This is a genomic window from Vibrio sp. S/42/10 (assembly GCF_029890535.1).
In the GTDB taxonomy this organism is placed as follows: Bacteria; Pseudomonadota; Gammaproteobacteria; order Enterobacterales; family Vibrionaceae; genus Vibrio; species Vibrio cyclitrophicus.
In genome coordinates this window covers 1-115,343 of sequence record NZ_JAKMZC010000014.1, presented here as the reverse complement: position 1 = coordinate 115,343, position 115,343 = coordinate 1, and the positions used below count along the sequence as shown (strand labels likewise).

General features: G+C 44.3%; 108 protein-coding genes (1 of these 108 running past the window's edge). 69 read left to right on the top strand and 39 right to left on the bottom strand.

The window, feature by feature from the left end; genetic code table 11:
* On the bottom strand, nucleotides 1–13 hold the 5' end (the start) of the coding sequence (gorA, locus tag L8S15_RS15765) for a glutathione-disulfide reductase (protein ID WP_010433426.1). It extends 1,343 nt beyond the left edge of the window; only the first 13 of its 1,356 coding nucleotides appear in the window; it begins with the start codon at nucleotides 11–13; its stop codon lies off the left edge, out of view.
* 188 nt (nucleotides 14–201) lie between these two features.
* Nucleotides 202–1,041, bottom strand: a complete 840-nt coding sequence (locus tag L8S15_RS15760) for a 23S rRNA (adenine(2030)-N(6))-methyltransferase RlmJ (protein ID WP_010433428.1) — start codon at nucleotides 1,039–1,041, stop codon at nucleotides 202–204.
* A gap of 279 nt (nucleotides 1,042–1,320) precedes the next feature.
* On the opposite strand from L8S15_RS15760, the gene prlC reads away from it, so the two are divergent.
* The gene (gene prlC / locus L8S15_RS15755) at nucleotides 1,321–3,363 is read left to right on the top strand and encodes an oligopeptidase A (RefSeq protein WP_016784107.1); all 2,043 of its coding nucleotides are present in this window, start codon (nucleotides 1,321–1,323) and stop codon (nucleotides 3,361–3,363) included.
* Nucleotides 3,364–3,466: 103 nt separating this feature from the next.
* Here the strand turns inward: prlC and asnC are convergent, their stop codons facing one another.
* Nucleotides 3,467–3,931, bottom strand: coding sequence for a transcriptional regulator AsnC (asnC, locus tag L8S15_RS15750; protein ID WP_010433446.1), 465 nt, complete (start codon nucleotides 3,929–3,931; stop codon nucleotides 3,467–3,469).
* Nucleotides 3,932–4,056: 125 nt separating this feature from the next.
* On the opposite strand from asnC, the gene L8S15_RS15745 reads away from it, so the two are divergent.
* The 3 genes from L8S15_RS15745 to L8S15_RS15735 all read left to right on the top strand — a co-directional run bounded on the left by L8S15_RS15745 (nucleotide 4,057) and on the right by L8S15_RS15735 (nucleotide 8,841).
* The gene (locus L8S15_RS15745; RefSeq protein ID WP_016768246.1) at nucleotides 4,057–7,167 is read left to right on the top strand and encodes an EAL domain-containing protein; all 3,111 of its coding nucleotides are present in this window, start codon (nucleotides 4,057–4,059) and stop codon (nucleotides 7,165–7,167) included.
* 142 nt (nucleotides 7,168–7,309) lie between these two features.
* Complete coding sequence (locus L8S15_RS15740; RefSeq protein WP_010433454.1) at nucleotides 7,310–8,089, top strand: class I SAM-dependent methyltransferase; 780 nt, start codon at nucleotides 7,310–7,312, stop codon at nucleotides 8,087–8,089.
* 161 nt (nucleotides 8,090–8,250) lie between these two features.
* Nucleotides 8,251–8,841, top strand: a complete 591-nt coding sequence (locus L8S15_RS15735; protein ID WP_016791819.1) for a hypothetical protein — start codon at nucleotides 8,251–8,253, stop codon at nucleotides 8,839–8,841.
* 109 nt (nucleotides 8,842–8,950) lie between these two features.
* Here L8S15_RS15735 and L8S15_RS15730 read toward each other — a convergent pair whose 3' ends face one another.
* Both L8S15_RS15730 and uspA read right to left on the bottom strand, forming a co-directional pair.
* Nucleotides 8,951–9,829: a carboxylate/amino acid/amine transporter gene (locus L8S15_RS15730; protein ID WP_016768248.1), complete on the bottom strand. Its 879-nt coding sequence runs from the start codon at nucleotides 9,827–9,829 to the stop codon at nucleotides 8,951–8,953.
* Nucleotides 9,830–9,881: 52 nt separating this feature from the next.
* Nucleotides 9,882–10,316 (bottom strand): universal stress protein UspA, encoded by a 435-nt coding sequence (uspA, locus tag L8S15_RS15725; RefSeq protein WP_010433461.1) that lies wholly within the window; start codon nucleotides 10,314–10,316, stop codon nucleotides 9,882–9,884.
* Nucleotides 10,317–10,505: 189 nt separating this feature from the next.
* Between uspA and ftnA the strand changes: the two genes are divergently transcribed.
* From ftnA to L8S15_RS15710, 3 genes are all read left to right on the top strand, one after another.
* Nucleotides 10,506–11,033, top strand: coding sequence for a non-heme ferritin (ftnA, locus tag L8S15_RS15720; protein ID WP_004735556.1), 528 nt, complete (start codon nucleotides 10,506–10,508; stop codon nucleotides 11,031–11,033).
* 68 nt (nucleotides 11,034–11,101) lie between these two features.
* Nucleotides 11,102–11,425: a universal stress protein UspB gene (gene uspB, locus L8S15_RS15715; protein ID WP_004735557.1), complete on the top strand. Its 324-nt coding sequence runs from the start codon at nucleotides 11,102–11,104 to the stop codon at nucleotides 11,423–11,425.
* Between the two features lie 250 nt (nucleotides 11,426–11,675).
* Nucleotides 11,676–12,869, top strand: a complete 1,194-nt coding sequence (locus L8S15_RS15710; protein ID WP_010433467.1) for an NAD(P)/FAD-dependent oxidoreductase — start codon at nucleotides 11,676–11,678, stop codon at nucleotides 12,867–12,869.
* 144 nt (nucleotides 12,870–13,013) lie between these two features.
* Here L8S15_RS15710 and L8S15_RS15705 read toward each other — a convergent pair whose 3' ends face one another.
* The gene (locus L8S15_RS15705) at nucleotides 13,014–13,907 is read right to left on the bottom strand and encodes a DMT family transporter (RefSeq protein WP_016784093.1); all 894 of its coding nucleotides are present in this window, start codon (nucleotides 13,905–13,907) and stop codon (nucleotides 13,014–13,016) included.
* A 138-nt stretch (nucleotides 13,908–14,045) separates the two neighbouring features.
* Here L8S15_RS15705 and rmuC point away from each other — a divergent pair, with 138 nt between their 5' ends.
* The 7 genes from rmuC to tatC all read left to right on the top strand — a co-directional run bounded on the left by rmuC (nucleotide 14,046) and on the right by tatC (nucleotide 20,336).
* Nucleotides 14,046–15,578 (top strand): DNA recombination protein RmuC, encoded by a 1,533-nt coding sequence (rmuC, locus tag L8S15_RS15700; protein ID WP_010433470.1) that lies wholly within the window; start codon nucleotides 14,046–14,048, stop codon nucleotides 15,576–15,578.
* 65 nt (nucleotides 15,579–15,643) lie between these two features.
* Nucleotides 15,644–16,423: a bifunctional demethylmenaquinone methyltransferase/2-methoxy-6-polyprenyl-1,4-benzoquinol methylase UbiE gene (gene ubiE / locus L8S15_RS15695; protein ID WP_280574108.1), complete on the top strand. Its 780-nt coding sequence runs from the start codon at nucleotides 15,644–15,646 to the stop codon at nucleotides 16,421–16,423.
* A 98-nt stretch (nucleotides 16,424–16,521) separates the two neighbouring features.
* On the top strand, nucleotides 16,522–17,127 hold the full coding sequence (locus L8S15_RS15690) for an SCP2 domain-containing protein (protein ID WP_016768252.1): 606 nt from the start codon (nucleotides 16,522–16,524) through the stop codon (nucleotides 17,125–17,127).
* A complete protein-coding gene (gene ubiB / locus L8S15_RS15685; protein ID WP_010433475.1) occupies nucleotides 17,124–18,758 on the top strand; it encodes a ubiquinone biosynthesis regulatory protein kinase UbiB in 1,635 nt (544 codons plus the stop codon). The genes L8S15_RS15690 and ubiB overlap by 4 nt, the downstream gene beginning before the upstream one ends.
* A gap of 53 nt (nucleotides 18,759–18,811) precedes the next feature.
* A complete protein-coding gene (gene tatA / locus L8S15_RS15680; protein WP_004735565.1) occupies nucleotides 18,812–19,066 on the top strand; it encodes a Sec-independent protein translocase subunit TatA in 255 nt (84 codons plus the stop codon).
* A gap of 3 nt (nucleotides 19,067–19,069) precedes the next feature.
* A complete protein-coding gene (gene tatB, locus L8S15_RS15675; protein WP_010433478.1) occupies nucleotides 19,070–19,477 on the top strand; it encodes a Sec-independent protein translocase protein TatB in 408 nt (135 codons plus the stop codon).
* A 100-nt stretch (nucleotides 19,478–19,577) separates the two neighbouring features.
* Nucleotides 19,578–20,336 (top strand): twin-arginine translocase subunit TatC, encoded by a 759-nt coding sequence (gene tatC / locus L8S15_RS15670; RefSeq protein WP_010433482.1) that lies wholly within the window; start codon nucleotides 19,578–19,580, stop codon nucleotides 20,334–20,336.
* 302 nt (nucleotides 20,337–20,638) lie between these two features.
* Here tatC and L8S15_RS15665 read toward each other — a convergent pair whose 3' ends face one another.
* Nucleotides 20,639–21,403, bottom strand: a complete 765-nt coding sequence (locus L8S15_RS15665) for a TatD family hydrolase (protein WP_010433484.1) — start codon at nucleotides 21,401–21,403, stop codon at nucleotides 20,639–20,641.
* 208 nt (nucleotides 21,404–21,611) lie between these two features.
* On the opposite strand from L8S15_RS15665, the gene hemB reads away from it, so the two are divergent.
* The 3 genes from hemB to polA all read left to right on the top strand — a co-directional run bounded on the left by hemB (nucleotide 21,612) and on the right by polA (nucleotide 26,660).
* The gene (gene hemB / locus L8S15_RS15660; RefSeq protein ID WP_010433487.1) at nucleotides 21,612–22,655 is read left to right on the top strand and encodes a porphobilinogen synthase; all 1,044 of its coding nucleotides are present in this window, start codon (nucleotides 21,612–21,614) and stop codon (nucleotides 22,653–22,655) included.
* 78 nt (nucleotides 22,656–22,733) lie between these two features.
* A complete protein-coding gene (locus L8S15_RS15655; RefSeq protein ID WP_016787704.1) occupies nucleotides 22,734–23,168 on the top strand; it encodes a GNAT family N-acetyltransferase in 435 nt (144 codons plus the stop codon).
* A gap of 678 nt (nucleotides 23,169–23,846) precedes the next feature.
* On the top strand, nucleotides 23,847–26,660 hold the full coding sequence (polA, locus tag L8S15_RS15650; RefSeq protein ID WP_280574056.1) for a DNA polymerase I: 2,814 nt from the start codon (nucleotides 23,847–23,849) through the stop codon (nucleotides 26,658–26,660).
* Nucleotides 26,661–27,166: 506 nt separating this feature from the next.
* On the opposite strand, the gene L8S15_RS15645 is transcribed toward polA, so the two are convergent.
* Both L8S15_RS15645 and yihA read right to left on the bottom strand, forming a co-directional pair.
* Nucleotides 27,167–27,772, bottom strand: a complete 606-nt coding sequence (locus L8S15_RS15645; RefSeq protein ID WP_016794091.1) for a hypothetical protein — start codon at nucleotides 27,770–27,772, stop codon at nucleotides 27,167–27,169.
* Nucleotides 27,773–28,002: 230 nt separating this feature from the next.
* A complete protein-coding gene (gene yihA, locus L8S15_RS15640) occupies nucleotides 28,003–28,662 on the bottom strand; it encodes a ribosome biogenesis GTP-binding protein YihA/YsxC (RefSeq protein WP_010433499.1) in 660 nt (219 codons plus the stop codon).
* Between the two features lie 148 nt (nucleotides 28,663–28,810).
* On the opposite strand from yihA, the gene L8S15_RS15635 reads away from it, so the two are divergent.
* The 5 genes from L8S15_RS15635 (at nucleotide 28,811) to hemN (ending at nucleotide 33,411) form a co-directional block, all read left to right on the top strand.
* Complete coding sequence (locus L8S15_RS15635; protein WP_004735574.1) at nucleotides 28,811–29,428, top strand: c-type cytochrome; 618 nt, start codon at nucleotides 28,811–28,813, stop codon at nucleotides 29,426–29,428.
* Nucleotides 29,429–29,985: 557 nt separating this feature from the next.
* Nucleotides 29,986–30,624, top strand: coding sequence for a class I SAM-dependent methyltransferase (locus L8S15_RS15630; RefSeq protein ID WP_010433503.1), 639 nt, complete (start codon nucleotides 29,986–29,988; stop codon nucleotides 30,622–30,624).
* Nucleotides 30,624–31,181 (top strand): Der GTPase-activating protein YihI, encoded by a 558-nt coding sequence (yihI, locus tag L8S15_RS15625; protein ID WP_010433507.1) that lies wholly within the window; start codon nucleotides 30,624–30,626, stop codon nucleotides 31,179–31,181. Before L8S15_RS15630 ends, yihI begins: the two co-directional genes overlap by 1 nt.
* Before the next feature lie 6 nt (nucleotides 31,182–31,187).
* Entirely contained in the window at nucleotides 31,188–31,676 is a 489-nt protein-coding gene (locus L8S15_RS15620) for a DUF2489 domain-containing protein (RefSeq protein ID WP_010433509.1), read from the top strand.
* A gap of 343 nt (nucleotides 31,677–32,019) precedes the next feature.
* A complete protein-coding gene (gene hemN / locus L8S15_RS15615) occupies nucleotides 32,020–33,411 on the top strand; it encodes an oxygen-independent coproporphyrinogen III oxidase (RefSeq protein ID WP_010433511.1) in 1,392 nt (463 codons plus the stop codon).
* Between the two features lie 85 nt (nucleotides 33,412–33,496).
* Here the strand turns inward: hemN and L8S15_RS15610 are convergent, their stop codons facing one another.
* The 5 genes from L8S15_RS15610 to glnA all read right to left on the bottom strand — a co-directional run bounded on the left by L8S15_RS15610 (nucleotide 33,497) and on the right by glnA (nucleotide 41,131).
* Entirely contained in the window at nucleotides 33,497–36,094 is a 2,598-nt protein-coding gene (locus L8S15_RS15610) for an EAL domain-containing protein (protein WP_102385164.1), read from the bottom strand.
* An 80-nt stretch (nucleotides 36,095–36,174) separates the two neighbouring features.
* A complete protein-coding gene (glnG, locus tag L8S15_RS15605; RefSeq protein ID WP_010433515.1) occupies nucleotides 36,175–37,578 on the bottom strand; it encodes a nitrogen regulation protein NR(I) in 1,404 nt (467 codons plus the stop codon).
* 109 nt (nucleotides 37,579–37,687) lie between these two features.
* Complete coding sequence (gene glnL / locus L8S15_RS15600) at nucleotides 37,688–38,764, bottom strand: nitrogen regulation protein NR(II) (protein ID WP_010433517.1); 1,077 nt, start codon at nucleotides 38,762–38,764, stop codon at nucleotides 37,688–37,690.
* A 167-nt stretch (nucleotides 38,765–38,931) separates the two neighbouring features.
* Nucleotides 38,932–39,504 carry a DUF4124 domain-containing protein gene (locus tag L8S15_RS15595; protein ID WP_016793877.1) on the bottom strand — a complete coding sequence of 191 codons (573 nt, stop codon included), beginning with the start codon at nucleotides 39,502–39,504 and terminating at the stop codon, nucleotides 38,932–38,934.
* Nucleotides 39,505–39,721: 217 nt separating this feature from the next.
* Nucleotides 39,722–41,131 (bottom strand): glutamate--ammonia ligase, encoded by a 1,410-nt coding sequence (glnA, locus tag L8S15_RS15590; RefSeq protein ID WP_010433520.1) that lies wholly within the window; start codon nucleotides 41,129–41,131, stop codon nucleotides 39,722–39,724.
* A 247-nt stretch (nucleotides 41,132–41,378) separates the two neighbouring features.
* Between glnA and L8S15_RS21860 the strand changes: the two genes are divergently transcribed.
* Entirely contained in the window at nucleotides 41,379–41,594 is a 216-nt protein-coding gene (locus tag L8S15_RS21860) for a hypothetical protein (RefSeq protein ID WP_016768260.1), read from the top strand.
* A gap of 100 nt (nucleotides 41,595–41,694) precedes the next feature.
* A complete protein-coding gene (gene typA / locus L8S15_RS15585; RefSeq protein WP_010433522.1) occupies nucleotides 41,695–43,527 on the top strand; it encodes a translational GTPase TypA in 1,833 nt (610 codons plus the stop codon).
* A gap of 265 nt (nucleotides 43,528–43,792) precedes the next feature.
* On the opposite strand, the gene L8S15_RS15580 is transcribed toward typA, so the two are convergent.
* Both L8S15_RS15580 and L8S15_RS15575 read right to left on the bottom strand, forming a co-directional pair.
* Nucleotides 43,793–44,323, bottom strand: coding sequence for an AAA family ATPase (locus tag L8S15_RS15580; protein WP_010433524.1), 531 nt, complete (start codon nucleotides 44,321–44,323; stop codon nucleotides 43,793–43,795).
* Between the two features lie 31 nt (nucleotides 44,324–44,354).
* Nucleotides 44,355–44,996: a DUF2959 domain-containing protein gene (locus tag L8S15_RS15575; RefSeq protein ID WP_010433527.1), complete on the bottom strand. Its 642-nt coding sequence runs from the start codon at nucleotides 44,994–44,996 to the stop codon at nucleotides 44,355–44,357.
* Between the two features lie 42 nt (nucleotides 44,997–45,038).
* On the opposite strand from L8S15_RS15575, the gene L8S15_RS15570 reads away from it, so the two are divergent.
* The 3 genes from L8S15_RS15570 to L8S15_RS15560 are packed head-to-tail and all read left to right on the top strand — an operon-like array spanning nucleotide 45,039 to nucleotide 47,338.
* A complete protein-coding gene (locus L8S15_RS15570; protein WP_010433528.1) occupies nucleotides 45,039–45,980 on the top strand; it encodes a virulence factor BrkB family protein in 942 nt (313 codons plus the stop codon).
* Nucleotides 45,952–46,386 carry a D-aminoacyl-tRNA deacylase gene (gene dtd / locus L8S15_RS15565; protein ID WP_010433531.1) on the top strand — a complete coding sequence of 145 codons (435 nt, stop codon included), beginning with the start codon at nucleotides 45,952–45,954 and terminating at the stop codon, nucleotides 46,384–46,386. The genes L8S15_RS15570 and dtd overlap by 29 nt, the downstream gene beginning before the upstream one ends.
* A 16-nt stretch (nucleotides 46,387–46,402) precedes the next feature.
* Nucleotides 46,403–47,338: a bifunctional GNAT family N-acetyltransferase/hotdog fold thioesterase gene (locus L8S15_RS15560; protein ID WP_010433534.1), complete on the top strand. Its 936-nt coding sequence runs from the start codon at nucleotides 46,403–46,405 to the stop codon at nucleotides 47,336–47,338.
* A 28-nt stretch (nucleotides 47,339–47,366) separates the two neighbouring features.
* Here L8S15_RS15560 and L8S15_RS15555 read toward each other — a convergent pair whose 3' ends face one another.
* The 4 genes from L8S15_RS15555 to hslR form a co-directional block, all read right to left on the bottom strand.
* Nucleotides 47,367–49,337 (bottom strand): AsmA family protein, encoded by a 1,971-nt coding sequence (locus tag L8S15_RS15555; RefSeq protein WP_277870654.1) that lies wholly within the window; start codon nucleotides 49,335–49,337, stop codon nucleotides 47,367–47,369.
* Between the two features lie 156 nt (nucleotides 49,338–49,493).
* Nucleotides 49,494–51,119: a phosphoenolpyruvate carboxykinase (ATP) gene (pckA, locus tag L8S15_RS15550; protein WP_010433544.1), complete on the bottom strand. Its 1,626-nt coding sequence runs from the start codon at nucleotides 51,117–51,119 to the stop codon at nucleotides 49,494–49,496.
* Nucleotides 51,120–51,456: 337 nt separating this feature from the next.
* Nucleotides 51,457–52,350 (bottom strand): Hsp33 family molecular chaperone HslO, encoded by an 894-nt coding sequence (gene hslO, locus L8S15_RS15545; protein ID WP_010433546.1) that lies wholly within the window; start codon nucleotides 52,348–52,350, stop codon nucleotides 51,457–51,459.
* A gap of 18 nt (nucleotides 52,351–52,368) precedes the next feature.
* Nucleotides 52,369–52,755: a ribosome-associated heat shock protein Hsp15 gene (gene hslR / locus L8S15_RS15540; RefSeq protein WP_010433549.1), complete on the bottom strand. Its 387-nt coding sequence runs from the start codon at nucleotides 52,753–52,755 to the stop codon at nucleotides 52,369–52,371.
* A gap of 317 nt (nucleotides 52,756–53,072) precedes the next feature.
* On the opposite strand from hslR, the gene gspC reads away from it, so the two are divergent.
* From gspC to L8S15_RS15480, 12 genes are all read left to right on the top strand, one after another.
* Nucleotides 53,073–53,969 carry a type II secretion system protein GspC gene (gene gspC, locus L8S15_RS15535; protein ID WP_016768265.1) on the top strand — a complete coding sequence of 299 codons (897 nt, stop codon included), beginning with the start codon at nucleotides 53,073–53,075 and terminating at the stop codon, nucleotides 53,967–53,969.
* Between the two features lie 41 nt (nucleotides 53,970–54,010).
* A complete protein-coding gene (gene gspD, locus L8S15_RS15530; RefSeq protein WP_016791472.1) occupies nucleotides 54,011–56,035 on the top strand; it encodes a type II secretion system secretin GspD in 2,025 nt (674 codons plus the stop codon).
* The gene (gspE, locus tag L8S15_RS15525) at nucleotides 56,035–57,537 is read left to right on the top strand and encodes a type II secretion system ATPase GspE (protein ID WP_010433557.1); all 1,503 of its coding nucleotides are present in this window, start codon (nucleotides 56,035–56,037) and stop codon (nucleotides 57,535–57,537) included. Before gspD ends, gspE begins: the two co-directional genes overlap by 1 nt.
* Before the next feature lies 1 nt (nucleotide 57,538).
* On the top strand, nucleotides 57,539–58,759 hold the full coding sequence (gene gspF / locus L8S15_RS15520; RefSeq protein WP_102385166.1) for a type II secretion system inner membrane protein GspF: 1,221 nt from the start codon (nucleotides 57,539–57,541) through the stop codon (nucleotides 58,757–58,759).
* An 87-nt stretch (nucleotides 58,760–58,846) separates the two neighbouring features.
* Nucleotides 58,847–59,290, top strand: a complete 444-nt coding sequence (gene gspG, locus L8S15_RS15515; protein ID WP_004741459.1) for a type II secretion system major pseudopilin GspG — start codon at nucleotides 58,847–58,849, stop codon at nucleotides 59,288–59,290.
* A 96-nt stretch (nucleotides 59,291–59,386) separates the two neighbouring features.
* Entirely contained in the window at nucleotides 59,387–59,980 is a 594-nt protein-coding gene (gene gspH / locus L8S15_RS15510; protein ID WP_102385167.1) for a type II secretion system minor pseudopilin GspH, read from the top strand.
* A complete protein-coding gene (gene gspI, locus L8S15_RS15505; RefSeq protein WP_010433567.1) occupies nucleotides 59,967–60,362 on the top strand; it encodes a type II secretion system minor pseudopilin GspI in 396 nt (131 codons plus the stop codon). The genes gspH and gspI overlap by 14 nt, the downstream gene beginning before the upstream one ends.
* Complete coding sequence (gene gspJ / locus L8S15_RS15500) at nucleotides 60,349–61,119, top strand: type II secretion system minor pseudopilin GspJ (RefSeq protein WP_102385168.1); 771 nt, start codon at nucleotides 60,349–60,351, stop codon at nucleotides 61,117–61,119. The genes gspI and gspJ overlap by 14 nt, the downstream gene beginning before the upstream one ends.
* On the top strand, nucleotides 61,112–62,161 hold the full coding sequence (gene gspK, locus L8S15_RS15495; RefSeq protein ID WP_010433573.1) for a type II secretion system minor pseudopilin GspK: 1,050 nt from the start codon (nucleotides 61,112–61,114) through the stop codon (nucleotides 62,159–62,161). The genes gspJ and gspK overlap by 8 nt, the downstream gene beginning before the upstream one ends.
* Nucleotides 62,130–63,374: a type II secretion system protein GspL gene (gspL, locus tag L8S15_RS15490; protein WP_010433576.1), complete on the top strand. Its 1,245-nt coding sequence runs from the start codon at nucleotides 62,130–62,132 to the stop codon at nucleotides 63,372–63,374. The genes gspK and gspL overlap by 32 nt, the downstream gene beginning before the upstream one ends.
* Nucleotides 63,375–63,394: 20 nt before the next feature.
* On the top strand, nucleotides 63,395–63,883 hold the full coding sequence (locus tag L8S15_RS15485) for a type II secretion system protein M (RefSeq protein ID WP_016768269.1): 489 nt from the start codon (nucleotides 63,395–63,397) through the stop codon (nucleotides 63,881–63,883).
* A 1-nt stretch (nucleotide 63,884) separates the two neighbouring features.
* The gene (locus L8S15_RS15480; protein ID WP_157936304.1) at nucleotides 63,885–64,664 is read left to right on the top strand and encodes a type II secretion system protein N; all 780 of its coding nucleotides are present in this window, start codon (nucleotides 63,885–63,887) and stop codon (nucleotides 64,662–64,664) included.
* Between the two features lie 124 nt (nucleotides 64,665–64,788).
* Here the strand turns inward: L8S15_RS15480 and cysQ are convergent, their stop codons facing one another.
* The 4 genes from cysQ to L8S15_RS15460 form a co-directional block, all read right to left on the bottom strand.
* Complete coding sequence (gene cysQ / locus L8S15_RS15475; protein ID WP_010433599.1) at nucleotides 64,789–65,616, bottom strand: 3'(2'),5'-bisphosphate nucleotidase CysQ; 828 nt, start codon at nucleotides 65,614–65,616, stop codon at nucleotides 64,789–64,791.
* A 36-nt stretch (nucleotides 65,617–65,652) separates the two neighbouring features.
* Nucleotides 65,653–66,204 (bottom strand): ADP compounds hydrolase NudE, encoded by a 552-nt coding sequence (nudE, locus tag L8S15_RS15470; protein ID WP_010433602.1) that lies wholly within the window; start codon nucleotides 66,202–66,204, stop codon nucleotides 65,653–65,655.
* Between the two features lie 281 nt (nucleotides 66,205–66,485).
* Entirely contained in the window at nucleotides 66,486–67,070 is a 585-nt protein-coding gene (gene nfuA, locus L8S15_RS15465; RefSeq protein WP_010433605.1) for a Fe-S biogenesis protein NfuA, read from the bottom strand.
* Between the two features lie 110 nt (nucleotides 67,071–67,180).
* Nucleotides 67,181–67,894 (bottom strand): ComF family protein, encoded by a 714-nt coding sequence (locus L8S15_RS15460; protein WP_322626536.1) that lies wholly within the window; start codon nucleotides 67,892–67,894, stop codon nucleotides 67,181–67,183.
* A gap of 93 nt (nucleotides 67,895–67,987) precedes the next feature.
* On the opposite strand from L8S15_RS15460, the gene bioH reads away from it, so the two are divergent.
* Together bioH and L8S15_RS15450 are read left to right on the top strand one after the other, a co-directional pair.
* Entirely contained in the window at nucleotides 67,988–68,764 is a 777-nt protein-coding gene (gene bioH / locus L8S15_RS15455) for a pimeloyl-ACP methyl ester esterase BioH (protein WP_280574020.1), read from the top strand.
* A 355-nt stretch (nucleotides 68,765–69,119) separates the two neighbouring features.
* Nucleotides 69,120–69,593, top strand: coding sequence for a hypothetical protein (locus tag L8S15_RS15450; protein WP_010433611.1), 474 nt, complete (start codon nucleotides 69,120–69,122; stop codon nucleotides 69,591–69,593).
* A 124-nt stretch (nucleotides 69,594–69,717) separates the two neighbouring features.
* Here L8S15_RS15450 and L8S15_RS15445 read toward each other — a convergent pair whose 3' ends face one another.
* Nucleotides 69,718–72,048, bottom strand: coding sequence for a Tex family protein (locus tag L8S15_RS15445; protein ID WP_280574017.1), 2,331 nt, complete (start codon nucleotides 72,046–72,048; stop codon nucleotides 69,718–69,720).
* 672 nt (nucleotides 72,049–72,720) lie between these two features.
* On the bottom strand, nucleotides 72,721–73,203 hold the full coding sequence (greB, locus tag L8S15_RS15440) for a transcription elongation factor GreB (protein ID WP_010433615.1): 483 nt from the start codon (nucleotides 73,201–73,203) through the stop codon (nucleotides 72,721–72,723).
* Nucleotides 73,204–73,373: 170 nt separating this feature from the next.
* Between greB and ompR the strand changes: the two genes are divergently transcribed.
* Both ompR and envZ read left to right on the top strand, forming a co-directional pair.
* On the top strand, nucleotides 73,374–74,093 hold the full coding sequence (gene ompR, locus L8S15_RS15435; RefSeq protein WP_010433618.1) for a two-component system response regulator OmpR: 720 nt from the start codon (nucleotides 73,374–73,376) through the stop codon (nucleotides 74,091–74,093).
* Between the two features lie 169 nt (nucleotides 74,094–74,262).
* A complete protein-coding gene (envZ, locus tag L8S15_RS15430) occupies nucleotides 74,263–75,564 on the top strand; it encodes a two-component system sensor histidine kinase EnvZ (protein WP_010433621.1) in 1,302 nt (433 codons plus the stop codon).
* Between the two features lie 251 nt (nucleotides 75,565–75,815).
* Here the strand turns inward: envZ and recG are convergent, their stop codons facing one another.
* From recG to gmk, 4 genes are all read right to left on the bottom strand, one after another.
* Nucleotides 75,816–77,894, bottom strand: coding sequence for an ATP-dependent DNA helicase RecG (gene recG / locus L8S15_RS15425; protein ID WP_280574011.1), 2,079 nt, complete (start codon nucleotides 77,892–77,894; stop codon nucleotides 75,816–75,818).
* 177 nt (nucleotides 77,895–78,071) lie between these two features.
* Nucleotides 78,072–80,198, bottom strand: a complete 2,127-nt coding sequence (spoT, locus tag L8S15_RS15420) for a bifunctional GTP diphosphokinase/guanosine-3',5'-bis pyrophosphate 3'-pyrophosphohydrolase (RefSeq protein WP_010433627.1) — start codon at nucleotides 80,196–80,198, stop codon at nucleotides 78,072–78,074.
* 53 nt (nucleotides 80,199–80,251) lie between these two features.
* Nucleotides 80,252–80,524: a DNA-directed RNA polymerase subunit omega gene (gene rpoZ / locus L8S15_RS15415; RefSeq protein ID WP_009848003.1), complete on the bottom strand. Its 273-nt coding sequence runs from the start codon at nucleotides 80,522–80,524 to the stop codon at nucleotides 80,252–80,254.
* Nucleotides 80,525–80,816: 292 nt separating this feature from the next.
* Nucleotides 80,817–81,440: a guanylate kinase gene (gmk, locus tag L8S15_RS15410; protein WP_010433632.1), complete on the bottom strand. Its 624-nt coding sequence runs from the start codon at nucleotides 81,438–81,440 to the stop codon at nucleotides 80,817–80,819.
* A 492-nt stretch (nucleotides 81,441–81,932) separates the two neighbouring features.
* Here gmk and L8S15_RS15405 point away from each other — a divergent pair, with 492 nt between their 5' ends.
* The 3 genes from L8S15_RS15405 (at nucleotide 81,933) to L8S15_RS15395 (ending at nucleotide 84,423) form a co-directional block, all read left to right on the top strand.
* Nucleotides 81,933–83,303 carry an NCS2 family permease gene (locus L8S15_RS15405; RefSeq protein ID WP_010433636.1) on the top strand — a complete coding sequence of 457 codons (1,371 nt, stop codon included), beginning with the start codon at nucleotides 81,933–81,935 and terminating at the stop codon, nucleotides 83,301–83,303.
* A 170-nt stretch (nucleotides 83,304–83,473) separates the two neighbouring features.
* Nucleotides 83,474–83,899 carry a phosphate-starvation-inducible PsiE family protein gene (locus L8S15_RS15400; protein WP_010433639.1) on the top strand — a complete coding sequence of 142 codons (426 nt, stop codon included), beginning with the start codon at nucleotides 83,474–83,476 and terminating at the stop codon, nucleotides 83,897–83,899.
* A gap of 311 nt (nucleotides 83,900–84,210) precedes the next feature.
* Complete coding sequence (locus tag L8S15_RS15395; protein WP_004735656.1) at nucleotides 84,211–84,423, top strand: cold-shock protein; 213 nt, start codon at nucleotides 84,211–84,213, stop codon at nucleotides 84,421–84,423.
* 452 nt (nucleotides 84,424–84,875) lie between these two features.
* Here L8S15_RS15395 and L8S15_RS15390 read toward each other — a convergent pair whose 3' ends face one another.
* Nucleotides 84,876–85,541 (bottom strand): GGDEF domain-containing protein, encoded by a 666-nt coding sequence (locus L8S15_RS15390; protein WP_280574005.1) that lies wholly within the window; start codon nucleotides 85,539–85,541, stop codon nucleotides 84,876–84,878.
* Nucleotides 85,542–85,981: 440 nt separating this feature from the next.
* Here L8S15_RS15390 and L8S15_RS15385 point away from each other — a divergent pair, with 440 nt between their 5' ends.
* The 5 genes from L8S15_RS15385 (at nucleotide 85,982) to L8S15_RS15365 (ending at nucleotide 90,840) form a co-directional block, all read left to right on the top strand.
* A complete protein-coding gene (locus L8S15_RS15385; protein WP_016788402.1) occupies nucleotides 85,982–86,311 on the top strand; it encodes a hypothetical protein in 330 nt (109 codons plus the stop codon).
* 330 nt (nucleotides 86,312–86,641) lie between these two features.
* The gene (locus L8S15_RS15380) at nucleotides 86,642–87,628 is read left to right on the top strand and encodes a WYL domain-containing protein (RefSeq protein ID WP_016788401.1); all 987 of its coding nucleotides are present in this window, start codon (nucleotides 86,642–86,644) and stop codon (nucleotides 87,626–87,628) included.
* Complete coding sequence (locus tag L8S15_RS15375; protein WP_154723815.1) at nucleotides 87,609–88,001, top strand: TerB family tellurite resistance protein; 393 nt, start codon at nucleotides 87,609–87,611, stop codon at nucleotides 87,999–88,001. Before L8S15_RS15380 ends, L8S15_RS15375 begins: the two co-directional genes overlap by 20 nt.
* A gap of 2 nt (nucleotides 88,002–88,003) precedes the next feature.
* Nucleotides 88,004–89,068: a hypothetical protein gene (locus L8S15_RS15370; RefSeq protein WP_016788399.1), complete on the top strand. Its 1,065-nt coding sequence runs from the start codon at nucleotides 88,004–88,006 to the stop codon at nucleotides 89,066–89,068.
* A 65-nt stretch (nucleotides 89,069–89,133) separates the two neighbouring features.
* Nucleotides 89,134–90,840 (top strand): ATPase, encoded by a 1,707-nt coding sequence (locus tag L8S15_RS15365; RefSeq protein ID WP_280573999.1) that lies wholly within the window; start codon nucleotides 89,134–89,136, stop codon nucleotides 90,838–90,840.
* Between the two features lie 633 nt (nucleotides 90,841–91,473).
* Here the strand turns inward: L8S15_RS15365 and L8S15_RS15360 are convergent.
* Nucleotides 91,474–92,340, bottom strand: a complete 867-nt coding sequence (locus tag L8S15_RS15360) for a YicC/YloC family endoribonuclease (protein WP_010433732.1) — start codon at nucleotides 92,338–92,340, stop codon at nucleotides 91,474–91,476.
* 350 nt (nucleotides 92,341–92,690) lie between these two features.
* Here L8S15_RS15360 and rph point away from each other — a divergent pair, with 350 nt between their 5' ends.
* Both rph and pyrE read left to right on the top strand, forming a co-directional pair.
* On the top strand, nucleotides 92,691–93,407 hold the full coding sequence (rph, locus tag L8S15_RS15355) for a ribonuclease PH (protein WP_010433734.1): 717 nt from the start codon (nucleotides 92,691–92,693) through the stop codon (nucleotides 93,405–93,407).
* A 231-nt stretch (nucleotides 93,408–93,638) separates the two neighbouring features.
* Nucleotides 93,639–94,280 carry an orotate phosphoribosyltransferase gene (pyrE, locus tag L8S15_RS15350; RefSeq protein ID WP_004735727.1) on the top strand — a complete coding sequence of 214 codons (642 nt, stop codon included), beginning with the start codon at nucleotides 93,639–93,641 and terminating at the stop codon, nucleotides 94,278–94,280.
* Between the two features lie 75 nt (nucleotides 94,281–94,355).
* Here pyrE and L8S15_RS15345 read toward each other — a convergent pair whose 3' ends face one another.
* The 3 genes from L8S15_RS15345 to coaBC all read right to left on the bottom strand — a co-directional run bounded on the left by L8S15_RS15345 (nucleotide 94,356) and on the right by coaBC (nucleotide 97,347).
* The gene (locus L8S15_RS15345) at nucleotides 94,356–95,336 is read right to left on the bottom strand and encodes a Kdo(2)-lipid IV(A) acyltransferase (RefSeq protein WP_016788464.1); all 981 of its coding nucleotides are present in this window, start codon (nucleotides 95,334–95,336) and stop codon (nucleotides 94,356–94,358) included.
* A 39-nt stretch (nucleotides 95,337–95,375) separates the two neighbouring features.
* The gene (slmA, locus tag L8S15_RS15340) at nucleotides 95,376–95,966 is read right to left on the bottom strand and encodes a nucleoid occlusion factor SlmA (protein ID WP_016768952.1); all 591 of its coding nucleotides are present in this window, start codon (nucleotides 95,964–95,966) and stop codon (nucleotides 95,376–95,378) included.
* A 139-nt stretch (nucleotides 95,967–96,105) separates the two neighbouring features.
* A complete protein-coding gene (coaBC, locus tag L8S15_RS15335) occupies nucleotides 96,106–97,347 on the bottom strand; it encodes a bifunctional phosphopantothenoylcysteine decarboxylase/phosphopantothenate--cysteine ligase CoaBC (protein ID WP_016768951.1) in 1,242 nt (413 codons plus the stop codon).
* Between the two features lie 224 nt (nucleotides 97,348–97,571).
* Between coaBC and radC the strand changes: the two genes are divergently transcribed.
* The 6 genes from radC to L8S15_RS15305 all read left to right on the top strand — a co-directional run bounded on the left by radC (nucleotide 97,572) and on the right by L8S15_RS15305 (nucleotide 101,741).
* Entirely contained in the window at nucleotides 97,572–98,246 is a 675-nt protein-coding gene (gene radC / locus L8S15_RS15330) for a DNA repair protein RadC (RefSeq protein WP_010433741.1), read from the top strand.
* Nucleotides 98,247–98,538: 292 nt separating this feature from the next.
* Nucleotides 98,539–98,775 (top strand): 50S ribosomal protein L28, encoded by a 237-nt coding sequence (gene rpmB / locus L8S15_RS15325; protein ID WP_004728407.1) that lies wholly within the window; start codon nucleotides 98,539–98,541, stop codon nucleotides 98,773–98,775.
* A gap of 13 nt (nucleotides 98,776–98,788) precedes the next feature.
* Nucleotides 98,789–98,956 (top strand): 50S ribosomal protein L33, encoded by a 168-nt coding sequence (gene rpmG / locus L8S15_RS15320; RefSeq protein WP_002535344.1) that lies wholly within the window; start codon nucleotides 98,789–98,791, stop codon nucleotides 98,954–98,956.
* A 328-nt stretch (nucleotides 98,957–99,284) separates the two neighbouring features.
* On the top strand, nucleotides 99,285–99,833 hold the full coding sequence (locus L8S15_RS15315; RefSeq protein WP_016768950.1) for a hypothetical protein: 549 nt from the start codon (nucleotides 99,285–99,287) through the stop codon (nucleotides 99,831–99,833).
* Between the two features lie 2 nt (nucleotides 99,834–99,835).
* Entirely contained in the window at nucleotides 99,836–100,645 is an 810-nt protein-coding gene (gene mutM / locus L8S15_RS15310) for a bifunctional DNA-formamidopyrimidine glycosylase/DNA-(apurinic or apyrimidinic site) lyase (protein ID WP_016768949.1), read from the top strand.
* Nucleotides 100,646–100,736: 91 nt separating this feature from the next.
* Nucleotides 100,737–101,741, top strand: a complete 1,005-nt coding sequence (locus tag L8S15_RS15305) for an NAD-dependent epimerase (RefSeq protein ID WP_010433784.1) — start codon at nucleotides 100,737–100,739, stop codon at nucleotides 101,739–101,741.
* Between the two features lie 69 nt (nucleotides 101,742–101,810).
* Here the strand turns inward: L8S15_RS15305 and coaD are convergent, their stop codons facing one another.
* Both coaD and L8S15_RS15295 read right to left on the bottom strand, forming a co-directional pair.
* Nucleotides 101,811–102,293 (bottom strand): pantetheine-phosphate adenylyltransferase, encoded by a 483-nt coding sequence (coaD, locus tag L8S15_RS15300; protein ID WP_010433787.1) that lies wholly within the window; start codon nucleotides 102,291–102,293, stop codon nucleotides 101,811–101,813.
* 1 nt (nucleotide 102,294) lies between these two features.
* Nucleotides 102,295–103,377 (bottom strand): glycosyltransferase family 9 protein, encoded by a 1,083-nt coding sequence (locus L8S15_RS15295; protein WP_016768948.1) that lies wholly within the window; start codon nucleotides 103,375–103,377, stop codon nucleotides 102,295–102,297.
* 96 nt (nucleotides 103,378–103,473) lie between these two features.
* On the opposite strand from L8S15_RS15295, the gene L8S15_RS15290 reads away from it, so the two are divergent.
* Nucleotides 103,474–104,187 (top strand): 3-deoxy-D-manno-octulosonic acid kinase, encoded by a 714-nt coding sequence (locus tag L8S15_RS15290; protein ID WP_280573987.1) that lies wholly within the window; start codon nucleotides 103,474–103,476, stop codon nucleotides 104,185–104,187.
* A gap of 40 nt (nucleotides 104,188–104,227) precedes the next feature.
* Here the strand turns inward: L8S15_RS15290 and waaA are convergent, their stop codons facing one another.
* Complete coding sequence (gene waaA, locus L8S15_RS15285) at nucleotides 104,228–105,490, bottom strand: lipid IV(A) 3-deoxy-D-manno-octulosonic acid transferase (protein ID WP_016792883.1); 1,263 nt, start codon at nucleotides 105,488–105,490, stop codon at nucleotides 104,228–104,230.
* Between the two features lie 132 nt (nucleotides 105,491–105,622).
* On the opposite strand from waaA, the gene L8S15_RS15280 reads away from it, so the two are divergent.
* The 9 genes from L8S15_RS15280 to pseI all read left to right on the top strand — a co-directional run bounded on the left by L8S15_RS15280 (nucleotide 105,623) and on the right by pseI (nucleotide 114,148).
* Nucleotides 105,623–106,654: a CDP-glycerol--glycerophosphate glycerophosphotransferase gene (locus tag L8S15_RS15280; RefSeq protein ID WP_010433799.1), complete on the top strand. Its 1,032-nt coding sequence runs from the start codon at nucleotides 105,623–105,625 to the stop codon at nucleotides 106,652–106,654.
* Between the two features lie 9 nt (nucleotides 106,655–106,663).
* Entirely contained in the window at nucleotides 106,664–107,455 is a 792-nt protein-coding gene (locus tag L8S15_RS15275) for a glycosyltransferase family 2 protein (protein ID WP_010433802.1), read from the top strand.
* 10 nt (nucleotides 107,456–107,465) lie between these two features.
* The gene (locus tag L8S15_RS15270) at nucleotides 107,466–108,545 is read left to right on the top strand and encodes a glycosyltransferase family 4 protein (RefSeq protein WP_016790738.1); all 1,080 of its coding nucleotides are present in this window, start codon (nucleotides 107,466–107,468) and stop codon (nucleotides 108,543–108,545) included.
* Between the two features lie 74 nt (nucleotides 108,546–108,619).
* Entirely contained in the window at nucleotides 108,620–109,633 is a 1,014-nt protein-coding gene (pseB, locus tag L8S15_RS15265) for a UDP-N-acetylglucosamine 4,6-dehydratase (inverting) (protein ID WP_016768944.1), read from the top strand.
* Complete coding sequence (pseC, locus tag L8S15_RS15260) at nucleotides 109,630–110,805, top strand: UDP-4-amino-4,6-dideoxy-N-acetyl-beta-L-altrosamine transaminase (RefSeq protein ID WP_046209418.1); 1,176 nt, start codon at nucleotides 109,630–109,632, stop codon at nucleotides 110,803–110,805. The genes pseB and pseC overlap by 4 nt, the downstream gene beginning before the upstream one ends.
* The gene (gene pseF / locus L8S15_RS15255) at nucleotides 110,805–111,494 is read left to right on the top strand and encodes a pseudaminic acid cytidylyltransferase (protein WP_016789203.1); all 690 of its coding nucleotides are present in this window, start codon (nucleotides 110,805–110,807) and stop codon (nucleotides 111,492–111,494) included. The genes pseC and pseF overlap by 1 nt, the downstream gene beginning before the upstream one ends.
* Nucleotides 111,495–111,497: 3 nt before the next feature.
* The gene (gene pseG / locus L8S15_RS15250; RefSeq protein ID WP_016789202.1) at nucleotides 111,498–112,568 is read left to right on the top strand and encodes a UDP-2,4-diacetamido-2,4,6-trideoxy-beta-L-altropyranose hydrolase; all 1,071 of its coding nucleotides are present in this window, start codon (nucleotides 111,498–111,500) and stop codon (nucleotides 112,566–112,568) included.
* On the top strand, nucleotides 112,549–113,106 hold the full coding sequence (pseH, locus tag L8S15_RS15245) for a UDP-4-amino-4,6-dideoxy-N-acetyl-beta-L-altrosamine N-acetyltransferase (RefSeq protein WP_016789201.1): 558 nt from the start codon (nucleotides 112,549–112,551) through the stop codon (nucleotides 113,104–113,106). Before pseG ends, pseH begins: the two co-directional genes overlap by 20 nt.
* On the top strand, nucleotides 113,099–114,148 hold the full coding sequence (pseI, locus tag L8S15_RS15240; protein ID WP_016789200.1) for a pseudaminic acid synthase: 1,050 nt from the start codon (nucleotides 113,099–113,101) through the stop codon (nucleotides 114,146–114,148). Before pseH ends, pseI begins: the two co-directional genes overlap by 8 nt.
* Before the next feature lie 4 nt (nucleotides 114,149–114,152).
* Here pseI and L8S15_RS15235 read toward each other — a convergent pair whose 3' ends face one another.
* Nucleotides 114,153–115,250 carry a hypothetical protein gene (locus L8S15_RS15235; protein ID WP_016789199.1) on the bottom strand — a complete coding sequence of 366 codons (1,098 nt, stop codon included), beginning with the start codon at nucleotides 115,248–115,250 and terminating at the stop codon, nucleotides 114,153–114,155.
* Nucleotides 115,251–115,343: the final 93 nt, after the last annotated feature.

The following is a 115,343-nucleotide window of genomic DNA, read 5'->3' as shown; positions in this document are numbered from 1 at the left end:
AATGAGTCGCCATTACTTTCTCCATTTATTGAAGGCTGTGGGTACAGTGATCGCACTGAACACCTACGTCCTATAGATTCTTAAATTGTCTAATTATTATATTGAGGGCAGATCGGTTGAACTCAATCTCCCTGTTTAAAATTTATTCGTGTATGTCACAATCTACTGAATATTCGTCAGATCATGACGTTAAGTTCGAGATTATTCGGGTACGATCCACTCTACTTTGAAGTGACCGGTTGCCGGCGCAATTGCTTCCTTCAAGAATGGAAGAATTTCGTTCATTTGGCTTTCTAGCTTCCAAGGCGGGTTGATAACAATCATGCCTGATGCTGTCATGCCACGCTCGTTGGTATCTGGTGATACGCCAAGTTCGATTTGTAGAATCTTGTTGATACCTAAGCCTTCAAGTCCTTCGATCATGTCTTCGATATCACAGCGGTTTACTACCGGGTACCAAATTGCGTAGATACCGGTTGCCCAGCGCTTATGGCTTTGAGCAATCGCCGTCACCACATCGCGATACTCTTTTGCCAGCTCGTAAGGTGGGTCGATAAGTACCAAACCACGACGCTCTTTTGGTGGCAGGCTGCCTTTTAAGCGTTGGAAGCCATCTTCTTTGTAGATAGATACCTGACGATCGCGGTGGAACTCTTGCTCAAGCAGAGGGTGATCGGCTGGGTGAAGCTCGGTCAGTACCATGCGGTCTTGATCGCGCAGGTGCGCGCGGGCAACACGTGGAGAGCCCGGGTAGAAACGCAGTTTTTCGCCATTGTTGAGTGCTGAGATAGACTCAAGATAGCTTTGAATGTCTTCAGGAAGTTCTGTTTGTTCCCAGACGCGTGCAATACCTTGTTTGTATTCGCCCGTTTTTTCAGACCATTCATGCGTTAAGTCGTAACGACCTACACCAGAGTGAGTATCATGATAAACAAAAGGCTTATCCTTCTGTTTCAAAGAATTAAGAATAAGGCTCTGTACGATATGCTTTACTACGTCGGCATGGTTGCCTGCGTGGAAGCTGTGGCGATAACTTAACAAATTAAACTCTCGTAACACTCTCGAATTAGAGTGTGGTTAGTGTAGGTGGGGTTAATCAGACTATTATAACCCTCAATGGACCATAAATTCTCGATCAATTCAGGAACAGTCGTTCGCAATATGCAGTTAGTTATTGGTTCTGCTATTGAAATTTGCCTTCATGGGCACTATTTAATAACTATTCGCAAGTGATTTTTTAGGGCGACCCTTAGCCTGATGACTGTAAGACGACCTCATTACAAAAAAGACGAAAGTCTCTAAAGCCAAAGGAATGTTTATATGTCTAATCCGCTATTAACCTTCACGGACTTACCTCCGTTTTCACAAATCAAACCTGAGCACGTTAAGCCAGCGGTTGAGCAAGTGATTGAAGCGTGTCGCAACAAGATAGAACAAGTACTTGAAGGTAATACTTCACCAAGCTGGGACAACCTAGTTGCTCCGATTGAAGAAGTGGATGATCGTTTAGGCCGTATTTGGTCACCAGTAAGCCACATGAACTCTGTTGTGAACAGCGACGAACTGCGTGAAGCGTATGAGAGCTGCCTACCAGTACTGTCTGAGTACGGCACTTGGGTTGGTCAACACAAAGGCTTGTTTGAAGCGTACAAAACGATCAAGGCAAGCGAAGCATTCTCGGCATTAAATCGAGCTCAACAAAAAACCATTACTGACGCACTGCGTGACTTTGAATTGTCAGGTATTGGCTTACCCGCGGACGAGCAGCACCGCTATGGTGAGATCAGCAAGCGCCAGTCTGAGCTGGGTTCTCAATTCTCAAACAACGTACTTGATGCCACCATGGGTTGGAGCAAGCAAGTAACAGACGTGGCTGAACTGGCCGGTATGCCTGAATCGGCACTGGCGGCAGCACAAGCCGCGGCCCAAGCTAAAGAGCTGGAAGGTTACCTACTGACTCTGGATATCCCTTCATACCTACCGGTGATGACGTACTGTGACAACCAAGCGCTACGTAAAGAGCTGTACGAAGCTTACGTAACTCGCGCTTCAGATCGCGGTCCAAATGCTGGTAAGTGGGACAACACTGAGATCATCACGGAGCAACTTAAGCTGCGTCACGAGATCGCACGCATGCTTGGCTTTAGCACCTACAGCGAAAAGTCACTGTCGACTAAAATGGCAGAAACGCCAGACCAAGTACTTGGTTTCCTTAACGACCTAGCAGTAAAAGCGAAACCACAAGGTGAGCGCGAAGTAGAAGAGCTACGTCAGTTTGCTGAGAAAGAGTTTGGTGTCTCTGAGCTAAATCTGTGGGACATCGCTTACTACAGCGAGAAACAAAAACAGAACCTGTTCGAGATCTCTGATGAAGAGCTTCGTCCATACTTCCCTGAGTCGAACGTAGTTTCTGGTTTGTTCGAAGTACTAAACCGTGTGTTTGGTATGTCGGTAACAGAGCGTGAAGGCGTAGACACTTGGCATGAGTCCGTTCGCTTCTTTGATATCTTTGATGCGACAGGAACACTGCGTGGTAGCTTCTACCTTGATCTATACGCACGTGAACACAAGCGTGGTGGCGCTTGGATGGATGACTGTCGTGGTCGTCGTATTACTGAATCTGGCGAGCTGCAAACGCCAGTGGCTTACCTAACGTGTAACTTCAACAAGCCAGTTGGTGACAAGCCTGCGTTATTTACTCACGATGAAGTGGTGACTCTGTTCCACGAATTCGGTCACGGCATCCACCATATGCTAACGCAAGTTGATGCGGGTGCTGTTTCTGGTATCAATGGCGTGCCTTGGGATGCGGTTGAGTTACCAAGTCAGTTCCTCGAAAACTGGTGTTGGGAAGAAGAAGCGCTGTCGTTCATTTCTGGTCACTTCGAAACCGGTGAAGCCTTACCAAAAGAGATGTTAGAGAAAATGCTAGCGGCGAAGAACTTCCAATCAGCGATGTTTATCCTGCGCCAGCTAGAGCTTGGCTTGTTCGATTTCACGTTACACACAGAGTACGACCCTGAAGTGGGTGCTCGTGTACTCGAAACGTTGGCGGATGTTAAGTCTAAGGTGTCGGTTCTGCCAAGCCTAGATTGGAACCGTTTCTCACATAGCTTTGGTCACATCTTTGCTGGTGGCTACAGTGCGGGTTACTACAGCTACCTTTGGGCAGAAGTGCTATCGGCAGATGCGTTCTCAGCATTTGAAGAAGAGGGTATCTTCAACACAGAAACTGGTAATCGCTTCCTGAACAACATCCTTGAAATGGGTGGCAGTGAAGAGCCAATGGAGCTGTTCAAACGCTTCCGTGGTCGTGAGCCACAAATTGATGCAATGCTGCGTCATGCGGGAATCAACGCATAATCACGGTAACTATCTAGTTTATTAAGAGTTAATAGCGAAAAGAGCCTCTAGTTAGAGGCTCTTTTTTGTCTGTGCTTCAGGGGCCAAACAAGGCGAACGAATGTTATGGATTCACATTACGATTGATAGGATTCTGCAATGAAATCAATGTCTCTGTCGATTGAACCTCATCGATCGCCTGCAATTTATCAATCAACACAAACTGTAGCTCTTCTATCGACTTACACATCAGTTTTACGAAAATGTTATAAGCACCAGTGGTGTAGTACGCCTCGACCACCTCGTCTAACGCATTCAGCTTGGCTATCGCAGAGTGGTAGTCTTTGGCTGCATTTAGGTTAATACCAATAAAACAGCATACGTCATAACCTAGCTTTTTGGTGTTTACCACAACTTCCGTTCGCTCAATAATGTCTGCCGATCTCATTTTTTCGATGCGAACGTGAATCGTCGCAGGGCTGACATCGAACTGTTTTGCCATTTCAGCATAAGGAGTTCGTGCATCTTCCATCAAGGTTTTTAGAATGGCGCGGTCTAGATCATCTAAACGGACGGTGGTTGTGGACATGCAGAATCCTTAGATTGAATGAAATCAGACTAGCTAGAGTACACATCATAGCCAAGGGTGATAATATTAGCAGCAACTATAGGGTTAGGGTGAATTCAGTGCGATTTTCGTTGTTATTAATTTTGATGTGTTGGAGTGTGTTTGCTTCAGCGCAGACAAAAGATGTGTTGGTTATTCACTCTTATCATCAAGGTTTTTTTTGGACGGATGATTTCCATAAAGGGTTATCCACAGAACTCGACCGTGACGGCTTGTCTTATCGTGTCGTTTACCTTGATAGTAAACGCTCTCAAAATACTGAATACCTAGATCGTATTTATCAGCTTTACCGCACGAAACTGACACATGAAGAATTTGCTGCGGTTGTCGTTAGTGACAATAACGCTCTGAACTTAATGAAACGTTTGGCTCCAGAGCTAAATGGTACTCCCGTTATATTTGGTGGCGTTAGCAACTTCTCATCTGAGATGCTTGAGGGGTTAAACGCAACTGGAATCACTGAAGATATCGATTTGGTTGGTAATATCGATCTAATTAAGCGTCTTCAAGCTACGGTGAAAAAGGTCTATATTGTTACTGACCACTCAATAACGGGCGAGGCTATTCGCTCCCAAGTTGACCTGTTTATTAAAACCCACCCTGATTTATCCAATTTGATTGAGCATTACGTTCCGGATTCATATCAAGAGCTAACGACCTTTGCTCAGCGTGCCGATCTAGGTAAGAGTTTGTTGTTTTGGGCGTACTATCGCGATGTTAATGGTCGTGTTAGTAGCGATGAAGATTGGCGTCAATTGAGCATGAAAACCCAACTGCCACTGTATATGGTCCATGATTTGGCGCTTGGATTTGGTGCTATCGGTGGTGTGATTCAAAGTGGTAAAACCCAAGGGCGAGAGACTGCCCGGATGTTGCTCGATGTGCTTGCTAATCCGGCAGAAGCATTCCCTCCGATTGTGCCTGGCACACCAGAAATTAAGCTCGATTACCAACAAATCTCGAGATGGGATCTTGGTGCTGAAAATGAAGCCAAGGTGACCTTCCTCAACAAGCCTAAGTCATTTCTAATGCGTTATCGCGATGAAATCCGAACCATAGGTTTGCTGTTTATCGCAATGTCGTGTGTCATCGCTATTTTGGTTTACTACCTGAATCGTCTGCAAAAAAGTGAACGAACGAGCCGTAAGAGCCAACTGCTTCTTGAGTCGATATTCGATCAAAGCTTGCAGTTTATGGGGATTATCGATAAGGACGGAGTGTTGCTGTCGAGTAATAGCAAGCTGCATGAACTTTTGTATAACCAAGGCTATAAATTAGGCACACCCTTGCAAGATCACCAGCACTGGGAAGATTCAGCAAGACAGGTACTCAACGAATATTTTATCCCTAGAGATGAACATCAGGTTTTGCGGTTTGAAGCTGAGGTGTGGTGTCGTGATCGCGGTGCGATGGTATTGGAGATTTCATTGAAGCCAATGCCGGGAAGCGAAGAGGATGACATTCAGTTCTTATTTGAAGCACGTGATGTTACCTCGCGTAAGCTAGCTGAGAATAAACTGTTTCAACGTGAAGCGAATCTAAAGTTGTATTACGACAAGCAACCAGTAATGATGATTACGCTTGATGGAAATAATCGTATTCAACAAGTAAACCAATTTGCGGAAGAGTTGTTGGGTTACTCACTTGACCAGTTATTGGGACATCGCCCGCGAGAGTTTTATGTCGATGAAAACGCGATGATCCCGCGCCATATCTTATTGCAACCACAATACAAGATTAGAGGTGTATGGCGTCGTGATATTGAATATCGTCATGCGGATGGCAGCACCATCTGGATTCGTGAAAATATCCGTCCGCTGGTGGAATCGGATCAACTGTTGATTGTGGGTGAGGACATCACCGAGACCCATGAGCTTGCTGAAAAGTTAGAGTATCAAGCGCGTTACGACTTATTGACTGATACCTTTAACCGTAACCACTTTGAGCAAGAGCTGCAAAAGGCCTTGAAAGAAGTTGAAAGCCATATGCGAACTCATGCGATGTTGTTTTTAGATTTAGACCAATTGAAGGTGTTGAACGATACTGCGGGGCATGAAGCGGGTGATGCCGCAATCATGTTTAGTGCCAAATTGCTGGAAGAGGTGCTGCCCTACAATGCTGTGTTGGCGCGTATGGGCGGTGATGAGTTTGCTGTATTAATCAAAGATTGCACCGAGCGAGACACGATCAACGTGTGTCGCAGTATCATCTCTATGATGAGCGAAAATTCGTTTGTGTGGGACGATATTCGATTCAATCTCACTTGTTCTATTGGCATTCGATTGATTGACCATACCGCCGCCTCACCACAGATGGTACACGCTCAGGCTGATGCAGCTTGTCATGCTGCCAAAGAGGAAGGCCGTAACCGCTATAACCTTTATCACCAAGATGATGAAGATCTACGTCGTCGACATTTGGAGATGGAATGCGTCAACCTAGTGCATGAGGCTTTAGCTCATGATCGTTTAGAGCTGTTTGCACAGCGTATTCTTGGTTTGGACAGAGACAGCGAAAAAATGCACTTCGAGATCCTAGTGCGTATAAAGAACATCAAGGGTGAATACATTTCACCCGGGATTTTCATGCCGGCCTCCGAACGCTACAACATTGCGCACTTGATTGATCGCCAAGTGGTGAGTCAGACACTGAGCTGGTTGGAGCGACGACCACAGGTGATTGATGAATTGGGGATGTGCTCAATTAACCTCTCTGGACATTCGATGGGTAATCGAGAGTTTGTCGAGTTCTTGATTGAGAGCTTGAGTAACTCGCTAATACCTTGTCATAAGATTTGTTTAGAGATCACTGAAACAGCGGCGATGAGTAATATGAAACAAGCGATCAAGTTCTTCACGCGACTTAAAGAGTTGGGATGCATGATCGCGTTAGATGATTTCGGCTCAGGGTTATCGTCGTTTGGTTACTTAAAGAAACTGCCGGTCGACATTGTGAAGATTGATGGCTTGTTTGTGCGTGATATTGCTGTCAACGAGATGGACCATGTGATGGTTCGCTCTATCAATGATTTAGCTAAGCAAATGGGTAAACACACAGTGGCTGAGTTTGTTGAAAACACACAGATAATCGACAAGCTGATCGAACTCGGTGTTAACTACGCACAAGGTTACGTCATAGGTCGACCTAAACCGCTTGAGGAGTTGGTTGAAGAGTTACAGCAAGAACGAATCTTATAACCTCCTTGGTTGTTTATACTCTCTTTAGTCGAGCGCTTGGCTTTATGGTGAATACTTTTCTTCCTTAATATGTATTGTTGAGGCAATCAGGTAAACTGGTTGCCTCTTTTGTTTTGAATATTACTGTCTGTTGGAGACGACCTTGCAACTACAACTGATTTGCGAAGATGCTACCCAAATCGATCATTTAAATGACTTAGCGACCCGTTGGAATTTATCCCATGATGAAAACAGCGATTTTGCGTTGGTTCTGACGAGCGAGCGACTTGAGTTACGCAAAGTGGACGAACCTAAACTTGGCGCTATCTTTGTTGATTTAGTCGGTGGCGCAGTCGGTCACAGACGCAAGTTTGGTGGTGGTAAAGGTCAGGCGATCGCCAAGGCGGCGGGCTTAAACAAAGGCGCAACGCCAACCATTCTCGATGGTACGGCAGGCTTAGGACGTGATGCGTTTGTGTTGGCTTCTTTAGGTTGTAAGGTACAAATGGTAGAGCGTCACCCTGTTGTGGCAGCACTGCTTGATGATGGCTTGCAGCGAGCACAACAAGACCCAGACATCGGTGATTGGGTAAGCGAGCGTATGAAGTTGATTCACGCTTCGAGCCATGACGCTTTAGATAAGCTAAGCGATGATCCTAATTTCGAACAGCCAGACGTGGTTTATCTCGATCCAATGTACCCACACCCTGAGAACAAAAAGAAATCGGCTTTGGTTAAAAAAGAGATGCGCGTATTCCAATCTTTAGTTGGTGCAGACATGGATGCAGATGCGTTATTGCAGCCAGCCCTTAAGCTCGCATCAAAACGAGTTGTGGTGAAAAGACCCGATTACGCGGCGTGGCTCGATGAGCAAAAACCGAGCATGGCGATTGAAACCAAAAAGAACCGTTTTGATGTGTATGTGAAAGCATCAATGACCTAGTTAATACATCAATTACTCAGTGAAAGCATCAATAACTTAGCAACACGCTAAGAAAGTTTCCCGTCATAAATACGATAAATTACCATTTAACACTTGCGATAGTCGCGTTACGGATGTATATCTAACTAAGAATCATTATTATTCTTAGCTGGAGTTGTAGCATGGCTAAACGCTTTTGTAAGTTAAACCGTCGAGATATCACTGAACACCTAGGCGAGATCCACAGCTTGGTCACTGAACCTAAGTTTGTGTGTCGTTCTTGTGCGCGTTCTTCGGCGGATCAAGCGAATCTATGCAAACCAACCGCAATTCCACCTCTTGGCTGTCAAAACAAACCCGTTGAAGAAAAAGTGGCATGCGGTCTGTTAGCGGAAACATTACCTGCACCAGAGTTATCGCTTGCGGAAATCAACGATACCCTTGAACCTACTGTGCAAATGTTCGATCCAGCCGTTGTTGATATTGCCGCTGAAGTTGTCGATAAAAAAACATCACAGAAAAAAGCCAAGCTGAAAAAGCTGATAGCGAAGGCGAGTGGTGATGAGAAAGCAGAACTTAAGCGAGCGAAGAAAGCCGCTAAGAAGCAAGAGAAGTACAATAAAAAGCTAGCGAAGATGATTAAGAAGCAGCAAAAGCTGTTTAAGAAAAGTCAAAAACTGGAAAGTGACCTTAAACGCATCAATTTACAACTTGATGACGTTGCCTTCATGGAAACCAAGACTCAAGTAGTGAACCATAATCATATCCACTGAAGCTGATTTGAATTGTTTATTGCTACGCGTAGATTTAAAAAGAGCGACCTAAGGTCGCTCTTTTGCTTTTCTGGGGTAGCCGAGCTACTCATTTCGCTTATTCTGTCGGTTAGGCATTGCTTGCGGATCTCGCAACACGTTTCTTCACCCATGTTTCATTCACAAGTAGAGACAACAAGATAACGCCACCACCAATGGTAAGGCGAACCAAATCGACATCCCTGTTCCAAATCAAGATGTTCACCACAAGGCCTGCTGGAACTAAAGCATTATTCATTACAGCCAGCGCACCGGCATTCACCATGCATGCGCCTTTATTCCACATAAAGTAACCTAACCCTGAAGCAATCAAGCCAAGGTATATCAAGATTCCCCATTGAAGTGAGGTGGTTGGCAGTTTCTCTGGGTTACCCAGCAGCATGAAAGCAACGGAAGCGACGCATAACGCCCCTAAGTAGAAGTAACCAAATACGGTTCTCTGAGGTAACTCGGTCGATTCCTTCTCCATTATCACCTTATAACCCACCTGACCAATAGCAAAGCACAGGTTAGCGCCTTGTACGACAAGGAAACCGACTAAAAAGTTGTCATTGATGCCAGCAAATTTAATGAATACCGCGCCCAGCACTGCAATAGCGGCGGTCACGAGATACCAAGGTGAGAATTGCCCTTTGAGAAAGTCATAAATAAGCGTGACGTAAATTGGGGTAAAGACGGTAAACAAAAGGACTTCAGGTACGGACAGCAGTAAGAAAGATTGATAGTAGAAGCAATACATCAGCCCAAGCTGAATACCACCAATCGCCATCAATTTGCCGATCAGTTTGCGCGAGACACCGCGAAACTTGAGAAAAGGAAGAAACACGATGCCGGCAAGGGCTACGCGCATGAGTACAGAAAACCAAGAATCAACCTGACCAGCGAGGTAAACGCCGATCAGGCTAAAGGAGAAGGCCCATAGGAGGGTAACACCAGCTAAATAGCTCATAGTAAAACTTCGTTAATAAGATATGAGCTGTATGTTACCTAACCTTAAATCATTAGTCTTCTGAATCTCTTAGAGGCACGACCAGCATATCAACAGGTGAGGCATTGATCAGTTGTCGTGTTGAAGAAAGCAGTTTGCTCCAAAAGTCTTGGTGGTGACCACAGACCACTAAATCAACACTGAACTCATTGATGGTGTCACACAACTCATGGCTCAAATCACCACTGCCGACCAAAGTATGAGTGATTGGGTATTGAGCGTAGTCAGCAAAACTTTGTAGCTGAATACGAGAGGCCTCCATCGCGTTATGTTGGGTTTCTGCCATGTTGATATCAATCAGGCCGGTATAAAGCTCTGCATAGTTAACATCGATATGGATAAAAGAGACTTTGGCTTCCAATGGTTTAGCCAATGCCACCGCTTTATCCACAAGTAATTTGCTGTCATCTGATAAATCGACTGCGACCAAAATATGTTTGTAACTCATATTGCTAGCTCCTTTATTCGTTGTCTCATTAAAGACTAGCACTATGTGATGCCTTTTTTTGCTGAAGTGATCTCATATCCACTGTCTTGCGTAATGGCAGTTCGAAATATCGGTTAACTAATGGTCAGCGAGATATTCATTAAATAGTGATATAGTAGAGAAAATTGAGGATGTAATTAGGAGTCTTAAATGCTGTCAAAAACTATGGTTGAGCAACTGAATGATCAAATTAACCTAGAATTTTTCTCATCCAATCTATACTTACAAATGAGTGCTTGGTGTGAAGACAAAGGATTTGAAGGTGCAGCAGAGTTTCTGCGTGTTCATGCAGTAGAAGAAATGGAACATATGCAGCGTCTTTTCACTTACGTAAGTGAAACAGGTGCAATGCCAATTCTAGGTGCGATTGAAGCGCCAAAACATGAATTTGATAGCCTGGGTGCCGTGTTCCGTGAAACTTATGAACATGAGCAAATGATTACTCAAAAGATCAACAAATTGGCTCACGTTGCTTTCAGCACACAAGATTACTCAACCTTTAACTTCCTGCAATGGTACGTTGCAGAGCAACACGAAGAAGAGAAGTTGTTTAAAGGTGTATTGGATAAGCTAGAACTTGTTGGTGAAGACGGTAAAGCACTGTTCTTTATTGATAAAGATCTCGCGCAATTGGCAAAAGATGGTTCATCTTCAATTATGGAAGCTCCTGCCGTTTAGGTAGTATGAGAAAGACACTGATTATCTTTTTCTTTTGAGTTTTCTTATGAAGATGTAGGGAGGAAAGGATGATCAGCGGCGACACTATTCTATTTGCACTAATGGTTGTGACTTGTGTGAACTGGGCGCGTTACTTTACTGCGCTAAGAACACTCATTTATATTATGCGAGAAGCACATCCTCTACTTTATCAACAAGTAGACGGAGGTGGATTCTTCACAACTCATGGCAACATGACCAAACAGGTTCGCTTGTTTAGTTACATCAAAAGCAAAGAGTATCACCATCATCACGACGAAGTGTTTATGTCGAAGTGTGATCGCGTAAGACAGTTGTTTATACTTTCTTCTGCTCTGTTGGGTGTAACGTTGCTGTCTTCTTTCATCGTCTAAGTTATTTAGTACGCGTGAAGTAGAGTTTAGGTTTTGGTGTAAAGCCTCGGCTGTTGGTTCGCTAAGCCAAGTAGTGGTTTTGCTGCTGTCTGCAAATTGTACAATTGAACATCAATTGCAAAGTTTAAAATTGCCGCTAGAATAGCGAGCAATTAGTAAGGATGTGCTGTTTATGCACATCCTTTTTTATTGATGGCATTTCGAGAACAGGGCGTACTCGAGGTGCAAAAGTGAAGAAAGCAGAACCCCAATGAGTGAAAAGTTTGATGTAATCGTAATTGGTGCGGGCGCCGCGGGCTTAATGTGTGCTGCGGAAGCGGGTAAACGTGGCCGACGAGTGCTGGTGGTTGATCATGCAAAGAAACCAGGCAGAAAAATTTTAATCTCAGGTGGCGGCCGTTGTAATTTCACTAACTATGATGTTTCAGCCAACAACTTCCTATGTAACAACCCTCATTTCGTGAAGTCAGCCTTATCTCAATACACCAACTGGGATTTTATCTCGATGGTGAGCAAGTACGGTATTGAGTTCGAAGAGCGAGACCACGGCCAGCTGTTCTGTGTGAATGACCATACCGCAAAAGACATCGTGAGCATGTTACTTGAAGAGTGTAAGCAAGCGAAAGTTGAACAGCGCTACCGTTGTGATGTTCACTCAATCGAAAAAACAGACGCTGGCTTTAAGATGCACCTCAATACCGACGAAGTTGAGTGTGACTCACTTGTCGTGGCGACGGGCGGTTTATCGATGCCGAAACTAGGCGCGACGCCATTTGGCTATAAGATTGCTGAGCAGTTTGGTTTGTCTGTGATGCCGACTACTGCGGGTCTGGTGCCATTTACTCTGCATAAAGAAGACAAAGAAGCCTTTGCTGAGCTTTCAGGAATCGCGATTCCTGCCGAGATCACCGCGCAAGATGGTACCTTATTCAAAGAAGCGTTGCTGTTTACGCACCGTGGCTTATCTGGCCCTTCGGTACTACAAATATCGTCGTTCTGGAAAGCAGGTCAATCGGTCTCTATCAATCTAGTTCCAGAAGTGGACGTTGCCGAGCTGCTTGAGAATTCTCGCGAGAAACACCCAAATCAGAGCCTGAAAAATACCTTAGCGAAAGCATTACCAAAGCGTTTCGTTGAGGTGCTGATTGACCGCAAAGAGCTGGAAGACAAGCCGCTCAAACAGTTCAATGAAAAGCAGCTAAATGACATTGTAGAGCATCTAGAGAGCTGGAAGATTGCGCCAAACGGCACCGAAGGCTACCGAACGGCTGAAGTGACTTTAGGCGGCGTCGATACTAACCACCTATCTTCAAAAACCATGGAGTGTAAGAGCGTGTCTGGCCTCTACTTCATCGGTGAAGTGATGGACGTAACAGGCTGGTTAGGTGGCTATAACTTCCAATGGTGTTGGAGTTCTGGGTTTGCAGCAGGCCAGTGGGTTTAAGCTTCCCATGAGATTTTAAATGACATAAAAATGGCGAGTCATATGACTCGCCATTTTTGTATTTATAAGCGGTAATCTAGCTCTAGATTCGACTTTATCGATAGCTTTTCGTGATCAGCCGAGTCTTTTAGCTCATTTACTCATTCACGCAGATTTGTTTTTTGAAAACTTAATCTGTTGAATCACCAAACCGGCGATGATCAGTACCAAACCAAACAGGGTCGCAGGGTGGATTTCTTCGCCAATAATGGTTGAAAGTAGCATCAACGAGATAAAAGGCGAGGCGAAAATTAGATTACTGATACGTGCTGTATTGTTGGTTAGTTTTAGCGCTGAGAGCCACAAGACAAAGGTAATACCCATCTCGAACAGACCAACGTAAGTCACCGCCATCCAACCCTTCGCTGTGATTTGGCTAAAACTCTCGCCTTCGTAAACGGTTAAACCAATTGCGAATGGCAGTGCCACTAAGAACCCAAGCAATACGCCCACAACCGGGTCAGCCTTGTTTTTGGTGTTTAGAATCCAGTATCCCGCCCAAAGCAAGGTTGAAAGTAACGCCAGAGCTACACCGAGCGGACTATCGAACTGCATGCCTAGCAAATCGCCTTTGGTAGCAATAACCACCACGCCCGCATAGCTGAAGGTACACGCCACCCAATCTTGTTTACGAATCTTTTGCCCTAAAAAAACCGCCGCCATTAAGGTTAACGTGATCGCCCAACTGTAGTTGATGGCTTGGGCTTGAGAAGCAGGCAGTAGATCATAGGCTTTGAAGAGAATCAGATAATAGGCCAGTGGGTTAACCAAGCCGAGGAGTAGGTAATACCAAGGGTTTGAAAGGAACGTGGTACTCAGCTGAGAAAGCTTGCCTTGAAAGGCGCAGATGGTAATCAATGCTATAGAAGAGACAATGCTAGCGATGGTCAGCATTTGAATCGGCGAAAACTCAGCAAGGGTCAGCTTAAAAGCAGTAGCAACGGTTGACCACAGTAATACTGCGGAAAGGCCAAAGCCTAAGGCACGACGTTCGTTCATAGCAACTCATTCTAATTTGATGGGGCAGAATACGGAGCGCCTAGTCTATCTGTCGAATTTTAATACGGCAAACTGGACATTTATCCAGTATCAAAATACCATTTAATGAGTTATCTCCAATTAGGCTAAATCATTATCATGCAATGGATTATCGAACATCAGGCAACGCTTATTGCTGCTATTTCCGGCGCGCTCGTCAGCGGCGGTGTGGTGGGCTGGTGGATCAAACAGAAGTTCTCTTTTCAGCAGCGACTTCTTGAACAGCAACTCGAGTCCGACCGTTTGCTGCATGAGTCACAACAATCTCAGCTCAAATCTTCACTCGCAGAGGCGCAACAAGAGCTCAATGAGTTGGATGATGATCGAGATAAAGCGGCATTTGAACTTAAGCAGGCACATGGCAAGGTGATGGCTGCGATGGAGAAGCTGCGTTATTTTGAAGCCGTGAAGCAAGAGCGTCAGCAGTACGCCGATGAGATCAATGTGCTTAAGGATCATAAGTCTGAATTAGAAGCTGAGCTGCGCGAACAAGAAGCAAGACACGACCAAGAAAACCTCGCCAATAGCGAAAAGCTACAGTTGCTAGAGCAAGCCGAATCTCGACTTAAGCAGCAGTTCGAACTGTTAGCTAATCAACTGTTTGAGAGCAAAACCGCTAAGGTCGATCAGCAAAATAAACAGAGCCTAGAAGGTTTGTTGTCTCCATTGAGAGAGCAGTTGGAAGGCTTCAAGAAACAAGTGAATGACAGCTTCAGCCAAGAGGCCAAAGAACGTCACACCTTGGTACACGAACTGAAGAACCTACAACGTCTCAATGAGAGTATGACACGTGAAGCGGTTAATCTGACTCAAGCGCTAAAGGGTGATAACAAACAGCAGGGCAATTGGGGCGAAGTGGTACTGGCTCGAGTACTTGCTGAGTCTGGGCTGCGAGAAGGGCATGAATACCAAACTCAAGTGAACCTACAAAACGATGCGGGTAAGCGTTATCAGCCGGATGTGATCGTGCATTTACCACAGGATAAGCAAGTGGTGGTGGATTCTAAAATGGCTTTGGTGGCCTTTGAGCGTTACTTCAATGCTGAAACCGATCAACAACGCGATGCTGCGCTGCGTGATCACTTGGTGTCACTGCGAGCGCACATAAAAGGGTTAAGCCAGAAAGATTATCATCAGCTTAAAGGCATCCAGAGCTTGGATTACGTGCTGATGTTTATCCCGGTTGAGCCAGCATTCCAAGTGGCTATTCAGGCGGATCCTAGCTTGGTCAAAGATGCGATGGAACAAAACATTATCTTGGTCAGCCCAACCACCCTGCTGGTGGCACTGCGTACTATTGATAACTTGTGGCGCAATGAGAGGCAGAACCAAAATGCGCAAGTTATTGCGGAGCGAGCGAGCAAACTTTACGACAAATTACGCTTATTCGTTGATGATATGGAAGGCCTTGGTAGCTCACTTGATAGAGCCAACCAAAGCTACCAAGGGGCAATGAATAAGCTGGTGACTGGACGTGGCAATGTGATTCGTCAGGCAGAAAGCTTCAAACAACTTGGTGTTGAAGTGAAAAAATCGATTTCGGTTGGGATTGCCGAAATGGCTCAAAATGAGGCTTTTTCAGAAAATGCCTCCTTAGTAGAAAGACAACCTGCTGAGGATAAAGTAAACTAATCGGCTGCAGCGCCTCTAAACAGAGAGTGTGCTGTCGATGAGAACTTACCATGGTAGATAACAGCATTATGGACACAAGCGTGCAGACAAATTCAGCAGTAGAGTCGGAAACCACACACTTTGGTTTCGAAACCGTCGCAAAAGACGAAAAAGTCGCGAAAGTAGCAGAGGTATTTCACTCTGTAGCCGCTAAATACGACATCATGAATGACTTAATGTCGGGTGGTGTTCACCGCTTGTGGAAGCGATTCACGATTGATTGCAGTGGCGTACGTCCTGGTCAACGTATTCTCGACCTTGGTGGTGGTACTGGTGACCTTACTGAGAAATTCTCGCGTATCGTTGGCGAAAAAGGCCACGTGGTTCTTGCTGATATTAACAACTCGATGCTGAATGTTGGCCGCGATAAGCTGCGTGATAGCGGTATTGTTGGCAACGTACATTACGTACAAGCGAACGCTGAAGAACTACCATTCCCTGACAACTACTTCGATTGCATTACTATCAGCTTCTGTCTGCGTAACGTAACCGATAAAGACCAAGCGCTGCGTTCAATGTACCGCGTACTTAAGCCGGGTGGTCGTCTGTTGGTTCTTGAGTTTTCTAAGCCAGTACTTGAGCCTTTATCAAAGGTTTACGATGCATACTCTTTCCACCTATTGCCAAAAATGGGTGAGCTGATTGCTAACGATGCAGACAGCTATCGTTACCTTGCAGAATCTATCCGCATGCACCCGAACCAAGAAACCTTGGAAGGTATGATGCAAGAAGCGGGTTTTGAAAATACGAAATACTTCAACCTAACGGGCGGCATTGTAGCGCTGCACCGTGGTTACAAGTTCTAGTCGAACTTGGTAGCAAGCTCGTAGAGCACGCTAAAAAATAAGAATAAAGATAGAACGGATAGGTTAAGGCTTATCCGTTTTCAAAGGTAAGGACAGTCATGCCATTTGATCCATTGGTCACCGCGGTTATTGAAACCTCTTTAAATACTTTCGTGAACGATGATCCCGCCTTGGTTCGTCGTTTGTCTCGTTTAAAGGGACAGATCATTCAAGTTAATTTGAAAGAGTTGAACAAAACACTCACCTTCGTTTTCAGTCAACAGATCGATGTGTTGTCGGAATATGAAGGGCAGCCTGATTGCTACCTATCTTTGAATTTATCGGTGTTACCGGAACTGCGTGAGCAATCGAACATCACTAAGCTGATCAAACAAGATAAGTTGATTCTAGAAGGTGATATTCAACTGGCGCAGAAGTTTGCTCAACTGATGACAGACTGCAAGCCAGACTTGGAAGAGTGGTTATCTCGTGCGACTGGTGATGTGGTTGCGCATACCTTAGTGCAAGGTGTTAAAAACGTCGGTGGTTTTGTGGCGAAGCAAGCCACTAAGCATCAAAACCATGTTGCTCAGGTTCTGACAGAAGAGTGGAAGATTGCTCCAGCCCCGTTAGAAGTGGTGCACTTTTGCGACCAAGTTGATGACGTAAAAAGCTCAGTAGCACGCCTTGAAGCTAAATTGAACGCTCTGTTGGAGAAAGCATGACCCCAGCAGAACTGAAACGTCTTTATCATATTATCAAGGTACAGTTAGAGTACGGCCTTGATGAGTTGATGCCTGAGCACCAGTTAACGAAAGCCCCTTTGCTGGCGAGAAAGTCACTGTTTTGGCTTAAGAACAAACATCAAGATAAAGAGTTAGGTCAGCGTTTACGTCTTGCTTTGCAAGAGTTAGGGCCAGTGTGGATCAAGTTTGGTCAAATGATGTCGACGCGTCGTGACCTGTTTCCTCCTCATATCGCAGATCAACTCGCTTTATTGCAAGACCAAGTCGCTCCATTTGACGGCGCGTTGGCCAAGCAAGATATGGAAAAGGCACTGGGTGGTAGCCTAGATAACTGGTTTACCGACTTTGATATCGAGCCACTGGCTTCAGCTTCTATCGCTCAGGTGCATACTGCGAAGCTTAAAGAGAGCGGCCGCGAGATTGTTCTGAAGGTAATTCGCCCTGATATTCGCCCGGTGATTGATGCAGATCTAAAACTGATGCACCGAATGGCGCGTATAGTCGCTAAGTCGCTTCCTGAAGCACGTCGTTTGAAACCTGTTGAGGTGGTTCACGAGTACGAGAAAACGTTACTTGATGAACTGGATCTGCGCCGCGAGGCAGCGAATGCGATTCAACTGCGACGTAATTTTGAAGGCAGCGAAGAGCTGTATGTGCCAGAAGTTATTCCTGATTTAAGCAGTGAAACCTTGATGGTGTCAGAGCGAATCTATGGTATTCAAGTTTCAGATATTGAAACACTGAATGCTAACGGCACCAACATGAAGCTGCTGGCTGAACGCGGTGTGACGGTATTTTTCACCCAAGTGTTCCGCGATAGTTTTTTCCATGCAGACATGCACCCAGGTAACGTATTCGTTAACCCTGAAAATCCAGACAACCCTCAGTGGATTGGTTTGGATTGTGGCATTGTCGGCACGCTCAACAGCGAAGATAAGCGCTATTTAGCCGAGAACCTGCTGGCTTTCTTTAATCGAGATTACCGTAAAGTTGCCGAGCTGCACGTTGATTCGGGGTGGGTACCACACGACACCAATGTTAACGATTTCGAATTCGCGATTCGCATGGTGTGTGAGCCGATTTTTGCAAAACCACTTGGCGAGATCTCATTTGGCCATGTGTTGCTAAACTTATTTAATACAGCAAGACGTTTCAACATGGAGGTTCAACCTCAGTTGGTACTTCTGCAGAAGACCTTGTTGTATGTGGAAGGCCTAGGTCGTCAGTTGTATCCGCAGCTTGATTTGTGGGCAACCGCCAAGCCCTTCCTTGAAACCTGGATGATGAATCAGGTGGGGCCGCAAGCTGTGATCAACGCAGTAAAAGAGCGTGCACCATTCTGGGCAGAAAAACTGCCAGAGCTGCCAGAGCTACTTTATGACAGCTTGCGCCAAGGTAAAGCGATGAACCACAGAATGGATCAGCTTTATCAAGGCTACCGAGATAGTAAGCGTCAGCAAGCGACTGGAAAGTTTTTGTTTGGCGTTGGAGCAACTTTAGTCGTATGCTCCGCAATATTAGTTTCAAGCCCTTATGAGCAGCTATCCATGGGCTGTGGCATCGCAGGTGTCACATTTTGGCTGCTTAGTTGGCGAGCTTACCGTCGTTAGACAGTAGACTCTCTTAATATTTTTATGTGTAGACAGACCCGAGGACAATGACAATGGGTGGTATCAGTATTTGGCAACTTCTAATCATTGCTGTAATTGTAATTTTGCTATTCGGAACAAAGAAACTGCGCGGCATGGGTGGTGACTTAGGTTCAGCGGTTAAAGGCTTCAAAAAAGCGATGAGCGATGAAGACAAGCCTGCAGATAAGAAAGACGCAGACTTTGAACCAAAGAATATTGAGCAGCAGAAGAAAGAAGCGAGCGCTGAAACAACTGCTGAAACAAAGAAAGACAAAGAGCAGGCGTAAATCGTGTTTGATATCGGTTTTTGGGAACTGGTATTAATATCTGTCGTTGGGTTAGTGGTTTTAGGACCTGAGCGTTTGCCTGTGGCGATTCGCAGTGTTTCCAAGTTTGTTGGACAAGCGAAAAGCATGGCAAATAGTGTGAAAGATGAACTTTCTCATGAGCTTAAGGTGCAAGAACTTCAAGAAAACCTACGTAAGGCGGAAAAAATGGGTATGGAAGATTTATCTCCAGATCTAAAAGCATCAGTTGATGAACTCAAGCAAGCCGCTGCTGAGGTTCAACGTCCGTATGCTAAGCCTGAGTCTGATAAGCCAAGTGAGACTAAACCTAGTGTCACGGAAACTGTGGAATCTGAAACCATTCAGGTCAATAGTGAAGCTTCAGCACCGTCAGATAAGAAAGCCGAATAGTCTCGCTAGGAGGAGTCGCCAGATACTTAAGTAGCTCGATGTTTAAGTACATAGGTATGCACGCGACTCCTTTTCGATCTTCCTGTTTAAGAGGTTTGACATGTCTTCGACTGAGCAGACACAGCCTTTAATTAGCCACCTTCTAGAACTACGTAATCGCCTACTACGTGCGATTGTCGCGGTTCTGGTCGTGTTTGTCGGGCTAATTTATTTTGCTAATGATATTTATGAATTTGTATCAGCACCTTTGGTAGATCGCCTACCTGAAGGGGCGACGATGATTGCGACTGATGTTGCATCGCCATTTTTCACACCACTGAAATTAACCTTAATCGCGTCTATTTTTATCGCGGTTCCGTTTATTTTGTATCAGGTGTGGGCTTTTGTCGCTCCGGGCTTATATAAGCATGAAAAGCGCTTGATCATGCCGTTGTTGGCTTCAAGTTCATTGTTGTTTTACTGTGGTGTGGCGTTCGCTTACTTCGTGGTATTCCCATTGGTATTTGGCTTTTTTACGGCTATATCATTAGGTGGAGTTGAGTTCGCAACCGATATATCGAGTTACCTTGATTTTGTACTCGCGTTGTTCTTTGCCTTTGGTATTGCTTTTGAAGTACCAGTCGCGATTATCTTGCTATGTTGGACAGGGGCGACAACGCCTAAAGCTTTGTCAGAAAAGCGTCCTTACATCGTCGTCGGTGCTTTCATTGTTGGTATGATGCTGACACCACCCGATATGATCTCGCAAACCCTGTTGGCGATTCCAATGTGTATTCTGTTTGAGATTGGTCTGTTCTTTGCGCGTTTTTATGTGCGTAAACCAGAAGAGGGTGATGAGGAAGAAGAGGCTGAATCTTAATTGGCAAAGAGCTGATCGTTAGAGCCCAGCAGCAAAAAATCACATAATAAAAAAGCGGCTATTGGCCGCTTTTTTATTATGTTTTGTTTATCGAATCTTTAACTGATAGCCACAGTTTTGGCATATATAGAGCTCTTTGATACCCAAAATTTTATGCCATAGGGTTCGATGTTGACGTTGTAAGTATTGTGAGTGGTCACACATATCTATTATCCCCATATGAATGCGGTTGATAATAGACTCATTGCCTTTTGTTCTCAAATATTATTTGTTAATACAATTAATTTAATTTACTGATAAATCTATAATAAATTGAATAAATCTCTCGCATTTTTAGTGGTTAACGCGTCAACCTCTTCAATCGTCATGCCTCTAAGATCGGCTATTCGCTGTGCAACCAACTCCGTGTACGCTGGCTCATTCCTCTTACCGCGATTGGGTGCCGGTGCTAAATACGGACAATCAGTTTCAAGAATGATGTAATTCATATCAAGGTGAGGGATTACTTTGTCCATGCCTGAGTTTTTGAACGTCGACACGCCTCCTAAGCCTAAATGAAAACCTAACGCATTGATTGCTTGAGCTTCCTCTAAGCTGCTGCCAAAGCAGTGAAACACACCACGTAAGCTGCCGTCTTGTTCTTGGCGAAGTAGTGCGAGTGTTTCTTCAATGGAATCACGGGTGTGGATGACGACAGGTAGGTCGAGGTCTTTTGCCCACTGCAATTGGGTGACGAAGGCCATCTCTTGTTCTGCTTTAAAGGTTTTATCCCAGTACAAGTCGATACCAATCTCACCTACGGCTATAAAGTCATGCTTATCAAACCAAGTTCGAACGGTTTTGAGGGTCTGCTCGATATTTGCATCTACGTAACAAGGGTGCAAACCCATCATTGAACGACATACCTCAGGAAACTGAGCCTCTGTCGCTAGCATTGGCTCGATAGATTCTAAATCGATGTTCGGCAGCAGAATGGTATCAATACCTTGAGCAAGCGCGCGTTGCACGACTTGTTCACGGTCTTCATCGAATTCGCTCGCGTAAATATGGGCATGGGTATCGATCATTGTTTTGTCCTGAAAGCGGTCTTTACTGAATTGTCATGAGTATACGGCAGTGTGAGGAGAAGGTCATTTTTTGCCATTTCTCCCTGTTTTTGAGTGGGTTTTATATTTTACTGTTAGCGTCCTGAGCCATCAGTGATATGCTTTTGCCTGTATTTTGCACTTTTCATATCTAAGCATTTCGGTGCTTAGACTAGGCAAGGAGAATCTAGTGTCTGTTTCAATTCAAGGTCAATTCCCAGGTCGCCGTATGCGCCGTATGCGTAAGCACGACTTTAGCCGTCGCCTAATGGCAGAAAATCAATTGTCTGTGGATGATCTAATCTACCCAATGTTTATTCTTATGGGTAAAGAGCGTCGTGAGCCTGTAGAGTCAATGCCAGGCGTTGAACGCCTGTCTATCGATCTTATGCTTGAGGAAGCGGATTACCTGTCAAAATTGGGTGTTCCTGCAATTGCTCTGTTTCCGGTAGTGAACCAAGATGCTAAAAGTTTATGCGCGGCTGAAGCTCATAACTCAGAAGGTTTGGTACAACGAGCAGTACGCTTACTCAAAGAGCACGTGCCAAATATGGGTGTGATTACTGACGTAGCACTGGATCCGTTCACTACACACGGCCAAGACGGCATCATCGATGAAGATGGTTACGTGATGAATGACGAGACGACCGAAGTCTTGATTAAGCAAGCACTATCACACGCTGAAGCGGGTGCTGATGTGGTTGCACCGTCGGATATGATGGATGGCCGTATTGGTAAAATCCGAGAAGCGTTAGAAGAAGCTGGCTACATTCATACCCAAATCATGGCGTACTCTGCAAAGTATGCATCGTGCTACTACGGCCCATTCCGTGATGCAGTTGGCAGTGCTTCGAACCTGAAAGGTGGTAACAAGAAGAACTACCAGATGGATCCAGCCAACAGCGATGAAGCGATTCATGAAGTCGCGATGGATCTTAATGAAGGTGCGGATATGGTGATGGTGAAACCAGGCATGCCTTACCTAGACATCGTGCGCCGTGTTAAGCATGAACTGCAAGCTCCAACGTTTGCTTATCAAGTATCTGGTGAGTATGCGATGCACAAAGCGGCGATTCAAAACGGCTGGCTGAAAGAGCGTGAAACCGTCATGGAATCACTGTTGTGCTTTAAGCGTGCTGGCGCTGATGGCGTCCTGACGTACTTCGCTAAAGATGTCGCAGAGTGGCTTGCTGAAGATAACGCACAAGCTGCTGAGCACCTGCAAGGCAAGTAAGTACGATCAAGCAAATCATATGATCACCAAAGGGTTGGCCGTTGTGCTAGCCCTTTTGTTTTATGAGGATGAAACAAGATGTCAATCATCGTACGTGAAGGTTCGTTAGAAGAGGTCGTCTCTGTTGTTGAACAGATCTCCGAGTTTGCTAAGAACGAAAGCGTTGCTTCTCTTGCAGAGCGGCTTGCTGGGAAAAAGAGCCTGATTTTAGTGGCTGAAGACGATGACGTGCTGCTTGGTTTTAAGATCGGTTATGAATTGGATCAGCACACTTTCTATAGCTGGTTTGGTGGCGTGTTACCGATCGCAAGGAATAAAGGTGTTGCACAGGCGCAATTAGACACTCAAGAACAGTGGGTGAAGCAACAGGGCTACCAACAGCTAAAAGTGAAATCTCGTAACCAGTTTCCTGCGATGCTACGTCTGTTATTGAGAAACGGTTACCTAATCGAAAAATTAGAAGAAAAAGAAGACATTAATGCCCATAGAATCCATTTTTTGAAGCAAATTTGAGCACTGCTGTTAACGGCTTATAAATTAAATGAGATTTATTATCATTTAAGTGTTGACTATTAAATGAGAATCATTATTATTAACTTTGTCTTAGGGAATGAGGAAATGTTCACAAGGATGTTAAGTACTCAAGTGTCAACTTGGTTACCCAACAGAATTCTCGCGAACTTGTACTAAGTTCTTTTTGACACGACATTGCTCACATTGCTTCCAGTGTAATTTATAGCTTTTAGGTAAAGCTGTGGTATTCAATTTGAATGGCTTTACCGGTTTTTGCTAGGCGACATCTTCGGGTGTCGCTTTTTTTATACCTTCATTTCAACAAGATGCATATTTAGTGGCACATATTTTTATGAATAAAACGCCATCAGTATTCTTTTCCACAACGCAAGATCGTAAAAAGATCGTTGATCATATGTTCGATCTGTAATTTTATTCTTTACTTTCATGAGCTTATTGTTGTTTTATTGCTTGTTGTGCTTAGTTTTCAACAAGGTGGATAAATAATATAAACAGAGTTATCCACAGAACGCTTGCGTCTAAGAACAAAAAATAACAACAAATCGATTATATCGAACACAACCGAGTGAACGGATACAGATCGACAACGTGGAATCCAACCAACAGACGTGGCATTCTTAACAGATAATTTCTGTACTTACTGGATACACAAACATTATGGCTCGTATTCCTGATAATCCATTGATTCTGATCGATGGCTCTTCTTACCTATATCGCGCGTTCCATGCCTACCCTGGCACCATGAGCAATGGTGATATCCCTACCAACGCTGTTTACGGTGTGGTTAACATGTTACGCAGCATGATGCGTCAATTTGCTTCTGATCGTATTGCGGTTATTTTTGATGCGAAAGGAAAGACGTTCCGTGATGACATGTACCCAGAGTACAAAGCAAACCGACCACCTATGCCTGACGATCTTCGTTGTCAGATAGAGCCTCTGCACAATGTTATTCGTGCGATGGGTTTACCACTTATCTCTATTCCTGGCGTTGAAGCGGATGACGTAATTGGTACGCTGGCTTCTCAGGCTTCAGCTCTCGGTATGCCTGTGCTTATCAGTACTGGTGATAAAGATATGGCGCAATTGGTGGATGATAACGTTACTTTGATCAACACTATGACCAACGTAGTGATGGATCGTGAAGGTGTTATCGAGAAGTTTGGTATCCCGCCAGAGTTGATCATCGATTATCTTGCTCTGATGGGCGATAAAGTGGATAACATTCCGGGTGTCCCGGGTGTCGGCGATAAGACTGCAACCGCATTGCTGCAAGGCATCGGTAGTATCGAAAAGTTGTATCAAAATCTTGATGATATTGCGGCACTTGGTTTCCGTGGTTCGAAAACCATGGCTAAGAAGTTAGCTGATAATAAAGCTAATGCTGATATGTCCTATCAGCTCGCAACAATCAAACTGGATGTTGAGCTTGAAGAGACGCCTGAGTCATTAGTAAAAGCACAACCCAATATCGATGAGCTGATTAAGTTATACGGTCAACTGGTCTTCAAATCTTGGTTGAATGAGCTACTTGAAGGTGGCAATGGTGTCGTTGAGGCGGCTGAAAAATCTGCCGCAGCGGGAGTTGGATCAGTACGTAGCAGCGCTTCTGCAACAACGTCTACTGTAGAGATGAATACATCTGCCGTGACGATTGATCGCAGCAACTACGAAACCATCCTCGATGAAGCGTCATTCAATGTTTGGCTAGAAAAACTGAAAGCGTCTGAAGTATTTGCTTTCGACACGGAAACAGACAGCTTAGATTACATGGTCGCGAACCTTGTTGGCTTGTCATTCGCAACCGAAGAAGGCGTTGCCGCTTACGTACCTGTTGCCCATGATTACTTAGATGCACCGCAGCAGCTGAATCGCGATTGGGTACTTGAACAGCTTAAGCCAATTCTCGAAGATGATTCACAAGCAAAGGTAGGACAAAACCTGAAGTACGATATGAGTGTGCTAGCGCGCTACGGTATCGATATGAAGGGGATTAAATTCGATACCATGTTGGCGTCATACGTTTTCAATAGCGTAGGTGGTAAGCATGATATGGACAGCTTGGCACTGCGTTTCCTACAGCACAGCTGCATCTCATTTGAGCAAATCGCAGGTAAGGGTAAGAAACAACTTACTTTTAATCAAATTGAACTGGGTGAAGCTTCTCCGTATGCCGCGGAAGATGCAGACGTGACACTACGTCTTCATAACCGCTTGATGGAAAACATCAATCAAGATGAAAAGCTTAAAACCATCTATGAAGAAATTGAAGTCCCGCTGATTCCTGTCATGTCTCGCATTGAGCGCACTGGCGTATTCATCGATGACATGTTGCTAGGCGCTCAATCGCAAGAGATTGCGGTTCGTCTGGACGAACTAGAGCAGAAAGCTTACGAGATTGCAGAGCAAGAGTTCAACATGAACTCGCCAAAACAGCTGCAAGCGATCCTGTTTGAGAAAATGGGTCTGCCTGTTATCAAGAAAACGCCATCAGGGGCACCTTCAACCAACGAAGAAGTGCTGCAAGAACTGGCGCTTGATTACCCGCTACCTAAGTTGATTATTGAGTATCGTGGCCTTGCGAAACTGAAGTCTACCTATACAGATAAATTGCCGAAGATGATCAACGCTGAAACAGGCCGTGTTCACACGTCTTACCACCAAGCGGTGACAGCAACGGGCCGTTTGTCTTCGACTGATCCAAACCTACAGAACATCCCAATTCGAAATGAAGAAGGTCGTCGTATTCGCCAAGCCTTCGTTGCACAACATGGTTGGAAGATCCTAGCGGTCGATTACTCTCAAATTGAATTGCGTATCATGGCGCACCTATCGGGTGATAAAGCGTTACTAGAAGCATTCCAACAAGGCAAAGATATCCACGCGGCAACGGCTGCTGAGATTATCGGTGTGGCCATTGATCAAGTTACCACTGAACAGCGTCGTCGTGCTAAAGCCGTTAACTTCGGTCTTATCTACGGCATGAGTGCTTTTGGTTTGGCTAAGCAACTGGGTATTCCTCGTGGGGAAGCACAGCACTACATGGACACTTACTTTGAACGTTACCCTGGCGTAATGCAGTACATGGAAGACACACGCAGCGCGGCTTCAGAGCAAGGCTTCGTTGAAACCATTTACGGCCGTCGTTTGCACCTTCCTGAAATTCAATCTCGTAATGGTATGCGTCGTAAAGCGGCTGAACGCGCAGCGATCAACGCGCCAATGCAAGGTACAGCGGCAGATATCATCAAGAAAGCGATGTTGTTAGTCGATGAGTGGATTCAAGCCGAAGGCGATGGTCGTGTGAAGCTATTGATGCAAGTACACGATGAATTGGTGTTTGAAGTGGAAGAGTCAGCTTTAGCCGAAATTGAAAGTAAAGTACAACAATTGATGGAATCCGCGGCAGAACTAGAAGTGCCGCTTGTGGCGGAAGCTGGCCACGGTGACAACTGGGATCAAGCCCACTAATCAGTTTTTGACCTTATTAAGCAAATTAGTATGAGCCAGTGCACAAACACTGGCTTTTTTTTGTCTCGAATAAAGATGAGCTGTGAAAAGAACTTAGATGTTTTAATAAAACATTCATGAAAAAAAACTACAAAAATTGTTTTCATTTCTGAGCAATTGTTGTACATTAAATCTTGTAGGGTACAGAGGTAAGATGTTCTATCTTTCAGACCTTTTGTTTCACGTTATTGGATTAGGCTGATTCAGCCGCCCCAGTCAGTATTTGACTGGGGCGTTTTTTCTTGTGCGAAAGAAAATTTTTCCAACCTACGATTACTCCCGTAAACCCGCCCTTTTTAGTGTCTTTTCTTACGCTTTCTCAAGCACAGTGATAAACACCTGATTTGCCTTAGATCTGGAACTCGATCAGCATTTGGTAATTTAAATCCATCTCTAATTTGATTGTTTTATCATTTGAAATAACTTTTATTTTACAAATGGTCGGTAAAAGATAGGTAAGTCACGCCTTATTTATCAGTGTATTGAGCGGGTGAATGCTCAATGTACTCCATAATTTCTTGTTGTTTCTCAGTACTGTATTTTAGCGCTTCGGCGGTGATCTGGATGGATTGCGCCATAGAAGAGATATTGTGGGTCGCTTTTACCAAGGTTTGCTGCATGGGTTTTAGGATAAGTAGGTAGATAGCAGTCAACGCGATGACAATGACAGCGACCACAGCCACTAACGCAATGATGATCTTGGTCTGAATATCATCCAACAGCATTTGACTGGTCTTTTTAAAGGCGAGTCGAGATTGGTTTAAGGCTTGTGGGAGTTGATTGAGTGATGTCTTGGTAGAGCTGGCGAGCTTATTAATGCTTTCGACGGTCTGATTCAATGCTTGCTGCTGATCTTCACTGAGGTTGGGGTTGTTGACGATCGCCTGCAAAGATTGCGATATCACCTCAAGAGATTCACTTGCCTCCTGAGCATACTTCTCCATGCCATCGAGATCTAAGGTCATATCAACATTGACCAGAGCGGCCTCGGTCTTGGTCTGTTCTGCTTCAGAGGCGAGCCCTGTTAATGAGACCAGCATAAGTGCAATGATGGCCAATGGTGTTTTCCACATGAGTACTCCTTTCTCATTGTTCTGTTTATTTCGGTGTGTCTTTTAGTATGGTTCACTTCTATTGGTTTAAGCGGATAAATGCGGTCTCTATCGCTAATAATTCAGGCCTAACTCACTAATTTTCTGGCAAAAAAATACCCCGCTTTTATAGTGCGAGGTATTGATAAGGCTAAATCACTGGTTGTCAGTGCTTTAATCCCTAACTATAGATAAATCTATAGTTAGGAGAACTACTCTGAATCGTTGTGCTCTTCGTCCGCTAGCTCATCAATGAGTTGGTCAGCGAAAGCTGGGGCAAACCACTCATCCATCTTGGCACGCAGTTGGTCAACGCCGATGCCTTTCATTGAAGAGAAAACATCAACCGCAACATCACCACCGAAAGATTTCGCATCGTTACGGATTTTTAGTAGCTGAGCTTTACGCGCACCACTTTTCAGTTTGTCTGCTTTTGTTAACAAAACCTGTACTGGGATGCGGCTATCGATAGCCCAGTAGATCATTTGTTGGTCAAGGTCTTTCATTGGGTGACGGATGTCCATCAATACCACTAAACCTTTCAGGCTTTCGCGACGTTGTAGGTATTCACCTAGCGACTTCTGCCACTTTTTCTTTAGTTCAAGCGGTACTTGAGCAAAGCCATATCCAGGTAAATCGACGATATGACAACCATCCGTTACCTTAAATAGGTTGATTAGCTGAGTTCGACCGGGTGTTTTACTGGTTTTCGCCAAGCTTTTTTGGTTTGTAACGCGATTTAGCGCGCTAGATTTACCAGCATTGGAGCGTCCTGCAAACGCAATTTCGATCCCTTCGTCTTCTGGTAAATGACGAATATCAGGTGCACTGGTAATGAAATGCGTGTTTTGATAATGAATTTTTACGCTCACTGTTAACTCCATCTCGACTTTGTGTAGTCGATTGATTACTTTTTTGTGAATTTGTGTAAAATAACCGTGCTCGGCATAAGGTCGCCTATTGTACCATGAGTGGCAACATAGAGTGGTACTGGAAGCTTGATAATTATAATGGAATGTCATGAAGAAATTAGCGCTAATTTTGAGTCTTTTAGCCAGCTGCTCAGTATGGGCTCAAGGTAGTATTGAAGCTGGTAAAGCCAAATCACAAACATGTGTTGCCTGCCACGGTGCTGACGGCAACAGTCTGATCACTCAGTACCCTAAACTGGCTGGTCAACATGAGAAGTACCTAGAGAAGCAGTTAAAAGAGCTTAAACTCGGTATGACGAGTGGTGGTAAACAAGGTCGTAATGAACCTGTAATGGGTGCGATGGCGATGTCTTTATCTGAAGAAGATATGGCTGACCTAGCGGCATACTACGCCTCTCTACCTATTTCTAGTAACTCAACTCCTGAAAATGTTGTGGATGAAGGTAAAGTTCTTTACACCGCAGGTAACGCAGAACGTGGCGTAACGGCGTGTATTGCTTGTCACGGTCCTCGTGGTAACGGTACTGAACTTTCTGGTTTCCCTAAAATTTCTGGCCAGCACGCAGATTACATCAAGGCTCAACTTGAGAAATTCCGCGATGGTAGCCGTAATAACGACATGAATGCGATGATGCGTGATGTAGCTAAAAAGTTAACAGACGCAGATATTGATACCTTATCGAAGTACGTTGGTGGTTTACACTAATATGTCGGTTTCTTGCTCTTAGCCAGAGTAAAGAAATGTACGTTCGAGCGAGATTCAAGATACGCCCCGATCAGAAATGGTTGGGGCGTTTTCTTTTGTATTACTATTATCTATGAGTGCTGTGTTCATATCTTATTTATCAATACGAGCTCAATTTGTGTACAAAAGTGTGAAGTCGCACTCTTGTAGTCTTTTTGTAACAAGGTAAAGTACCCGTCATCAGCTAGGAGCTGACTTAGATACGGATGGTCATCTAGTCTAACGGTATAGACAGAAACGGATCAGGCTAGGACAGCCCAGTAACAAGGTGTTAGAAAAGGATAGCCAAAACTCATCAGGACGATGAACAAAAAACAAATTTGGCATGGAAAGCACCAATAACAAATGGAGATTTGTGTACCAAGTTGAGTATGCAAATTTTGGCCGATATAGGCAGATTTAGAGAGCGATAGGTTTTCCTATCGCTTTTTTTATTGATTTGATGAAAAAACACCCAATACCTCTCCACTATAAACTCAGTTTCTGGTATGTTTCGCATCCCTGTTTAAGGATGTGCTATGTATACTTGTCCCTTATGCCATCACCAAGGCGTGAATCACTATTTTGAAGACAAACGCAGAGCTTATCTGCAGTGTCAGCAATGTGAACTGGTATTTGTTAAACCTGAACAAAGGTTAGAAGCAAAAGAAGAAAAAGCACACTATGATCTCCATGAGAACGATCCTAGTGATGCAGGCTATCGCCGTTTTTTATCTCGCATCGCAGATCCTCTAACAGACAAAATTTCATCTAACTCACACGGGTTGGATTTTGGTTGTGGCCCAGGCCCTACGCTATCTATTATGTTAGAAGAAGCCGGACACACCATGGAGTTGTACGATATCTATTACCACCCAGAACCCTCTGTGTTGGAAAAAACGTATGACTTTATGACTGCCACGGAGGTGATAGAGCATCTTTACCACCCAGACAAAGTGTGGCAGCAATGGTTGAATTTAGTTAAACCCAAGGGCTGGATTGGTCTTATGACTAAACTAGTAATAGACGTAGACGCGTTTGCTGGTTGGCACTACAAGAATGACCCGACACATGTCGTCTTCTTTAGTCGTCAAACATTCCAGTTTTTGGCAGAGCGGGATAAGCTCGAACTAGAATTTTTTGGAAATGATGTAATTTTACTGAGGAAAGTGCAGTAATGGGTCGTAGTAAGAAATCAAGAAAACCAGGAGCACTTGGCGCTCCGGAACCTATGGTTACTCGTAACCGTAGTGAATCTGATGTTGAAGGTCGTGAACGTAAGCGTGTTAAAAAGCGTAAAGGCCTTAAGTCTGGTAGCCGTCACTCAGATGGTAGCGAAGCAAAACAGCGCAAAGCTGCACTAGCTCGCGACCCTCGTTTAGGCAGCAAGAAAAAAATTCCGCTGATCGTTGAACCAGCGAAGAAGCCGACGAAACAAGAGCGCAAGCTATCTAACGAACAAGAGTTAGAGATGCTTGAGAATGATGCTCAACTGAATACACTATTAGATCGTATCGAAAATGGTGAAAACCTAGGTGCAGGTCTACAGAAGTTCGTTGATGAGAAACTTGATCGTATCGAACACCTAATGGGCCGCTTGGGTCTGCTAGAGCCAGAAGACGATGAAGAAGAGATTTTCGAAGAAGCACCTGTTGTTTCTAAGAAGAAAGCAAGCTCTGATGAAGACTTGTTATCTCAATTCGAAGACTTCGATTTAGACAGCTTTAAAGGTTAAGAGCCAATGAATGTAACCTTATTAGCAATTGCTGGCGGAATAATCATTCTCGGCTTGGGCTCTTATGCAGGTTACCTTCTACTTCAAGTGAAGAAGCAGACGGAGTTGCAAAAGCAGCATCAAGCACTTGCCATTGAAAAACGTAACGCAAAGATTTACGAGAACGTGAATACTTTGTGTCTAGCGGGTATTCAAGGGCAGTGTGATTTACCTGAGATCAGTATCCGAGTGTGTATCATTATGGATAATGTTCAGGGTGATGAGCGTGTCGATTTTGATTCTGAATATCCTGCTCTTTCTGAGCTGTACCATATCGTAAAAGACATGGCTCGCGGAGATGAAAGACAGGCACTGACCAAGAAAGAGCGCATGCAGCAGAATCTCACACGCCACAAGGCAGAGACTCGCTTGAATGATGCCGTCATCGAAGATTTGAAACGGTTGCAGGAGAAAATTAAACCTCTTAACAACCAAATCAATATTCAGATGATTTAGTCGCTAAGACTTTTAAAATTGAGGCTTGTTTAACATTTAGTTTTCAAAACGTGCTGTTTCAAGACGCGCTGTTTTTGAGATATACAGCTTTAAGACTCACGTCTTTAATACGCTTTGTCTTTAACAGATAATGTTAAATAAGCCTTCTTACCTTTTGCGTCTCGTTAATCCCGACGCTTTGTTAGTGATCAAGCTAGCAGTTCTGAGTTTTTGTCTAAAAAATTGATTTTGTCTTGAAACGACCTTACTGGTCGTGTGGCAAAATAACCCGTCTATATTTTAATGTATGTAAAATGATTTGAGAGACCTTAGGTTCTCGCGGATCTAAATTGGAATTACCGCTATGTCGAGCAAGCCAGTAACAACGAATCAGCAAATCGTTTGGGATCAAGAAATCTTAAACAAGTACAACTATTCGGGACCTCGTTACACTTCATACCCAACTGCGTTGGAGTTTCATGAAGCGTTTACCGTCGCTGATTACGACATGGCGTGTACGCAATACCCTGAGCGTCCACTCTCTCTTTACGTGCATATTCCGTTCTGTCACAAGCTTTGTTACTACTGCGGCTGTAACAAAGTCATTACCCGTCATTCGCACAAAGCGGATGAGTACCTAGATGTGATTGAACACGAAATTCGTCAACGCGCTTCTTTGCTGAATGGTCGCGAGGTGACTCAACTGCACTTCGGTGGCGGTACCCCGACATTCCTAACAAAAGTACAAATCACTCGTTTGATGATGATTCTGCGTGATGAGTTTAACTTCACGGCTGATGCTGAGATTAGTATCGAGGTTGACCCACGTGAGATTGAACTTGATGTACTCGACCACCTACGCCGCGAAGGTTTTAACCGCTTGAGTATTGGTGTTCAAGACTTCAATAAAGAAGTGCAAAAGCTGGTTAACCGTGAACAAGATGAAGAGTTCATTATTGCAATGGTTCAGCGTGCTAAAGAGCTAGGCTTCCGCTCTACTAATCTTGATTTGATCTACGGCCTGCCAAAGCAGACTCAAGCTTTGTTCGCGGAAACATTGAAGCAAGTGTTAGAAATGAAACCGGGTCGTTTATCGGTATTTAACTACGCACACATGCCGCAATTGTTTGCTGCGCAGCGTAAGATTAAAGACGAAGACCTACCAGAAGCTAAAGAGAAAATGGCTATCTTACAAGATACCATCGAAACGCTAACGGGCGCTGGTTACCAGTTCATCGGAATGGATCACTTTGCACTACCTGAAGACGAGCTAGCAGTAGCACAACGCGAAGGTATCTTGCATCGTAACTTCCAAGGCTACACGACCCAAGGTGAAGCTGACTTAATTGGTTTCGGTGTCTCTGCTATCTCTATGGTCGGTGATGCTTACGCTCAAAACCAAAAAGAGCTGAAGAAGTATTACGCTCAGGTGAATGACCTGCGTCATGCACTTTGGAAAGGTGTGGTATTAGACAGTGATGACCTAGTGCGTCGTGAGGTCATTAAACAGCTTATCTGTAACTTTAAGCTTGATAAAACCATGATCGAGTCTGAGTTTTCTGTAGACTTTAATGGTTACTTCAAAGAAGACTTAGGGCTACTGCAAACCTTCATCAATGATGAGTTGGTTGAAGTGGATGACAAAGAAATCCGCGTGACTTTGCGTGGCCGTTTGCTGATCCGTAACATCTGCATGTGTTTTGATAAATACCTACGTGCAAAGGCTCGCCAGCAGCAATTCTCTCGTGTGATTTAATTACACGTTCGAGAAACAAACATAAAAAATGCCAGCATCATGCTGGCATTTTTTTGTCTGTCTGTAAGTCAATTCTCTATCTACTTTACATCATGCTTTCTTTACTGCTTTGTCTTACGTTGCAGAGGTCGGTTGGCCATTGCTCAAAAGGAACCGGGCGACTGTATAAGAACCCCTGCGCCTGCGGGCATTTCAGCTGTTTGAGTAGATCCGCTTGTTGCTGAGTTTCTACACCTTCTGCGACTATGCTTACCTTGAAGCCCTTGGTGATATTAACGATTGCTGCAACGATAGAGCTGTCTAGGTTCTCCTTATCCAACTTGCTAACAAAGCTGCGATCGATTTTAAGGCAGTCAAATGGCAGCTTATGTAAGTACGCTAACGATGAATATCCTGTGCCAAAATCATCAATCGCAATGGAAACACCCAGTGCTTTTAAAGTCAGCATGTTGTCGATGATTATGGGGTCATTATCTACGATGCGCGATTCGGTGATCTCTAACGTAAGATTGTTAGCCGATAGCTTTGTCTCACTCAGTATGGATTGGACTCGATCAACAAAGCTACTTTCACTCAACTGGTCGACGGAGAGGTTAACGTGAATTGTGAAGTCTTTACCCCATTTTCCTGACGCGATCGCGATGGCGGTATCCCGACAAGATTTGTGCAGGATTTGCTGGCCGATGTCGTAAATAAGCCCAGTCTCTTCTGCAAGTGGGATGAAATCTAATGGTGAGGCGACGATACCATCGTCTGTTATCCAGCGTGCTAAGGCCTCCGCACCAATTGTTGAGCCAGATTCAAGGTCAATAATTGGCTGATAAAAAGGCTCGAACTGTTGCAGTTCGATGGCTTTGTTCATACGAGCGAGCATTTTAGTTCGGTGCCTAGAAGCTTTGCCCATCTCGGGGCTGTATACGCTGACACGAGTCTTATCTTGCTTTGCGTTGCTGAGTGCAATGCTGCTATTGCGTAGCCACAGCGTAATATCTTGCTCGTTAGAGACTCCTACGACTCCAATTGAAACATTAATGACAACATTTTCTGACTCCATAGCAAATGGAGACGCAAAGGTTTGAAGTAAGCGGTTGGTCAGTAATTGAATATCGTCATCTTGGGTGACATTAGGGGCATAGATTGCAAATTCGTCGCCACCAGTGCGGGCTAATAGGTATTCACTAGGCAGTGTGCCTCTTAGGCGTGCTGCCGCGATGATAAGCAGTTGGTCACCATTGTAATGACCTAAGCTGTCATTAATGTCGCGAAAGCGATCAATACCCACTAAATACAGAGTGCCTTTTTCGATATCGCCATTTGTCTTAGCGGCCTCAATAAAGCCTTCACGGCTGTATAGTTTGGTTAGCGAGTCATAGGTAAGCTGAGCTTGTAATTGCTGGAATGAAGCTTTTAAATTGTTGGCCATCTCATTAAAGGCTTCTACCAACAGGCTGGTTTCGTAGATGTTATTGCCAGATTTTGGCATGCCGCTGTCCCAGTCGCCGTTCGCGAGACGTTTGGCGGCATCTGCTGTGGAGGTGATGGGTTGGGTAACTCGATTAAAGGCGATCAATCCTGCGATAATACCGATACAGCTGAGAAGCAGTCCAAGTAGCCAGCTATTTCTTTGGTTTTTAGGTAAATCACCAAGCAGGTTGGTTTCAGGGATCGACATACCAATAAACCAATTGATGCCGTGATCATCTTGATAAGGCGTGATCTGATTGAAGTATTGTTCACCATCAAGAGTAAATTTGAAACGTTGCACGCCCATATTTTCAATCAAATGAAATTGGTCAACGTAACTGGCGCTCTCTTTTATGATGGGGTTAGCACTTTCTGTTGCTAATAAGCGCTGACCTTTATGAGTTTTACCGGTTCCCCAAGAGACAACGCTGCCCCCACCAGAGTGCGCCACCAAGCGCTGCTGTTGGTCAATAATATAGACAGAGGCATCGGTTTCGGCTTTTAGGTTTCTTAAGAAGGCGTTGAAAGTGTTGATCTTGATGTCACTGACAATCACGGCTTTAAATTCGTTGTCGTCATAGATAGGTGCTAGGGCTGAAAGCGTGATCTCTTGGCGTTCATCAGCGTTGGCGTAAATGGGCGACCAAGAAGCTGTTTTTTGATTAACAACAGGCGTGTACCAAGGACGAATTCTCGGATCGTATCCCGAAATGACGGAGCGAATGTCTTCACTAATCGTGCTGCCGCGATAAATGACAAGTTGATCTTGGGTTCGGTCATCTTGCACCATCAAGGTATAACCATTGTTGGCTTCTTGACGAAAGCCAACGTAGTTACCGTCTTCAGAGCCAAAGCCGATCACATCCAGTTGAGGAACGGCCTGAAAATGCGTAGAGAACTTATAAAGAATATAGTCTTGAACTCTGCTGAGGTTCCCCGATTGATAAAGGTGGTGGTAACCGATGTTGTGGCTCAGCGAGAGGTTGGCGTGAAACGGTTTTTCTAAAAACTCAGAAAGACTTTTATGAACGTTGTCTGTGAGTGATGTTAGTTGTCGCGCACTAAGATCACTCACCATTTCTTTGTAGCTTTGCTTTTGAGTAAAAACCATTACGCTCATAGTGAATAGAAAAATCATCACGAATGGCAGAACCACAGCGGTTCTTAATGTAATTTTTGTTTTCAAAGACATCGTCGCTACAACTTTAGTGAATGGCATACCTTAATTGTACCGACACTACTCAAACCAAGCGACTCTTTTTTGGGTTAAAAAGTCGCTGCATCGAAAGTCATATCAGGTCAGTACAGTTCTTTGAGTTTACGGGTTAGGGTGTTTCTGCCCCAACCTAAAACCTTAGCTGCATCTTGTTTATGACCATTGGTATGGTTGAGTGCAGCCTCGAGCAGTATACGTTCAAACTCTGGTAGAGCGTAAGTGAGCAGCTCTTTTTCTCCTGAATCAAGCGCACATTTCGCCCAATTCGCGAGCAGTTGCTGCCAGTTATCCCCAGAACCTGAAGTGGTCACGACTTTTTCTTCCAACAATTCCGGTGGTAGATCGGAAGGCAGTATCTCGCTGCCGCTAGCCATCACCGTTAACCAACGACAAATATTCTCAAGCTGACGTACGTTACCAGGCCAATTCAGTTGGTTGAGCTTTAGAATCGTTTCTGGATGCAGTGTCTTCACTTCAACGCCTAACTCTTCTGCAGCTGAGGCTAAAAAGTGGTGAGTCAGCTTTTCAATGTCCTGTTTACGTTCGCGTAGTGCTGGAATATGAATTCGAATGACGTTAAGTCGATGGAAAAGGTCTTCACGAAACCCACCTTCATGAACTAATCGTTCGAGGTCTTGGTGGGTCGCTGCGACGATGCGAACATCGACCTTAACTGCAGAGTGACCACCTACGCGATAGAACTGACCATCAGAAAGTACACGCAATAGACGAGTTTGAATATCGAGTGGCATATCACCGATTTCATCAAGAAACAGCGTGCCACCGTTAGCCTGCTCAAAACGTCCTTGGCGAACACTGTTAGCACCAGTAAACGCGCCTTTTTCGTGGCCAAATAGCTCTGATTCAATGAGATCTTTAGGAATAGCCGCCATATTAAGGGCGATAAATGGCTTTTTCGCTCTTGGGCTGTGTCGGTGCAAAGCATGCGCGACGAGCTCTTTACCCGTACCTGACTCACCGTTAATAAGAACCGAAATGGATGAACGAGATAAACGACCAATAGCACGGAAAACTTCCTGCATCGCAGGTGCTTCACCAATGATTTCTGGCGCATTAGTGTCTTCAGTTACTTCGCTGGCTTGTTCGCGTTTCTGTTCATGGCTATGCGCAATCGCTCGCTCTACCAGAGTCAGTGTTTCATCGATATCAAACGGTTTAGGCAGATACTCAAAGGCCCCTTTTTGGTACGCATTGACTGCTGCATCTAAGTCTGAGTGCGCGGTCATAATAATGACGGGTAGATCAGGCGATCGCTGATGAACTTGATGTAACAATTCAATCCCGTCGATACCAGGCATTCTAATATCAGATACTAATACATCTGGCGTTTCGCGCTCAAGAGCAAGCAATACGCTCTCTGCGTCGGCAAATGTTTCGCACTTTATGTCCGCAGAAGACAGTGTTTTCTCTACTACCCATCGGATAGAGCTGTCGTCATCAACGACCCAAACGTATCCCTTACTCATAATTCAATTCCTTTACAGCCAATTCTATTGTGATAATCATTGTTGTTTTTATTTTTCGGTATTCTTTTTTGCCTTTAAAGCTCGGTTTTCCATTGGGATCTAGCTTCACTTATATCGGCAAGTAAATCGTGAATGTGGTATTTCCTGGCCAGCTTTCAACGTCAATTTTCCCATTGTGTTGATCGATCAGGTTTTGCGATATGGATAACCCTAATCCCGTGCCACCTTCTCGCCCGCTAACCATTGGGTAAAACAGTGTGTCTTTTAATTCATCAGGAATACCTGGGCCGTTATCGCTGATCTCAATACGAGCAGCGAGTTTGTGCCGTTGACCATGAATATTGGCTTGATGCACCGTTCTGGTGCGAATGGTGATTTTTCCTGATTCTTGGGTCTTTAAAATCTGTGCAGCATTGCTCACGATATTGAGCATGGCTTGTTCAACTTGGGCGGAATCCATCAAAATCGCGGGCAAGCTCGGGTCGTAATCTCTTTCGATAGCGAGTGTTGAACCTGATTCGAGTTCAACGAGTTGTCTTACTTTTTCGAGTATTTGATGGAGGTTCTCTTCCGATTTTGTTCCTGGCTTTTGTGGACCAAGAAGGCGGTCGACTAACGCTCTCAAGCGGTCGGCTTGCTCAATAATGATCTGCGTATACTCATTAAGGGACTGATCGGGCAGCATTTTTCCAAGCAGCTGCGCCGCGCCTCTTAATCCACCTAACGGGTTCTTAATTTCATGCGCTAACCCTCGCACCAGCAGCTTAGCCGCTTGTTGTTGCGCGTGCTGGTTTAGCTCTTGGCTGAGTCGTCTTTGTTGGTCTATCTTGCGCATCTCTACCAATAGCAAGGTCTCACGCTGCCAAGATATTGGGCTCACTGTCACTTCAAGCATTAATGGGCGGTTATCGACAACAAAGGTAACGTCACTGTCGGTAATGCTCTGGCCACTTTGCAGAGGTTGTGTCAGGAGGGCTAAATCGAGAGAGGCATGTTGGATGAGTTGGCTCAATGGATGATCAACGATGCGTCTTGCACTTTGTGAAAAGAGTTGTTCAGCCGATGGGTTGGCGTATCGCACATACAGTTGCTCATCGAGCATCAATGTCGAGGTCACCATATTATCGAGAATGGCACTGGAAAGTTGATGTGTATCTATGCTGTCGCGTTTCGCTGATCGATTCACTATTTCGTCCTTGAACTGGTGTTTTCTCACTGCACCAATTTGGTGCGTAGCTAAGTTCAAGTATGGCGCATATCAATCAGAAGCTAAAGTTAATTCATTAAAGTTGCTGAAAGCTGTTGAGAACAGGTGAAAAGCTGAGGTAATTCCGTCTCTTTTAACACACAGGCCTACTTGATCGTCGCTCGATGTAAATACACGGTGACTGGACTAGTAGATGCAATAAGCTTGCCGCTTCTATGTGCTTGAATTGCAATGGTGTGAGTACCTCGGTCTATGCCCTTCAGTTCCCAGTGAGATTGGGTTTGTGGAGCGCCATAACGACGACCATCAAGCATGAGTTGTAATTGTTCCCCGATACCTAGCTTTCGGCTCAGTTCTATTTTAATAGGGATTAAGCCGCGGTTGCTGCGGATGGTTTGATCGTGAACGGGAGTCAGCATAGTCAGTGCTAACTGAGTAGGGAGTTCTCGTTCTGTGGTGTTGTTGGCTGTTGGCTGATCATGAACTGGCGCAGTCACTTTCGTTGCCGATGAAGCCGAAGAATCAACGGGTATCGAGCTTTCAAATTTAGGCGCGGGCGCAGAAGCTTGTACGTCAGGTAAGTGAAGAGACTTGGCATTTTCAGCGGTGGGCATATCACTAAAGTGGAGTACGCCCTCGCTATCTTCCCAGGTATATACCGTTTGAGAAGAGCATGAGAGTGCGACTGTTAACCCGATCAGGAACAGTATATTTTTCATATCTTTAGCCTCTTTTAACCGCTAGGTGATTTCACGTTTGGCGTTGATTTTATTGTATTTATAGCAGCAGCCTCTGAAGGCTTTTGTCTAAGGTATGGTACGAGGAGGGGGGCGTCGAGAGAATAAAAAAAAGGCCCACCTGCGAGGCGAGCCTAATATTTTTTTAGCACTTCTTACATGTTGCAGTAAGAGTCACTACACGATTATTAATCGAGGATTAAACTGAGTAGTACAGTTCAAACTCAAGTGGGTGTGTAGCCATGTTCACGCGTTGTACGTCGTCAGATTTCAGAGTGATGTAAGAATCGATGAAGTCGTCAGAGAATACGCCGCCAGCTGTTAGGAACTCACGGTCGTCGCTAAGTGCTGCAAGAGCTTCTTGTAGAGATTCCGCAACTGTTGGGATTTCAGCTGCTTCTTCTGCAGGAAGGTCGTATAGATCTTTGTCCATAGCTTCGCCTGGGTGGATCTTGTTCTTGATACCGTCAAGGCCAGCCATCAGCATTGCTGAGTAGCATAGGTATGGGTTAGCTGCTGGATCACCAAAACGTAGCTCGATACGACGTGCTTTAGGGCTTGGTACTACTGGGATACGGATAGAAGCAGAACGGTTACGTGCTGAGTAAGCAAGCATTACCGGTGCTTCGAAACCAGGTACAAGACGCTTGTACGAGTTAGTTGATGGGTTAGCAAATGCGTTGATTGCACGAGCGTGTTTGATTACACCACCGATGTAGTAAAGCGCCATTTCAGATAGGCCGCCGTACTTATCACCAGCAAACAGGTTTACACCGTCTTTTGCTAGAGATTGGTGAACGTGCATACCAGAACCGTTGTCACCAACTAGTGGCTTAGGCATGAATGTTGCCGTTTTACCAAATGCGTGAGCAACGTTGTGTACAACGTACTTGTAGATTTGAGTTTCATCAGCTTTCGCTGTTAGCGTGTTGAAGCGAGTTGCGATTTCGTTTTGACCCGCAGTTGCTACTTCGTGGTGGTGAGCTTCAACAACTAGGCCCATCTCTTCCATTACTAGACACATTGCTGAACGGATGTCTTGAGATGAATCGACAGGAGCTACTGGGAAGTAACCGCCTTTAACGCCAGGACGGTGACCTTTGTTACCGCCTTCGATGTCAGAACCTGTGTTCCAAGCTGCTTCTACGTCATCAATCTTGAAGAAAGAACCAGACATGTCGTTTGAGAACTTAACGTCATCAAATAGGAAGAATTCTGGCTCTGGACCAACTAGAACTGTGTCTGCGATACCTGTAGAACGTAGGTACTCTTCAGAACGTTTAGCGATAGAGCGTGGGTCACGGTCGTAGCCTTGCATTGTTGCAGGCTCAAGAATGTCACAACGGATGTTTAGTGTTGCGTCTTCTGTGAATGGGTCTAGTACAGCAGATGCAGCGTCTGGCATCATTACCATGTCAGATTCGTTAATGCCTTTCCAACCAGCTACTGAAGAGCCGTCAAACATTTTACCTTCTTCAAAGAAGTCAGCATCAACTTGGTGAGAAGGAATAGAGATATGCTGCTCTTTACCTTTTGTATCAGTAAAACGTAAGTCGATAAATTTAACTTCGTTCTCTTGGATCAGGGATAGTACATTTTCTACTGACATCTTGGATAACCTCCAGTGTTATTAATTCGGTATTAGCTCGATTCGGTTGAAACTAGCATTGATTAATGTCTGTATGTGCATTAATCGATGCTGATTTATCTATAGCCAAAAACGTGCCAAAAAAATTATTCCATTAATTTCAATGATTTACTTGTTTAACTGTTTTGTTCTCTTTGGTTTTTGCACCAAAATGATCTCTACCTGCACTTGTTTGGTGCAATCGTTTGTCTGTGCACCAAGATGAGTCATGAACGAATACTATTCAGCAATGAATTGCTTAAGTTGTCAATCCACTTTTACGGTTTTGAGAGAGATTCGGCTTGAAGCTGATTTGGTAATGATTCTTCAGAGTCATATAAAATGGACGGTTGGGTACGATACTGAATCAAAGTTAAGCGGATATGAATCGCTAATAAAGAAAAAAGCCTTGGTTCAGATCACATATTTCTGGGTTTTTGTCTAGAATCTGGTATATTATTGACCGTTTTTTAAATCAAGCTAGCGGTTATTATCCAAACTTTTGAGATAAGTGACGGCTACTTTTATGAGTGAATCGAGAATCCATGTCTACTCCACAGATTGATAAGTTAAGAAATATCGCGATCATCGCGCACGTTGACCACGGTAAAACGACTTTGGTTGATAAACTGCTACAACAGTCAGGCACTCTTGAGTCTCGTGGTGAAGCTGAAGAGCGTGTCATGGATTCGAATGACATCGAAAAAGAGCGTGGCATTACCATTCTTGCTAAGAACACAGCAATCAACTGGAATGATTACCGCATCAACATCGTAGATACTCCGGGACACGCGGACTTCGGTGGTGAAGTTGAGCGTATCATGTCTATGGTTGATTCAGTTCTTCTGATCGTAGATGCAGTTGACGGCCCAATGCCTCAAACTCGTTTCGTAACGCAAAAAGCATTCGCACACGGTCTTAAGCCAATCGTTGTAATTAACAAGATTGACCGCCCAGGCGCTCGTCCTGATTGGGTTATGGATCAAGTATTCGACCTTTTCGACAACCTAGGTGCTACTGATGAGCAACTAGACTTCACCGTTGTTTACGCTTCAGCTCTAAACGGTTGGGCAACAATGACTGAAGGCGAAACTGGCGAGAACATGGAACCATTGTTCCAAGCTGTTGTTGATACAGTTGAAGCGCCTGCAGTTGACCTTGACGGCCCACTACAAATGCAAATTTCGCAACTTGATTACAGCTCTTACGTAGGTGTTATCGGTGTTGCTCGTGTTACTCGTGGTTCTGTTAAGCCAAACCAACAAGTAACTATCGTGAATGCTGAAGGCAAAAAACGTAACGGTAAAGTAGGTACTGTACTTGGTTACCTAGGTCTTGAGCGTCACGAAGTAGATCAAGCTAACGCTGGCGACATCATTGCAATCACAGGTCTTGGTGAGCTGAAAATTTCAGACACTATCTGTGACGTAAACAATGTTGAAGCAATGGAACCACTGTCTGTTGATGAACCAACAGTAACAATGACTTTCCAAGTAAACACTTCTCCGTTCGCGGGTAAAGAAGGTAAGTTTGTAACTTCACGTAACATCCTTGAGCGTCTTGAAAAAGAATTGGTTCATAACGTTGCACTACGTGTTGAAGAAACTGAAAGTCCAGACCGTTTCCGCGTATCAGGCCGTGGTGAGCTTCACCTTTCTATCCTGATCGAAAACATGCGTCGTGAAGGTTTCGAGCTTGCAGTATCTCGTCCAGAAGTAATCATCAAAGAAGAAGATGGTCAGAAAATGGAACCGTTCGAAACGGTGACTATCGATGTAGTTGAAGAGCACCAAGGTGCGATCATGGAAAGCATCGGTCTACGTAAGGGTGAGCTAACAGATATGGCACCAGATGGTAAAGGCCGTGTTCGCATGGACTTCATGATGCCTTCTCGTGGTCTTATCGGTTTCCAAACTGAATTCCTTACAATGACATCGGGTTCTGGTCTTATTTATCACTCGTTCGATCATTACGGTCCTTACAAAGGCGGTATCATTGGTCAGCGTAACAACGGTGTTCTAATCTCGAACGCGACTGGTAAAGCACTGACTTACGCATTGTTCTTCCTTCAAGCTCGTGGTCGTCTATTTACAGAGCACGCTGATGAAGTTTATGAAGGTCAAGTAATCGGTATTCACAACCGTTCAAACGACCTGACAGTAAACTGTCTGAAAGGTAAGCAACTAACGAACGTTCGTGCATCTGGTACTGATGAAGCACAAGTTCTTTCTCCACCGATCAAGCACACTCTAGAGCAAGCTCTTGAGTTTATCGATGAAGATGAACTAGTAGAAGTAACGCCACTAAACGTACGTATCCGTAAGAAGCTTCTTACTGAAAACGAACGTAAGCGTGCAGCACGTCCAGCTAAGGCTTAATTGCCAGCAGACTAGCTTCTAGCTATCAAGCAGTTTTAGAATAAGTAAGAAAGCCCCGAGTAGCCTAGCTGCTCGGGGCTTTTGTTTTGTGTGCGGTTTGGAAAAGTATCGAAAACCATCAGCTGTGTGAGGTTCCTTATCACACTCGTGCCTCGCTGTAGGGAATGACGGTAGTTTGCTTAGATTCAGGTCAACGAGATGCGAGATACAAAGAGCATTCAAGTATTCGTCATCCTCAAGAGGGAGGACCGGCCGAGTTGGGGATTTAGCTTTTGATACCTAGGTGACTTTTAACAAATAGAGCCCGTTCTTCGACTGACATAAATGGAACCTCGACAACCTCATAACCCAGTTCTTGGTAGACTGTTACTAAAGCGTGGTGAATTTCTAAGGCTTCTTCAAACGGATAAGGGCGCACTTCATCTTGCACATAGATAGAAGCCTCTGGGCGGCAGAATAGGACTTGTGAATGATAGCCTTGGCTCGCTTCTCGGTAGGTCGCATCAATATCGAGATTCGCCTGAGCTAAGTAACCGCAGATATCTGGAATCGCACGGTCGAGAAACGCAATCTGGTGTTGATTCGCTTGCTCTTTTTGCTCACTCATCATGGTTAAGCACAAGTGAGCAAAGCCCGGAAGGTCTAACCAAGGTAATATACCGTTCTCAAGTTGACTCTGCTGTTCTATCAACTGGCGAGAGGACTCAGCGAATATCGGGTAACCCATGTCACCCAAGGCATTAATTAGTGTGGTTTTACCAGCCCCTGGGCCGCCAGTAACAATGATTGGGTTCATACGGATTTATCTTAATTCGTTTCTAATGGCACTACTTCTGATTGAGTTGAGCTAGGAATTTATCCGACTCTGCTATTGCCGCATTCATCTGCTCTATTGCATAGGCGATGTCTTTTTCTAAGCTCATAAACTCTCCCTGCAACGAACCGACAGCGTTCGCATTTAGGTTGTGCTTGAGATAAAGCGTATTGTCGCGAAGGGTGTTGAGTACAGGGTCCATCTTTTTCTCGGCACGTTTCATCGCTGAAAGCATCGTTTGGTAAGACGATTTAGTCTCACGCAGCTTTTGCTCACTTGAACGACGCAGTGAGTCGCTAGTGTAAAGGTCTAGTTCACTTTGCCATTCGGCGAATAGCGCATCTGATACATCTTCAATAGCAGCAATCCGGTCACTGACATTTTGCGCGGCTTTCTCGCTGTCTTGGTATTTATCATTGATTTGGTTGTACATGTCTTCAAGGTCGCCACCGTTGAAGTTAGTCAGGCTGCTGAGCGCCTCTAGCGCGCTACTAAACTCTTCCTGAGCATCCTGCTGCGACTCTTTAGCGTCTTCCACTCTATCGACCATAATGTCGCGCTTGTGGTATCCCACTTGCTCCATAGCCGAGTAATAAGCGGACTGGCATCCAGTTAGGGTAAAAATAGAGAGGACTATAACTATTAAATAAGGCATCCTAGTTTCCTATAGTTAAATAAAGGAATATTAATTAGGACTATGAACGAGTTACCAGGGAGTTACAAGTTGAAGATAAAAAACGCAATCACTGGAAGCATCCAGTTTTCCCGCTATCTCCTCACGCGAATGACACACGATAGAGTCAATGTGAATGCCGGGTACTTGGCGTACATTACTTTGCTCTCAATTGTGCCGATGTTGACGGTTCTGCTCTCTATTTTGTCGTCATTCTCAATTTTTGCTGATGTTGGGCTCGTGATTCAAAACTTCGTTATTACCAACTTTGTTCCTGCGTCTGGGGATGCGGTGCATGGTGCCTTGTTAGAGTTTGTCGCCAATACTGGCAAAATGACAGCGGTAGGTAGTGTGTTCTTATTCGTTGCTGCACTGATGTTGATCTCCAATATCGATAAGAACCTAAACTACATCTGGCGAGTAACGGAAAAGCGACGTGCCGTGTTGTCTTTTTCCATGTACTGGATGGTGCTGACCCTTGGGCCTATTCTAGTGGGCGCTAGTATTGCAGCGACCTCTTACGTGACGTCATTGAATTTGCTGCAAAACGAAGTCGTATCGAGTGCATTTAATACCATTATTCGCAGACTTCCTTTGATTCTCTCTTTCTTTGCGTTTTTTGGCCTATATCTTCTTGTTCCAAACAAAAAGATACACTTTTCTCATGCCGCGGCAGGTTCTTTGGTGGCGGCAATTTTGTTTGAATTGAGTAAGAAAGGCTTTGCAGCTTACATTACTCAGTTTCCGTCTTACCAGTTGATTTACGGCGCGCTAGCGGCGATCCCGATTCTCTTTGTTTGGGTTTATTTGTGTTGGCTGATCGTGCTAGTTGGAGCTGAAGTGACAGCCGCGCTTGGTGAGCACGAACAGTGGAGTGACTCGCAAGAAATGGTACACTCAGCGGATAACGATGAAATTCCAGAACAAGGAAACAACAGTGATAGCCCTGATTCAAAGAGTAAGTGAAGCTGCCGTTCGAGTTGATGGCGAAGTAGTTGGTGAGATTGAACAAGGCTTATTGGTTCTATTAGGCGTAGAAAAAGGTGATGACGAAGCCAAAGCCAAACGTTTGATGGAACGAGTAACAACTTATCGTGTCTTTGAAGATGAAGACGGAAAAATGAACCTCAACGTAAAACAGGTTGAAGGTAAAGTGTTGGTGGTTTCTCAATTCACACTGCCAGCCGATACAAAAAAGGGAACTCGAGCGGGCTTTTCTCGTGGAGCAAACCCTGAAGATGCGGAGCGTCTTTACGATTATTTCTCTAACCAATGTGAATCAGTATTGCCAACGGAACGTGGCCGATTTGCAGCCGACATGAAAGTGTCATTGGTTAATGATGGCCCAGTAACATTCTGGCTGCAGGTTTAAACTTAAAAGGATAAGCATGTTTAAACTGATAACACCGACCACCGAAAATCAACTGAACAAGTATTACCATTTTCGTTGGCAGATGCTGCGTGAACCTTGGCGAATGCCGGTAGGTTCCGAGCGTGATGAATATGATGCCATGAGTCACCATCGCATGATTGTCGATGGTCGTGGCCGTCCGATGGCGATTGGCCGCCTTTACATCACTCCAGACCTCGAAGGTCAGATCCGTTATATGGCGGTAAAGAACTCTCGTCGAAGTAAAGGCATGGGCTCATTGATTTTAGTGGCGTTAGAGTCACTGGCTCGCCAAGAGGGTGCCAAACGTCTAGTGTGTAATGCACGTGAAGATGCGATCTCATTCTATGAGAAAAACGAATTTGAGCGTCGTGGTGAAATTAATGACCAGCGTGGTCCAGTTCGTCATCAGCAGATGGTGAAACACCTTGATCCGATGGCTGATGTACTGCGTAAGCCTGAATGGTGTAATGAGCTACAACAGCGCTGGGAAAATCAAATTCCGATCAGTGACAAGATGGGTATCAAAATTAACCAATACACGGGTTATCAGTTTGAATGTAGTGCTCAGTTGAACCCAAACCTTAATCCTCACAACACCATGTTTGCAGGCTCAGCTTTCACCTTAGCGACATTAACAGGCTGGGGAATGACTTGGTTGTTGATGAAAGAGCGTGGACTTACTGGTGATATCGTTCTGGCTGACAGTAATATTCGTTATCGTCACCCGGTTGAGCAAAACCCAGTCGCTGCTACTTCATTGGATGGAATCAGTGGTGATTTAGATCGTCTCGCTTCAGGTCGAAAGGCTCGTATCATTATCCACGTGACTATTCATAGTGGCGATGTTGAAGCGGTTGAATTCACGGGCACTTATATGCTGATCCCTGACTACAAAAAGCGATTATCAACAGACACTAACGTAAGCGTATAGCTGACACTGACTAACAGATACAAGGCGCCTACTCCTGTGGAGTGGCGCTTTTTTGCTGGCAGTTATTAATCTCCGAATATTTCGCTTGGTCGAGCTTTCCTGAGATTTGATGGCATTGGTCAGTTAAGGTGATGGAAAGTGTGTGTTTGCTAGTTTCTAGCAAATCGAGTTCTCCTGAGACCTCGCCAGTTAACGTTTGAACCCTTTGCGAACCTTGCGCTTCAGCGGATGCACCAATGATGTGCGTTGGTTCAAGGGTGAAACGGCCACGGTCAAAACTGGCATTCAGTTCTGGGACTTCAAATACATTATTACTCGAGGTTTCAGAAAGCGTATCGTTAAAGGTCATCATGCCTTGGCGAACGCTACCAGTAAGTTGGCCTGAGGTTGAGTACCCGAGCATTAGTGAATCGCCGTACAAACCTGCGGCTTGAAGTTCGAATTCTCCATAACCTGTCGCATCGAGTGGCAATTTAAGTGGCTGCAACATTAGTGAGATTGGTAACCCGTCAGCAGAGACATCTAAGCTCCATGGTTTGCTTATTTTGTTAAAATCGAGCGTTGCATTTGCTTCAATATAACCATCCCGTAGTGGGGCAAACAGGCGTGTTAACGTCCATTTCCCCTGCTCGCTATGCATTTCAATCACAGGCTGGGCGCTGAGGATGTTTTGATAGCTCGCATCGTTGGCGCTGGCCATCAACTTGCCCTGCCATAGACCTAATTTTCGGTCTTGAAGTAATTGAACCTGACGCCCCTCTATATGTAGCCCTGAGACTTGCCAGTAAGGTTTCTCGGCGAGTTGAATGAGTTGGCTGCGTTCGACGTTAAGTTGCTTGATAGAGATCTGTTGTAGTTCTTCAAACCAAGGCGTTAGGCGAACTGCAGGTAAATGTTCATCTAGGCTCTCCTTGATCCACTTTATTCCGCGAACATCGAGTTGTGTTAATTCAACGGTGCTCGGAGTTACTTTTCCATTCAGTTGAATACTGCCTTGAAGAAGTTGAGTATAGAAATCTTCAATCAGAATCTGGTTTGGTTGGAGGTTCAACTTAACGCTTGGGTCGATGAACCTGTCATCATCTAAAATGACACCTTCTGCTTGCAGAGAGAGCGTCGCTTGCTGTTGCTCCCACCATCTAAAAGGCAGTTGGATATTTTCGAGTGACGCATCAAAAGCGGTTAAGTGGCCATCTTGCCATTGCACGTCACTGCGTAGAATATCGAGACTGTTGATGTGATTGATCTGAATGCCTGCGACATCCCAATCTTTGTTTAACAGGCTTTGGGTCTGTTGTTCGTTTAATCGTAAGCCATCGACTGTGACATTCACCAATGACCAATCGCGTTGGTATTGTTCTGCCTGTCCAGATATTTTGGCTCCACGCCAATCAAATGAAGCGCCATAAAGGGTGCTATCACTCGGTTTTAGGTCTAAGTCTATCAACAGATTATCGAATGCTTCACCTTGCCAATACAATTGCGAGGCGGAGAGTTGGGTTTTGCCATAGGGCAGCAGTGAACGGTTGTCCCCCCAAATGGGTTCGGAGATCTGGAGGTTGATGCCTCGTGTATTAAAGTCTGGAGTCGAGAAATCTAGATTATTGATGGCCAACTGATGGAGTTTGAGACTTGGTTGAGTCAATACCGATGTGAGTGTTTCCAGATCGTCAGCTTCTAACTGGAGTCCGCTGATTAACACCGAGTCTAAAACCAGCTTGGCTTCAATAAGAGAGTCTGAACTGAACCAGATATCGATCTTATCGATATAAAGAGGCGTTTGCTGTTTAGGTTGGTTGTGGGTGATGCCCATCAAGGTGATGTGATACGGCGCCTGATACTCAATATCTTCAATGAGTACAGGTTGTTCAATCGTATGCTTGATAAAAAAGTTAGCAACATCAGCTCGGTATTGAGTTTGTAAGCTTAATAGCAGCGCCGCGAGAAGTGCAACGACGATGGAAAGCACAATGCCGAGCACCATGAATACCTTTTTCATTCCTTGAAAGCCTTAATTTTCACTAGTCTTAAAACAGAGTGGAACAAAAATGGGTAAGCAGCAACAAAAAAGCCCCTCAAAAGAGGGGCTTGCTACAAAAATATCATTTTGAAACAGGGTCTTTGCATTTCGCTCAACCCCGAGCAGACTTTAGGGTTAGTCTAGTTGTGGACCTGCAGCAACCAGTGACTTACCTTCAGCGTTATCTGTGTACTTGTCAAAGTTGTTGATGAAGCGCTCTGCTAGATCTTTCGCTTTGCTTTCCCACTGCAATGGATCAGTGTACGTATCACGCGGGTCAAGAATCGTAGGATCTACGTCGTGCAACGCTAGCGGTACTTCTAGGTTAAACATAGGGATAACCTTAGTATCCGCTTGGTCGATTGAGCCATCTAAGATAGCGTCAATGATGCCACGAGTATCTTGAATCGAGATACGTTTGCCTGTGCCGTTCCAACCAGTGTTCACTAGGTAAGCTTCTGCTCCCGCCGCTTCCATACGTTTCACAAGCACTTCAGCGTACTGAGTTGGGTGAAGAGTTAGGAATGCAGCACCGAACGCAGCAGAGAACGTAGGAGTTGGCTCAGTAATACCGCGCTCTGTACCCGCTAGTTTCGCTGTGAAGCCAGATAGGAAGTGGTACTTCGTTTGTTCTGGAGTCAGTTTAGATACTGGCGGTAGAACACCAAATGCATCAGCGGTCAGGAAGATAACTTTTTGAGCGTGACCTGCTTTTGATACTGGTTTAACAATGTTGTCGATGTGATGAATCGGGTAAGAAACACGAGTGTTCTCTGTTTTTGAACCGTCATCAAAATCGATAGAACCATCGCCACGAACCGTTACGTTCTCTAGTAGTGCATCACGACGGATTGCGTTGTAGATTTCAGGTTCAGCTTCTTTAGATAGACGAATTGTCTTCGCGTAACAACCACCTTCAAAGTTGAAGATACCATCGTCATCCCAACCGTGCTCATCATCACCGATTAGCTCACGTTTAGGATCGGTTGATAGGGTTGTTTTACCAGTGCCTGATAGACCGAAGAAAATAGCGACATCGCCTTTCTCGCCAACGTTTGCACTACAGTGCATTGAAGCAATACCTTGTAGAGGTAGTAGGTAGTTCATCATTGCGAACATACCTTTTTTCATCTCACCGCCGTACCAGGTACCGCCAATGATCTGAACACGTTCAGTCAGGTTGAAAGCGACAAAGTTCTCAGAGTTTAGACCTTGTTTCTCCCAGTTAGGGTTGGTTGTTTTAGCACCGTTCATTACCACGAAATCAGGTTCGAACGTTGCTAGTTCTTCGTCGGTTGGACGAATGAACATGTTCTTAACGAAGTGCGCTTGCCACGCTACTTCAGTGATAATACGCACACTTAAACGCGTATCTGGGTTAGCACCACAATAACCGTCGATGACAAACAGACGCTTGCCAGATAGCTGAGTTGTTACAAGCTCTTTCAGCTCGTCCCATACTTCAGTGGTAATCGGTTTGTTGTCATTTTTGCCTTGATCTGACCACCACATGGTATCGCGTGTTGTGTCATCTTTAACAATGTACTTATCTTTTGGTGAGCGGCCAGTAAAGATACCAGTATCAACCGCAACGGAGCCTAGTTCCGTTACTACGCCTTTTTCGTAGCCTTCTAGACCCGGCAGTGTTTCTTCAACGAATAACTGCTCGTAGCTAGGATTACGAAGAACTTCGGTAACGCCAGTCAGTCCGTGCTTAGTTAGATCAATTTGTGCAGCCTTAGTATGTTCCATAACGGTCATAGGTGCTCCTTGTAGGATATTTTGTAGGGATTTTGTAATAATTTTTTATTGTTATCTGCTCACCATGCTAGCAACGAGGCTCGGGGGAAACAGGGATACAGCTCAAAAAATATCCATATTAACCTTGGGGTTTTAAGCGCCTCGTCACATATTGGCCCAACTAGTCTATCCTGTACGCAAACCTTTGCGCTAGGGGCGAGAACATTATTAATTGATTAAAATTAAGCGGTGATTTTATTACGAGATGTTACGGAGTTTGCGCTATTTTGATCACAAAAAAGGCCAGCTGAGTGCTGACCTTTTTGGGGTAAATTACGTGTTTTTGGTATGCCGTAAATTAATGAACCGTATTGCTGCCTTTATCTGCCGCTTCTGCGTAAAGAGCATCTACATCATTTTTGTCGAACGAGTAGTTTGTGCCACAGTAATCGCAGTGTAGTCCCACACTACCTTCCGTGCTTAGAATGTCGTAAATCTCTTCTTGAGCAACAGTAATGATAGCCGCAGCGCTTCGATCACGTGAACAGCCACAGAAGAACTCAACCGGTTGAGGTGTAAATACCTGAACCTTCTCTTGGTTGTATAGACGGTAAAGCAGTTCGTTAGCTTCTAAAGAGAACAACTCTTCGTTTTTAACGGTGTCGGTTAGTTGCTCTAGATGCTCGAAATCATCTGGCGTACCTGTGCCGTCAGGCATAACTTGTAAAAGCATACCTGCAGCGTGAGCTTTGCCTTCATGTTCTCCAGTGCGCAGCCATAGACGAGTCTTAAGCTGTTCTGAGTTAGCAAAGTAACCTTCAAGAACGTCAGCAAGCGTTTCGCCTTCCAGACCAACGATACCTTGGTAACGTTCACCTTTCTTAGGATCGATGGTGATCACTAGGTGGCCTTTACCCATTAGGTCGTGTAGGCCTGCATCATCAGCAATCTCGCCTTCAAAGCGAGCGACACCGCGGATCTTTTGGTCGTGATCGCCATTGATAACAACTAGAGATACTGGGCCATCACCTTGCAATTGCATGGTAATAGAGCCTTCAAACTTTAGGGTCGCTGTTAATAGCGTCGTTGAAACCAATAGCTCACCCAGTAGCTTTTGAACTGGCGCTGGGTATTCCTTGCTAGAAATAATCTGTTGGTACGCTTCATCGATTTGTACCAATTCACCACGTACTGATAGATCTTCAAATAGGTAGCGATTTAAAACATTACTTGTAGACATTGGGTCTGCCATTTGGCTATTCCTTCTAGCTTATTGATTCTTGAACTTGATAATGTCACGACGTTGCTTTTTATCTGGGCGACGTTCAGGTGCTGGGCTATGAGCATTCAGCTTACGTTGTGCTGCAAACTCTTCTCTTTTTGCCACGCTCTCGGTGGTTTCTGCATAGAGGGTTTGGGCGATCGGAGCTCCGCCACGATGAGCCGAGATTTTCTCGATTGTCACCGTTTTTTCTTCATTACCTTGACGCAGTGTAATCACGGCCCCAAGTTCGACAATTTTACTTGGTTTGCTGCGCTGACCATTATAGTGGACTTTGCCACCATCGACCATGTTGCGAGCAATAGACCGGGTTTTGTAAAAACGAGCTGCCCACAACCATTTATCGAGTCTGACAGCTTCATTAGCAGTTTTCATATAGGGCTGTGCCTTATTAAGTGAGAAATGAATGCGGTTTAACTGTAATGAACAGTGCGCAACATGTTTTTTTGATGATGCTTATCACATTAAGTAGAAGCTTAAAGTGGAGGCGGTTGGCATTTTTTTCAAGTCATATTACAAAATAGCCATGTAATGCCGTTTTATCGATTTGCTATGATATAGTTCGAGATCTTATGCTTAAATAAGCTCGGTATCGAACGAATGAATAAAAAGGCTGAAAGTTTAATGATTTGCAGCGTTTGTCGTCATGAAAAGGGGCAAGGGAAGTGAACTTTTTAGAGCTCAAAAGTCGCATGGGAAATTCACCTGTGTTGAGCCGCTTATTAGAGAATGGATTTGTATTTCAGCAAAAACTAAGCCTAGTGACGTGTTGTTTGTTGATTGCAGCTTCAGCATGGATTTTAGGACAGCTTGCGTGGTTTATTGAACCTGCCGAGCAAACCGTTGTGCCTTGGAAAGCAACAGCTTCATCGTCTTCCTCTCCTCAATCGACCCTCGATATTTCTTCCCTACAGCAGAGCAACATGTTTGGTGCCTATAACCCAACCACAGCTCCTGTTGTTAAACAGCAAGTTATCCAAGATGCACCTAAGACACGATTAAACCTAGTTTTGGTGGGCGCTGTCGCCAGCTCTAATCCAAAATTGAGCTTAGCGGTGATCGCGAATCGTGGCACGCAAGCGACTTACGGCATTAACGAAGAGATTGAAGGTACGCGAGCTAAGTTAAAAGCGGTATTAGTGGATCGCGTGATCATCGATAATTCAGGGCGAGATGAAACATTGATGCTTGAAGGGATTGAGTACAAGCGTTTAGCGGTATCAGCACCTGCGCCACCTCGTACCACTTCTTCTGTTCGTGGCAATAACCCCGCTTCCGAAGAAGAGAAGCTAGACGAAATTAAAGCGAAGATAATGCAAGATCCACAACAAATCTTCCAATATGTTCGACTGTCTCAGGTGAAGCGTGACGATAAAGTTATTGGTTATCGTGTGAGCCCTGGCAAAGATTCAGAACTTTTTAACTCTGTTGGGCTCCAAAACGGAGATATTGCTACTCAGTTAAATGGGCAAGACCTGACAGACCCCGCAGCGATGGGCAACATATTCCGTTCCATTTCCGATCTGACAGAGCTAAACCTCGTGGTCGAGAGAGATGGACAACAACATGAAGTGTTTATTGAATTTTAAAACTTTGCGTCTGAAGACAGACGAAAGTGTAGGAGAAATACGTGAAGCATTGGTTTAAGAAAAGTGCATGGTTACTGGCAGGAAGCTTAATCTGCACACCCGCAGCCATCGCTAGTGATTTTAGTGCCAGCTTTAAGGGCACTGACATTCAAGAGTTTATTAATATTGTTGGCCGCAACCTAGAGAAGACGATCATCGTTGACCCATCGGTGCGCGGTAAAATTGATGTACGTAGCTATGACGTACTCAATGAAGAGCAATATTACAGCTTCTTCCTAAACGTATTAGAAGTGTATGGCTACGCGGTCGTTGAAATGGACTCAGGCGTTCTTAAGATCATCAAAGCCAAAGATTCTAAAACCTCAGCAATTCCCGTTGTTGGTGATCGTGATTCGATCACAGGCGACAGTGTAGTCACGCGTGTTGTGACGGTTCGTAATGTCTCGGTTCGTGAACTTTCTCCTTTGCTTCGTCAATTGAACGATAATGCCGGTGCGGGTAACGTTGTGCACTACGATCCTGCCAATATCATCTTGATTACCGGTCGTGCGGCGGTAGTGAACCGTTTAGCAGAAATCATCAAGCGTGTTGACCAAGCGGGTGATAAAGAGATTGAAGTCGTTGAGCTAAAGAATGCATCGGCGGCAGAAATGGTTCGTATTGTTGATGCTCTGAGTAAAACCACCGATGCTAAAAACACACCTGCATTCCTACAGCCTAAATTGGTTGCCGATGAGCGTACTAATGCAATTCTTATTTCCGGTGACCCAAAGGTACGTAGCCGTTTAAGAAAGCTGATTGAACAGCTTGATGTAGAGATGGCGACCAAAGGTAACAACCAAGTTATCTACCTTAAATACGCAAAAGCGGAAGATCTTGTCGATGTGTTGAAAGGCGTATCGGACAACTTGCAGTCAGAGAAACAATCTTCAACTAAAGGCAGTTCATCGCAACGTAATCAAGTCATGATCTCAGCCCACAGTGATACCAACTCGTTGGTCATTACCGCACAACCAGACATCATGAACGCGCTGCAAGACGTTATCGCGCAGTTGGATATTCGTCGTGCCCAAGTGTTGATCGAAGCCTTAATTGTCGAGATGGCTGAAGGTGACGGCATTAACCTTGGCGTGCAGTGGGGTAACCTAGATACTGGTGCAGTGATTCAGTATGGTAACACCGGTGCATCGATTGGTGGCGTGATGGTTGGTTTGGAAGAAGCCAAAGACACTGAAACGACCACTGCCGTTTATGATGACAATGGTGACTTTGTTCGTAATGAAACCACCACTGAATCGGGTGACTATTCTACCTTGGCATCTGCTCTTTCTGGCGTTAATGGCGCCGCAATGAGTGTTGTTATGGGTGATTGGACAGCGTTGATCAGCGCGGTTGCGACCGACTCAAACTCAAACATCCTATCTTCTCCAAGCATCACGGTTATGGACAATGGCGAGGCTTCATTCATTGTGGGTGAGGAAGTGCCTGTTCTAACCGGTTCTACCGCAGGTTCAAGCAACGACAACCCATTCCAAACGGTTGAACGTAAAGAAGTGGGTATCAAGCTTAAAGTGGTGCCACAAATCAACGAAGGTGACTCGGTTCAGCTGCAAATAGAACAAGAAGTCTCTAACGTATTGGGCGCCAATGGTGCAGTTGATGTTCGTTTTGCTAAGCGTCAACTGAACACGTCTGTGATTGTTCAAGACGGTCAAATGTTGGTGCTGGGTGGCTTGATTGATGAGCGTGCACTGGAAAGTGAGTCTAAGGTGCCGTTCTTGGGTGACATCCCAGTACTTGGACACCTGTTTAAATCAACCAGTACTCAGGTTGAGAAAAAGAACCTAATGGTTTTCATCAAGCCAACCATCATCCGTGATGGCATGACAGCCGACGGTATCACTCAGCGTAAGTACAACTTCATTCGTGCTGAGCAGTTATACAAGTCTGAACAAGGTTTGAAGCTGCTGGATGACGATAATATCCCGGTACTGCCTAAATTTGGTTCCGATATGAATCACCCGGCTGAAATCCAAGCCTTCATCGATCAAATGGAAACAGAATAATGTCTGAATTGGTAGGGGCGGCACGCACTTATCAGCGTTTACCGTTTAGCTTTGCGAATCGCTACAAGATGGTGTTGGAATATCAGCACCCTGAACGTGCGCCAGTGCTTTATTATGTTGAGCCACTGAAATCAGCTGCGATCATTGAAGTAAGCCGCGTTGTCAAAAATGGCTTTACTCCAGAAGCTATTACAGCAGAAGAGTTTGATAAAAAACTGACCGATGCTTATCAACGTGATTCGTCAGAAGCGCGGCAGTTAATGGAAGACATCGGTGCTGACAGTGATGATTTCTTCTCATTGGCAGAAGAACTGCCCCAAGATGAAGATCTACTCGAATCGGAAGACGATGCACCTATCATCAAATTAATCAATGCGATGTTGGGAGAGGCGATCAAAGAAGGCGCTTCGGATATACACATCGAAACTTTTGAAAAGTCACTCTGTATCCGTTTCCGAGTTGACGGTGTGTTGCGTGATGTTCTAGCGCCAAGCCGTAAACTGGCTCCGCTATTGGTTTCACGAGTAAAGGTTATGGCTAAACTGGATATTGCAGAAAAACGCGTGCCACAAGATGGCCGTATATCTCTGCGTATCGGTGGTCGTGCGGTAGATGTTCGTGTCTCAACCATGCCTTCTTCACATGGTGAGCGTGTGGTAATGCGTCTGTTGGACAAAAACGCGACTCGCTTAGACTTGCACAGCTTAGGCATGACCGCAGAAAACCACGAGAACTTCCGTAAGCTGATTCAGCGCCCACATGGCATTATCTTGGTGACCGGCCCTACGGGTTCGGGTAAATCAACAACCCTGTATGCTGGCCTGCAAGAGCTCAACAGCAATGAGCGAAATATCCTTACCGTTGAAGACCCAATCGAATTTGATATTGATGGTATTGGCCAAACACAAGTGAACCCTAAGGTTGATATGACCTTTGCGCGCGGTTTACGTGCCATTCTTCGTCAAGATCCCGATGTGGTTATGATTGGTGAGATACGTGACTTAGAGACCGCTGAGATCGCTGTTCAAGCCTCTTTGACGGGTCACTTAGTTATGTCGACCCTTCACACCAATACAGCAATTGGTGCGATCACGCGTCTACGTGATATGGGCATTGAACCTTTCTTAATCTCTTCTTCGCTGCTGGGTGTTTTGGCTCAGCGTTTGGTTCGTACTTTGTGTAACGACTGCAAAGAGCCTTATGAAGCCGACAAAGAACAGAAAAAACTGTTTGGATTGAAGAAGAAAGAGAGCCTGACGCTTTACCATGCGAAAGGTTGTGAAGCGTGCGGCCATAAAGGTTATCGAGGCCGTACCGGTATTCATGAACTGTTGATGATTGATGATTCAGTCCAAGAGCTGATTCATAGCGAAGCAGGTGAACAGGCGATTGAAAAAGCCATTCGTAGCACGACACCAAGCATTAGAGATGACGGCTTAAGTAAAGTTCTGAAAGGGATAACGTCCCTAGAAGAAGTGATGCGCGTTACCAAGGAAGTCTAGTATGGCGGCATTTGAATACAAAGCGCTGGATGCTAAAGGTAAAAGTAAAAAGGGGTCTATTGAAGCGGATAACGCTCGCCAGGCTCGCCAGCGCTTAAAAGAGCAAGGCTTAATGCCGGTTGAGATGACTGAAGCCAAGGCAAAAGATGCCAAAGGCTCTCAACCTTCGACCAGTTTTAAGCGTGGTATCAGTACACCTGATCTTGCTTTGATTACGCGTCAAATATCAACGCTTGTTCAATCTGGTATGCCGTTGGAAGAATGTTTAAAAGCGGTCGCCGAGCAATCGGAAAAACCACGTATTCGAACTATGTTACTTGCCGTCCGCTCTAAAGTGACGGAAGGTTACTCGTTAGCCGATAGCTTGTCAGATTATCCACATATCTTTGATGAACTGTTCAGAGCCATGGTTGCGGCGGGCGAAAAATCAGGGCACTTAGATGCGGTATTGGAGCGATTAGCTGATTACGCGGAAAATCGTCAAAAGATGCGCTCTAAGTTACTGCAAGCGATGATCTACCCGATTGTGCTGGTGGTGTTTGCGGTGACGATTGTCTCTTTCCTATTGGCAACAGTAGTACCTAAGATCGTTGAACCCATTATTCAAATGGGCCAAGAACTTCCGCAATCGACACAATTTTTATTAGCATCGAGTGAATTTATCCAGGATTGGGGCATCCAATTACTGTTGTTAACTGTTGGTGTGATTGTTCTGATTAAGACGGCACTGAAAAAGCCGGGCGTTCGTATGAGTTGGGATCGAAAATTATTGAGTATCCCGCTGATTGGTAAAATAGCGAAAGGGATCAATACCTCTCGTTTTGCTCGAACACTCTCTATTTGTACCTCGAGTGCGATTCCTATTCTTGAAGGGATGAAGGTTGCGGTGGATGTGATGTCGAATCACCATGTGAAGCAACAAGTACTGCAGGCATCAGACAGTGTTAGAGAAGGGGCAAGCCTGCGTAAAGCGCTCGATCAAACCAAACTCTTCCCACCGATGATGCTGCATATGATTGCCAGTGGTGAGCAGAGTGGCCAGCTGGAACAGATGCTGACAAGAGCGGCGGATAACCAAGACCAAAGCTTTGAGTCGACCGTGAATATCGCGCTAGGTATTTTTACGCCAGCACTTATCGCTTTGATGGCAGGCTTAGTGCTGTTCATTGTGATGGCGACGCTGATGCCGATGCTTGAAATGAATAATTTGATGAGTGGTTAACCAACTGCTCATAAGACGTTAGTTTTTGGATGAGCGAGAAGAAGGACACTATTACCTTCACTCGTTGTCTGTAATTTGGAGAAAACAATGAAAAATAAAATGAAGAAACAATCAGGCTTTACCCTACTAGAAGTGATGGTTGTTGTGGTTATTCTCGGCGTATTGGCGAGCTTTGTTGTACCTAACCTATTGGGTAACAAAGAGAAGGCTGATCAACAGAAAGCGATCACTGATATTGTGGCGCTAGAGAACGCGCTGGATATGTACAAACTGGATAACAGCGTTTACCCAACAACGGATCAAGGCCTTGATGCATTGGTTTCCAAGCCAAGCAGCCCAGAGCCTCGTAACTACCGTGACGGCGGTTACATCAAGCGTTTGCCAAACGACCCATGGGGTAACGAGTACCAATACCTAAGCCCTGGTGATAACGGCACTATCGATATCTTCACACTTGGTGCTGATGGCCAAGAAGGTGGTGAAGGGATTGCTGCAGATATCGGCAACTGGAACATGCAGGATTTCCAATAAGCTTCGGTTTGTTGTTTGATTCGTTCCTGTTGGTTGATAAGTTATTGAGCTTGAAACGTTATTGATGGTAGGACGTAAACAGATGGAGTCTACAAGGTGAAAACTAAGCAAACACAGCCAGGTTTCACCTTGATTGAGATTCTTTTGGTGTTGGTATTACTGTCAGTAACGGCGGTCGCAGTGATCGCGACCATACCTACCAATAGTAAAGACGTCGCCAAAAAATATGCCCACAGCTTTTATCAACGAATTCAGTTGCTTAATGAAGAGGCTATTTTGAGTGGCTTAGATTTTGGTGTTCGTGTTGATGAAAAGAAATCGACTTACGTTCTGATGACTTTGAAGTCTGATGGCTGGCAAGAAACTGAGTTCGAAAAAATCCCCTCTTTAACTGAATTACCAGAAGATCTCGCATTGTCACTGACCTTAGGTGGTGGCGCATGGGAAGACGATGATCGGTTATTCAATCCAGGAAGCCTGTTTGATGAAGATATGTTTGCTGATCTTGAAGAGGAAAAAAAGCCTAAGCCACCACAGATCTACATCTTATCGAGTGCTGAAATGACACCATTTGTGCTGTCGTTTTATCCAAATACAGGTGACACCATACAAGATGGTTGGCGCATTCGAGTGTTGGATAATGGCGTTATTCGATTGGTTGAGCCAGGAGAAGAAGATGAAGAGGAATAACGGCTCTCCTTATCGTTCTCGTGGTATGACTCTTGGTTCTCGAGGAATGACCCTGCTTGAAGTATTAGTTGCGCTCGCTATTTTCGCAACGGCAGCGATCAGTGTTATTCGTGCCGTCACTCAGCACATTAATACCCTTAGCTATCTAGAAGAAAAAACCTTCGCAGCTATGGTAGTAGACAATCAAATGGCTCTCGTCATGCTGCATCCTGACAAGCTTAAAAAAGCGCAGGGCACGCAAGAGTTAGCAGGAAGAGAGTGGTTCTGGAAAGTGACGCCAATTGATACTAGCGGTGATTTGTTAAAGGCGTTTGATGTCAGCGCGGCAACCAGTAAGAAGGCCTCTCCAGTGGTTACGGTGCGCAGCTATGTTGTCAAATAAGAGCATGTTGTCAAATAAGAGCGTGTTGTCAAATAAGAGCATGTCGTTAAGTAGGGTCAAGCCATCAGCTAAGGTTTCATCTAAGTGTCTGTCACGCAAACAAAGACTATCCTCGAAAGGGAGAGGCTTTACCTTAATCGAAGTTTTGGTCTCGATCGCTATCTTTGCCACGTTAAGCATGGCGGCTTATCAAGTGGTAAACCAAGTTCAACGAAGTAATGAAATCTCAATTGAACGCAGTGCGCGCTTGAATCAATTACAGCGTAGCTTGGTCATTTTAGATAATGATTTTCGTCAGATGGCTGCGAGACAATTTCGCACCGATGGTGAAGAAGCATCATCTAAGCTGATCTTATTGAAAGAGTATTTACTGGATTCCGACAGTGTTGGCATCATGTTTACTCGTTTGGGTTGGCATAACCCGCAGCAGCAGTTCCCTCGAGGTGAGGTGACTAAAGTGGGTTACCGCATCAAAGAAGAAACGCTTGAGCGAGTATGGTGGCGCTACCCAGATACACCAGCAGGCCAGCAAGGCGTGATGACTCCCTTACTTGATGATGTCGAAAGCTTGGAGTTCGAGTTTTATGACGGCAGTCGTTGGGGGAAAGAGTGGCAAACTGATAAGTCTCTGCCTAAAGCGGTAAGACTCAAGCTAACATTGAAAGATTATGGTGAGATAGAACGTGTTTATCTTACGCCTAGTGGTACGTTAGACCAAGCTGATGACTCTTCAAGTAGTGAGGACAGCAATGGCTAATCGAATCAATCGTCCTGCTAAGAGACGTTCGGTCATAGGGCGCAAACAACGCGGTGTAGCATTGATCGTTATTTTGATGCTATTGGCGATCATGGCAACCATTGCAGGCAGTATGTCTGAGCGTCTGTTTACTCAATTCAAACGCGTTGGTAATCAGTTAAATTACCAACAAGCTTACTGGTATAGCATTGGTGTAGAAGCGCTTGTACAAGACGGTATTAGGCAAAGCTATAAAGACAGTGATACTGTGAATCTAAGCCAACCATGGGCGTTAGAGGAGCAGGTCTATCCATTAGATTATGGGCAAGTCAAAGGCCGTATCGTGGATGCGCAAGCTTGCTTTAATCTTAATGCGCTAGCGGGTGTTACGACAACTTCAAGTAACCAAACACCTTATTTAGTGACAGTTTGGCAAACCTTATTGGAAAACCAAGATATTGACCCTTATCAGGCTGAGGTTATCGCGAATTCAAGCTGGGAGTTTGTTGATGCTGATACCCGAACCACTTCTTCGTCTGGCGTAGAAGACAGCACCTATGAAGCGATGAAGCCATCGTATTTGGCGGCCAATGGTTTAATGGCCGATGAATCGGAGCTACGAGCGGTGTATCAGGTTACCGGTGATGTGATGAATAAAGTTCGCCCTTTGGTTTGCGCTTTACCAACCGACGACTTCCGATTGAATGTGAATACACTCACGGAAAATCAGGCGCCTTTATTGGAAGCGATGTTCGCGCCGGGCTTAAGTGAATCGGATGCTAAACAGCTGATAGATAAACGCCCATTTGATGGTTGGGATACGGTAGATGCATTTATGGCGGAGTCTGCCATTGTCGGTGTGAGTGCCGAAGTTAGCAAGAAAGCGAAAGCATATTTAACTGTAGATAGCGCCTATTTTGAGCTAGATGCAGAGGTATTAGTTGAGCAGTCACGTGTACGTATACGGTCGCTTTTCTATAGTAGTAATCGAGAAACAGTGACGGTAGTACGCCGTCGTTTTGGAGGAATCAGTGAGCGAGTTTCTGACCGTTCGACTGAGTAGCGAACCACAAAGCCCTGTGCAGTGGTTAGTTTGGTCGACAAGCCAACAAGAAGTGATAGCAAGTGGTGAATTGTCGAGCTGGGAACAGCTTGGTGAATTAACACCTTACGCTGAAAAGCGCAGTTGTATTGCTTTATTGCCGGGAAATGAGTGCTTAATTAAGCGTGTTGAGATCCCGAAAGGTGCTGCTCGCCAGTTCGACTCTATGCTGCCATTTTTGTTAGAAGACGAAGTGGCACAAGATATCGAAGACTTGCACTTAACCATTTTAGATAAAGATACCACTCATGCCACGGTATGTGGTGTTGAGCATGAATGGTTAAGACAAGCGTTAGGTAAGTTTCGTGAAGCCAATATTATCTTTCGCAAGGTCTTGCCAGATACACTCGCTGTGCCTTTGGAAGAGCACGGCATTAGTGCATTGCAGATAGACCAACATTGGCTGTTACGCCAAGGTAACTCTCAACGCCAAGGTCACTATCAAGCGGTATCGATCAGCGAAGCATGGTTGCCGATGTTTTTGCAAAGTGACTGGGTTGCTGACGATGCAGAACAACCTACGACTATCTTCAGCTATACAGCGATGCCGAGTGACGATGTTCAACAGCAAAGTGGTGTGAATTGGCAAGCTAAGCCTGCTGAGTTGGTGATGTCTCTATTGAGCCAACAAGCGATCGCAAGCAGTGTGAATTTACTGACTGGCACCTTTAAAACTAAATCTTCATTCAGTAAATATTGGCGCGTATGGCAGAAAGTAGCGATTGCTGCTTGCTTGCTGGTGGCCGTGATTGTGACTCAACAAGTGTTAAAGGTTCAGCAATACGAAGCGCAAGCACAAGCTTACCGCATGGAGAGTGAACGTATCTTTAGAGCCGTACTACCAGGCAAGCAACGCATTCCGACCGTGAGTTACCTCAAGCGTCAAATGAACGATGAAGCTAAGAAATACGGTGGCTCGGGTGAGGGCGATTCCTTACTCGGCTGGTTAGCGCTGCTGCCAGAGACCTTAGGTAAAGTGACATCGATCGAAGTTGAAAGTATTCGTTACGACGGTAACCGCTCTGAGGTTCGACTGCAGGCGAAAAGTTCGAATTTTCAGCACTTTGAGACTGCCAGAGAGAAACTCGAACAGAAGTTTGCCGTGGAACAAGGCCCACTAAATCGCAATGGTGATGCTGTCTTTGGCAGTTTTACTCTTAAACCCCGTCAATAACCAACGCAAGGAGAGCAGTGATGAGAAATATGATTGAACCACTCCAAGCGTGGTGGACTTCAATAAGTCAGAGGGAACAACGATTAGTCATTGGTTGTTCTATTTTATTGATACTGGGTATTGTTTATTGGGGGTTAATACAACCACTTAGCCAACGAGCTGAGCTAGCGCAGAGCCGTATTCAAAGTGAGAAGCAATTGCTGGCTTGGGTTACGAATAAAGCCAATGAAGTGGTTGAATTAAGAGGCAGCGGCGGCATCAGTGCGAGCCAGCCTTTAAACCAGTCGGTACCCGCTTCTATGCGTCGTTTTAACATCGAGCTGATCCGTGTACAACCACGTGGCGAGATGCTGCAAGTGTGGGTAAAGCCGGTGCCATTTAATAAGTTCGTAGACTGGCTGACATACCTGAAAGAAAAGCAGGGTGTTGAGGTTGAATTTATGGATATTGATCGCTCTGATAGCCCTGGGGTTATTGATGTCAACCGACTACAGTTTAAACGAGGTTAATGTGAAACGCGGTATATCGTTAAAATACAGCCTGCTATTCAGCGGCATCTTTATCGTTTTTTTCTCAGTAAGTTTGTTGCTGCACTTACCGGCTTCTTTTGCTCTCAAACATGCACCTGTGGTACGCGGTTTAAGTATCGAAGGTGTTGAAGGTACCGTGTGGCAAGGCAGTGCTAACAATATCGTATGGCAGCGTGTTAATTACGGCTCAGTACAGTGGGACTTCCAGTTTTCTAAACTCCTACAGGCTAAAGCTGAGCTCGCGGTTCGTTTTGGTCGTAATAGCGATATGAACTTATCAGGCAAAGGACGTGTTGGGTACAGCATGAGCGGCGCGTATGCCGAAAATTTAGTGGCTTCAATGCCTGCTATGAACGTGATGAAATACGCACCAGCGATCCCTGTACCGGTTGCTATTGGCGGACAAGTTGAACTGACGATTAAGCATGCGGTTCATGCTCAACCTTGGTGCCAATCGGGCGAAGGCACGCTTGCTTGGTCTGGCGCTGCCGTTGATTCCCCTGTGGGTGCGCTAGATCTCGGCCCTGTGATTGCTGACATCAGCTGTGAAGACAGTACAATTGCAGCCAAAGGCGTTCAGAAGAGCACTCAAGTAGACAGTGAGTTCTCAGCGAGTCTAACACCTAACCAGCGCTACACATCTGCAGCGTGGTTTAAACCGGGTGTTGAATTCCCGCCAACGATGCAAAATCAGCTTAAATGGTTGGGTAATCCAGATAACCAAGGTAAGTATCAATTTACCTACCAAGGTCGTTTTTAGCTCGGTATCTACTTCTGAGATAGTCGCTGTTGGTGAGTGAATTTGGTTATTAAATCGCGAGATATAAAAAATGGGCACCTCAGTGAGGTGCCCATTTTGTTTGAATATCGGTAAGTTACAGACGCTAATCTTTACCCTGAAGTATCTCAGCCCAAGGTAAGTCTGCATCACCAAGAACAATGAAGTTCGGGTTCTCAAGCGTCTCTCTTTCGTTATAAGAAAGCGGCTCTAATTGAGTGCTTAGGATTCGGCCTCCCGCTTCTTCAACAATACATTGCGTTGCTGCGGTATCCCACTCGCCGGTTGGGCCTATTCTTAGGTAACAGTCCACAGCGCCTTCCGCCACTAAACATGCCTTAAGTGCAGCGGAACCTAGTGGAACCAAGTCATAGTTCCAAGCTGAGCTCATACGGCTAGTGATGCGGTTGATGTCTTGACGACGACTGATCGCCATCGCGATCGATTGGTTTGGTAGCTCGTGATGATGCGTTTTGATTTTCACGCTGTCGTTGAGGTCTGGAATTTTCCAAGCGCCTTTACCGCTATAAGCGTAATAGCTCACCCCTGAAACTGGCGCATACACCACGCCCATTACTGGCTTGTTATGTTCGATTAGGGCGATAATTGTCGCGAAATCACCACTTCTTGCAATGAACTCCTGCGTGCCATCGAGTGGGTCAACCAACCAGTAGCGATCCCATTGAGAACGCTGCTCTAGGCTGATGTCGGCGGCTTCTTCAGATAAAACGGGAATATCAGGTGTGAGTTCAGTGAGTTTTTTCGAGATCAGCTTATGTGCGGCGAGATCGGCACTGGTGACAGGTGTGTCATCGCTTTTGGTGAACTCTTCGTAATCTTTTTTCTCATAGATCTCTAAGATGAGTTGCCCTGCAGAGCGAGCAATCTCAATGACAGAGGGAAGGAGATGAGATAAATCTTTTGTTATTGGCATAAATATTCTCTTACTCTTCGAGCGAGCCTGTTTGTTCTAATTGTTGTTTAAGACTCGAAGGGTTAATAGTAGGGCGGTAATACTGCGAGCCTCACAGAAGTCGAGATGTGTTAATAGCTCTTCAGCTTGAGCAAGTGGCCAGCGAACAATATCCAGCGGCTCAGGCTCATCACCTTCTAATTTCTCTGGATAGAGCTCTTCTGCGATGAATAGCGTCATTTTGCTAGAGAAGTAAGAGGGCGCGAGAATCACTTCTTTTAGCGGGGTAAGCTTGTTGGCACCAAAGCCTATCTCTTCTTTTAATTCGCGAACGGCGGCTTCATTAGGCTGCTCTCCTGGGTCAATGAGACCTTTTGGAAAGCCTAATTCATAACGCTCAGTACCCGCGGCGTATTCACGCACTAATAGAATATCGCCTTGCTCAGTAATCGGAACCATCATTACTGCATTGCGACCACTAGGCTTCATGCGTTCGTAAGTGCGCTCTTCACCGTTTGAAAAGCGTAAATCGAGAGACTCGATAGAGAATAGTTTTGATTGAGCGACAGTTTGCTGAGCCAAAATCTCTGGCTTGGTCCTTTTTGTCATTGCGCTCGCTCCTTAACTCATTGAGGTTCTTTCTTGTAAAGTCATTCTAATATAGGGGAAATGACGTTGAGTTCCTAGATCCGAGTTTTCATATCCTAGATTTATTAGATCAGGAACCGATTGCGATCACTTGAATACCTTACTGCAAATGGTAACGCCGCCGTCATTATTGTGATTGCACGGGATATATACGGATAGAGGGTGTTTTGCCGTTTTTAAAACAAAAAAGGTTGATGCTTGCGCATCAACCTTTTAATCATTGAATCATACTAATTGAGTGATTAGTAGTAAGAGTGCTCACCGCGATCGTGCTCAGTGGCATCGCGAACTGCAGTCAGTTCACCTTCGAATTGTTGAAGAAGTTCTTTCTCGATGCCTTCTTTTAGCGTTACATCAACCATAGAACAACCGTTACAGCCACCGCCGAATGCAACGATAGCAGCGCCATCTTCAGTGATTTCTACCAAGCTTACGTGACCACCGTGGCCTGCAAGTTGCGGGTTAACTTGTGTTTGAATTGCGTATTCAACGCGTTCTACAAGTGGTGCATCATCAGAAACTTTACGCATCTTAGCGTTTGGTGCTTTCAGTGTGAGCTGAGACCCCATTTTATCGGTCACGAAGTCGATTTCAGCTTCGTCTAGAAATGGCAGGCTTAGCTCATCAACGTATGCAGAGAATGCGTCGAAAGAAAGCTTTGTATCCGATGCTTCGATAGCATCTGTTGGGCAGTAAGAAACACCACACTCAGCGTTTTGTGTGCCTGGATTTACCACGAACACACGAATGTTTGTACCTTCAGGCTGCTGTGACAGCAGATTGGCAAAGTGAGTTTGAGCTGTTTCTGTAATAGTAATATTTGACACGACGAATACCTGAGTAGATTTGTAGGTTATTAGCGCCATTCTACTCCTGTCAGATTTGTAATTCAGCCCTTTTTTTGTTGGATTGCTGTACAAGTAGCGATCCACAGCTTTTATCCAGAGGGCTCAGGAGTGCGGCAGATGCAGTAAATATCAATCCTTTTCACGCCCACTTCAAGTAGTAATTGGCATAATTGATACACTGTACTGCCTGTGGTTACAACATCATCAATTATCGCGACGTGAGAGTCATCGTTCGTTGAAAAATTCGTATTGCGCAGCGTGAAAGCGTCTTCCAGGTTGTTCTGCCTTGCTGATTTGGTTAATCCTTGCTGCGAAGCTGTTGATCGAGATCGACGAAATAAAACCGCACTTTTAACATTCAGCTCCTGAGCTGTGTAATGTGCCAATAACTGGCTTTGGTTAAAACCTCGATGAAGGTATCGAGTCCAATGTAAGGGAACACCGGTAATCAAAGGCGCTGGGTGCTGAATATGTGGCGCTAACAATTTTGATAGATCGCGAGCGAACCAGAACTTATCGGCGTATTTCATTTGTTGGATATAACGCGCCGTTGGAAAGGTGTAGTCACCTACACAATAGAGATGATGCCAAGGTGGAGGCTGAGACAAGCATTGACCACACTGCTCGACTGTGAGTAGTGTTTTTAACCCACATCGTTGGCAGCGTGGCTGTTGGCAAAAGAGATCGAGGCAAGACTGACACCATCGAGGATGAGTATCATTGGGGAGTTTGTCTAGCTTGCATAGGTGGCACTGAGGTGTGACCAGGCGTGGTGTGTTTTTTTGTAGCCAATCAGATAACATAGCTCGTGATGCTTTTGGGTTAGGGTGTTCCTTTTGCTCACCATACTGAAAAGCGCGGATTATCGCTGATGGAAAAAGTAGGGAATATTGAGAATGAGTGACGCGTTGTATTGGCATGTTTCAGGGCAAGGTCCTGATTTGGTTCTGGTTCACGGTTGGGGAATGAACGGTGCGGTATGGCAACAAACGGTCACTGCGTTAGAGTCTGATTTCCGAGTTCATGTTGTCGATCTGCCGGGTTATGGACACAGCTCTCACTGCCACGCTCAAGATCTTGAAGAGATAGCTCAGCAACTGTTGGCCGATGCCCCTAAGCAAGCTATTTGGGTCGGTTGGTCACTCGGTGGCTTGATCGCGACGCATATGGCTCTGCATCATTCAGATTATGTAAGCAAATTAGTGACGGTCGCCAGTTCTCCCAAATTCGCCGCTGCAAAAGAACCTGTTTTGTGGCGAGGTATTCAACCCAATGTATTAACGGCTTTCACTGAACAGTTAGTGGAAGACTTTCAGACCACCATCGAACGCTTTATGGCATTGCAAGCCATGGGCAGCCCTTCAGCAAGGCAAGATGTAAAACAGCTCAAGCAAGCAGTGCTTTCACGTCCGTTGCCGAATCCAGATTCTTTATTGGCGGGCCTAAAGATGCTGTCGGACGTCGACCTGCGTGAACAGCTCCCTGAGATTTCAGTGCCTATGCTGCGTTTATACGGTCGATTAGATGGATTGGTGCCAGTGAAAGTGGCCAAAGATCTGGGAAATGCTCTACCCGATACCGAGCAATACATCTTCACACAGTCGTCCCATGCGCCGTTTATGACAGAAGCCGATGCCTTTTGCAGTGAACTTGTCAGCTTCGCGCAAAAATAATCGCTAAATTTATCGCTGGCTTGGTCGATATATAACCTAATACCAATCACAGTAAGTAAATGTTCAAAAATAGCGTAGGAAAAAGGCTTGAGAACAAGGCTGCTTTTTTTTGACAAGTAGTTTTGATAAGTAGTTATTCTACAATCAAAAGTTCTAATGCCGTTATCGAGCATTTTAACAAGCTAGGATGAGCAGTTATTTACTACGATTGGTATAACACCAAGGCATTGCATGATACTCAGACCTCACTCTCTCCAGAGTGGATTGCGATAAGTTGGGCTATGCCTGTTGTGCTGACTCACAGTACAACAGCGTTGTAGCAATAACGATGGGCGATTCTTGAGGAGAGTTCGCGATGATTGTGTCACCTGCAACTGCAGTGAGTGTGCCACTGATCGCTCCATCCGTTAATGTGCAAACAGAGCAAGTTGCGCGTGATAATAGAGTTCGAGAACCCGTAGCTCCTGCCGTAGCATTGGCGAAAACCAATGCAGAGCGAAAGGTAAAATCGGACGATAAGCGAAGGCAGCAGTCGGCTTGGGATCCTTCAGACCATCCTGGTTATGAAATGGAGAACGAGTCAGAGGCCAATTCGATTAGCCAAGAAGAGCCACAAGATCCTTTTGAGAGGTTATTCAGCTTATTGGCACTGAGAACATACAGTGCTGATCAAGGAAAGGGCTATACCATGCGTTTTCGCCTGCCAAAGCATGTTTTAGATGCGGCGATTCAAGAGGGACAGATGGAGAAACGACGTAAGGTCATAAAATATCATTATGGTCATGCTGTTGCGCCTCATGCTCCATCAGAGATGCTGGTCGTGTTGTAAGTCGAAAACTTATGACCCTGCCAAACTTCTATGTCTTTTTTGAACACATAATAAAAACCTGCATACCCTAAGGGATGCAGGTTTTTTGTTTTAGGCGAATCAGCTTTTCAGATGAGCTAACGGATTACTTTTTCGCTTTTGCAAAAGCAGCAGCGAACGCACCACCCATCGCAGCGTTTTGTTGCGGCTCTTCGCGACGGCGTTGTCCGCCTTGTGAATTTTGGTTCGGGCGGTTTTGCGTGCGAGGCGCGCTTGAGCGCTGTGCACGGTTGTCTTGTCCAGGCTCATCTTTCATGCGCATGCTTAGCGCAATACGTTTACGTTGAACATCAACTTCCATTACCTTCACTTTCACGATGTCACCGGCTTTTACCACTTCACGCGGATCAGAAACAAAACGATCGGTCAGTGCTGAAATGTGCACCAAGCCGTCTTGGTGTACGCCAATATCCACGAACGCACCAAAGTTTGCCACGTTTGAAACCACACCTTCTAAGATCATGCCAGGTTCTAAGTCAGACATGCTATTCACGCCATCAGCGAAGGTCGCAGTCTTGAACTCAGGACGAGGATCTCGACCCGGTTTATCCAGCTCTTTAATAATGTCGGTTACTGTGGGTACACCAAAGCTTTCGTTGGTGTAATCAATCGCATGTAAACCTCGTAAGAAATCTGTATTGCCGACCAGAGATTTGATCTCTTTGTGGTTTTTCTCGGCGATGGCTTTCACCAATGGGTAAGCTTCTGGGTGAACCGAAGATGCGTCTAGTGGATTCTTACCATCCATAATACGTAGGAAGCCAGCACACTGTTCAAAGGCTTTTGGCCCTAAACGAGCAACTTTTTTCAGCGTAGTACGCGCTTCAAAGCGACCATTTTCATCGCGGTAATCTACGATGTTCTGAGCGATGGTGTTAGAAAGACCAGCAACACGAGTTAGAAGCGCAGCAGAAGCGGTATTCACATCAACACCAACCGCGTTTACACAGTCTTCGACAATCGCATCTAGGCGCTTAGCGAGCATAGTTTGGCTAACATCATGTTGGTATTGGCCCACACCGATCGATTTAGGGTCAATCTTCACCAGCTCTGCCAGTGGATCTTGCAGACGACGCGCAATAGATACCGCACCACGAATCGATACATCCATGTTCGGGAATTCTTTTGCCGCTAGCTCAGAAGCAGAGTAAACCGATGCGCCGGCTTCGCTGACAATGATTTTTTGTGCTGTTAGGTTGCTACGCTTAATTACATCAGCAACAAAGCTGTCGGTTTCGCGTGAAGCCGTACCGTTACCAATCGCAATTAAATCAACATTGTATTTACGAACCATTTGCTCAACAACGTGCGCAGATTTGTCGTATTGTTTTTGAGGCGGGTGAGGGTAAATGGTTTCTGTCGCCAGAACTTTACCGGTTGAATCTACCACCGCGATTTTCGAACCGGTACGTAAACCCGGATCCAAGCCCAAGGTTGCACGAGGTCCAGCCGGCGCTGCCATCAGCAGGTCTTTAAGGTTAGTTGCGAACACTTCAATCGCTTCGATCTCTGCACGCTCTTTCATCGCACCCATCAATTCGGTTTCCATGTGCATAGAAACCTTGATGCGCCATGCCCAGCTAATCACTTGCTTACGCCATGCATCTGCAGGTGCGCTGCTTAGAGTAATGCCATAGTGATCAGAGATGATGTTCTCGCAGTAAGAACCACGTACACCTTCTTCTTGCTCTGGGTCTGCATTCATTGCCAGCGTTAGGAAGCCTTCATTTCGACCTCGCAACATAGCAAGCGCACGGTGAGAAGGCACTTTGTTGAGTGTTTCGTTGTGTTCGAAATAGTCTTTGAATTTCTCGCCTTCATGTTCTTTCCCCGTAACGACACGAGCCACTAGCTCAGCATTGCGGTTTAGGTGTTGGCGAATTTCCTCAAGCAGGTTTGCATCTTCAGCAATGCGTTCCATGATGATCGCACGTGCACCATCGAGTGCGGCTTTAGTATCGGCGATGCCTTTATCGCTGCTGATGAAGTTAGCGGCTTCAGTTTCAGGATCGTGCTGTGGTTCATTCCATAGCGTATCGGCTAGGGGTTCTAGGCCCGCTTCAATCGCGATCTGACCTTTGGTACGACGCTTTGGTTTGTATGGCAGGTATAGATCTTCTAGGCGCGTCTTACTGTCGGCTTGAGTGATATCCCGCTCTAACTCTGGCGTGAGCTTACCTTGATCTTGAATCGACTTAAGAATCGTTTGGCGACGATCGTCGAGCTCGCGAAGGTATGAAAGGCGGCTATCAAGGTTACGTAGTTGGGTATCGTCTAAGCCACCCGTGACTTCTTTACGGTAGCGGGCAATAAAGGGAACGGTGTTACCGTCGTCAATTAGGTTTACTGCGGCGGTGACTTGCTCTGAACGAACATTCAGTTCTTCAGCAATCAGTCGACAGATAGCTTGGCTCATCCGATGAATCTCTTATTTAATATCATGACAAATACATGGGGGTTAGCGTACGCTTTTTCTAGCTTTGGCTGTGTAATTATCCTGTCAGAAGCCGAATTTCCGTTTGTGATACCCGCTTTGTGCGAGATCTCTTACACGTGGTGTGCGACTAAGTCACTTTAAACCGATGAAATCGTCTTAAAATAAATCTAAGTTACTGATTTTATTTGTTTGTGTGTTTGTGGGCGTATTTCTCACCTGAAATGTTTTTTGGGACAGTCTAGGAAACTCGCTCAATTACCGTAATATTTAACTTGTCGACAGGGAGTTGGCAGGAACAGGAAAAAGCCTAATGGACTAGGTATCTTCAGGATGAAGATTTGATTACTTAGGATGAGTGGTCAGCAAGGAAGTGATAATCTCTGGATGAGATTCGCCAGTCAGGATGACAGGCTAGAATGGACACCGCTAGGATGGCGATGAACAAAAAGGAAATTGGTTAAAGGATTTAGCCACTATCAAGGAAAGATGCAGGGAGCACTTTATCTCGAAGAGATAAACAGTAGCCGGATTGCTGCGATAGAGACTTAACCCCGCTAGGCGAAAGCCTTGCGGGGTTTTCTTTTATCTGGAATTTGGTTTTTGCCAGTTTCGGGCTGTTATGGCCAGTTAACTGCGCTTGTCTAGTCAGTTCTAAGCGTTATCTGTGTAGTGAATTGAATTGATAAACCATTCTTTTATGCCTTCCGGGGTCTTCACCTCGAACTCATCGTCGACTTCCTTTTTAAGCAGAGCTCTAGCCATAGGTGAGTCGATAGAGATATAGCCTTTAGCATCGCCGTAGATCTCTTCAGGGCCGACAATACGAAACTTCTTAATTTCCCCATCATCATTCTCAATTTCCACCCAAGCACCGAAAAATACCTTACCTTCTTGTTGCGGCGAGTAATCAACGATAGTTACATCAGGTAAGAACTTGCGTAGGAAACGCACTCGGCGATCAATTTGACGAAGCAAACGCTTATTGAAGGTGTAATCTGCGTTTTCTGAACGATCTCCAAGGCTTGCAGCCCAAGTGACTATCTTAGTAATTTCAGGACGTTTCTCGTGCCATAAGTGGTCATGTTCTGCTTTGAGCTTGTTATAACCTTCTCGGGTGATAAGTTTGGTTTTCATAAATCTGACTTAATGAAATGATGATCTAAGATAGAATATATAGAAAGGCAACATACGTTAACAATTATTTAGGCGACTTTTTCCTCAATAATGTTACATTTTTAATGTCTTATACAATTTACCAAGAATGCTTAACCTCAGGTTTAAGCTTTAATAGGTGGAACCATTACATGCAAGAAAACTACAAAATTTTAGTGGTCGATGACGATGCTCGTTTACGTGCACTGTTAGAACGCTATCTGTCAGAGCAAGGCTTTCAAGTGCGTAGCGTGGCAAACAGTGAGCAGATGGACCGCCTGTTAACCCGTGAAAATTTTCACTTGATGGTATTGGATTTAATGTTGCCGGGCGAAGATGGTCTTTCGATCTGTCGTCGTCTAAGAAACGCAAACAACTCGCTACCTATCCTTATGCTGACAGCAAAGGGGGATGAAGTGGATCGCATTGTGGGCTTGGAAGTGGGTGCGGATGATTACCTGCCAAAACCATTTAACCCACGTGAACTGCTTGCTCGTATCAAAGCGGTAATGCGTCGCCAAGTGATTGAAGCGCCGGGCGCACCAAGCACAGAAGAATCTGTGGTTGAGTTTGGTGAATTCCGCTTAAATCTAGGTACGCGTGAGATGTTCCGCGGTGAAGATCCGATGCCTCTTACCTCAGGTGAATTTGCGGTTCTTAAGTCACTAGTGACTAACGCGCGTGAGCCAATGTCTCGCGATAAGTTGATGAACATGGCGCGCGGCCGTGAGTATTCAGCGATGGAACGTTCTATCGATGTTCAGATTTCTCGTCTGCGTCGTCTAGTGGAAGAAGATCCAAGTAAACCTCGTTATATCCAAACGGTGTGGGGCTTGGGTTACGTATTCGTTCCAGATGGCAAAGCAGTCTAAGCCGGTTTTGTAAGCTCTATATCAGCTTCATCGGTTCTGTGAATCAGAATTCTATATTTACGGGTCATCTCATTAATATGTGATGGCCCGTTTTGTATTCAGCACAAGGGTTTAGGGTTATAGTCATAGCCATATAAAACATTTTATCACCCCTCACTTTAGGTCTCCTATGCGCATACGTAGCTCCTTTACTCAGTCGATAGTGCTCTTCTTAACCTTGTTGGTTGCTAGCCAAATATTTTCTTATTACGCAGTGTTCAACTACGCATTAATGCCGAGTTTGCAGCAGTTTAATAAGATTTTGGCTCATGAGTTAAACCTTGTGTTGGACCAAGGCACTGACATGGATATCGAAATTGATGCGCCACTACGTCAGCGTGTACTTGAGCAGTTAGGGGTAACTGTTCACGCGAAAAACAGTGAAGCGGCGGGTGAGTATTACCACGCCGTTGCGATTGACTTGATGAGCGAGGAGATGACCAAAGAGCTGGGTTCTGAAACCGAAGTGCGGCTGATCTTGGGGAAAGAGAGTTATGTACTGTGGATGGACATTGCGCAGTTACCCAACTCTTTAATTCGTATTCCGTTATCAGAGCTGCAAGAAGAGGATTTTGCACCACTGTTTCGTAACAGTCTGATCATGGCGCTGTTGATTGTCGCAGGTGGTTGGCTGTTTATCCGATTGCAAAACCGTCCGTTGATTGCGCTGGAGAAAGCCGCGCAAGGTGTCGGGCGAGGTGATATTCCACCACCCCTGCCAGTACAAGGTGCGCAAGAGATTCGTTCAGTAACCCGAGCCTTTAATCAGATGTCGAAAGGTATCCAAGAACTCGAAGAAGACCGCGCTTTGTTGATGGCAGGTATCAGTCATGATTTACGTACTCCGTTAACGCGTATTCGTTTAGCGACTGAGATGATGTCACCAGAAGACAGTTACTTAGCGGAAGGCATCATCAGTGATACCGAAGAGTGTAACGAGATCATCAGTCAGTTTATGGATTATTTAAAACCCGTTGATCGAGATTCATTTCAAGCGGTGTTTGTTGACGATATTGCTCGTGAGGTTTCTAGCTCTGAAGGTGGATACGAAGTACAGATTGAAACGGATATTCCTGAATCAATGAAGCCCGCGCTTGGTAACCCAATTGCGATGAAGCGTGCGGTGAGTAACTTGGTAGTCAATGCGCTGCGTTATGGTAATGGTTGGGTCAAGGTATCGACCGGCATGACAGCGGATAACAAACTTGCTTGGGTAACGGTGGAAGATAATGGACCAGGTATCCCACAGGACCAGATCGGGAAGTTGTTTGAACCGTTCACGCGTGGCGATACTGCCCGAGGCAGTGAAGGGACCGGTTTAGGCTTGGCTATTGTGAAACGTATTGTCAGCCAACACCAAGGTGCGGTAGTCGTGAATAATCGTAGTGAAGGTGGCTTAAAAGCGCAGATCAGTTTCCCTGTTAAGCCGTAAGTTCAGTTTAATGGTTTGGCGAGTCGGTTGGGTTTCGGCTTAGAGATCCCTGACTCGGTCACTTTTCCCTCTCGGGGATGACGAATTGCTAACCATGGACTTTGATGGTGAAAGTTTACTTTGATCGTCATTCTCTATCGTGAGGAACGAGCGAATAGGGAATCTCGCTCTTGCTTGATGAGAGTAAGGCACAGTAAAAAGGCTTCCTAGAAGGGAAGCCTTTTTGTCTTTTTATGCAGTCTCAGCGTTAGCTAAGCCTTGGAGTAAACATCGCGCTCGCCTAGCCAGCGGTTGATGATCGCCTTGGCGTTATCTGGGTAGCTATCGTGAATATGACGCGCAATACGCTGCACTTCAGGGATCAAACGTTGGTCTCGTACCAAGTCAGCAATCTTAAAGTCTGCCAAGCCCGTCTGCTTAGTGCCAAGCAGCTCACCGGGCCCTCGAATTTCTAAATCTCGCTGTGCAATGACAAAGCCATCGTTACTTTCACGTAGCACACCTAAGCGTTTCTGAGCGGTTTTAGACAGTGGTGAGTGATACAGCAATACACAATGGCTTGCGACCGAACCACGGCCGACACGGCCTCTTAGTTGGTGCAGTTGTGCTAGGCCAAGACGCTCTGGGTTCTCGATGATCATTAAGCTTGAATTAGGCACATCCACACCGACTTCAATCACGGTAGTCGCGACCAACAAATGCAGTTTGTTCTCTTTGAATTCCTGCATTACTGCTTGCTTCTCGGCTGGCTTCATTCGGCCGTGCACGAGACCAATTTTGACGTCAGGCAGTTTGCGTTGCAGCTCTTCAGCAGTATCAGCCGCAGCTTGAGCTTCTAATACTTCGGACTCATCAATCAGCGTACATACCCAATAGGCTTGTTTGCTTTCATTAAGACACGCATTTTTCACACGTTCGACAATGTCATCCCGCTTGGTATCAGGAATCGCCACGGTTTGAATTGGTGTTCGACCCGGTGGCAACTCATCAATAATTGAGGTTTCGAGGTCGGCATAGGCCGTCATCGCTAACGTTCGTGGAATCGGTGTTGCCGTCATGACTAATTGGTGTGGGTAATAACCTTGCTTTGCACCTTTCTCACGCAGCTCTAATCGCTGGTGGACGCCAAATCGGTGCTGCTCATCGATGATCACTAAACCAAGGTTTTTGAACTCGACATGTTCTTGGAACAAAGCATGAGTACCGACCACCATTTGTGCTTCACCACTGGCAATACGAACGAGCTCGGTTTCGCGAGCCTTGCCTTTGAGTTTACCTGCTAGCCACCCAACTTGAATGCCCATCGCCTCAAACCAGTTGGCAAAGTTAATCGCGTGCTGTTCTGCGAGTAGTTCAGTTGGTGCCATCAGTGCCACTTGCTGACCGTGTTCGAGTGCGCGAACAGCCGCGAGTGCAGCCACTAAGGTTTTACCAGAGCCCACATCACCTTGCACTAAACGCATCATAGGGTGCGGCTTTTCAAGGTCAGCTTCGATCTCTTTGGTTACTCGTGCTTGTGCGTTGGTTGGCGAGAATGGCAGCTGAGCTAACAGTTTATCTTTGAGGGTGTTCACCGGAGGAAAAGGCATTGCCTTGTCTTGCTGCCCTTTGCTACGAACAGACAACATCGACAGGTTTTGAGCCAGTAACTCTTCCATAATCAGGCGTAGCTGCGCAGGGTGTTTACCTTCATCAAACAACTCTAGGTCAATGCCTGGAGGTGGCCTGTGAATGGTATGCAGTGCTTGCGCGAGGGTAATTTGGTGATCGTATAAACCTGATGGTAGCAGCTCATTCACCGCGGCTTTGTCGATCAGTTCTAATGCTTGGTCGGTGAGGTTACGCAGCGTGACTTGTCTTAGCCCCTCGGTGGTTGGATACACTGGAGTCAGATTGGCTTCAACATCTGGCTGTTGCCTAGGCGCAAAGAATTTGTAGTCGGGATGGACAATCTCCAGCCCCATGTTACCGCGCTTGATCTCACCGTAGGCATGCACTTGTTTGCCTTCAGCAAAGTTGTTCTTCATACCTGCGGTGAAGTTGAAAAAGCGTAGGGTAATGGTGCCGTTACCATCGCTGATCTTTACCGCCAACATCTTACGTTTACCGAAAATGGTATCGACATGCATGACCTTGCCTTGCACTGCAGCCCATAAGCCCGCGTGCAGTTTTACGATGGGGTAGATACGTGTTCTATCTTCATAGCGCAAAGGGAGGTGAAAAAGCAGATCTTGTACGTTGTTAAGCCCAACCTTTTCCAGTTTCTCTGCGACTTTAGCGCCGACTCCAGATAAAGAGTTGAGAGGGATAGCAGATAAAAGCTGTGACATAACAAGGCTCATAAACGTAAGAGAGATGATCTATTCAAGCATTTTACTGGATTTTTGTACAGGCAGGAATGGGAGGGAGCGCGGTAAATACTAGGATTACGGTTATAAAAATCCCCTTAAGCGATAAAGCATTAAGGGGATTTAAATTCTTGGCAAAACTATTATCAAGTTTAAACGTTAGTTCTTACGACGTCTTACTTTCAGCGCGTGTGGCATCACACGTAGCTTTTTCATAATACTTGCAAGATGAACACGATCTTTGGTGGTCAGCAAGATAGTCACTGTGTACAGGCGTCCATCACGTTCTTCAGTTGAAATACCGTGAATGTTCGAGCCTGTTTTCGAGATAACGTTAGTTAACTCAGCCAGTGCACCTTGGTGATTCTGCAGATCAACCTGAAGTTCAGCAGTGAACTCTTGGTCGTAATCGTCAGACCATTCAACCGCCATGTATTTGTCTGGTTCTTTCTGGTAACCACGAACGTTTGGACACGTTTCACGGTGAACCACAAGGCCACGACCTGGCGATACATGGGCAATGATGTGATCATCTGGAATTGGGTGACAACAGTTAGCGAACGTCAGTAGTAGACCTTCAGCACCACGGATAGCCAATTTCTTCCTTGGTGTGTCGCTGTTGTTTTCCACTTCAGTCAGTTCGTCAGCATCACCCAGTAGACGACGAGCAATAACGATACTCATCAGCTCACCAAGACCAATCGATGCCAGTAAGTCTTCAACATTGTCTAGGCGAAGATCAGACAATACGTGGTCGATATTCTCTTGGCCGATATCGCCAATAGAGTGTTCGCCAAGTGCATGATTCAGTAGACGACGGCCTAGCGTGATCGACTCTTCACGACGCATCGTTTTCAGAACCTGACGGATCTTAGTACGTGCACGCGATGTCACCACGTAGTTGAGCCATGCTGCATTCGGGCGTGCGCCCGGAGCACTGATGATCTCAATGGTTTGGCCATTCTTCAGCGATTTGCTCAGTGGGTAAGGGTTCATGTCTACACGAGCACCTACACACATGTTGCCGACATCGGTATGTACCGCGTAAGCAAAATCGACCGCTGTTGCGCCCGCAGGAAGTTCGACAATGCGACCTTTCGGCGTGAACACAAAGATCTCATCTGGGAACAGATCAGACTTAACGTTTTCAATGAATTCGAATGAGTTACCTGCGCTTTGTTGCAGCTCAAGTAAGCTCTGCATCCAACGTTGTGCTTTAACCTGTGCGGTCGTGCCGTTGCTACTACGTGCCCCATTGCCTTTGTAAGACCAGTGCGCTGCGACACCTTTGTCTGCCATTTGATCCATATCTTCAGTACGAATCTGAACCTCAACGGGCACCCCGTGAGGGCCGATCATTGAGGTGTGCAGAGATTGGTAGCCGTTGGCTTTTGGTACCGCAATGTAATCTTTCATGCGGCCAGGACGAGGCTTGTACAGGCTGTGAGCCTGGCCAAGTACGCGATAACAAGTATCTGGGGTATCAACCACCACGCGGAAAGCGTAGATGTCCATAATGGTGTGGAAGCGTTGTTCTTTGGTTTTCATCTTGTTATAGATGGAGAACAGGTTCTTTTCACGACCAAGTACGCGAGCAGGCAAACCGACTTCTTCAAGACGGCCTTCGATTTCGCTATGGATACGTTGGATCATTTCCTTACGGTTACCACGCGCAGCTTTCACTACGTTTTTAAGTACGCGATAACGGTTAGGGTAGAGGGCTTCAAAGCCCAACTCTTCTAGTTCGGTCTTGATGTTATGAATACCAAGACGGTGAGCCAGTGGAGAGTAGATCTCTAGGGTTTCACGAGCAATACGACGCTTTTTGTCAGGACGAAGTGCCCCAAGCGTACGCATGTTGTGAGTACGGTCAGCTAATTTGATCAAGATAACGCGGATGTCTTGCACCATGGCGAGAACCATCTTGCGGAAGTTCTCTGCTTGCGCTTCTTTGCGATCACGAAATTTAAGCTTATCCAGCTTAGATACACCATCTACCAATTCAGCAACAGTATTGCCAAATTTAGCCTCAAGGTCTTCTTTAGTGACATCACAGTCTTCGATGACGTCATGAAGTAAGGCTGCTTGCAGGGTTTCGATATCCAGACGCATTTCTGCCAGGATTCTTGAAACCGCTACAGGGTGGATTATGTATGGTTCACCGCTTGAGCGGGTTTGCCCTTCATGGGCGTCTCTCGCTACCACATAAGATTGACGCAGAGCCTCAATTTGAGGCTCTGTTAGGTATTCTTGGGCAACGTCTTTGAGGCTATCGAATAGATACAAATTAAAGGCCCGGAAGGTTAATTAGTTCGAATGGCGCTATTAGCGACTGTGAGCTAACGAGTGTGAGCGATGCTGCTTACTGCTGCAAGTTCAGCCGCTTCTTGCTCTTGTTGCTCTTGACGCTCACGAGCATCTAGTACGTCTTTAGTGATAAGACCTTCTTCGATTTCACGAAGAGCGATAACCGTTGGCTTATCGTTTTCTTCAGGCACTAGTGAATCTTTACCGCCAGTTTGCATTTGACGTGCGCGGCGAGCCGCAATAAGAACTAGGTCGAAACGGTTGCCAACTTTTTCAACAGCGTCTTGAACAGTTACGCGTGCCATGAGGACTCCAAATAGTAGTTAACTAATAAATTTTTTATGACGAGAAAGTATACAAGTTTAACTAGATAGTTTCTAGTTCACCGTATACTTATCTCAATGGAAAATCCAGTTATACCAATCACAGTAAATAAATGATCATAAAAAGCGCCGGAAAAAGGCTTGAGAACAAGGCAGCTCTAATCGACAAAGAGTTTCGATAAGTAGTGACCCTACAATCAAAAATTCTAACGACGTTATCAGGCTTTTTCACAAGCTAGAATGACCAGTTGTTTACTACGATTGGTATCAGAGATTATTCCGCCAGTAGTGCTGTAAGCATGCCGCTGTATTTTGCTGCTTGCTTATCTTCTTTTAAGCGCTCCGCACGAATGATTGCTCTGAAGTCCATTAGGGCTGCATCAAAGTCATCATTCACGATCACATAATCGTATTCTGCATAGTGAGAAATCTCTGATTTTGCTTCGCTCATGCGTTTCGCAATAACTTCGTCGCTATCTTGACCGCGAACATTTAAACGACGCTCTAGCTCACCATTTGATGGTGGAAGAATGAAGACACTCTTCGCTTGAGGCATTTGTTCTCGGATCTGACGAGCACCTTGCCAGTCGATATCTAGGAATACATCGATACCGCGGTCTAGGTTTTCTTCAATCCAAACGCGTGACGTACCGTAGTAGTTGCCGAATACTTCAGCATACTCTAGGAACTCACCTTTACTAATAAGGTCTTCAAAATGATGTTTTTCTACAAAGTGGTAGTGAACACCATTTTCTTCACCAGGGCGCATACCGCGAGTGGTGTGTGAAACAGATACCTTCATTGCGTAGGTTGGATTGGTTTCTAGCATTGCTGAGATCAAGCTCGACTTACCTGCGCCACTAGGTGCAGATACGATGTAAAGAGTACCTTTGCCCATCTGTATATTTCCACTGTTGGTTGGATAGAGTGAAGGCGATAAACCGACACTATAAAAGATAGCACTGACCTTAATTGTTATACCGATGGCTGCATCTATAAAGGGATAACGAGTGAAACTAATAGAGACAACTGGTGAAAATTAGGTCAGAAAAATGGAGGCGAAGAGTAGCATATTTAGATGATTGAGAACAACTGACTTGATCGTTATTTATTAGCGAATGATCTTATCAAGGATCTTTGTATAAATGTAATGACTCATCATGTTCACTTTTTTATGTGATCTGGGCAAAATTTGTTGAAGTTTTAATCCCAACCCTTACAATCCGCGCAAACGATTAAATGCTGTATATGTCTAGGGTTAACAGACCCTACTGGACTAGATGTTTCTACTACCAAGCCTACCTTGGTGACTACAGTTTTTAGTGTAGAGACCTCTCTATTCTCACAGCATTTGAATCTCAAATTCTTAATTTATTGCAAAGGTTTTGTTGTGAGTACCGATTCCACCCTGAAAGCCCAGAACACCTCTGGCTCGCTTGATTCGATGTTTAAAATCACTGAAAGAAAAACCACGATTGGCACAGAGCTGTACGCGGGTTTTATTACTTTCTTAGCGATGAGCTACATTCTGGCGGTTAACCCAGCGATTTTGGGGGATATCCCAGGTATGGACAAAGGGGCAGTATTTACAGCAACCGCTCTGTCTGCCGCTATCGCAACGCTTATTATGGGCATTTGGGGCAATTACCCAGTCATGCTTGCACCAGGCATGAGCATGAACGGCTTCTTCAAAGGCTTATTATTAAGTGGCTCTGTTGCGGTGCTTTGGAATGAAGCGCTGTTTGGCATCTTCCTATCGGGTATCCTTTACCTCGCGTTCTCGTTGACCAATATCCGTAAATCGATGATTGAGTCGATTCCTGAAGATTTGAAGTTGGCGATTACCGTGTCTCTCGGACTGTTCATTGCTTTCTTAGGCCTCAAGAATGCGGGCATCATTGTTTCTAACCCGTTCGTCTTGGTTGGCTTAGGTGACATTTCCGATCCGAAAGTGATCATCGCTTATGTGAGCATCTTCATTGCATTAGGCTGTATGGTTCGTGATATTAAGTTAGCAACCTTTATCTCGTTCGTTTCTGCTATTGCACTGACCATTCTTGCTGATGTCTTCATGGGCACTTCAAATGCACCAATCCCAGAACAGTTCATTGCTATGCCACCAAGCATGGCAGGTAGCTTCGGTGCTATTTTTGATTTCTCTGCTTTTACGCCAGAGAAAATGTTTGATCTCTTGTTCATCGTCCTTATTTTCCTGATTGTCGATTTCTTTGATGGCTTGAGCACAATTGTTGGTGTGGGCCGCGATGCAGGTATCATTGACAAAGACGGCAAGGTACCAAACGCAAAATCAGCGTTAGTCGCCGATGCGGGCGGTACAGTGATTGGTTCAATTCTAGGTACCACATCGATTACGGCTTTCTCTGAATCGGGTATTGCTTCTTCTCAAGGTGCAAAAACGGGCTTGGCAGCAGTCATGGTAGCGGGTCTGTTCTTAATCTCGCTTTTCCTATACCCACTTTTCTCTATCTTCTCGGCGGCAATGGTTGCGCCTGCGATGGTTGTAGTGGGCATCTACATGGTGGGTCGTCTTGGTCAGATTAACTGGGAAAAGAAAGAGTCACGTATTGCAGCTTTCTTCACCATCATGTTCACCGTACTCAGCTTCTCTCCTGCCAATGGTATGGCGATGGGTTTCATCAGCTACGCATTCACCATGGTTGTGGCAGGTAAGCGTAAAGAGGTACACCCGCTTATCTACGGACTGTGTGTGGTGTTCTTAACTTACCTAATCCTGCTATAAGCTTAATAGCGAAGTAACGTTTGTTAAGCAATAGTCGTTAAGTAACAAACCAATAGATGGCTCTGCAGTGAAAGTGGGGCCATTTTTGTATCTGTTATCTCTTAGAATGCGCGACTTATATTGATGCATGCTATTGTAGAGGTTGGATTAATTATTTTTGAAGAGTGACTATGTCTTCTCACTTACCTAAGTCTTTTAGTAAGCCTTTCCTTAAGGTTTTCCACATTCTTGAAGCCGTTCTATTAGTGGCGATCACACTGGCGACACTGTTTGCCATGATGGAAGAGTTCATGCACGTCTTTGCTGAACGTCGAGTACAACTGACCGACATTCTGCTGATGTTTATCTACTTAGAAGTGCTAGCCATGGTTCAGCAGTTCGTGATGAACGGTAAGATCCCAGTGCGATACCCTATCTATATCGCGATGATGGCGATAGCACGTTACATCACCTTGGGTATGAAAGAGTTGGATGCGGTACTGATTGTTTGGTTATCTTTAGCGGCATTTATCTTAGCTGCAGCAACTCTGTTGATTCGAGTTGGTCACCATTACTGGCCATATGTCGATCTCAGAACTAAGCAGCCAGACGAGTAAATTTTTTGAGATCAAAATCTTACAAATCAAGCCCGGCGACCTAGCTGAGCTTGAATTAAAGCCAACCGAACAAAAAAACATCAATTATTTTCAAATAAAGCTTTACAACCGGGCCTAGATCACCAAGAATGGCCTCGCTCTGTTTTCAGAGTTATTAAATGAAACATCCAGTTGTAAAGTAAAACCCTTAGTATTGCTTCATTGTTATTCTCAGTGTTTCCCTTGGCTTCATAGATACATTAAATAATTCAAGCTTTCAGCGCATCGCACTTTTGGCGATTAATTTTTTATTTTTATATAAGGGACACATCATGTCTAACAAAACAAACGGCGTAGTAAAATGGTTTAACGAAGAGAAAGGTTTCGGTTTCCTAACTCAAGACAACGGCGGCGCTGACGTATTCGTTCACTTCCGTGCTATCGCATCTGAAGGTTTCAAGACTCTTAAAGAAGGCCAACAAGTGTCTTTCGAAGTAGAGCAAGGCCAAAAAGGTCTTCAAGCTGCAAACGTTGTAGCTCTATAAGATTTTAAGTCGGCGCAGGTTGCATTAGCAACTTGCGTCACTTTCTCCCTTAAATCTTTCCCCTCTAGTTCCATCTGTAATACCCCCTCAAAATATTCTAAAATCCTTTGTTACATCCGCTTCTCTGTTTTATCTATCTCTATCTCTTGCTCCAAACAAATCTCCTGCGTAATAATCTGCTCACTTAGTCATCCTGATTGGCATTATTTTATCCATAAAAAAAGCCCCTAAAATTAGGAGCTTATCTTGATCTAATTAACACTGTTAGTTAATCAACACTGATTCAGCTAATGGCTATTCACAGCGTATTACTGACAAACTGTTATTCAATGTTCTGGGTCTGAATGTTGATTTATTTATTAAAATCTATTTATATCAGTGTCTTAGTTTTATATTTTTGGTTTTTGTATTTTATAACCACCACTTTAACCCCCGCTTGGTGTTGTTTGTGCTTATAATTTTTGAGCGGGTCGTTTTTTACTATGTTTGTTTCTATACATATCTTTATCTGCTCTCTCTATTAGTTGCTTTACATCTAAATGTTCAGTTTCGCTTGTTTTGTGGTGCACGTAAGAGCCAAATGAAACAGAAAGGTAGAAATGCTCTCCATCAATACGTATCGGCTCCTGAAGCTTAGTTTTTGTTTGTAAGTAGTTGCACCAACTTGTGGTCTTTTTTTGATCGTAGTTTGGGAGAATTGCGATGAACTCATCTCCTCCAAACCTAGCTATTGTTTGATTTGGTAGTTGCATTTTTTTCAAGATCTTACCTAATTTCTCAATCATCCTATCGCCGATAACATGCCCTGCAGAGTCGTTAATTTTTTTCAATTGATCTAAGTCGATAAAGACCAGTGAGAAGGTTTCAATACCATTATTTTTTATTAGAGACTCTATGTGTGTAATACCTTGATCACGAGAAGATAAACCAGTCAATAAATCAATACTTAAACGCTTCTCTAAAAGTGAAACTCTATTTGTAAGCCGTTGGTTTTCAAGCTCTAAGGTTGAAACTTTGTTTAATATGTTTTTAAGCGCTTCATCACTATAGAGGGGCGTACTTTTTTCATCGATAAATGAAATGCTACGGACATGAATATAGCTTTTACTTTTTGACATATCGTTACCTTCAATACCTTGATTGATATTAGGTTACTTTTTTGTGCGGCAACTTGTGTCGTAGTGGACTATCAAATGAAGCTATTGTTAGGACCAACTTTTCAGCGACATAAGTTGTCGCATTCAATCGTAGACTGTGTGATTAGTAGTGGAGTTTTGTTTCTAATTTTATTAGTTTGTATTGAACTCATTTTATATGAGTTCTCGAAACATAAGCAAAATGAATAATTTTGTTAGTCACTTCGTAGTGCTCTGAGAGAATCTAACTTCTTAATAAAAAAGACCTTTAAAGAGTCGAACCATTAAGACTGTTCTGTTGTGAGTATGGTGGGCTCTGAAGCATAGTTTTTAGAGGCTGTATGTTTTAGTCGTATTGATAGTAATAGGTTGTTTTACTACAAAATAAACAACGTCGAGTTAACAGTTGGTAAGGAGTAATTATGGGATTTTTCGATTCATTGGTTAGCGCAGGAAAATCGGCAGTTAAAGCAGCAGGTGATGCCGCTTTGACTCAAACATTGGAGCAGTGGGAAAAAGTAAACCGAGCACCAAGTGAGCGAGTCAGGGACTACTATGATAGAAATAATCAGCAAGAAAGAAACTCTCCTTTAAAAAGGGCTCTTGCCATTGCTGCATTACAAGACCGTAATCTGTTTTTAAAAGATCAAGAAGCGAAGAGATCTCTTCTTCGTTTTAGAGAAAAAATAACTTTGGAAAATAGTGAGAAAGCAAAAAGCTTAATTAGAGCTATCGATAATTTAGAAAGATAATATTATTAATTTTCTCTATACCCCTCATGGCTAAAGGTTATGAGGGTGTGACAATGTCCTCTACGCAGTCCCATTAGATGTTTCATCTAACTCTTCTCTAGCGCCCTAGTTTTGTAGCTGATATCCGCTAATTCACGTCATAGATATACCGCACTAAGTAACGTTATTTTTTGAACTATTTTGGGGTGATCTTTGTACGACATAACTCGTCGCTAAACCCAAATATAATTTGTGTGCATTGAGTCACATGATTGATTAGTTGCACATGTATAGTATCAACGTTCTCATTTGTGGAACACATATCACAGTTGGTTTGAATCACGGAATTATTTGGCTTTGTCTAAAAGAAAAAGTACACAAGACTCATTGGTTCTTGTGCTCGAGATACTTAAACGAATACCTAAACACAGAAAGATAACCGCTCTGGAAATACGAGAGCAGTTAGAAGCTATAGGTATTTCGAGAGATATAAGAACAATACAACGCAACTTAGAGATGTTGAGTGAACACTTTGCCATAGATAGGGATACTCGTTCTAAGCCTTATGGATATAGTTTTGAAAGAAGTAGTCACACCTTAGGAGCTAGCTCGCTCAATGCACATGAATCTTTACTCTTGGCTCTAGCAGAGAAGCACTTAAAGTTATTGCTACCAAAAGATGTAATGCAATCACTAAGACCTCACTTTACAGAAGCTAAGTACAACCTCGAGTTCGATCCTAAAAATCATAAAGATCGGGTGTGGAAAGACAAAATTAAAGTAGTGACAGAGTCTCAACCTCTTCTAGCGCCAAAAATTGATAACAAAGTTTTAGAAAGTATAAGTAAAGCATTGTATGAAGATCGTTTATTGACCGTAACCTATCATAATGCCAATAAGCAAGTTAGGACATCTACAGTTATGCCGTTAGGCCTTGCACAGCAAGGGGTTCGACTATATCTAGTGTGTCGGTTTGAAGGGTTCAATAATGAAAGAAGCTTAGCCGTTCATCGTATAAATGATGCGATAGTCTCGTCATTTAACTTCAAGAGACCGGAGAGCTTTTCATTGGCTAAATACGATTCTGACGGAAGGTTTGGTTTTGGCGAAGGTGAGTCGTGTCAAGTTCAGTTTGATATAGATAAACAAGCTGGATACCACCTTGTGGAGACACCGTTATCGGAAGATCAAGCCATAGAAGAGTTGGAAAGTACCTATAGAGTGTCAGCCACAGTCATTGATTCATTCTTACTTGATAAGTGGCTTAAGAGCTTTGGAACTGACGTTTGTAATATTTATAAAAAGAAAGGAAATAGCAATGTTTATTCAGCATCTTAATGATGAACAACAAGCCGCATTATATCACTTCTCCAAGGAGTTAATTGCAGCAGATGGATACGTTGATGAACGAGAAACTCTACTATTGGACGGAATCATTGCTCAATGTAATAACAGTGCAGATTTAGAACAAAAATTTGATATTAAGCAGATTCCTGAAATTTTTTCAGAAAAGGCGCAGAAAATGGCGTTTCTCATTGAATTAGTTGGTGTTGCTTACGCGGATCAGGTGATTGAAGAAAATGAAGACAATTTGATAAAAAATGTAGCGGAAGCTCTAAGCGTGGAGCTGTCACTCATCGATGAGTTAAAGGATTGGGTTCAACGCCAGATGACTCTTGTGTTCGAAGCAGAAAAATTTTTGGAGAAATAGACATGCCATTACCATTTATTTTAGCAGGCGCAGCTGTTGCTGCAGCGAGTTATGGAGCTAAAAAAGGCTATGACGGGTACCAAGATAAATCTGAAGCAAGTGATATTATCGAGTCTGCAAAGAGAAAGTACGATGAAGAGAGAACGATCTTTGACGAACAGAACGACCAGACAAATAAAAGTTTAACCAGTCTCGGCGAGTTCCAATTACAAGTTGGTAATGATTTTAAAGAGTTCAGAACTATTGCAGAAAAGCTTTTAGTTAAATTGAACCAATCCAACTCTAAAGACCTAGAAATTGACTTCCCTCAGCATAAGCTTGATGAGATAGATGGTCTCGCGTTATCTACAACAGCTTACATGAGTAAGGTTGCTGGTGCTGGTGCTGCTGGTGCTGCCGCTGCATATGCTGTATATGGTGGCGTTATGGCTATGGCTGCCGCTTCAACAGGAACACCGATTGCCGCTCTATCTGGCGCAGCTGCATACAATGCAACTATGGCCGCTATTGGAGGAGGTTCCCTTGCTGCTGGTGGCTTCGGTATGGCTGGAGGTGCGATGGTTCTTGGTGGTGTTGTTGCAGCTCCTATTATGGCGATTGCAGGGTGGGCTTTTGCCTCTCATGCGGAAGAAGCATTGAGCGATGCAAGAAAAACTCGAGCAGAAGTTAACGAAGCTGTAGGCAAGATGGTGCAGGGGCGCAAACAATTAGCCAAAACTAAGCTATATGTCGATAGGATTTACGCAGAAATAGATCGTCTGTATTCAATATTTAGAGAATACTTTGATAGCCTAAAAGCTTTTGAACAATTGATCTCGAACAAAACGGATATTTCCAAATTTGAAGATGAAGTAATTCTTCTAATTAAAAATGGCTACCAAATTGCAGCAATCCTCACTGATATCATTACAACACCGTTGTTTAAACCTAAAAAAGATGCACAGGGTAATGTGGTGTTAAATGATGAAAACATCGTTGAAATCGAAACCGATAGCGATGGAATGCAAGTGATCAATGAGTTTGGAATAAAAGCTACGCTTGCAAAGTCGAGTAACACTCAAAAATAAGTATTGTTCTCGCGGGGATATAAATTGAAGGGAGGCTCTCTCCCTTTTCAATGGAGCAGTATGGTATGTCAGAAAACAATTCACAGCACTTCGCACTAGTCGATGAGCTAAATAAGACGGTTACTAAAAGTTTGGTGACGACATTTGGTTTGGATTTTTTACTGTTTGAAGACAAAAAAGGTGGTGATGTTGCAACCATTCACAATGTTCGCCAGAACCAAAAAGGTGACACTGAAATCTATGTCTCAAAGAGTGTTCAAGCAGAGTATGCGAATAAAGGGGATTACAAACCAGTTAAACATCATGCTGACGGAAGTGTCGTAACTGATAGAAAGAACAAACCCAAAAGAGAAGATCGCTACCACTCTCATCAGAATTATAAGGCGAAGGGAAAAGAAGACAAAAAGCTGCAACATGATGGTAATTTGTCAGACGAATATCGTAACCAGCTTATGTCTCAGGATGAAAAACGCCAACTAGACCACATCATTTCATCGCATGAAGTCCATAATGATGCGGGAAGAGTGCTTGCAGGGCTAGACGGCGTAGAACTTGCCAATCAGAACTCAAACTTTCAATCGACACATTATTACATCAACAATCTCAAGTCAGATCATTCTATGGATGATTTCTTAGGAACCGTTGTACCAAGGACAATTGAGAACAAGCGTAACAATATTGAAAGAGATAAACTGCGTTTGGCTTCTATGCCCTCGGAAACTAAACAACAAAAGCATGAAAAACGTAAACTAGCAGATAAAATCACCAAACAAAGTGAACAGGTTGCTGTTCTTGAGAGTCTTGATGAAGACAAAATGCGTGAGGCGGATAAGAGAGAAAGACAACAATACGACAAGCAGATCAATTTCACTTACTATACCAGCAGTAAGTTTTTTAAGAGTACTGCGATGGCGTCTAGTAAAGCTGGTTTCGCTATGGGGGTTAGACAGGCTTTAGGGCTTGTTTTTGCCGAAGTTTGGTTTGAAATAAAAGATGCAATCCCTCAGCTATTTAAAGATAAAGAAGAATATTTCACACTTGATAAGTTTCTAAATAAGCTAAAGGCTACCGCCGGAAAAATTTGGGGTAGGGTCAAAGATCGATTTAAAGATATTCTAGATGAGTTTAAAAACGGGGCTTTAGCGGGGGCCTTATCTAGCTTGAGTTCGACCTTAATGAATATCTTTTTTACTACCGAAAAGTTGATCGGGAAACTCCTCCGTGAAACTTGGTCAAGTCTAGTTTCGGCTGCTAAGGTCTTGTTCTTTAATCCGGAGAGCCTTAGCCCTGGATCTTTGGTACGAGAAGTTACACGCATTCTGTCTACTGGTGTTGCGGTTGCAATGGGAGTGATGCTTAACCAGCAATTAGCCTCGCTAATGACATTCCCTCTCGGTATTGAATTAGCCTCATTTGTGAGCGCGGTGGCTACAGGCATAATGACCATAGGTATCACATACTTTTTAGATCACAGTAAATTAATGCGAAAAGTGTGGGATTATCTAGATCAGTTTAAGTCAGTAGAAAAGAGAACATTGGAATACTTCCAGACAATAAATGCTGAACTTGATCGATACTTGATTGAGCTTTCCAAAGTCGAGTTTAATCTTTCACCTGATGAGTTGGCTGGACTTGTCGATAACCTCGAATCTGTGAGTTGTGAATACGAAAGAAGCATGATGTTGTCGAAAGAGATAAGTAGACGGGAGATAGAGCTACCATTTGAGGATAACAACCTTGATAGTACTCGAGCTTGGTTGATGAGCTTATGAATCAAGTTAACCTTAACCCTTTCCCTTGCTATTCATGTGGTAAGTGTTGTGCGAATGTTGATTTATCTGCAGAGACCAAGAGCTTGGACAGAGGTGACGGCATTTGCCGTCATCTCAATGTGGAAAATAAACAATGTCGTATCTATGATACGAGACCGGATATTTGTCGAGTGGAATTGCAGTATAGAAGGCATTATGCCTCTACTTATACTTGGCAGGCGTTTGTTGATATAAATCTATCAATTTGTCGGAGCCTACCCGATAAGTTGGCATAAAGTGTTCTACAGGATACATTGAGAGCCTGCCTCAATCACTTAAGCTGCTCATACTTATCATCAATGAGCTCTTTGATTACATCGCTAATATTCTAGTCGTCCTGTTCTACCAGCTTTTGATGAGCGCTTTTACTTTCTTAACTGACAACTTAGCCATAACCCACCTCTAATAGTGCATGATCTTGGTGGATATTGTTTTACCCACCACTTACCTTTGTGGTAAGTCTATCATACCCACCACATTAACCACCAGTTGGTGGTGGTTAATGGCGTATTAAAGAATACAGTGGTGGAAAGTGTTTTTATCTAAGTTGTTGTATTTTAATGATGTAAATGCAGTTAAATACAAGTGTAACTATTATTCAATATTCTGGATCTGCTCACGCATCTGTTCGATAAGAACCTTAAGCTCTACGCCCGATGCTGTGATGTCTGTGCTGATCGACTTAGACGCTAGCGTGTTTGATTCACGATTGAACTCTTGCATCATGAAGTCAAGCTTACGGCCACAAGCGCCACCTTTCTTCAATACTGCATTGGCTTCTTTCACGTGAGAGTCTAGGCGGTCTAGCTCTTCTGCGACGTCTGACTTCTGTGCTAGCAGGATAAGCTCTTGTTCAACGCGAGAACCTTCAAGCTCAACTTTAGCTTCTTCAAATTTGTTAAGTAGACGTTCACGTTGCCATTCTAGGATCTCAGGCATGCGTGCACGAACTTTCGCTACTTCTTCAGTGATCGCATCCAAGCGCTGAACGATGAGCGCCTTCATGTTTTCACCTTCACGAGCACGAGCATCAATGAACTCTGCAATCGCATCGTTGAATGCTTCTAGCAGGTCTTTGTTGATGGCATCCATATCTTGCTCTGGCGTTTCCATCACGCCAGGCCAGTTCATGACTTGGAATGGGTTCAAACGGCTGTTTTCACCTGTCATGGTCATAACTTGGTTAGCTGCATTAATGACTTGCTGAGCCAAACCTTCGTTGATACTTAGCTCACCTTTTGCCGCTGGGTTTGCTTCAAAACGTAGGTTACATTCAACCTTACCGCGCGCTAGACGCTTACGGAAACGCTCACGTAAGATTGGTTCTAAACCACGGAACTGTTCAGGCATACGGAAGTAAGTTTCTAGGTAGCGTTGGTTTACACTACGGATTTCCCATACTGCTGTACCCCAATCGCCTTTTACTTCTTTACGCGCGTACGCGGTCATACTATAAATCATCGAATTTTCCTGTCTTTTATCATTCTGAAAATAACGCGCACGAATAGTATCACGATATGGTGTACTCCCGAAGCCTGTCGCTTTTCACTATCGATAGCCTTTGCGATAACTCCCCCTTTCATGGAGATTAGCTTTTAATGGCCAATCGCTTTTAATGAGCAATAGCGTTTAATGACTAATAGCTCCTAATAACTAATAGCTCCTAATAACCAATAGCTTCGAACAGTAAATAGATTTGAAAGGTAAACTGCTATATAATCTTGCCCCAATCAAAACTGTCTCACCCCTTTCTTAGGTGATGCACTCTTTCGATAGTCAATCACTTCAGACTGTTAATAAGGTAGATACCAATGCGTCCAAATGACCGCGCTGTAGATCAAATTCGTCCAATTAAAATTACTCGTAACTACACAGCTTATGCTGAAGGTTCTGTATTAGTTGAGTTCGGCAACACCAAAGTTCTATGTAATGCGACGGTAGAAGAAAACGTACCGCGTTGGTTAAAAGGCCAAGGAAAGGGTTGGGTAACCGCTGAATACGGTATGCTTCCACGTGCAACGCACACTCGTAACCGTCGTGAAGCGGCGAGCGGCAAGCAAGGTGGTCGTACGATGGAAATCCAACGTCTGATCGCTCGTAGCCTACGTGCTGTTGTTGACCTGAAAGTACTGGGTGAAATTATGATCACTGTCGATTGTGATGTTATCCAAGCAGACGGCGGTACACGTACTGCTTCTATCTCAGGTGCAAGCGTTGCGATGGCTGATGCTATCAACAGCTTATTAGCAAGCGGTAAACTGAAAAAGAACCCAATGAAAGGCCACGTAGCGGCAGTTTCAGTGGGCATCGTTGGTGCACAAGCACTGTGTGACCTTGAGTACGTTGAAGACTCAGCAGCTGATACCGACATGAACGTTGTAATGACGGAAGACGGTAAGATGATTGAGATTCAAGGCACCGCAGAAGGCGAACCGTTCAGTCACGAAGAGCTGATGCAGCTTTTAGCCCTGGCGAACAAGGGCATTGCCGATATCGTCGAAGCGCAGAAGTCGGCGTTAGCAGAATAGTTTTTAGATAGCTCCCACATCGGGGGCTATTTTTTTATTTTCGTCATAGATAACTCCACACCTGTGTTAGCTACAATTTTTCACCCTAATCACATAGGTTCCCTATGCTCATAGGGCTGAAAAACTTTGCTGCCTTGTTGTAGAGCTATCTATTTAGAAAATACATCATCGTTAGCTTTCGAAGTGATCGGAAGTTAGGAATTGGAAAGTAAATTAATTTAGAGGATGAGCATGAAAGCATATCAACGTGAATTTATTGAATTTGCACTAGAGAAAGAAGTACTTAAGTTTGGTGAGTTTACTTTAAAGTCTGGCCGTAAGAGCCCTTACTTCTTCAATGCTGGATTGTTTAATACAGGTCGTGACTTAGCGCGTTTAGGTCGCTTCTACGCAGCAGCATTGGCAGATTCAGGCATTGAGTTCGATGTACTATTTGGCCCTGCATACAAGGGTATCCCAATTGCAACGACAACAGCAGTTGCTTTGGCTGATCACCATGATGTAGACACGCCTTACTGCTTCAACCGTAAAGAAGCGAAGAATCACGGTGAAGGTGGCAACCTAGTGGGTAGCGAACTTGAAGGTCGCATCATGCTAGTGGATGACGTGATCACTGCAGGTACAGCGATTCGTGAGTCGATGGAAATCATCCAAGCAAACGGCGCTGACTTAGCGGGTGTTCTGGTTGCTATTGACCGTCAAGAGAAAGGCAAAGGCGAGCTGTCTGCGATTCAAGAAGTAGAGCGTGACTTCGGTTGTGCGATTATCTCAATCGTTAGCCTGACTGATCTGGTGACTTTCCTTGAAGAGAAAGGCACCGACGCAGCGCACCTAGAATCTGTAAAAGCGTACCGCGCTCAATACGGAATCTAATACTACTCGTAATTAGACTATAGAATGCACAAGGGGCTGATGATTCATCAGCCCCTTTTCTTTTGGTTCAGTATATTATTTATAACGAATGCCGCGCTCCACTTCGGGATCTTCCATCGTTTTGAAGCGCTTGTGCAGCCACATCCATTGCTCTGGTGCTCGCAAAATAATCTTCTCAAGATAGCGATTTAGATAAGCGGCCGCCGCTTTCTCATCTTTCTGAGGATAGTTATCTTCGATTGATTCATCGGCCATGATTTCATACTTGCCGTCGGCATTTCTAAAACCAGACCCTGGAACAAGGGCGCATCGGCTGGTGTAAGCCAAAATACTGGTGCCTGTTGTGGTACATGCATCTTCTACAGCAAAGAAAGGGACAAACACAGACTTGTTACGGCCGTAATCATGATCTGGCAGGTAGAAAAGGATCTCCCCCTGACGCAGGATTCGAATCATGCGTTTCACATCTTTACGGTGAATCAGGCGATTGCCATTCTGAGTACGACCACGGTATTGAATGAACTCATAAGCCGGATTGTTGTGTGGGCGGTAAACACCTAAACCTGAAATACCTAGAACAGCCATTGCTCGCGCAGTGATCTCTAAGTTCAAGGCATGCACACAGCACAACAAAACACCTTTGCCGTTGGCTTTGTGAGTACGCAGCATTTGGGTGTCTTTATCCACTAGGATTCTTTTGAAACGCCACGTTGGCCAAAACCACGTAATGCCGGTTTCGATCAGTGCCATACCCGTATTTTTGAAGTTTTCACTGACCATTGCAGCGACTTCATCCGCTGGCTTATCGGGAAATGCTAATTCTAAATTGCGTGTCGCCACAGCCACTCGTTTCTTGCCATAACGAGCCCCGAGAGTTCCCAACGATCGACCTAATATTAATAGTAGTCGGTAAGGAAGGACATTGACGATAAGCGCTAATAACCCGAAGCCAAACCATACACCCCAATATTTAGGGTGAAGTAGAGCTAGAGTAAAAGGCGGCTTAGTAATCACGTGTTGTGCCGTGCCGTTTGCTGAAGAAGTTTTCGTCGTCATAACCATCACTTAAGATTTGATTGCTACTTAATTTGATTGCTACTTAATCTGAGCGCTTAGCAGTGCCCAATAAGCATCAAAGTTTTCTGTCGGTTGATATTTGAAGTCAGAACGTACAAATCGATTCAGGCTGCCTTCAACTTGACCTAGCAACTGAGCCGCTAAGATTTTCTCATCAACTGGGAACGATTTTCCTTCACGAAGCTTTCTTTCGCGAAGAATTTGGCGAAGTTGAGTCTCAATACGTTCGAAAAGCTGATTAATTCGTTCACGAAGACGCTCATTCTCAAACATTAGGGCATGACCCGATAAAATACGAGTTAAGCCTGGGTTGCGCTCAGAGAAGACTAAGATCAGTTGCATCACTAAGCGGATACGCTCAAGAGTGTCTTTCTCTTCATCGAGAATGCGGTTGATTCGAGACATCAACGCTTCTTCTATAAACTCGATCAAGCCTTCAAACATGCGGGCTTTGCTTGGGAAGTGGCGGTATAACGCAGCTTCAGATACGCCGACTTGCTTAGCCAACTTTACCGTTGTGATACGAGAAGCACCTTCGGTCGATTCCAACATTTGTGCGAGAGCTTGTAGGATTTCTTCACGACGGTTTGATTTTCGAGTACCAGCCATCTATTTACTTCCTTTCCTAAAGATGAGGATTGAGTGAAGAAAGATTATAAACACCATTCAATTCTGTTTCCTAGTTTTGTGAGCCCTAGGTCAACAGAATCGAGAGGTGTCAGCAGATTGTCAGAGCAAATCTGTGCGTTTATGCATCAATAAGCTGTTGGATCTGATCGAGGATCTGGAAACCTAGCGTGTCTTTGCTCTCTAGTGGTAGAGATTTATCGCCGCCTTTCCAGTAAAGGTGCAATTCATTGCTACTGCTATTGAAACCTTGGCCTTCGACAGAAACGTCATTGGCACAAATCATATCAAGGTTCTTTCTTTCGAGCTTTCCGCGAGCGTATTTCTCTACATCTTGAGTTTCAGCAGCAAAGCCTACGGTAAAGGGACGACCTTCGGTCATTGAGGCAACAGAAGCGACAATGTCTGGGTTCTTAACCATTTGAATGGTCATGTCGTCTTTACCATCGACCTTTTTAAGCTTTTGGTCTGCAATGGACTGTGGACGATAGTCGGCCACTGCAGCACAGCTAATGAATATATCGTGTTGAGAAGCGTTTGTTGTAACCGCATCAAACATCTGCTGAGCGCTGTCGACATCGATACGATTAACTTTGTTTGGCGTTGCTAGTGATACCGGGCCGCTGACTAGAGTGACTGTTGCGCCTTGTTTAGCAGCTGCTTCAGCCAGTGCATAGCCCATCTTGCCAGAGCTGTGATTGGTAATGTAACGCACAGGATCGATGGCTTCACGAGTTGGCCCCGCCGTTATCAATACAGAGCGACCAGCAAGCGGCTTAGGTTGGAAGAAGTCTTCACAACGGTGTACGAGTTGCATTGGTTCTAGCATGCGACCCATGCCGACATCACCACACGCTTGCTCGCCTGCAGCAGGGCCCCAGATTTCACAACCACGACGTTTTAGCGTGGCAATGTTCTCTTGAGTCGCCGGGTGGCTGTACATTTGCTGGTTCATTGCTGGGGATACCGCAACTGGCGCATCGGTCGCCAAAACCAGAGTGGTCAGCAAGTCGTTGCCCATGCCCGCCGTCATGCGAGCAATAAGGTCAGCCGTTGCTGGCGCTAATAGTACTAAATCGGCCCATTTCGCGAGTTCGATGTGCCCCATCGAAGCTTCAGCAGCAGGATCAAGCAAACTATCAGACACCGGTCTTCCAGATACAGCTTGCATGGTGAGAGGAGTGATGAACTCCTTAGCCGCATTTGTCATAACGACTTGTACCTGCGCTCCACGTTCAATTAAGCGGCGAGTCAGTTCGGCACATTTATAAGCTGCGATACCACCACTAATACCAAGTAGGATTTTTTTGCCAACTAAGCCTTGTTGGTCAGCGCTGCTCTGTTGATTAACCAGTGTTTGCATGATTCTGTTCCTTAATTTTTCTGGGACTTACGATATCAGAACAAAGGATTAGTGCCTAGAAGCAGAATTGGAACAGATTTGACGCTCATCAAGTTGGTGTTATCAAACTTATCAATTACATGGTTTTGCTAGCGACTCGTTTCCTTTGGTCTTTATTAAACGATCTCTCTTAATAAGCTCATTAAGCTGATGCGTTGTGTTCATGACTAACTAGTTAGCTTTATATGCCTATAAGTAAAATGCCTGCTGAATCTATGCCAAGAGAAAAGCTACTCAATAGAGGGCCGGACTCTTTGACTGATGCAGAGCTGCTCGCGATATTTCTTCGAACGGGTACGCAAGGAATGAACGTTCTAGAGCTTTCTGACAAGTTGATCAAAGATTTTGGTTCGCTGCGTCATCTTTTTTCAGCAACGGAGGCCGAGTTTTGTGCTCATAAGGGAATGGGGCAGGCAAAGTTCGTCCAATTGCAGGCCGTATTGGAGATGACGCAACGCTACTTAGCAGAGACATTATCTCGAGGGGACGCGTTGACCAGTCCGAATCATACCAAGTTGTATCTTTCGAGTATGTTGCGCGATCGCCAGCGAGAAGCCTTCTATATATTGTTCTTAGATAATCAAAACCGGGTAATAAAGGATGAAGTCATGTTTGAAGGAACCATCGATGCAGCATCGGTTTACCCAAGAGAAGTCGTCAAAAGGGCACTTCATCATAATGCCGCCGCCTTAATCTTGGCTCACAACCATCCTTCTGGTGTTGCGGAGCCAAGCCAAGCAGACAGGCGAATTACACGCCGATTAACCGATGCATTGGCGCTGGTGGACATCCGAATTCTCGACCATTTTGTGGTTGGAGATGGTGAAGTTATCTCTTTTGCAGAGAGAGGATGGATTTGAATCACATTTTAGGTTGTTAGTTGCGTTAAATCTGCTATTATTCCGCCCACATTTTAGAACCTTAAATCAGCTCTGATTACTCAAATAGCTGCGGTGCTCAAAAAAAGATCACGAAATCCTTAAAAAGGATCTGTTCGGGTCTTGAGCAATGCATGTCAAGTTAGTATAATACGCGACCTTTGATAGCCTTGAATGGATTTTCCATTGTGGTTTTTACCTCTATTTTCAGAATTGATAGAGAGGTTCGGCCACCAAGGTTGATATCGAGCTGAAACGATTTGGAGAGACATTCATGTCCCGAGTATGTCAAGTAACTGGTAAGCGTCCAGTAACGGGTAACAACCGTTCACACGCACGCAATGCTACCAAGCGTCGTTTTCTGCCGAACCTACAAACTCACCGTTTCTGGGTAGAGAGCGAAAAACGTTTTGTTAAACTACGTCTAACTGCTAAAGGCATGCGTATTATTGATAAGAAAGGCATCGATGCTGTTCTTGTTGATATCCGTGCACGTGGCGAAAACGTTTAAGAGGAATTAAGCAATGGCTAAAGGCATTCGTGAGAAAATCCGTCTAGTATCTTCTGCTGGAACTGGTCACTTCTACACAACTGACAAGAACAAGCGTAACATGCCAGGCAAATTTGAGATCAAAAAGTTTGATCCAGTAGTTCGCCAGCACGTTATGTACAAAGAAGCTAAAATCAAGTAATTGATAGCCCCTTTGTCTCTTCTTTTATAGAAGAATAAATTAAAAACCCAGCTTATAGCTGGGTTTTTTTATGCCCAAAATTTGATTCGCCCCAGTATTTTGAGAGGCTTAAGCTTTTTCGAGAAGACTCAGTGTTTTTGATAGGCGTAAGTTTCATTGGCTCAATTTGGCACCTACCGTAAAGACGTTACACTTGCCGATGGGCTTATGTGATAGAAAATAGCGCAACATAGAAAGTATCGCCTTTTTCACGATATACTGAACACTCAATAGGTTAGATGAGCAGAATCAGATGAGATATCGTGGACGCCGGTGGAACAACATACTCATGTTAAGCGTGATCGCTTTTATTGGGGTATTAAACCTGCCCACTTTGATCAAAGCGTATCTTATCGAGCCCGAGCCTGAAGTTAATGTCAGCAGTCCTTATCCCTCTCTTTTAAATCCAGCAGCTGAGCTTCAAGCTTTACACTTTGCTCATTGGTCAGTTTTGAAAGAGGATGGTCATTGGATTTATCAATTTAAAGACACAACACTTCCTCAAACTACCAGTGCACAAGAGCTGTCTCAGCGATGGCAAGAGCTTGTGGGCACTGAAGTCGATTCAAAAACTTATACCGATCTTGCCCCTCAGCTAAAGACACCCCACACCATTGAAGTGTGGTATCAAGACCAAGAAGAGCCACAGCGCATTACTTATTATCAATTGCCTGAATTTTGGTTGTTAAAAAACTGGAATGATCAGTGGCTAGCAGTGTCTATTGAAGAGAACTATTTGTTTCCAAGCTTTGGCTCAGACCAGTCCTTAAAATCAGACAAACTATCTACATCAAACAAGCAGTCTATATCAGACAAACCAATGAAATCGGACGACTAACTATGCCTGAATTACCCGAAGTTGAAGTAAGCCGCATGGGGATCTCGCCTCATTTAGTTGGCGAGACGATTAAAACCCTTACCTTTCGTACCCCCAAGCTGCGTTGGGATATCCCTCAAGAACTTAAGAAATTAGAAGGGCAGGTGATTCGCTCTATCTCGCGTCGCGCAAAGTACCTACTGATTGAAACCGATATGGGCACAGCAATTGTTCACCTTGGTATGTCTGGTTCACTGCGCGTGTTAGACGCAGATTTCCCGCCAGCAAAACACGATCACGTGGATCTTAAGCTCACCAATGGCAAGATATTGCGTTACAACGATCCGCGTCGTTTTGGTGCTTGGCTATGGTCGGCGCCTGATGAGATACATACTGTACTACTTGGCTCTGGTCCTGAGCCGTTAACCGATGACTTCAACGCAGATTACATTGCCGAGAAAGCAGAAAAGCGTAAAGTTGCCGTCAAACAGTTCATCATGGACAACAAAGTAGTGGTAGGAGTGGGTAACATCTACGCTAATGAGGCGCTGTTTTCTTCACGAATTCATCCACTTCGCCCTGCTAACAAGATAACTCAAGCAGAGTGGATGTTACTGACCAAAGAGATAAAACAAGTACTTGCGACTGCCATCAAACAAGGTGGCACTACTTTAAAAGATTTTGCGCAAGCAGATGGCAAGCCGGGGTATTTCGCCCAAGAGTTGCAAGTGTATGGGAAAGCGGGTGAAAAGTGCCCAAGCTGTGAAGCTCTGATTCAAGAATTGAAAATAGGGCAAAGAAATACGTTTTTTTGCGAAGAGTGCCAAGTATAAAAAAACTGAACGCGCGTTCACTTTTTACTGCTAGTAGATATAAGTGCTAGTCGCTACAATTACATTAATGATATGAATTGAGAATAGTAGAATGAAATATTTAGTAACTGGCGTTGCCGGTTTTATCGGCTCTGCAGTGTCAGAGCGACTATGCGCAGCAGGCCATGAGGTTGTCGGTATTGATAACTTGAATGACTACTACGAAGTCTCTTTAAAGCATGACCGCCTTAAACGTATCGAACATGAAAATCTGACCTTTATTGAGCTGGATCTTGCTGATAGAGAGGGCATGGCGAAGCTGTTTGCTGAGCAAAAATTTGACCGTGTGATTCATTTAGCAGCGCAAGCTGGCGTTCGTTACTCAATTGATAACCCAATGGCGTATGCCGATAGCAACCTTGTCGGTCACTTAGCTATTCTTGAAGGCTGTCGCCATAATAAGGTTGAACACCTCGTTTATGCTTCATCGAGTTCCGTTTATGGCTTGAATCAAAAAATGCCATTCCATACAGCAGACAGTGTTGATCACCCGATTTCACTGTACGCCGCGACTAAGAAGTCGAATGAGTTGATGGCGCATACCTATTCTCATTTATACGACGTACCAACGACAGGTCTTCGCTTCTTTACGGTTTACGGCCCTTGGAGTCGCCCTGATATGGCGATGTTCAAGTTTGCGAATCTAATCGTAGCGGGCAAAGAAATCGACATTTATAACAACGGCGACATGATGCGTGACTTCACTTATATCGATGATATTGTTGAAGGTATTATTCGTGTTCAAGATCGTATTCCAGCCAAGCAACCAGATTGGACCGTTGAGCAAGGGTCACCAGCAACCAGTTCTGCTCCGTATCGCGTGTTTAACATCGGTCATGGCAGCCCTGTTAAATTAATGGACTACATCGAAGCATTAGAAGGTGCTCTAGGTGTTGAAGCGAAAAAGAACTTCATGCCAATGCAGCCTGGTGATGTGTACGCGACTTACGCTGATACGGAAGATTTGTTTGAAGCGGTTGGCTATAAACCTCAAGTGAAGATCCAAGAAGGCGCGAAAGCTTTCGCGGATTGGTATAAAGCCTATTACTCGCTGTAGTAATTGATAAACTTTGAATAAAAAATAGCGCTCACTGAGCGCTAATTTTTTCGGTTTAGGTAAAGAGAATTACTTGGCTGTCTTCAGCTTTATCTCGGCTGCCACCTTTTGTGGCACAAACTGGCTAATGTCTCCACCATGAATGGCCACCTCTCGAACTATTGTCGAAGAGAGGAATGCATACTCCTCTGAAGGCGTTAAAAATACACTTTCAAGGCCTGGAAGTAGCTTTCTGTACATGCTGGTGAGTCCAAACTCGTACTCAAAATCCATGGTTGTTCTTAGGCCTCGCACCAACACATTCGCTTGCTGCTGTTTAGCAAAATCGACCAGTAACCCCGAAAATCCTTCAACAGACACGTTAGGTAAGTGAGACACCGCATCACGTAACAACTCTACACGTTCATCTAATTCAAACATGGTTTTTTTACTTGGGCTCGCTGCTACTCCAACAGTGATATGGTCAAACATGCTAGCGGCACGAACAATGATATCAAGGTGGCCATTGGTCACCGGATCAAAAGTTCCTGGATAAATAACGTGTGTGCTCATTTTAGCTGTCCTTGCTTAATGTAGTGTTCGAATTCAGTGCTTTACTAGAGTTTAAGGCCTTATCGAGTTGCTGCTTTACCATATCGAGTGTGATGTCTTTCATCAGATCATCGCCTTTAGCACGGGTTCCCCATGGAAGGTCTGCGACTGGTTTACCTTGTTGTGCTTCTACGTGCTGTTGATAAACACTCACTACGATATCGAGATCGTTGTAAGGTCCTGTTCTACGAGGGTCGCTGTGCGCGTACAAGCCGATTACAGGCGTTGACTGCGTAGTTGCCAAGTGGGCTGGGCCAGTATCAGGTGCCAATACCACCGTTGCATGTTTCAGTACGGCAGTCAGTTGCTTCAAGTTCGTTTTGCCAATCAAGTTGGTTACTGGCGACTGGCATAATTTTTCGATGTCGCTACCAAGGTTAACTTCTCTTGGTGCCGGAGAACCACATAACACCACTTGCATGCCTTGTTCGACAGCATAATCAGCAATAGCTGCATATCGCTCAGTTAACCAATTGCGTGAATCTTTGCTTGCCGCTGGGGAGATAACCAAGGTCGGCTTGTCTGCCATGGTGCTAATTGCGAGTTGTTCATCTTCAGGTGTTAAAGGGATATCCCATTGAGGCTTATCGAAGGGGACACCAATGTAGCGAGCAAATTCGGCAAAGTTATCCAACACATGAAACTTATCTGAAATAGGTAGATGGTGGTTGGTAAAGAGTGACTGCATTTCACGAGTACGGTTTTTGCCAAATCCCACTTTGCACTTCGCCTTTATCCCCCAAGATAGCACGCTGGCTCTGAGTGCGGCTTGCATATGCAGAAGTGCATCAAATTTACGATCAGATAGCTGACGCCATAATTCACGCATTCCTTTGAAGCCTTGTTTCTTATCGAAAACAATCACCTCAATACCGGGTAGATCACCGATCAGCATGGCTTCTATTTTGCCCGTTATCCAAGTGATTTTCGTTTCAGGCCACTGCTTCTGGATGGCTTGAACCACAGAAATAGCATGACAAACATCGCCAATCGCGGAGAGGCGAAGTATGCAAAGAGATTGAGGTGCAGTTGAGAACAGTGACATAAAGTGCCCGAAAAAAGTGAATAACATCAGAATTATGCAGATACTCGCATTAGTTGTAAAATAGCAATGACGAAAAGCGACCCAAAGGCCTCATAGATGGAAACGATTAGCACCAAGAACCAAACAATTTGGTACGACCCTGAACTTTTGGCTCAGGTACCAGAGGGCGATATCGCTCAGATTTTTGAGGCTGAATATTGGCAGCAACAAGACGCCATTTCAGGCAGTGCTCAAGGACGCGGTACCACATGGTTCATTCAGCTTGATGGAATACAGGCCGCATTGCGCCATTATCGCCGTGGCGGATTGTTTGGGAAGCTCGTCGAAGACCAATATCGCTTCTCTGATTGGGAAAACACGCGCTGTGCGATGGAGCTTAATGTTCTCAAGGCATTGGCAAACGCAGGTGTGAATGTACCGAAGCCCATTGCTGCTAGAGCCATTAAAAGCGGACTACTTTATCGAGCGGACTTAATGTCTGAACGAATTCCCAATGCCAAAGATCTGGTTGATGTCTTGGTCAATAGCCCGATAGATGCGGATATTTGTCGTCGAATTGGGCAAGAGGTACGCAAGATGCACGATGCTGGGGTTAATCATACCGATCTCAACATTCATAATATCTTGCTTGATGACTCGCAAAACGTGTGGATCATTGACTTTGATAAGTGTGGTCATCAAGCGGGTGATGACTGGAAAGAAGACAACTTGAATCGCTTAAAGCGCTCGTTCTTAAAAGAAGTGAACAAGCGCCAGATTCAATGGCAAGAGCAGGATTGGGAACCGTTATTGCAAGGCTACCAAGGTTAGTTGCTGTTAGTTAAGAGTGGTGACTAGCTAAGAATGGTCATTAATTAAGAATGTATACCAAGGTTTTATCCAACGCCCCTCGATTCTGTTCAACCACTTGATAAGCCGCTAAGCCTTTAGTTTTACGCAGTTCTGATTGTTTGAACAGTTGTTGGAGTTGGCCAGCGATATCTTGGCTATTTTGACAAATAGTGACGGCTTGAGCTTCAAGCAGTTTGTCTGTGATCTCGCTGAAGTTAAAATAGCTAGGGCCATTGAGTAAAGGTAACTGCAGTGCCGCAGGCTCTAGAAGATTGTGGCCACCCACCTTACCGCCCACAAGGCTTCCTCCCATAAAGCACACATCAGATCCGCCGAGTAATACCAACATTTCTCCCATCGTATCCGCAATATAAACTTCAACATTAGAGGTGATTGGTTGCTGACTCGTTCGAGTGATAGTCTTGAAGCCGTGCTCTTGAGCTAGCTCAGACACTTGGTTAAATCTCTCTGGGTGACGAGGCACAATCATCAGCAAGGTATTCGGATTGTCTTTAAGGAGCTGTTTATGAGCGTCTAAGACAATTTCATCTTCGCCTTGATGAGTGCTGGCTGCTATCCACACACAGCGTTCAAAGCCAATTTGTTCACGTAACGCTTTGCCTTTTGATACTTGTTCAGCTGAAACTTCAATATCAAACTTGATCGACCCAGTCACATGCACAGATGCTTTATCTAACCCTAATCGTATAAAACGCTCAGCATCACTTGGGTATTGGCAAAGTACTTGAGAGAGATTTTTGGCTAAGAGATCAAAAACGGCTTGGAATTTAGCATAACGCTGGCACGAGCGTTCAGATAGGCGAGCGTTGAGTACCGAAATGGGGATTCCAGCTTTCGCGACGCAGTGCAGTGTGTTTGGCCATAACTCGGTTTCCATGATTAACATCTGTTTAGGCTGAACAGTCTTCAAAAAACCTCGAATACACCAAGAAAAATCAATCGGCATGTAGCGATGCTCGACTAAATCACCGAGTTTTTCTATCTGCTCTGCACCCGTGCTGGTTGTCGTGGTAACGATAATGGCTTGGTTTGGATTGCGTCGCTTCAGTTGCTTGATGATCGGTACGGCGGCAATCGATTCACCAACCGATACTGCGTGAATCCAGATAGGATTCTTACCTTGAGTTTGCGGTGTGATCCCGAAATGTTCTTTCCAACGCTGACCAAAACTTGGCTTTCCAGGTTTGCTCTTATAAAGCCCATACAGCAGTAGCGGAGAAGCTAATGACAATATGAGAGTATAGATAAGTCGTATAAGCATAAGAACAGTGACACCAGAAGGTAAAATCAATATTCAGAAGAGTATTTTCTTCAATCTCGAAAGTAAAGAGCGTTATAATTAAATGCTTAGTTGCGCTTTCAAACGGACATGGTGAATTTTATCTCATCGCTTATGCAAACCGATCAAACCTATCGTTTCTTGCTCTACGTCGAGCAAAATTATTCATTTGCTATTCTTCGCCCATTCTATGATTACGCGAAGCAACTCGGCCATGAGGTTAAGTGGTTGCTTGTTGGTGAAGACGCTTCTGAACATCTTTTACTGGATCAAGAGCAGAGCGTCTCTTTGACAGAAGCTATTGCCTTTAATCCTTCTGCCGTTCTAGTGCCCGGTGATCGTGTTCCAGCGTTTATTCCAGGGTTGAAGGTACAAGTATTTCATGGTTTGAACGAGAGCAAACGTGGGAACTTATACCCTGAACGTGGTCTATTTGATTTGTATTGCACCGAAGGCCATGAAAGAACAAGCTCGCTTGAGCCGCTAGCTAAGCAGCGCGGCTATTTTCAAGTTAAAGAGACCGGGTGGCTGAAGCTCGATAGCTTGTTTAATTATCAAGCTAGTGAGAACCGTCATGAGAGACCTCAAATTCTGTTCGCTTCCACTTTTTCGCCAAGCTTATCGTGTGCAGAGTTGGTTTATGAAGAGCTTAAGCGCCTCAGTCAACTGAGTCAGTGGCAATGGTTAGTGACTCTTCATCCGAAAATGAATCAAGAGACGAGAGCGAAATATCAAGCACTGGAAGGGGATAACCTTCTCTTTTTCGATAATGACCGAGTGATTGAAATGCAACATCGTGCTGATGTTATGGTGTGTGACAACTCATCGATATTTCAGGAATTCTTGTTGCTCAATAAGCCTGTTGTCACGGTAAATAATCGAGACCCTCAAGCAAGCTTTATTAACATTACTCAAGCCGAGCAATTAGAGTCAGCAATTAAGCAAGCAATGCTACCTGATGAAGAAAGAGATAACGCTATCGCTCATTACGGCCCGTCAATAACACCATATTTAGATGGGCAATCCTCAGCGAGAGTTCTGAGTGCTATTACTGATGTGCTAGAAAGCGGCTGGCAAGATAACAAGCCAAAAAATTGGATTCGTAACTTTAAAATCCGTAAATCATTAAACTATTGGAAATTCTAGGGCTGAATAATGAGAAAACATACCCTGTCTGTCATTGTTATTACCAAGAATGAAGAAGACCGAATTGAAACTTGCCTTAAATCTGTTGTTGATATTGCCGATGAACTGATTGTTTTAGACAGTGGCTCAACAGATGCAACCGTTGAAATATGCCAAAAATATACAGATAACGTGACAATCACAGATTGGCCTGGCTTTGGTAAGCAAAAACAGCGAGCGCTAGATAAAGCGACATGTGATTGGGTGCTATCAATTGATGCTGACGAAGCTCTCGATAAAGAGATGAGCGACGCTCTTGTTGAACTATTAAAACAAGATCAAATCAAACACACTGCGTACAAATTGCCTTGGGGAGTGACTCTTTATGGCACGACTCTAAAACATGGCCGCAGTGCTCGTGCAGTATTAAGACTGTTTAAGAGAGAAGGCTCTCGATATACGTTAGACGAGGTTCACGAGACCGTCGTTCCTGAGCAAGGCTCTACAGGAGTACTGAAGGGGTTTCTTCTTCATTACACCCATCGCGATTATGGTCATGGTTTAGACAAAGCAGCGCAGTACGCTTGGCTTGGATCGCAAAAGTACCATCGCAAAGGTAAGAAATCACACGGCTTATTTTTAGCTTTATTACGTGCAATATGGACGTTCTTCCTTGTGTATATCATTCGCCGTGGCTTTATGGATGGCAGTGTCGGCTTCATTATGGCGATGACTTACGCTCAAGTGAATTTCAATAAATACGTCGGTTTGTGGATTCTTGAAAACCGCTCAGATGACCGCTCAAACGACCAAGCCAAATAGGAACCGAGAGATGAAGATTTTAGTTTGTGCATCTTACTTACATGCATGGAATAGTTTGCGTCCAGAAGCTGCGATTTTTATAGAACTTGCGCGTCAAGGTCACCAAGTCACTATCATGACCCAAGGTGAGTCTGAGCATGTATCAAAGCTAGAAGAGTGCGGTATTCGAGTCGTTGATGGTTACCCAAAGCGTAAAGTTTGTTTTGACACCATTAAAAAGATTCGCCACGAGCTGAAAACGCATGATTACGACATCTGCTATGCTTTCAACTCAAAAACGATACCTAATGCGGCGTTTGCCTGTATTGGCTTTAAGGTTAAATTAGTCGTTTATCGAGGCACTACTGGAGGTTTATATCGACATGACCCAAGTGCTTATCTAACACAGCTACATCCTCGTGTAGATGGCATAGTTTGTGTTTCTGAAGCGGTTCGACAAGATGTGGTGAAGCGTGTTTGGAAGAACAAAGATAACGTTGTTACCATATACAAAGGGCATGAATTGGATTGGTATAAAGTACCACCAACCGAGCGTTCTGAATTTGGTTTGAATGAAGATGATGTCGTCGCGATTACTGCAGCGCACGTAAGGCCAAGTAAGGGCATCTCTATCTTACTTGAGGCGACCAAATACATTACTGCACCGAACTTCCATTTGATCTTAGCGGGCAGCGGCTACGAGCCTCATTTTGATGAGATGAAAGCAAGTCCTATGAGTGAGCGCATTCACTACATTGGTCATCGTACTGACATCCCTTCACTCATGTGTATGGCTGATTTTCAAGTTCAGCCATCGATTAGCGGAGAAGGGCTACCACGCACGATTGTCGAAGCGATGGCAAATGGCACAACCTCAGTAGTGACAACTACCGGTGGCGCTCCTGAACTCGTTGTAGATGGCGAGACTGGTTATATTGTCCCGACTGGTGACGCCAAGGCGTTAGGGGAGGCTATGGACAAGCTCGCACAAGATAAGGCAAAGTGCACAACAATGAGTGAAGCGGCTAAGAAGCGCCTAGATGAAAGCTTTAGTTCACGAGTGACAGTGAAGAAGCATTTGGAGTTTTTTGAGAAACTACTAGCCAGGTAGTTAGAAATTAATTTGAATTTAAAATTCTGAGTCTACAGACTAAGAATATAAAAGACATAATAGAGTAGTTGAATATGCTAAATAACAAAACAGTATTAATTACAGGTGGCACAGGTTCATTTGGTAAACAGTTCATTAAAACGATTTTAGAACGTTACCAAGATGTAAAGAAAATCATCATTTTTTCTCGTGATGAACTAAAACAGTTTGAAATCAAGCAACAATACCCAGCTAAGGATTTCCCTCAACTGCGCTTCTTTATTGGCGATGTGCGTGATCGTAATCGTATGATTCAAGCGTGTGAAGATGTTGATGTCATTATCCACGCCGCTGCGATCAAACAAGTAGACACTGCTGAGTACAACCCGACTGAATGTATTCGCACCAATATTGATGGCGCAGAGAATGTGATTAGTGCAGCTCTTGCGTGTGGTGTGAAAGATGTCGTTGCTCTCTCGACCGATAAGGCATGTGCACCAATTAACTTATATGGTGCTACGAAACTTGCATCGGATAAGCTATTTGCCGCTGCGAACAATATTAAAGGCTCAAAAGACATTCGTTTCAGTGTCGTACGTTACGGCAATGTTATGGGCTCTCGTGGTTCAGTTATTCCATTCTTTATGCAGAAAAAAGAAGAAGGTGTACTGCCAATTACACATGAAGAGATGACGCGTTTTAATATTTCTCTTCAAGATGGCGTGAATATGGTCATGTATGCACTTGAAAACCATTTGGGTGGTGAGATCTTTATTCCTAAGATCCCTTCGTACAAAATTCTAGACATCGCTGAAGCTATTGCGCCGGGCATGGCAACGAAGGTTGTTGGCATTCGCCCAGGAGAAAAACTTCATGAAGAAATGATCACTGATACTGATTCTCTCAATACGATTGATTTAGGTCGTTATTACGCGATCCTTCCTTCTGTCTCTTTTACATACACAGAAGATGAGTACATGAATCACCATAAGGCTGAGAAAGTGCCTTTTGGTTTTAAATACAACTCAGGCACCAATACTGAGTGGGAAACGATTGAAGGTCTACGTGACCTAATCAAAGAACATGTTGATCCTAAATTTACAGTGTGAGTAGAACAGTGATTCCATACGGCAAGCAAGATATCAGTCAGCAAGACATTGATAGTGTAGTTGATGTCCTTAAATCTGATTTTCTAACTCAGGGGCCACAAGTTCCTGCGTTTGAAAAAGCGTTAACAGAACATACTGGTGCTCAGTATGCGTTAGCAGTGAATAGTGCAACCTCGGCTCTGCATATCGCTTGTTTGGCTTTAGGTTTGGGGGAAGGTGACTGGTTGTGGACAACGCCTGTTACTTTTGTTGCGTCTGCAAACTGTGGTCTTTATTGCGGAGCTAAAGTGGACTTTGTTGATATTGATTCAGCAACTTATAACATGTGCCCTAAAAAGCTAGAGCAAAAGCTAATTACTGCTAAAGCTATAGGAACTCTACCTAAAGTCGTAGTTCCTGTTCACTTATGTGGTCAGCCTTGTGATATGGAATCCATTGCTAAGCTAGCCAAAGAATATGGCTTTAAAGTCATTGAAGATGCTTCTCATGCTATTGGTGGTCAATATCATGAACAACCAATCGGTAATTGTAAGTATTCTGATATTACAGTGTTCAGTTTTCACCCTGTAAAAATTGTCACAACGGCTGAAGGTGGTGCTGCATTAACGAACCAGAAAGAGCTAGCGGATAAAATGGCTCTCTTGCGCAGTCATGGTATTACACGAGATCCTGAAATGATGACGGAAGCTTCTCATGGTGGCTGGTATTACCAACAGGTTGATTTAGGTTTCAACTACCGCATGACAGAACTTCAAGCGGCGTTGGGTGTCACGCAAATGCAACGTCTTGATGAATTTGTTGCGGCGCGCCATGTGTTGTCTAAGCGTTATAATCAAATGTTATCTGAATTACCCTTGGTACTTCCTTATCAACTTGAAAATACATACTCAGGTTTGCATTTATTCGTAATTCGTTTGAAGTTGGATGAGATATCATTAACTCATAAACAAGTGTTTGACGCCCTGCGTGAAAATGGTATCGGTGTTAATTTGCATTACATTCCTGTGCATACTCAGCCATATTACCAAGCTATGGGCTTTACTGAAGGGGAATTCCCTGAGTCAGAACGCTACTATCAAGAAGCCATCTCACTGCCAATGTTCCATGGTATGACGGAAGAACAGCAAAATACCGTTGTTCGTGTAGTAACTGAAATTTTGACAGGTAAATAATGAACGTTGCTATTATTCCTGCACGTGGTGGCAGCAAGCGTATTCCTCGTAAAAATATAAAGCACTTTCATGGCAAACCTATGATCGCTTACTCAATCGAGGCTGCACTTGCTTCGGATTGTTTTGATAAGGTTATTGTCTCTACTGATGATGCTGAGATAGCCGAGGTAGCGATAAAGTATGGTGCTGAAGTGCCATTTTTACGGCCTTCAAATATCTCCGATGACTACGCTACCACTATGGATGTGATACACCATGCAATAACTTGGTGCGCTAATAATGGCTGGGATATTGGTGATGTTTGTTGTTTGTACGCCACTGCTCCGTTTGTTTTACCTGAAGATCTTCAGAAAGGCTACGAGCTACTTAGAGGAAATAGTGTGCAATTTACATTTGGTGCCACATCGTTTCCTTTTCCGATTCAGCGTGCAATTAAGCTTGATGAGCAAGGCTATGTTTCGATGTTTTCGCCTGAGAACGAACAGGTAAGATCACAAGACTTGGAAGAAGCGTATCACGATGCTGGCCAGTTTTATTGGGGTCGTAAAGATGCTTTCCTGAATAAACTATCGGTGTTTTCCAGCCACTCTAAGGCCGTGCTCTTGCCGAGAAAACGCGTTCAAGATATTGATACCCAAGAAGACTGGGAACTGGCTGAATCTCTTTTTTCAGCATTGAGGTTAGGATAAATAATGAAGGTTACCTTCCGAGTGGATGCGTCACTATTTATCGGTAGTGGCCACGTCATGCGCTGTTTGGTGCTTGCTGATATATTAAAAAGCAAAGGTTTTTCTGTATGCTTTGCTTGTCTGCCTCAGCCTGGGGACATGATTACATATATCCGTGATAGAGGCTTTGACGTATTAGAGCTGACTCCCTCTTGTCTACAAATGACTCCCTCCCATAGCGCTGATTATAAAGCTTGGCTTCAACGTAGCGTTGAAGAAGATGCAAATGACTTTCTATCTAAAGTTGATTCTTCCGAGTGGGTGATTGTGGATCACTATGCGCTGGACCATGAATGGGAAAGTATCATTATAGGTAAGCTGTCATGCGCTATTTTATCGATTGATGACCTTAACCGTGAACACTGTAGTGATATTATTCTCGACCAAAACCTATGGCCGAACATTTCAAAAAGATATTCGGATTGTTCTGCTACCAAGCTCCTTGGTCCTGAATATGCTCTTTTAAGAGAGAGCTTTTCAACATTGCGGGATTCGCCCCGAGATTCAATATCCAATCAACTCTTAGTCTTTTTTGGTGGAACAGATCCTACAAATGAGTGCGAGAAGTTTATTCTTGCAGCAAATGAGTTTAAGAGGCTCCCGTTTAATACTATTTTGATCACGGGGAGAATCAACCCTCGTTTTGATGCTTTGATAAAGCTTAATCAAAAGAGCAATGTTTCTATATACAAAAATTTAGAGAGTTTTGATTTATCTTTAAGTAATAGCAAATATGCAATTGGCGCCTCAGGAGTAAGTAACTGGGAGCGTTTTTGTCTCAGAGTTCCAGCCTCGATAGTTTCCGTAGCGGAGAATCAAGTAATACTGTCAAATTACTTGTCAGATTTAGGGTTTGTTGAATACTTAGGTGAAGGTATAACGACGAGTACCGATACTTATGCACTTGAGCTAGCGCGTTTATGTGAAAGGTGGGATGACATCAAACCTTTTAGTGATTTTGAAGTTGATGGCTTCGGTGCGAATAAGGTCGTTCAAACAATGGAGAGCTTTTGTCGTGAAACAAAGAGTGATTAAATTTAGGCCAATTGAAGAAAGTGATTTAGAAGAAATTCTTGCTTGGAGAAACTCTCCAGATGTTAGAAAAAATATGTACACCTCTCATGAAATCACTATGGATGAGCACAAGTCATGGTTTTCTAGCATGTGCAAGGATAGTTCAAAAGAATATTTTCTAGCAGAGTTAAATGGAGAGCCAGCTGGGGTTGTTGGATTTACTGATATAAATCGAATTCCTGGAATCGCTTCTTGGGCATTCTATGCGTCGCCCAACGCGGTAAGAGGTACCGGATCTTTGATGGAATATCGGGCCCTAGAGCACGCATTTACTGAATTAGGTTTGCACAAATTACGCTGTGAGGTTTTAGGCTTCAATCAACCAGTAGTGAAATTACACTCCAAATTTGGCTTTAAAGTTGAAGGTACTCATCGAGATGCTTTCTTCAATGGGACTGAATATCACGATGTAGTACATTTGGGTATCTTTTCACATGAGTGGAAAGATATTAGAAACCTTATGAAAGATAAATTGAGAGTATACGAAGAAAATGAATAAAAACATATACATCGATAATCGAGAAATTGGTCCTAATTGTCCTCCATATATTATTGCTGAGCTTTCTGCTAACCATAATGGTGATATAAACCGAGCTTTTCAGATTATGGAAGAAGCAAAAAAAGCAGGTGCTGATGCGATTAAACTTCAAACCTATACCCATGAAACTATCACTATGGATAGTGACTCGGAAGAGTTTCAAATTCATGGTGGTTTATGGGATGGCCAAACTCTGTATGAGTTGTATAAAGAAGCGCATATGCCTTGGGAATGGCATAAGCCTTTGTTTGAAAAAGCAAAAGAGTTAGGTATTACGATATTTAGTTCACCATTTGATTTTACCGCTGTAGATTTATTAGAGGAGCTAGACGCTCCCGCATACAAAATAGCATCTTTCGAAGTGGTTGATTTACCTCTGATTAAGCGTGTTGCTCAAACGGGTAAGCCGATGATTATTTCAACCGGAATGGCCAACGAGGAAGAGATTGCAGAAGCAATAAAAACAGCGCGAGATAATGGGTGTAAGGAATTGGTTGTATTGCATTGTGTAAGCGGTTATCCAGCCCCTGCAGAACAATATAACTTAAAGACGATTGCCGATATCGCAGAGCGGTTTGACGTTTTATCTGGCCTTTCTGATCACACTATCGACAATGCTACCGCCGTTGCTTCGGTTACTCTAGGCGCATGTTTGATTGAAAAACATGTCACAATGGATCGTAACGGGGGCGGTGCAGATGATAGCTTTTCTCTTGAGCCTCATGAATTAGCTGCATTATGTAAAGACACGAAAACGGCTTGGCAAGCGATGGGGCAAGTGAACTACGAAAGAACAGAAGCTGAAAAAGGTAATGTTAAGTTCCGTCGCTCTTTATATGTAGTAAAAGACATAGCGAAAGGTGAGTTATTGACGCCTGAAAATGTTCGTAGTATCCGACCTGGGTTTGGTTTAGCGCCAAGATACTACGAAGACGTTATAGGAAAAAAAGCGTTATCCAATATAGAAGCAGGAACCCCTTTAGCTTTTGAATTATTTGAATAAAATATTATGTCATTTGAGATAGCTGGATAGAGATTATCTCTCGAAGGCTATCTTTGTTTATTTCTAATTTACTTATGATATCTACAAAGTTAGAAACTTCACTATCAGGAATTAATTTATATATATTACAATACTCTTCCATACCAATACCTGCTGAAGAGTTAATAGATATTATGTTAACAGTGTCTGTGCTAGAGAGTAAATAAAGCTCTAAAGGCTGTTTATTCGATAAGAAAGTTACACCCTTTTCTTTAAAAGATAAATAATCTGATTCATTTTCTTTCGGATGTAATTTTAAAACTGGTTCAAATCCTTCACTTCTACTTTTCGATATTATCAAATCATAAATTTCATGAAAGAAACCGTTATCAATAAGCTTTCCCTTCAATATATTGAATGTTGGCTGCGTGGCGATGATGAGTGTCTTTTTATCTAAGCTATAAGATTTGTTAAATCTAAAGCAGCGCTGAATATTTGAAGTATATGTTTTGTTTTTGGATAGTACTAATTTTTTTCCCTTATGTAATACGGATTTAGGTAGTTTTTCTGGATGTATCGCATAGATATCATCACATTGCTTCATCTCACCAAATACATAATACTTAGGGTCTCTGTTTGATAGGTAACGTAGTAGTTGCTTTGGTTTAGAGCTTACTTTATGCTCAACATAATTCCCCATACCATCTTCAATCATAGAGTATGAACTTGACAATAATCTGAATAATCTAGACATTTTATTGTTTTCATTATAAAGGTAAAGTTTTTTTATTGTGCAGGAAAAGTCCAAATTGTTATCGTATTCTTTTATTAACGATGTTAACGAATTCTTTATGTTGTTATTTATGGATAATCCGCGAAGTGAACAGAATAAAATGTACTTACCTAAAAAACCGTTTTTTTTAATATGCTTAACTAATAATTTTCTACTCACCAACACTAGCTCTATGTTTTTAGGTAATACACTAGTATCTATGGATTTTGGATCAACATCTTGATAATCATAGAAGAAAATTATTTTCGATAATTTATTGCTGTCTGAACTCTGTGACTTATACAGGCTAAATAACAGGTGTCGGACTGTTGAGCAGATATATAAGTCCATTACTTTTCCTTTTCGAGTTTTATTTTATTTATTAGTATTATAGATGTAAATAAGTAGAGGAAGTATGTCCCTGGATGCGACAGAGGAATATAG

What these genes read in the sequence shown, in the direction of transcription:
- prlC (WP_016784107.1), top strand. Translation starts at nt 1,321, where the DNA reads ATGTCTAATCCGCTATTAACCTTCACGGACTTACCTCCGTTTTCACAA.
- asnC (WP_010433446.1), bottom strand. Translation starts at nt 3,931, where the DNA reads ATGTCCACAACCACCGTCCGTTTAGATGATCTAGACCGCGCCATTCTA.
- L8S15_RS15745 (WP_016768246.1), top strand. Translation starts at nt 4,057, where the DNA reads ATGTGTTGGAGTGTGTTTGCTTCAGCGCAGACAAAAGATGTGTTGGTT.
- L8S15_RS15735 (WP_016791819.1), top strand. Translation starts at nt 8,251, where the DNA reads ATGGCTAAACGCTTTTGTAAGTTAAACCGTCGAGATATCACTGAACAC.
- L8S15_RS15730 (WP_016768248.1), bottom strand. Translation starts at nt 9,829, where the DNA reads ATGAGCTATTTAGCTGGTGTTACCCTCCTATGGGCCTTCTCCTTTAGC.
- uspA (WP_010433461.1), bottom strand. Translation starts at nt 10,316, where the DNA reads ATGAGTTACAAACATATTTTGGTCGCAGTCGATTTATCAGATGACAGC.
- ftnA (WP_004735556.1), top strand. Translation starts at nt 10,506, where the DNA reads ATGCTGTCAAAAACTATGGTTGAGCAACTGAATGATCAAATTAACCTA.
- uspB (WP_004735557.1), top strand. Translation starts at nt 11,102, where the DNA reads ATGATCAGCGGCGACACTATTCTATTTGCACTAATGGTTGTGACTTGT.
- L8S15_RS15710 (WP_010433467.1), top strand. Translation starts at nt 11,676, where the DNA reads ATGAGTGAAAAGTTTGATGTAATCGTAATTGGTGCGGGCGCCGCGGGC.
- L8S15_RS15705 (WP_016784093.1), bottom strand. Translation starts at nt 13,907, where the DNA reads ATGAACGAACGTCGTGCCTTAGGCTTTGGCCTTTCCGCAGTATTACTG.
- rmuC (WP_010433470.1), top strand. Translation starts at nt 14,046, where the DNA reads ATGCAATGGATTATCGAACATCAGGCAACGCTTATTGCTGCTATTTCC.
- L8S15_RS15690 (WP_016768252.1), top strand. Translation starts at nt 16,522, where the DNA reads ATGCCATTTGATCCATTGGTCACCGCGGTTATTGAAACCTCTTTAAAT.
- ubiB (WP_010433475.1), top strand. Translation starts at nt 17,124, where the DNA reads ATGACCCCAGCAGAACTGAAACGTCTTTATCATATTATCAAGGTACAG.
- tatA (WP_004735565.1), top strand. Translation starts at nt 18,812, where the DNA reads ATGGGTGGTATCAGTATTTGGCAACTTCTAATCATTGCTGTAATTGTA.
- tatC (WP_010433482.1), top strand. Translation starts at nt 19,578, where the DNA reads ATGTCTTCGACTGAGCAGACACAGCCTTTAATTAGCCACCTTCTAGAA.
- L8S15_RS15665 (WP_010433484.1), bottom strand. Translation starts at nt 21,403, where the DNA reads ATGATCGATACCCATGCCCATATTTACGCGAGCGAATTCGATGAAGAC.
- L8S15_RS15655 (WP_016787704.1), top strand. Translation starts at nt 22,734, where the DNA reads ATGTCAATCATCGTACGTGAAGGTTCGTTAGAAGAGGTCGTCTCTGTT.
- polA (WP_280574056.1), top strand. Translation starts at nt 23,847, where the DNA reads ATGGCTCGTATTCCTGATAATCCATTGATTCTGATCGATGGCTCTTCT.
- L8S15_RS15645 (WP_016794091.1), bottom strand. Translation starts at nt 27,772, where the DNA reads ATGTGGAAAACACCATTGGCCATCATTGCACTTATGCTGGTCTCATTA.
- L8S15_RS15635 (WP_004735574.1), top strand. Translation starts at nt 28,811, where the DNA reads ATGAAGAAATTAGCGCTAATTTTGAGTCTTTTAGCCAGCTGCTCAGTA.
- L8S15_RS15630 (WP_010433503.1), top strand. Translation starts at nt 29,986, where the DNA reads ATGTATACTTGTCCCTTATGCCATCACCAAGGCGTGAATCACTATTTT.
- yihI (WP_010433507.1), top strand. Translation starts at nt 30,624, where the DNA reads ATGGGTCGTAGTAAGAAATCAAGAAAACCAGGAGCACTTGGCGCTCCG.
- L8S15_RS15620 (WP_010433509.1), top strand. Translation starts at nt 31,188, where the DNA reads ATGAATGTAACCTTATTAGCAATTGCTGGCGGAATAATCATTCTCGGC.
- hemN (WP_010433511.1), top strand. Translation starts at nt 32,020, where the DNA reads ATGTCGAGCAAGCCAGTAACAACGAATCAGCAAATCGTTTGGGATCAA.
- L8S15_RS15610 (WP_102385164.1), bottom strand. Translation starts at nt 36,094, where the DNA reads ATGCCATTCACTAAAGTTGTAGCGACGATGTCTTTGAAAACAAAAATT.
- glnG (WP_010433515.1), bottom strand. Translation starts at nt 37,578, where the DNA reads ATGAGTAAGGGATACGTTTGGGTCGTTGATGACGACAGCTCTATCCGA.
- L8S15_RS15595 (WP_016793877.1), bottom strand. Translation starts at nt 39,504, where the DNA reads ATGAAAAATATACTGTTCCTGATCGGGTTAACAGTCGCACTCTCATGC.
- glnA (WP_010433520.1), bottom strand. Translation starts at nt 41,131, where the DNA reads ATGTCAGTAGAAAATGTACTATCCCTGATCCAAGAGAACGAAGTTAAA.
- L8S15_RS21860 (WP_016768260.1), top strand. Translation starts at nt 41,379, where the DNA reads ATGAACGAATACTATTCAGCAATGAATTGCTTAAGTTGTCAATCCACT.
- typA (WP_010433522.1), top strand. Translation starts at nt 41,695, where the DNA reads ATGTCTACTCCACAGATTGATAAGTTAAGAAATATCGCGATCATCGCG.
- L8S15_RS15580 (WP_010433524.1), bottom strand. Translation starts at nt 44,323, where the DNA reads ATGAACCCAATCATTGTTACTGGCGGCCCAGGGGCTGGTAAAACCACA.
- L8S15_RS15575 (WP_010433527.1), bottom strand. Translation starts at nt 44,996, where the DNA reads ATGCCTTATTTAATAGTTATAGTCCTCTCTATTTTTACCCTAACTGGA.
- L8S15_RS15570 (WP_010433528.1), top strand. Translation starts at nt 45,039, where the DNA reads ATGAACGAGTTACCAGGGAGTTACAAGTTGAAGATAAAAAACGCAATC.
- L8S15_RS15560 (WP_010433534.1), top strand. Translation starts at nt 46,403, where the DNA reads ATGTTTAAACTGATAACACCGACCACCGAAAATCAACTGAACAAGTAT.
- L8S15_RS15555 (WP_277870654.1), bottom strand. Translation starts at nt 49,337, where the DNA reads ATGAAAAAGGTATTCATGGTGCTCGGCATTGTGCTTTCCATCGTCGTT.
- pckA (WP_010433544.1), bottom strand. Translation starts at nt 51,119, where the DNA reads ATGACCGTTATGGAACATACTAAGGCTGCACAAATTGATCTAACTAAG.
- hslO (WP_010433546.1), bottom strand. Translation starts at nt 52,350, where the DNA reads ATGGCAGACCCAATGTCTACAAGTAATGTTTTAAATCGCTACCTATTT.
- hslR (WP_010433549.1), bottom strand. Translation starts at nt 52,755, where the DNA reads ATGAAAACTGCTAATGAAGCTGTCAGACTCGATAAATGGTTGTGGGCA.
- gspC (WP_016768265.1), top strand. Translation starts at nt 53,073, where the DNA reads ATGGGAAATTCACCTGTGTTGAGCCGCTTATTAGAGAATGGATTTGTA.
- gspE (WP_010433557.1), top strand. Translation starts at nt 56,035, where the DNA reads ATGTCTGAATTGGTAGGGGCGGCACGCACTTATCAGCGTTTACCGTTT.
- gspF (WP_102385166.1), top strand. Translation starts at nt 57,539, where the DNA reads ATGGCGGCATTTGAATACAAAGCGCTGGATGCTAAAGGTAAAAGTAAA.
- gspG (WP_004741459.1), top strand. Translation starts at nt 58,847, where the DNA reads ATGAAAAATAAAATGAAGAAACAATCAGGCTTTACCCTACTAGAAGTG.
- gspI (WP_010433567.1), top strand. Translation starts at nt 59,967, where the DNA reads ATGAAGAGGAATAACGGCTCTCCTTATCGTTCTCGTGGTATGACTCTT.
- gspJ (WP_102385168.1), top strand. Translation starts at nt 60,349, where the DNA reads ATGTTGTCAAATAAGAGCATGTTGTCAAATAAGAGCGTGTTGTCAAAT.
- gspK (WP_010433573.1), top strand. Translation starts at nt 61,112, where the DNA reads ATGGCTAATCGAATCAATCGTCCTGCTAAGAGACGTTCGGTCATAGGG.
- L8S15_RS15485 (WP_016768269.1), top strand. Translation starts at nt 63,395, where the DNA reads ATGAGAAATATGATTGAACCACTCCAAGCGTGGTGGACTTCAATAAGT.
- cysQ (WP_010433599.1), bottom strand. Translation starts at nt 65,616, where the DNA reads ATGCCAATAACAAAAGATTTATCTCATCTCCTTCCCTCTGTCATTGAG.
- nudE (WP_010433602.1), bottom strand. Translation starts at nt 66,204, where the DNA reads ATGACAAAAAGGACCAAGCCAGAGATTTTGGCTCAGCAAACTGTCGCT.
- L8S15_RS15460 (WP_322626536.1), bottom strand. Translation starts at nt 67,894, where the DNA reads ATGTTATCTGATTGGCTACAAAAAAACACACCACGCCTGGTCACACCT.
- bioH (WP_280574020.1), top strand. Translation starts at nt 67,988, where the DNA reads ATGAGTGACGCGTTGTATTGGCATGTTTCAGGGCAAGGTCCTGATTTG.
- L8S15_RS15450 (WP_010433611.1), top strand. Translation starts at nt 69,120, where the DNA reads ATGATTGTGTCACCTGCAACTGCAGTGAGTGTGCCACTGATCGCTCCA.
- L8S15_RS15445 (WP_280574017.1), bottom strand. Translation starts at nt 72,048, where the DNA reads ATGAGCCAAGCTATCTGTCGACTGATTGCTGAAGAACTGAATGTTCGT.
- greB (WP_010433615.1), bottom strand. Translation starts at nt 73,203, where the DNA reads ATGAAAACCAAACTTATCACCCGAGAAGGTTATAACAAGCTCAAAGCA.
- ompR (WP_010433618.1), top strand. Translation starts at nt 73,374, where the DNA reads ATGCAAGAAAACTACAAAATTTTAGTGGTCGATGACGATGCTCGTTTA.
- envZ (WP_010433621.1), top strand. Translation starts at nt 74,263, where the DNA reads ATGCGCATACGTAGCTCCTTTACTCAGTCGATAGTGCTCTTCTTAACC.
- recG (WP_280574011.1), bottom strand. Translation starts at nt 77,894, where the DNA reads ATGTCACAGCTTTTATCTGCTATCCCTCTCAACTCTTTATCTGGAGTC.
- rpoZ (WP_009848003.1), bottom strand. Translation starts at nt 80,524, where the DNA reads ATGGCACGCGTAACTGTTCAAGACGCTGTTGAAAAAGTTGGCAACCGT.
- gmk (WP_010433632.1), bottom strand. Translation starts at nt 81,440, where the DNA reads ATGGGCAAAGGTACTCTTTACATCGTATCTGCACCTAGTGGCGCAGGT.
- L8S15_RS15400 (WP_010433639.1), top strand. Translation starts at nt 83,474, where the DNA reads ATGTCTTCTCACTTACCTAAGTCTTTTAGTAAGCCTTTCCTTAAGGTT.
- L8S15_RS15395 (WP_004735656.1), top strand. Translation starts at nt 84,211, where the DNA reads ATGTCTAACAAAACAAACGGCGTAGTAAAATGGTTTAACGAAGAGAAA.
- L8S15_RS15390 (WP_280574005.1), bottom strand. Translation starts at nt 85,541, where the DNA reads ATGTCAAAAAGTAAAAGCTATATTCATGTCCGTAGCATTTCATTTATC.
- L8S15_RS15385 (WP_016788402.1), top strand. Translation starts at nt 85,982, where the DNA reads ATGGGATTTTTCGATTCATTGGTTAGCGCAGGAAAATCGGCAGTTAAA.
- L8S15_RS15375 (WP_154723815.1), top strand. Translation starts at nt 87,609, where the DNA reads ATGTTTATTCAGCATCTTAATGATGAACAACAAGCCGCATTATATCAC.
- L8S15_RS15370 (WP_016788399.1), top strand. Translation starts at nt 88,004, where the DNA reads ATGCCATTACCATTTATTTTAGCAGGCGCAGCTGTTGCTGCAGCGAGT.
- L8S15_RS15365 (WP_280573999.1), top strand. Translation starts at nt 89,134, where the DNA reads ATGTCAGAAAACAATTCACAGCACTTCGCACTAGTCGATGAGCTAAAT.
- L8S15_RS15360 (WP_010433732.1), bottom strand. Translation starts at nt 92,340, where the DNA reads ATGATTTATAGTATGACCGCGTACGCGCGTAAAGAAGTAAAAGGCGAT.
- rph (WP_010433734.1), top strand. Translation starts at nt 92,691, where the DNA reads ATGCGTCCAAATGACCGCGCTGTAGATCAAATTCGTCCAATTAAAATT.
- pyrE (WP_004735727.1), top strand. Translation starts at nt 93,639, where the DNA reads ATGAAAGCATATCAACGTGAATTTATTGAATTTGCACTAGAGAAAGAA.
- L8S15_RS15345 (WP_016788464.1), bottom strand. Translation starts at nt 95,336, where the DNA reads ATGACGACGAAAACTTCTTCAGCAAACGGCACGGCACAACACGTGATT.
- slmA (WP_016768952.1), bottom strand. Translation starts at nt 95,966, where the DNA reads ATGGCTGGTACTCGAAAATCAAACCGTCGTGAAGAAATCCTACAAGCT.
- coaBC (WP_016768951.1), bottom strand. Translation starts at nt 97,347, where the DNA reads ATGCAAACACTGGTTAATCAACAGAGCAGCGCTGACCAACAAGGCTTA.
- radC (WP_010433741.1), top strand. Translation starts at nt 97,572, where the DNA reads ATGCCTATAAGTAAAATGCCTGCTGAATCTATGCCAAGAGAAAAGCTA.
- rpmB (WP_004728407.1), top strand. Translation starts at nt 98,539, where the DNA reads ATGTCCCGAGTATGTCAAGTAACTGGTAAGCGTCCAGTAACGGGTAAC.
- rpmG (WP_002535344.1), top strand. Translation starts at nt 98,789, where the DNA reads ATGGCTAAAGGCATTCGTGAGAAAATCCGTCTAGTATCTTCTGCTGGA.
- L8S15_RS15315 (WP_016768950.1), top strand. Translation starts at nt 99,285, where the DNA reads ATGTTAAGCGTGATCGCTTTTATTGGGGTATTAAACCTGCCCACTTTG.
- mutM (WP_016768949.1), top strand. Translation starts at nt 99,836, where the DNA reads ATGCCTGAATTACCCGAAGTTGAAGTAAGCCGCATGGGGATCTCGCCT.
- L8S15_RS15305 (WP_010433784.1), top strand. Translation starts at nt 100,737, where the DNA reads ATGAAATATTTAGTAACTGGCGTTGCCGGTTTTATCGGCTCTGCAGTG.
- coaD (WP_010433787.1), bottom strand. Translation starts at nt 102,293, where the DNA reads ATGAGCACACACGTTATTTATCCAGGAACTTTTGATCCGGTGACCAAT.
- L8S15_RS15295 (WP_016768948.1), bottom strand. Translation starts at nt 103,377, where the DNA reads ATGTCACTGTTCTCAACTGCACCTCAATCTCTTTGCATACTTCGCCTC.
- L8S15_RS15290 (WP_280573987.1), top strand. Translation starts at nt 103,474, where the DNA reads ATGGAAACGATTAGCACCAAGAACCAAACAATTTGGTACGACCCTGAA.
- waaA (WP_016792883.1), bottom strand. Translation starts at nt 105,490, where the DNA reads ATGCTTATACGACTTATCTATACTCTCATATTGTCATTAGCTTCTCCG.
- L8S15_RS15280 (WP_010433799.1), top strand. Translation starts at nt 105,623, where the DNA reads ATGCAAACCGATCAAACCTATCGTTTCTTGCTCTACGTCGAGCAAAAT.
- L8S15_RS15275 (WP_010433802.1), top strand. Translation starts at nt 106,664, where the DNA reads ATGAGAAAACATACCCTGTCTGTCATTGTTATTACCAAGAATGAAGAA.
- L8S15_RS15270 (WP_016790738.1), top strand. Translation starts at nt 107,466, where the DNA reads ATGAAGATTTTAGTTTGTGCATCTTACTTACATGCATGGAATAGTTTG.
- pseB (WP_016768944.1), top strand. Translation starts at nt 108,620, where the DNA reads ATGCTAAATAACAAAACAGTATTAATTACAGGTGGCACAGGTTCATTT.
- pseF (WP_016789203.1), top strand. Translation starts at nt 110,805, where the DNA reads ATGAACGTTGCTATTATTCCTGCACGTGGTGGCAGCAAGCGTATTCCT.
- pseG (WP_016789202.1), top strand. Translation starts at nt 111,498, where the DNA reads ATGAAGGTTACCTTCCGAGTGGATGCGTCACTATTTATCGGTAGTGGC.
- pseI (WP_016789200.1), top strand. Translation starts at nt 113,099, where the DNA reads ATGAATAAAAACATATACATCGATAATCGAGAAATTGGTCCTAATTGT.
- L8S15_RS15235 (WP_016789199.1), bottom strand. Translation starts at nt 115,250, where the DNA reads ATGGACTTATATATCTGCTCAACAGTCCGACACCTGTTATTTAGCCTG.